The 115,343-nt window shown below is 71.9% G+C and carries 101 protein-coding genes (2 of these 101 cut by a window edge); 66 read left to right on the forward strand and 35 right to left on the reverse strand.

Going from position 1 to position 115,343, the window contains the following annotated elements; genetic code table 11:
• The 4 genes from rpsK to rplQ form a co-directional block, all read left to right on the forward strand.
• On the forward strand, positions 1-193 hold the 3' portion of the coding sequence (rpsK, locus tag DDE18_RS03500) for a 30S ribosomal protein S11 (RefSeq protein WP_116570805.1). It extends 203 nt beyond the left edge of the window; 193 of the gene's 396 nt are visible here — the last part of the coding sequence; its start codon lies beyond the left edge, outside the window; the stop codon is at positions 191-193.
• A gap of 31 nt (positions 194-224) precedes the next feature.
• Positions 225-833, forward strand: coding sequence for a 30S ribosomal protein S4 (rpsD, locus tag DDE18_RS03505; RefSeq protein ID WP_116570806.1), 609 nt, complete (start codon positions 225-227; stop codon positions 831-833).
• 140 nt (positions 834-973) lie between these two features.
• Positions 974-1,990, forward strand: coding sequence for a DNA-directed RNA polymerase subunit alpha (locus tag DDE18_RS03510; RefSeq protein WP_116570807.1), 1,017 nt, complete (start codon positions 974-976; stop codon positions 1,988-1,990).
• A 317-nt stretch (positions 1,991-2,307) separates the two neighbouring features.
• On the forward strand, positions 2,308-2,892 hold the full coding sequence (rplQ, locus tag DDE18_RS03515) for a 50S ribosomal protein L17 (protein WP_116570808.1): 585 nt from the start codon (positions 2,308-2,310) through the stop codon (positions 2,890-2,892).
• Between the two features lie 150 nt (positions 2,893-3,042).
• Here the strand turns inward: rplQ and DDE18_RS03520 are convergent, their stop codons facing one another.
• From DDE18_RS03520 to DDE18_RS03530, 3 genes are all read right to left on the reverse strand, one after another.
• Positions 3,043-3,789: a DUF2786 domain-containing protein gene (locus DDE18_RS03520; RefSeq protein ID WP_116570809.1), complete on the reverse strand. Its 747-nt coding sequence runs from the start codon at positions 3,787-3,789 to the stop codon at positions 3,043-3,045.
• A 193-nt stretch (positions 3,790-3,982) separates the two neighbouring features.
• Entirely contained in the window at positions 3,983-4,765 is a 783-nt protein-coding gene (locus tag DDE18_RS03525) for a MerR family transcriptional regulator (RefSeq protein ID WP_116571011.1), read from the reverse strand.
• A 57-nt stretch (positions 4,766-4,822) separates the two neighbouring features.
• Positions 4,823-5,176, reverse strand: coding sequence for a GntR family transcriptional regulator (locus tag DDE18_RS03530; RefSeq protein ID WP_116570810.1), 354 nt, complete (start codon positions 5,174-5,176; stop codon positions 4,823-4,825).
• Between the two features lie 60 nt (positions 5,177-5,236).
• Here DDE18_RS03530 and DDE18_RS03535 point away from each other — a divergent pair, with 60 nt between their 5' ends.
• A complete protein-coding gene (locus tag DDE18_RS03535) occupies positions 5,237-6,172 on the forward strand; it encodes a PfkB family carbohydrate kinase (protein WP_116570811.1) in 936 nt (311 codons plus the stop codon).
• A 32-nt stretch (positions 6,173-6,204) separates the two neighbouring features.
• Here the strand turns inward: DDE18_RS03535 and DDE18_RS22760 are convergent, their stop codons facing one another.
• From DDE18_RS22760 to DDE18_RS03545, 3 genes are read right to left on the reverse strand one after another with little or no spacing between them, the layout of a single operon-like run.
• Entirely contained in the window at positions 6,205-6,774 is a 570-nt protein-coding gene (locus DDE18_RS22760; RefSeq protein WP_165821003.1) for a TIGR03086 family metal-binding protein, read from the reverse strand.
• On the reverse strand, positions 6,767-7,252 hold the full coding sequence (locus DDE18_RS22765; protein WP_165821004.1) for an SRPBCC family protein: 486 nt from the start codon (positions 7,250-7,252) through the stop codon (positions 6,767-6,769). The genes DDE18_RS22760 and DDE18_RS22765 overlap by 8 nt, the downstream gene beginning before the upstream one ends.
• Positions 7,249-7,617 (reverse strand): ArsR/SmtB family transcription factor, encoded by a 369-nt coding sequence (locus DDE18_RS03545; protein ID WP_116570812.1) that lies wholly within the window; start codon positions 7,615-7,617, stop codon positions 7,249-7,251. The genes DDE18_RS22765 and DDE18_RS03545 overlap by 4 nt, the downstream gene beginning before the upstream one ends.
• Before the next feature lie 110 nt (positions 7,618-7,727).
• Here DDE18_RS03545 and truA point away from each other — a divergent pair, with 110 nt between their 5' ends.
• From truA to DDE18_RS03575, 6 genes are all read left to right on the forward strand, one after another.
• Positions 7,728-8,555, forward strand: coding sequence for a tRNA pseudouridine(38-40) synthase TruA (truA, locus tag DDE18_RS03550; protein WP_116570813.1), 828 nt, complete (start codon positions 7,728-7,730; stop codon positions 8,553-8,555).
• 20 nt (positions 8,556-8,575) lie between these two features.
• Positions 8,576-9,181, forward strand: a complete 606-nt coding sequence (locus DDE18_RS03555; protein WP_116570814.1) for a class I SAM-dependent methyltransferase — start codon at positions 8,576-8,578, stop codon at positions 9,179-9,181.
• A 12-nt stretch (positions 9,182-9,193) separates the two neighbouring features.
• Entirely contained in the window at positions 9,194-10,228 is a 1,035-nt protein-coding gene (mgrA, locus tag DDE18_RS03560; protein WP_116570815.1) for an L-glyceraldehyde 3-phosphate reductase, read from the forward strand.
• A 77-nt stretch (positions 10,229-10,305) separates the two neighbouring features.
• A complete protein-coding gene (locus tag DDE18_RS03565) occupies positions 10,306-10,794 on the forward strand; it encodes a SigE family RNA polymerase sigma factor (protein WP_245916417.1) in 489 nt (162 codons plus the stop codon).
• Positions 10,787-11,779, forward strand: a complete 993-nt coding sequence (locus DDE18_RS03570) for a hypothetical protein (protein WP_116570817.1) — start codon at positions 10,787-10,789, stop codon at positions 11,777-11,779. Before DDE18_RS03565 ends, DDE18_RS03570 begins: the two co-directional genes overlap by 8 nt.
• Positions 11,780-11,864: 85 nt before the next feature.
• Positions 11,865-13,544: an ABC-F family ATP-binding cassette domain-containing protein gene (locus DDE18_RS03575; RefSeq protein ID WP_116570818.1), complete on the forward strand. Its 1,680-nt coding sequence runs from the start codon at positions 11,865-11,867 to the stop codon at positions 13,542-13,544.
• 12 nt (positions 13,545-13,556) lie between these two features.
• Here DDE18_RS03575 and DDE18_RS03580 read toward each other — a convergent pair whose 3' ends face one another.
• Both DDE18_RS03580 and DDE18_RS03585 read right to left on the reverse strand, forming a co-directional pair.
• Positions 13,557-13,937, reverse strand: a complete 381-nt coding sequence (locus DDE18_RS03580) for a VOC family protein (protein WP_116570819.1) — start codon at positions 13,935-13,937, stop codon at positions 13,557-13,559.
• A 119-nt stretch (positions 13,938-14,056) separates the two neighbouring features.
• Positions 14,057-15,256 (reverse strand): S1C family serine protease, encoded by a 1,200-nt coding sequence (locus DDE18_RS03585; RefSeq protein WP_116570820.1) that lies wholly within the window; start codon positions 15,254-15,256, stop codon positions 14,057-14,059.
• Between the two features lie 194 nt (positions 15,257-15,450).
• On the opposite strand from DDE18_RS03585, the gene DDE18_RS03590 reads away from it, so the two are divergent.
• Positions 15,451-19,944: a pullulanase X25 domain-containing protein gene (locus DDE18_RS03590; RefSeq protein WP_245916418.1), complete on the forward strand. Its 4,494-nt coding sequence runs from the start codon at positions 15,451-15,453 to the stop codon at positions 19,942-19,944.
• Entirely contained in the window at positions 19,893-21,134 is a 1,242-nt protein-coding gene (locus DDE18_RS23550) for an alpha-1,6-glucosidase domain-containing protein (protein ID WP_245916419.1), read from the forward strand. Before DDE18_RS03590 ends, DDE18_RS23550 begins: the two co-directional genes overlap by 52 nt.
• 76 nt (positions 21,135-21,210) lie before the next feature.
• On the opposite strand, the gene DDE18_RS03595 is transcribed toward DDE18_RS23550, so the two are convergent.
• Positions 21,211-22,551, reverse strand: coding sequence for a citrate synthase (locus tag DDE18_RS03595; RefSeq protein WP_116570821.1), 1,341 nt, complete (start codon positions 22,549-22,551; stop codon positions 21,211-21,213).
• 308 nt (positions 22,552-22,859) lie between these two features.
• Here DDE18_RS03595 and rplM point away from each other — a divergent pair, with 308 nt between their 5' ends.
• The 4 genes from rplM to DDE18_RS03615 are packed head-to-tail and all read left to right on the forward strand — an operon-like array spanning position 22,860 to position 26,379.
• Positions 22,860-23,303: a 50S ribosomal protein L13 gene (gene rplM, locus DDE18_RS03600; RefSeq protein WP_116570822.1), complete on the forward strand. Its 444-nt coding sequence runs from the start codon at positions 22,860-22,862 to the stop codon at positions 23,301-23,303.
• A 20-nt stretch (positions 23,304-23,323) separates the two neighbouring features.
• A complete protein-coding gene (gene rpsI, locus DDE18_RS03605; protein ID WP_116570823.1) occupies positions 23,324-23,827 on the forward strand; it encodes a 30S ribosomal protein S9 in 504 nt (167 codons plus the stop codon).
• Positions 23,828-23,840: 13 nt separating this feature from the next.
• Positions 23,841-25,187, forward strand: coding sequence for a phosphoglucosamine mutase (gene glmM, locus DDE18_RS03610; RefSeq protein ID WP_116570824.1), 1,347 nt, complete (start codon positions 23,841-23,843; stop codon positions 25,185-25,187).
• A gap of 10 nt (positions 25,188-25,197) precedes the next feature.
• Positions 25,198-26,379, forward strand: coding sequence for a low temperature requirement protein A (locus DDE18_RS03615; RefSeq protein WP_245916421.1), 1,182 nt, complete (start codon positions 25,198-25,200; stop codon positions 26,377-26,379).
• Positions 26,380-26,428: 49 nt separating this feature from the next.
• Here DDE18_RS03615 and coaA read toward each other — a convergent pair whose 3' ends face one another.
• Complete coding sequence (gene coaA, locus DDE18_RS03620; RefSeq protein WP_116570826.1) at positions 26,429-27,397, reverse strand: type I pantothenate kinase; 969 nt, start codon at positions 27,395-27,397, stop codon at positions 26,429-26,431.
• A gap of 64 nt (positions 27,398-27,461) precedes the next feature.
• Between coaA and glmS the strand changes: the two genes are divergently transcribed.
• Genes glmS through tsaD form a run of 9 tightly spaced genes read left to right on the forward strand, consistent with a single transcriptional unit; the run spans position 27,462 to position 36,299 of the window.
• Entirely contained in the window at positions 27,462-29,306 is a 1,845-nt protein-coding gene (gene glmS / locus DDE18_RS03625; RefSeq protein WP_116570827.1) for a glutamine--fructose-6-phosphate transaminase (isomerizing), read from the forward strand.
• Positions 29,307-29,316: 10 nt separating this feature from the next.
• Positions 29,317-29,667: a holo-ACP synthase gene (locus DDE18_RS03630; RefSeq protein WP_116570828.1), complete on the forward strand. Its 351-nt coding sequence runs from the start codon at positions 29,317-29,319 to the stop codon at positions 29,665-29,667.
• 1 nt (position 29,668) lies between these two features.
• The gene (locus DDE18_RS03635; protein ID WP_170313257.1) at positions 29,669-31,039 is read left to right on the forward strand and encodes an NAD(P)H-hydrate dehydratase; all 1,371 of its coding nucleotides are present in this window, start codon (positions 29,669-29,671) and stop codon (positions 31,037-31,039) included.
• Positions 31,040-31,062: 23 nt separating this feature from the next.
• A complete protein-coding gene (gene alr, locus DDE18_RS03640) occupies positions 31,063-32,205 on the forward strand; it encodes an alanine racemase (protein WP_116570829.1) in 1,143 nt (380 codons plus the stop codon).
• On the forward strand, positions 32,202-33,263 hold the full coding sequence (locus tag DDE18_RS03645) for an alpha/beta fold hydrolase (RefSeq protein WP_116570830.1): 1,062 nt from the start codon (positions 32,202-32,204) through the stop codon (positions 33,261-33,263). Before alr ends, DDE18_RS03645 begins: the two co-directional genes overlap by 4 nt.
• Positions 33,260-34,135, forward strand: coding sequence for a tRNA (adenosine(37)-N6)-threonylcarbamoyltransferase complex ATPase subunit type 1 TsaE (tsaE, locus tag DDE18_RS03650; RefSeq protein WP_116570831.1), 876 nt, complete (start codon positions 33,260-33,262; stop codon positions 34,133-34,135). Before DDE18_RS03645 ends, tsaE begins: the two co-directional genes overlap by 4 nt.
• 10 nt (positions 34,136-34,145) lie before the next feature.
• Positions 34,146-34,784, forward strand: coding sequence for a tRNA (adenosine(37)-N6)-threonylcarbamoyltransferase complex dimerization subunit type 1 TsaB (gene tsaB / locus DDE18_RS03655; protein ID WP_116570832.1), 639 nt, complete (start codon positions 34,146-34,148; stop codon positions 34,782-34,784).
• The gene (locus DDE18_RS22770) at positions 34,781-35,260 is read left to right on the forward strand and encodes a GNAT family N-acetyltransferase (protein WP_165821005.1); all 480 of its coding nucleotides are present in this window, start codon (positions 34,781-34,783) and stop codon (positions 35,258-35,260) included. Before tsaB ends, DDE18_RS22770 begins: the two co-directional genes overlap by 4 nt.
• Entirely contained in the window at positions 35,253-36,299 is a 1,047-nt protein-coding gene (gene tsaD / locus DDE18_RS03665; protein WP_116571014.1) for a tRNA (adenosine(37)-N6)-threonylcarbamoyltransferase complex transferase subunit TsaD, read from the forward strand. Before DDE18_RS22770 ends, tsaD begins: the two co-directional genes overlap by 8 nt.
• Before the next feature lie 7 nt (positions 36,300-36,306).
• Here tsaD and DDE18_RS03670 read toward each other — a convergent pair whose 3' ends face one another.
• Both DDE18_RS03670 and DDE18_RS03675 read right to left on the reverse strand, forming a co-directional pair.
• The gene (locus DDE18_RS03670; RefSeq protein ID WP_116570833.1) at positions 36,307-37,698 is read right to left on the reverse strand and encodes a hypothetical protein; all 1,392 of its coding nucleotides are present in this window, start codon (positions 37,696-37,698) and stop codon (positions 36,307-36,309) included.
• On the reverse strand, positions 37,695-38,111 hold the full coding sequence (locus tag DDE18_RS03675) for a hypothetical protein (RefSeq protein WP_116570834.1): 417 nt from the start codon (positions 38,109-38,111) through the stop codon (positions 37,695-37,697). Before DDE18_RS03675 ends, DDE18_RS03670 begins: the two co-directional genes overlap by 4 nt.
• 314 nt (positions 38,112-38,425) lie before the next feature.
• Here DDE18_RS03675 and DDE18_RS22585 point away from each other — a divergent pair, with 314 nt between their 5' ends.
• Together DDE18_RS22585 and DDE18_RS03685 are read left to right on the forward strand one after the other, a co-directional pair.
• Positions 38,426-38,818 (forward strand): hypothetical protein, encoded by a 393-nt coding sequence (locus DDE18_RS22585; protein WP_133241141.1) that lies wholly within the window; start codon positions 38,426-38,428, stop codon positions 38,816-38,818.
• 29 nt (positions 38,819-38,847) lie between these two features.
• Positions 38,848-39,432 (forward strand): hypothetical protein, encoded by a 585-nt coding sequence (locus tag DDE18_RS03685; protein ID WP_133241142.1) that lies wholly within the window; start codon positions 38,848-38,850, stop codon positions 39,430-39,432.
• A gap of 40 nt (positions 39,433-39,472) precedes the next feature.
• Here the strand turns inward: DDE18_RS03685 and DDE18_RS03690 are convergent, their stop codons facing one another.
• Together DDE18_RS03690 and DDE18_RS03695 are read right to left on the reverse strand one after the other, a co-directional pair.
• A complete protein-coding gene (locus DDE18_RS03690; protein WP_116570837.1) occupies positions 39,473-40,663 on the reverse strand; it encodes a hypothetical protein in 1,191 nt (396 codons plus the stop codon).
• Complete coding sequence (locus tag DDE18_RS03695) at positions 40,660-41,187, reverse strand: SigE family RNA polymerase sigma factor (RefSeq protein WP_116570838.1); 528 nt, start codon at positions 41,185-41,187, stop codon at positions 40,660-40,662. The genes DDE18_RS03690 and DDE18_RS03695 overlap by 4 nt, the downstream gene beginning before the upstream one ends.
• A 128-nt stretch (positions 41,188-41,315) precedes the next feature.
• Here DDE18_RS03695 and DDE18_RS03700 point away from each other — a divergent pair, with 128 nt between their 5' ends.
• On the forward strand, positions 41,316-43,106 hold the full coding sequence (locus DDE18_RS03700; RefSeq protein ID WP_165821006.1) for a glycoside hydrolase family 3 N-terminal domain-containing protein: 1,791 nt from the start codon (positions 41,316-41,318) through the stop codon (positions 43,104-43,106).
• 4 nt (positions 43,107-43,110) lie between these two features.
• On the opposite strand, the gene DDE18_RS03705 is transcribed toward DDE18_RS03700, so the two are convergent.
• Positions 43,111-44,304, reverse strand: a complete 1,194-nt coding sequence (locus DDE18_RS03705) for a class I SAM-dependent methyltransferase (protein ID WP_116570840.1) — start codon at positions 44,302-44,304, stop codon at positions 43,111-43,113.
• A 203-nt stretch (positions 44,305-44,507) separates the two neighbouring features.
• Between DDE18_RS03705 and groES the strand changes: the two genes are divergently transcribed.
• Complete coding sequence (gene groES, locus DDE18_RS03710) at positions 44,508-44,801, forward strand: co-chaperone GroES (RefSeq protein WP_116570841.1); 294 nt, start codon at positions 44,508-44,510, stop codon at positions 44,799-44,801.
• A gap of 95 nt (positions 44,802-44,896) precedes the next feature.
• Entirely contained in the window at positions 44,897-46,522 is a 1,626-nt protein-coding gene (gene groL, locus DDE18_RS03715) for a chaperonin GroEL (RefSeq protein WP_116570842.1), read from the forward strand.
• A 140-nt stretch (positions 46,523-46,662) separates the two neighbouring features.
• Here groL and DDE18_RS03720 read toward each other — a convergent pair whose 3' ends face one another.
• Positions 46,663-48,213 (reverse strand): ArnT family glycosyltransferase, encoded by a 1,551-nt coding sequence (locus DDE18_RS03720; RefSeq protein WP_116570843.1) that lies wholly within the window; start codon positions 48,211-48,213, stop codon positions 46,663-46,665.
• 128 nt (positions 48,214-48,341) lie between these two features.
• Between DDE18_RS03720 and DDE18_RS03725 the strand changes: the two genes are divergently transcribed.
• The 12 genes from DDE18_RS03725 to DDE18_RS03780 all read left to right on the forward strand — a co-directional run bounded on the left by DDE18_RS03725 (position 48,342) and on the right by DDE18_RS03780 (position 63,924).
• Entirely contained in the window at positions 48,342-49,229 is an 888-nt protein-coding gene (locus DDE18_RS03725) for a GNAT family N-acetyltransferase (RefSeq protein ID WP_245916422.1), read from the forward strand.
• A 9-nt stretch (positions 49,230-49,238) separates the two neighbouring features.
• Entirely contained in the window at positions 49,239-50,741 is a 1,503-nt protein-coding gene (gene guaB / locus DDE18_RS03730; protein WP_116570845.1) for an IMP dehydrogenase, read from the forward strand.
• A 44-nt stretch (positions 50,742-50,785) separates the two neighbouring features.
• Positions 50,786-51,892: a GuaB3 family IMP dehydrogenase-related protein gene (locus DDE18_RS03735; RefSeq protein WP_116570846.1), complete on the forward strand. Its 1,107-nt coding sequence runs from the start codon at positions 50,786-50,788 to the stop codon at positions 51,890-51,892.
• Between the two features lie 37 nt (positions 51,893-51,929).
• A complete protein-coding gene (locus DDE18_RS03740) occupies positions 51,930-52,682 on the forward strand; it encodes an NYN domain-containing protein (protein ID WP_116570847.1) in 753 nt (250 codons plus the stop codon).
• A 46-nt stretch (positions 52,683-52,728) separates the two neighbouring features.
• Complete coding sequence (locus tag DDE18_RS03745) at positions 52,729-54,447, forward strand: glycerol-3-phosphate dehydrogenase/oxidase (RefSeq protein WP_116570848.1); 1,719 nt, start codon at positions 52,729-52,731, stop codon at positions 54,445-54,447.
• 88 nt (positions 54,448-54,535) lie between these two features.
• The gene (locus tag DDE18_RS03750) at positions 54,536-56,152 is read left to right on the forward strand and encodes a succinic semialdehyde dehydrogenase (protein WP_116570849.1); all 1,617 of its coding nucleotides are present in this window, start codon (positions 54,536-54,538) and stop codon (positions 56,150-56,152) included.
• Positions 56,152-57,888, forward strand: a complete 1,737-nt coding sequence (locus DDE18_RS03755) for a GMC family oxidoreductase N-terminal domain-containing protein (protein ID WP_116570850.1) — start codon at positions 56,152-56,154, stop codon at positions 57,886-57,888. Before DDE18_RS03750 ends, DDE18_RS03755 begins: the two co-directional genes overlap by 1 nt.
• A gap of 310 nt (positions 57,889-58,198) precedes the next feature.
• Positions 58,199-59,776, forward strand: coding sequence for a glutamine-hydrolyzing GMP synthase (gene guaA, locus DDE18_RS03760; RefSeq protein ID WP_116570851.1), 1,578 nt, complete (start codon positions 58,199-58,201; stop codon positions 59,774-59,776).
• Positions 59,777-59,875: 99 nt separating this feature from the next.
• Positions 59,876-60,271 carry a VOC family protein gene (locus DDE18_RS03765; protein WP_116570852.1) on the forward strand — a complete coding sequence of 132 codons (396 nt, stop codon included), beginning with the start codon at positions 59,876-59,878 and terminating at the stop codon, positions 60,269-60,271.
• A gap of 34 nt (positions 60,272-60,305) precedes the next feature.
• A complete protein-coding gene (locus DDE18_RS03770; RefSeq protein ID WP_116570853.1) occupies positions 60,306-61,022 on the forward strand; it encodes a hypothetical protein in 717 nt (238 codons plus the stop codon).
• A gap of 117 nt (positions 61,023-61,139) precedes the next feature.
• Positions 61,140-62,366, forward strand: coding sequence for an endonuclease/exonuclease/phosphatase family protein (locus tag DDE18_RS03775; protein ID WP_116570854.1), 1,227 nt, complete (start codon positions 61,140-61,142; stop codon positions 62,364-62,366).
• 40 nt (positions 62,367-62,406) lie between these two features.
• A complete protein-coding gene (locus DDE18_RS03780) occupies positions 62,407-63,924 on the forward strand; it encodes an arylsulfotransferase family protein (RefSeq protein ID WP_116570855.1) in 1,518 nt (505 codons plus the stop codon).
• 6 nt (positions 63,925-63,930) lie between these two features.
• Here DDE18_RS03780 and DDE18_RS03785 read toward each other — a convergent pair whose 3' ends face one another.
• Entirely contained in the window at positions 63,931-66,078 is a 2,148-nt protein-coding gene (locus DDE18_RS03785; protein ID WP_116570856.1) for an MMPL family transporter, read from the reverse strand.
• Between the two features lie 196 nt (positions 66,079-66,274).
• Between DDE18_RS03785 and DDE18_RS03790 the strand changes: the two genes are divergently transcribed.
• The gene (locus tag DDE18_RS03790; RefSeq protein WP_165821007.1) at positions 66,275-66,787 is read left to right on the forward strand and encodes a Gmad2 immunoglobulin-like domain-containing protein; all 513 of its coding nucleotides are present in this window, start codon (positions 66,275-66,277) and stop codon (positions 66,785-66,787) included.
• Positions 66,788-66,796: 9 nt separating this feature from the next.
• Here the strand turns inward: DDE18_RS03790 and DDE18_RS03795 are convergent, their stop codons facing one another.
• On the reverse strand, positions 66,797-71,041 hold the full coding sequence (locus DDE18_RS03795) for an nSTAND1 domain-containing NTPase (RefSeq protein WP_165821008.1): 4,245 nt from the start codon (positions 71,039-71,041) through the stop codon (positions 66,797-66,799).
• Between the two features lie 141 nt (positions 71,042-71,182).
• Here DDE18_RS03795 and DDE18_RS22775 point away from each other — a divergent pair, with 141 nt between their 5' ends.
• A complete protein-coding gene (locus DDE18_RS22775) occupies positions 71,183-71,605 on the forward strand; it encodes a hypothetical protein (protein ID WP_165821009.1) in 423 nt (140 codons plus the stop codon).
• Between the two features lie 25 nt (positions 71,606-71,630).
• On the opposite strand, the gene DDE18_RS22780 is transcribed toward DDE18_RS22775, so the two are convergent.
• The 3 genes from DDE18_RS22780 to DDE18_RS03805 all read right to left on the reverse strand — a co-directional run bounded on the left by DDE18_RS22780 (position 71,631) and on the right by DDE18_RS03805 (position 76,089).
• The gene (locus DDE18_RS22780) at positions 71,631-72,542 is read right to left on the reverse strand and encodes a hypothetical protein (protein WP_165821010.1); all 912 of its coding nucleotides are present in this window, start codon (positions 72,540-72,542) and stop codon (positions 71,631-71,633) included.
• Positions 72,543-72,631: 89 nt separating this feature from the next.
• Positions 72,632-74,380 (reverse strand): ABC transporter ATP-binding protein, encoded by a 1,749-nt coding sequence (locus tag DDE18_RS03800; protein WP_116570859.1) that lies wholly within the window; start codon positions 74,378-74,380, stop codon positions 72,632-72,634.
• A complete protein-coding gene (locus DDE18_RS03805; protein ID WP_211754376.1) occupies positions 74,377-76,089 on the reverse strand; it encodes an ABC transporter ATP-binding protein in 1,713 nt (570 codons plus the stop codon). Before DDE18_RS03805 ends, DDE18_RS03800 begins: the two co-directional genes overlap by 4 nt.
• A gap of 120 nt (positions 76,090-76,209) precedes the next feature.
• On the opposite strand from DDE18_RS03805, the gene DDE18_RS03810 reads away from it, so the two are divergent.
• Complete coding sequence (locus DDE18_RS03810; protein ID WP_165821011.1) at positions 76,210-77,304, forward strand: glycerophosphodiester phosphodiesterase family protein; 1,095 nt, start codon at positions 76,210-76,212, stop codon at positions 77,302-77,304.
• On the forward strand, positions 77,301-78,365 hold the full coding sequence (locus DDE18_RS03815; protein ID WP_116570862.1) for a glycerophosphodiester phosphodiesterase: 1,065 nt from the start codon (positions 77,301-77,303) through the stop codon (positions 78,363-78,365). The genes DDE18_RS03810 and DDE18_RS03815 overlap by 4 nt, the downstream gene beginning before the upstream one ends.
• A 67-nt stretch (positions 78,366-78,432) precedes the next feature.
• Here the strand turns inward: DDE18_RS03815 and DDE18_RS03820 are convergent, their stop codons facing one another.
• Both DDE18_RS03820 and DDE18_RS03825 read right to left on the reverse strand, forming a co-directional pair.
• Entirely contained in the window at positions 78,433-78,696 is a 264-nt protein-coding gene (locus tag DDE18_RS03820) for a hypothetical protein (RefSeq protein ID WP_116570863.1), read from the reverse strand.
• 11 nt (positions 78,697-78,707) lie between these two features.
• Positions 78,708-79,883, reverse strand: coding sequence for a PspC domain-containing protein (locus tag DDE18_RS03825; RefSeq protein ID WP_116570864.1), 1,176 nt, complete (start codon positions 79,881-79,883; stop codon positions 78,708-78,710).
• Between the two features lie 144 nt (positions 79,884-80,027).
• Between DDE18_RS03825 and DDE18_RS03830 the strand changes: the two genes are divergently transcribed.
• Positions 80,028-81,314 carry an ATP-binding protein gene (locus tag DDE18_RS03830; protein WP_116571015.1) on the forward strand — a complete coding sequence of 429 codons (1,287 nt, stop codon included), beginning with the start codon at positions 80,028-80,030 and terminating at the stop codon, positions 81,312-81,314.
• Positions 81,311-81,985: a LuxR C-terminal-related transcriptional regulator gene (locus DDE18_RS03835; protein ID WP_116570865.1), complete on the forward strand. Its 675-nt coding sequence runs from the start codon at positions 81,311-81,313 to the stop codon at positions 81,983-81,985. Before DDE18_RS03830 ends, DDE18_RS03835 begins: the two co-directional genes overlap by 4 nt.
• A 168-nt stretch (positions 81,986-82,153) precedes the next feature.
• On the opposite strand, the gene DDE18_RS03840 is transcribed toward DDE18_RS03835, so the two are convergent.
• On the reverse strand, positions 82,154-82,654 hold the full coding sequence (locus DDE18_RS03840) for a hemerythrin domain-containing protein (protein WP_116570866.1): 501 nt from the start codon (positions 82,652-82,654) through the stop codon (positions 82,154-82,156).
• A gap of 96 nt (positions 82,655-82,750) precedes the next feature.
• On the opposite strand from DDE18_RS03840, the gene DDE18_RS03845 reads away from it, so the two are divergent.
• Positions 82,751-83,107 (forward strand): hypothetical protein, encoded by a 357-nt coding sequence (locus tag DDE18_RS03845; RefSeq protein WP_116570867.1) that lies wholly within the window; start codon positions 82,751-82,753, stop codon positions 83,105-83,107.
• Positions 83,108-83,154: 47 nt separating this feature from the next.
• Positions 83,155-85,572 carry a DNA helicase PcrA gene (gene pcrA / locus DDE18_RS03850; RefSeq protein WP_116570868.1) on the forward strand — a complete coding sequence of 806 codons (2,418 nt, stop codon included), beginning with the start codon at positions 83,155-83,157 and terminating at the stop codon, positions 85,570-85,572.
• Here pcrA and DDE18_RS03855 read toward each other — a convergent pair.
• Complete coding sequence (locus DDE18_RS03855; RefSeq protein WP_165821012.1) at positions 85,569-86,306, reverse strand: M23 family metallopeptidase; 738 nt, start codon at positions 86,304-86,306, stop codon at positions 85,569-85,571. The genes pcrA and DDE18_RS03855 overlap by 4 nt on opposite strands.
• Positions 86,307-86,688: 382 nt before the next feature.
• On the opposite strand from DDE18_RS03855, the gene sucC reads away from it, so the two are divergent.
• Together sucC and sucD are read left to right on the forward strand one after the other, a co-directional pair.
• Positions 86,689-87,855 carry an ADP-forming succinate--CoA ligase subunit beta gene (gene sucC, locus DDE18_RS03860; protein ID WP_116570870.1) on the forward strand — a complete coding sequence of 389 codons (1,167 nt, stop codon included), beginning with the start codon at positions 86,689-86,691 and terminating at the stop codon, positions 87,853-87,855.
• 20 nt (positions 87,856-87,875) lie between these two features.
• Positions 87,876-88,757, forward strand: coding sequence for a succinate--CoA ligase subunit alpha (gene sucD / locus DDE18_RS03865; RefSeq protein ID WP_116570871.1), 882 nt, complete (start codon positions 87,876-87,878; stop codon positions 88,755-88,757).
• Between the two features lie 66 nt (positions 88,758-88,823).
• On the opposite strand, the gene DDE18_RS03870 is transcribed toward sucD, so the two are convergent.
• The 3 genes from DDE18_RS03870 to DDE18_RS03880 form a co-directional block, all read right to left on the reverse strand.
• Entirely contained in the window at positions 88,824-89,651 is an 828-nt protein-coding gene (locus DDE18_RS03870) for a hypothetical protein (protein WP_116570872.1), read from the reverse strand.
• Entirely contained in the window at positions 89,644-90,147 is a 504-nt protein-coding gene (locus tag DDE18_RS03875; RefSeq protein WP_116570873.1) for an RNA polymerase sigma factor, read from the reverse strand. Before DDE18_RS03875 ends, DDE18_RS03870 begins: the two co-directional genes overlap by 8 nt.
• A gap of 103 nt (positions 90,148-90,250) precedes the next feature.
• Positions 90,251-92,143, reverse strand: a complete 1,893-nt coding sequence (locus DDE18_RS03880; RefSeq protein ID WP_116570874.1) for a sigma-70 family RNA polymerase sigma factor — start codon at positions 92,141-92,143, stop codon at positions 90,251-90,253.
• 76 nt (positions 92,144-92,219) lie between these two features.
• Here DDE18_RS03880 and DDE18_RS03885 point away from each other — a divergent pair, with 76 nt between their 5' ends.
• The 5 genes from DDE18_RS03885 to DDE18_RS03905 all read left to right on the forward strand — a co-directional run bounded on the left by DDE18_RS03885 (position 92,220) and on the right by DDE18_RS03905 (position 97,033).
• On the forward strand, positions 92,220-93,446 hold the full coding sequence (locus DDE18_RS03885) for a cell division protein PerM (RefSeq protein ID WP_116570875.1): 1,227 nt from the start codon (positions 92,220-92,222) through the stop codon (positions 93,444-93,446).
• 11 nt (positions 93,447-93,457) lie between these two features.
• The gene (gene purN, locus DDE18_RS03890; protein ID WP_116570876.1) at positions 93,458-94,072 is read left to right on the forward strand and encodes a phosphoribosylglycinamide formyltransferase; all 615 of its coding nucleotides are present in this window, start codon (positions 93,458-93,460) and stop codon (positions 94,070-94,072) included.
• A 122-nt stretch (positions 94,073-94,194) separates the two neighbouring features.
• Entirely contained in the window at positions 94,195-95,757 is a 1,563-nt protein-coding gene (purH, locus tag DDE18_RS03895; RefSeq protein WP_116570877.1) for a bifunctional phosphoribosylaminoimidazolecarboxamide formyltransferase/IMP cyclohydrolase, read from the forward strand.
• Between the two features lie 10 nt (positions 95,758-95,767).
• Positions 95,768-96,619, forward strand: a complete 852-nt coding sequence (locus DDE18_RS03900) for a bifunctional methylenetetrahydrofolate dehydrogenase/methenyltetrahydrofolate cyclohydrolase (protein WP_116570878.1) — start codon at positions 95,768-95,770, stop codon at positions 96,617-96,619.
• A gap of 3 nt (positions 96,620-96,622) precedes the next feature.
• Positions 96,623-97,033 carry a DUF3017 domain-containing protein gene (locus tag DDE18_RS03905; protein WP_116570879.1) on the forward strand — a complete coding sequence of 137 codons (411 nt, stop codon included), beginning with the start codon at positions 96,623-96,625 and terminating at the stop codon, positions 97,031-97,033.
• 201 nt (positions 97,034-97,234) lie between these two features.
• On the opposite strand, the gene DDE18_RS03910 is transcribed toward DDE18_RS03905, so the two are convergent.
• Positions 97,235-98,209 carry a malate dehydrogenase gene (locus DDE18_RS03910; RefSeq protein ID WP_116570880.1) on the reverse strand — a complete coding sequence of 325 codons (975 nt, stop codon included), beginning with the start codon at positions 98,207-98,209 and terminating at the stop codon, positions 97,235-97,237.
• 98 nt (positions 98,210-98,307) lie between these two features.
• Between DDE18_RS03910 and DDE18_RS03915 the strand changes: the two genes are divergently transcribed.
• A complete protein-coding gene (locus DDE18_RS03915; protein WP_133241143.1) occupies positions 98,308-99,057 on the forward strand; it encodes a hypothetical protein in 750 nt (249 codons plus the stop codon).
• Positions 99,058-99,069: 12 nt separating this feature from the next.
• Here the strand turns inward: DDE18_RS03915 and DDE18_RS03930 are convergent, their stop codons facing one another.
• Positions 99,070-100,095, reverse strand: a complete 1,026-nt coding sequence (locus tag DDE18_RS03930) for an MIP/aquaporin family protein (RefSeq protein WP_211754377.1) — start codon at positions 100,093-100,095, stop codon at positions 99,070-99,072.
• Positions 100,096-100,283: 188 nt separating this feature from the next.
• On the opposite strand from DDE18_RS03930, the gene DDE18_RS03935 reads away from it, so the two are divergent.
• The 4 genes from DDE18_RS03935 to DDE18_RS22785 all read left to right on the forward strand — a co-directional run bounded on the left by DDE18_RS03935 (position 100,284) and on the right by DDE18_RS22785 (position 107,706).
• Positions 100,284-102,473 carry an NADP-dependent isocitrate dehydrogenase gene (locus DDE18_RS03935; RefSeq protein ID WP_116570882.1) on the forward strand — a complete coding sequence of 730 codons (2,190 nt, stop codon included), beginning with the start codon at positions 100,284-100,286 and terminating at the stop codon, positions 102,471-102,473.
• 123 nt (positions 102,474-102,596) lie between these two features.
• On the forward strand, positions 102,597-106,136 hold the full coding sequence (locus tag DDE18_RS03940) for an ATP-binding cassette domain-containing protein (RefSeq protein WP_116570883.1): 3,540 nt from the start codon (positions 102,597-102,599) through the stop codon (positions 106,134-106,136).
• A 52-nt stretch (positions 106,137-106,188) separates the two neighbouring features.
• On the forward strand, positions 106,189-107,397 hold the full coding sequence (locus DDE18_RS03945) for an MFS transporter (RefSeq protein ID WP_116571016.1): 1,209 nt from the start codon (positions 106,189-106,191) through the stop codon (positions 107,395-107,397).
• A 138-nt stretch (positions 107,398-107,535) separates the two neighbouring features.
• Positions 107,536-107,706 (forward strand): hypothetical protein, encoded by a 171-nt coding sequence (locus DDE18_RS22785; RefSeq protein ID WP_165821013.1) that lies wholly within the window; start codon positions 107,536-107,538, stop codon positions 107,704-107,706.
• 17 nt (positions 107,707-107,723) lie between these two features.
• Here DDE18_RS22785 and trpS read toward each other — a convergent pair whose 3' ends face one another.
• Complete coding sequence (trpS, locus tag DDE18_RS03950; protein WP_116570884.1) at positions 107,724-108,803, reverse strand: tryptophan--tRNA ligase; 1,080 nt, start codon at positions 108,801-108,803, stop codon at positions 107,724-107,726.
• 55 nt (positions 108,804-108,858) lie between these two features.
• On the opposite strand from trpS, the gene DDE18_RS03955 reads away from it, so the two are divergent.
• From DDE18_RS03955 to DDE18_RS03965, 3 genes are read left to right on the forward strand one after another with little or no spacing between them, the layout of a single operon-like run.
• Positions 108,859-109,371, forward strand: coding sequence for a 2'-5' RNA ligase family protein (locus DDE18_RS03955; protein WP_116570885.1), 513 nt, complete (start codon positions 108,859-108,861; stop codon positions 109,369-109,371).
• 2 nt (positions 109,372-109,373) lie between these two features.
• Entirely contained in the window at positions 109,374-110,456 is a 1,083-nt protein-coding gene (locus tag DDE18_RS03960; RefSeq protein WP_245916423.1) for a YihY/virulence factor BrkB family protein, read from the forward strand.
• Entirely contained in the window at positions 110,453-110,674 is a 222-nt protein-coding gene (locus DDE18_RS03965) for an SCO4848 family membrane protein (protein ID WP_116570886.1), read from the forward strand. The genes DDE18_RS03960 and DDE18_RS03965 overlap by 4 nt, the downstream gene beginning before the upstream one ends.
• A gap of 105 nt (positions 110,675-110,779) precedes the next feature.
• Here DDE18_RS03965 and DDE18_RS03970 read toward each other — a convergent pair whose 3' ends face one another.
• The 4 genes from DDE18_RS03970 to DDE18_RS03985 all read right to left on the reverse strand — a co-directional run.
• The gene (locus tag DDE18_RS03970) at positions 110,780-111,523 is read right to left on the reverse strand and encodes a succinate dehydrogenase/fumarate reductase iron-sulfur subunit (RefSeq protein WP_116570887.1); all 744 of its coding nucleotides are present in this window, start codon (positions 111,521-111,523) and stop codon (positions 110,780-110,782) included.
• Positions 111,520-113,574, reverse strand: a complete 2,055-nt coding sequence (locus tag DDE18_RS03975; protein WP_116570888.1) for a fumarate reductase/succinate dehydrogenase flavoprotein subunit — start codon at positions 113,572-113,574, stop codon at positions 111,520-111,522. The genes DDE18_RS03970 and DDE18_RS03975 overlap by 4 nt, the downstream gene beginning before the upstream one ends.
• Before the next feature lie 13 nt (positions 113,575-113,587).
• Positions 113,588-114,286, reverse strand: a complete 699-nt coding sequence (locus DDE18_RS03980) for a succinate dehydrogenase cytochrome b subunit (protein WP_116570889.1) — start codon at positions 114,284-114,286, stop codon at positions 113,588-113,590.
• 104 nt (positions 114,287-114,390) lie between these two features.
• A protein-coding gene (locus DDE18_RS03985; RefSeq protein ID WP_116570890.1) for a sensor histidine kinase crosses the window boundary here: on the reverse strand, positions 114,391-115,343 show its 3' portion. The gene runs 424 nt beyond the window's last position; only the last 953 of its 1,377 coding nucleotides appear in the window; the start codon falls outside the window, past its right edge — the gene reads right to left on this strand; it ends in the stop codon at positions 114,391-114,393.

The following is a 115,343-nucleotide window of genomic DNA, read 5'->3' on the forward strand; positions in this document are numbered from 1 at the left end:
CGCTGAGGCCGCTGGCCGCCGGGCGATGGAGCACGGCATGAAGAAGATCGACGTCTTCGTCAAGGGCCCGGGCTCCGGCCGCGAGACGGCGATCCGCTCCCTGGGTGCGATCGGCCTCGAGGTCGGCACCATCCAGGACGTCACGCCCACGCCCCACAACGGTTGCCGGCCGCCCAAGCGCCGCCGCGTCTGATCTCCGAGACGGAAAGAGAGACTGAAGAGAAATGGCCCGTTACACCGGCCCCATGACCCGCAAGTCGCGCCGTCTCGGCGTCGACCTCGTGGGCGGCGACTCCGCCTTCGAGAAGCGTCCCTACGCCCCCGGCCAGCACGGCCGCGGCCGCATCAAGGAGAGCGAGTACCTCCTCCAGCTGCGTGAGAAGCAGAAGGCGCGCTTCACCTACGGCGTGATGGAGAAGCAGTTCCTCCGCTACTACAAGGAGGCCAACCGTCGCCAGGGCAAGACCGGCGACAACCTGCTCCAGCTGCTCGAGTGCCGCCTCGACAACGTGGTCTACCGCGCCGGCTTCGCCCGCACGCGTCGCCACGCCCGCCAGCTGGTGACCCACGGCCACTTCCTGGTCAACGGGCACAAGGTGGACATCCCGTCGTTCCAGTTGTCGGCCCACGACATCATCGACGTCCGGGAGAAGTCGCTGGAGATGACGCCGTTCATCATCGCCCGCGAGACCCACGACGAGCGCGTCGTCCCCGCCTGGCTCGAGGCCATCCCGTCGCGGATGCGCATCCTCGTGCACCAGGTCCCGGTCCGCGCGCAGATCGACGTGCCGGTCCAGGAGCAGCTGATCGTCGAGTACTACTCCAAGAAGTAATCCCACGGGGGCTCCGCCCCCCGTGTCCCCCGCCGGGGCTCCGCCCCGGACCCCGGCTGGGGGACTCGTATCAACTTCCTTCCCAATCCTGTGAGTTCGGGCCCGTCAAATGGTGGGTGGGCCCGGAAAGGAAAGAATCAGTGCTCATCGCACAGCGCCCGACCCTGTCGGAAGAGACCGTCGACGAGTTCCGTTCGCGGTTCGTGATCGAGCCGCTCGAGCCCGGTTTCGGCTACACGCTCGGCAACTCGCTGCGGCGTACGCTCCTGTCCTCGATCCCGGGTGCCTCGGTCACGAGCATCAAGATCGACTCGGTGCTCCACGAGTTCTCGACCATCGAGGGCGTGACCGAGGACGTCACCGAGATCATCCTCAACCTCAAGGGCCTCGTCGTCTCCTCGGAGCACGACGAGCCCGTCGTGATGTACCTGCGCAAGTCCGGCGCCGGTGACGTCACCGCCGCCGACATCACGCCGCCTGCCGGTGTGGAGGTCCACAACCCCGAGCTGAAGATCGCCACCCTGTCCGACAAGGGCAAGCTGGACGTCGAGCTCGTCGTCGAGCGTGGCCGCGGCTACGTCTCGGCCGTGCAGAACAAGGGCGCGGACAACGAGATCGGCCGGATCCCGGTCGACTCGATCTACAGCCCGGTCCTCAAGGTGACCTACAAGGTCGAGGCCACCCGTGTCGAGCAGCGCACGGACTTCGACAAGCTGGTCATCGATGTCGAGACCAAGCCGTCGATCCGTCCCCGTGACGCGATCGCCTCGGCCGGCAAGACGCTGGTCGAGCTCTTCGGCCTGGCCCGCGAGCTGAACGTCGAGGCCGAGGGCATCGACATCGGCCCCTCGCCCGTCGACGAGCAGCTGGCTGCCGACCTCGCCCTCCCGGTCGAGGACCTGCAGCTGACCGTCCGCTCCTACAACTGCCTCAAGCGCGAGGGCATCCACACCGTGGGTGAGCTCATCTCCCGCTCGGAGCAGGACCTGCTCGACATCCGCAACTTCGGCGCCAAGTCGATCGACGAGGTCAAGGCCAAGCTGGTCGAGATGGGCTTGTCCCTCAAGGACAGCGCTCCCGGCTTCGACCCGCACGCCGCGCTCGCCGCCTACAGCGACGACGACGACGACGCGTTCGTCGAGGACGAGCAGTACTGATCCCGAAGCGCGAGGCCGAGCGCCAGCGAGGTCGAGCTGCGAGGGATCGCGACAACCCGATCCCGAAGCGCGAGGCCGAGCGCCAGCGAGGTCGAGCTGCGAGGGATCGCGACAACTGAGAAACCCGTGAGGCGGGGCGCGTGAGCGCCCCGCACCACATCACCCAAACCGTTCACGGAGCGTGAACGTCTACCCGCACCGCCCGAGAAATCGTTCACGGACAGTGAACGTCTACCCGCACCGCCCGAGAAATCGTTCACGGACAGTGAACGTCTACCCCGGTACCTCATACGGCCGGAGAGAAGCGAGAGAGCACGATGCCCACTCCCAAGAAGGGTCCCCGCCTCGGCGGCAGCCCCGCCCACCAGCGCCTCATCCTCGCCAACCTGGCGACCGCGCTGTTCGAGCACGGCCGGATCACCACCACGGAGACCAAGGCGCGCCTGCTGCGCCCCGTCGCCGAGAAGCTGATCACCAAGGCCAAGCGCGGCGACCTGCACAACCGTCGCGAGGTCCTCAAGACCATCCGCGACAAGTCGGTCGTGCACACGCTCTTCACCGAGATCGCTCCGACCTTCGCGGAGCGTCCCGGCGGCTACACCCGGATCACCAAGATCGGTCCTCGCAAGGGTGACAACGCCCCCATGGCCGTGATCGAGCTGGTGACCGAGGCCTACAGCCCCAAGGCGCCGTCGGCCAAGAAGACGGAGGCCGCTGCGCCTGCCCCGGTCGAGGAGGCCCCGGTCGAGGAGACCGCCGCCGAGGAGACCGTGGTGGAGGAGACCGCCGCCCCCGAGGCTGCTGTCGAGGAGGCTCCCGCCGAGGAGGCTCCCGTCGAGGCGGCCGCCACGGAGGAGGCTCCTGCCGAGAAGACCGTCGAGGACGAGAAGCCCGAGGCCTGATCCACTTCTCTCGCGAAGGCCCGTCATCCGATCCGGATGGCGGGCCTTCGCGCGTCTGACGGGACGTGGTCACCGGGAGGCGCTCCTGGCAGTCCCGGTGAGCCTCCCAGTGACCACCTCCCCGAGCGTCGCCGCCCGCACGCTGTGGACTCAGCCCGGCAGCGCCCGGCGACCGCCGTGGAGGCGCTCGCCGCCGAGGTCGGCGCGTTGACCGGCCTCCCAGCCCTGGCGGGCACCTGACCCGGAAAGCTGGCGGGGGGTCGCCCGTCGGAGGTCGGGGTAGGCCTCGTCGCGGGCACGCTCGACCGCCGCGGAGCGGTCGGCGAGGACCAGGGCGGTGCTGGTGCCGGAGGCCGCGAACCTCCTGTCGGCCTGCGCTGCCGCTGCCTTCTCGGCCTCGTCGAGCCGGCGGCCCACGGACATGGTGAAGCCGGCGAGCCAGCTCCGCCGGAACGCCGCGGGATGGTCCCAGGGCGGGACCGGGGTGCGGGCCAGCGCGTGCATCGCCTGGACCAGCAGGCTGGTGAAGAGGATCTCCACGCGTTGCAGGTCGGACGAGTGGCCGAACAGGTGCAGGGAGAGCTCCTGCACCCCGTCGGGATGGCGGGTGCGGCGGACGGCGTGGCAGCGCAGCGTCAGCGCGATCGTGCTGAGCAGGTCGAGCTTGTCCGCGGCGTAGGGACGGTCGAGCACGATCACCTGGTCACCGACGATGTCGAGCGAGGGATCGGCGAGGGCGAGCAGCGCCCGGTCGATGCCGTAGGCAGCGATCAGGTCGCTCGCCTTCGCCGTGTAGAGCTCGGCCTCCTCTGGAGTCGTGGCCGGATCCTCGGCCTTGGCGAGGAGCTTGCGCACCTTGGCGAGCATCGCCGTGGTGTCGTGGTCAGGCTGGTCCATGGGGCCTCCCGAGGGTCCGTGCGCGGTCACCGACAAGGGTGTCAGGCAGGTCCGACAGCGGCGCCGGCTTCTCCACAGGAGGAACCGCTGGCGTCACGGCAGCTGGCCGTCCGGGAACCAGCGGTGCCCGAACGGGTCGGTGCCGCGACGCCGGCCCCGGGGAACTCGTCTGCCGCAGAGGCAGGGTGTCAGCTCAGCCATGGCTGCCGTCCTCGGGCAACGGATGCATGAACGACCAGAGACCGCCCTCGTGGTCCCGCGCGGCGTACTCGCGCACGCCGTAGGGCATGTCAGTGGGCTCGTAGACGATCTCGGCGCCGGCGGCGAGGGCCCGGTCGCAGTGTGCGTCGACGTCCTCGACGTCGACGGCCATGCAGTGGGTGGCGCCCCCGAGCGTGGCAGGCGACGCGAGGCCGAACCTCTCCGACTCGGGGTGCAGCCAGATCACGCCGTCGCCGGCATGGACCTCTGCGTGCACCACTGTGCCGGCGTCGTCGCGGGTGAGCCGCCCCGGTCGCAGCCCCAGGACCTCGACGAGGTGGCGGTGTGCTGCCTCGAGGTCGCGGTAGACGAGGAGCGTGAGCCGGCGGGTGATCGCTGGCTCTGCGTCCGGCATGCCGGCCAGGACGGCGACCAGCTCGGTGTCGGCCGGCTCCTCCCGGCTCATCAGCCGCGCCTCGACGGTGCGCACCCGCTCGCGGAGCCGCGCCAGGTCGGCGAGCCGCCGGTCGATGTCGGCCAGGTGCCGGGTCGTCAGGGAGAGCAGGTCGGTGAGGTCGGGATCGACCTCCGCAACCGGGGTGCCGAGTCCGCGCAGCAGCCTGATCCGGTAGAGGCGATCGATGGTGGCCCCGTCGTAGCGGCGCCGCCCGGCTGCGTCCCGGCGTGGGCCGAGCAGGCCGAGCTCCTCGTAGTAGCGCAGCGTCCGCACCGTCACTGCGGTCTGCGCGGCGACCTCGCCGATGGTCAGGTCCATGTCGGTCACGCTAGGACCTCACGTCGCGTGAGTTGCAAGCCCGAGCAGCAATCGGATTCACCAGGCGTCGTCGAGGAGCCGGCCGGCCTCGGCGAGGGTCAGGCCCAGCGACCTGCAGGTCGCGGCGTACGACGCGGCGGCGGCCTGCGCCGCCTGCGAGTCCGAGGCCGCCCCGGACCGGACGAACGTGCCGCGTCGCCCCTCGGTGACCACGACGCCGTCCGCCTCGAGCTCCTTGTAGGCGCGTGCGACGGTGTTCACCGCGATCCCGAGCTGGTCGGCGAGCGCCCGGACCGTCGGCAGCCGGGTGCCTGCGGGGAGGGCGCCCGACGCCGCGCGCGCCGCGATCTGGGCCCGCACCTGCTCGAACGGGGGTGCCTCGCCGTCGTGGTGCACAGGGTCGAGGTCCATGTGTCCGAGCCTAGGTGCCCCGGCTCGACAATCACGCTGCGGTGGTGGACGCTCCTCCCCATGAATGACATCGCCCTGGTGGTGGGAGAGGCCCTGGTCGACGTCGTGCGGGACCTCGGCGGAGGGGAGCGCGACCATCCGGGCGGCAGTGCCGCCAACGCCGCGGTCGCCCTCGCGCGGCTCGGGCGCCCGGTCTGGTTCGCGACGGCGTACGCCGATGACGCGCACGGTCGTCTCCTGGCCGACCACCTCGCGGCCAACGACGTGCAGCTCGCCGTGGACCCGCACGTGATCGCCCGGACCGCCACGGCGGTCGCGACGCTCGGCGAGGACGGGGCGGCGACCTACGAGTTCGACATCGACTGGCGGCTGCCCGCGGTGAGGCTGCCCGACGACGCGCGTCCCGTCGTGGTCGCGTGGGGGTCGATCGGTGCGGCCCTCGAGCCCGGGGCGAGCGCCGTACGCGACCTGGTGGCCGCACTCCGGTCGCAGGCCCTGACCTACTTCGACGTGAATGCCCGACCCGCGATCACGGGCACCGGGGCGGACGTCGCCCGCCGGGCCGAGGAGATGGTTGCCGTCGCCGACCTGGTGAAGGCCAGCGACGAGGACCTGGCGGCCCTGTGGCCCGACGAGCCGGAGGACGCCATCGTCGCGCGGCTGCTGGACCTCGGTGCGGGAGCGGTGATCGTGACGCGCGGTGCCGCCGGAGCCTCGTGGGTCTCGCGACAGGGCCGCGCGGACGTCGGCATGCCGCCCGTGACGGTGTCGGACACCATCGGCGCGGGGGACACCCTCGGGGCGGCGGCCGTCGACGAGCTGTGGCGCCGGGGCGTCGCGGGAGCCGGGGCGGCCGAGCGGCTCGCCGGCCTCACGCTCGAGGAGGCGGCCGACGTGGTCCGATACGCGATCTCCGCCGCCGCCGTGACCGTGTCGCGGCCTGGAGCCGACCCGCCGCACCGCCACGAGCTGCCGGTCCCGGCCGCGGGCGCCTGAGCCTCGATCCGGCGGGGCGGACCGGGGCAGGGTCACCGCTGCGGGGGAGCCCAGTCGGGATCGCGGCCGATGAAGCCGATCAGCTGGTCCTGCACGCCGGCGTCCTCCGCGACGGGCACGGCTTCGCCGTACTGGCCCGACGAGCGGAGCAGGTCCTCGATCGGCTTCATCCCGTCGAGCAGCTCGCCACACATGACGGGGTCGAGCCGGTCGTCCTGGCCGGTCGCGCGGGCGAGGTCCCAGGTGTGCATGAAGACGTCCGCGGTGTAGAAGCGGTCGATCGCCTGGTCGAGGGGCACCTCGCCGACGTGGCGGTTGTGCAGGACCTTGCCCTGGCTGGCGGGGTCGTCCAGCACCGCCTGGACGGCGTCGTGCTGGGCCTGCCAGGCACCGACCGGGTCGTCGTCAACGGACGGCCCGCCGGGCAGTCGCACGCCCGCCCCGGACTCGAGGAAACCGGGGAACCAGTCGACCAGGTGGCGCACGACGTCGCGCGCCACCCAGCCGTCGACGGGTGCGGGCGCGTCCCAGTCCCGGGTGCCCTTGACGCGGTCGAGGAAGATGCCCGAGAGGCGGCGGTGCCGCTCCGCGGCCTCAGACATCCCCACGCGCCAGCATGTCGTCGAGCTTGGCGTAGCCCTCGTTGACGCCGACCTCCATGCCCGAGCGCAGCCAGGCGTCGCGGCCCTCGAAGCTGTCGCAGAGCGACTGGGCGCGCAGCCGGGTGCGGCCGTTGCCGAGGTCCTCGAAGGTGAGCGTCTCCAGGGAGACGCCCTCGGGCATGCCCTCCCAGGTGAAGGTCTGCACGATGCGCTCGGGCGAGACCTCGTGGAAGCAGCCGCGGAAGGCGTACTCCTCGTCGCCGCGCTTGTTCAGGAAGCGCCAGCTGCCGCCGGTGCGGGCGTCCCAGTGGTCGATCTCGGTGGTGAGGCTGTCGGGGCCGACCCACAGCTTGAACAGCTCGGGGTCGGTGTGCGCCCGGAACAGCTGCTCCGGGGTCGCGTCGAACTCGCGGGTGATCACGATCATGGGGACGTCCTCGACGGCCTCGATCGTGGCCTCGGGGTGGGTGGTGGTCATGATGCTGGTCCTTCCTTCGTCGATGTGCCCCGGGCGGGGCTCTCCTTCTCCTGCATCGCCGCCAGCACGGCGTCGAGGCGCTGGTAGCGCTCCTCGGCCCGCCGGCGGTATCGCTCGATCCACTTGGTCATCAGGTCGAACACCTCGGCTTCCAGGTGCACCGGTCTTCGCTGGGCGTCCCGGCTCCGGGTCACCAGCCCGGCCTCCTCGAGCACCTTGAGGTGCTTCGAGACGGCCTGCACGCTCACGTCGTACGGCGCTGCGAGCTCGCCGACGGTGGCGTCGGCCTCCGTGAGCCGCGCGACCATGTCGCGCCGGGTGGGGTCCGCGAGGGCCGCGAACACCCGGGAGAGCTGGTCGTCCATGCCTGCCACCTTCTTCAACTGATTGGTTGAATAACCGTAGGACTGCGTCGAGCGCTTTGTCAACCCTTTGGTTGAGGAAGTCGTCGAGTCGTCGGACCTAGGATCAGCCCGTGCGCCTGCGGATCGACCTCGCCTACGACGGCACGGACTTCTCCGGCTGGGCGACGCAGCCGACGCTCCGCACCGTGCAGGGCACCCTCGAGGCGGCGCTCGCCACTGCGCTGCGCCTTCCTGAGGTGCGGGTCGTGTGCGCCGGTCGCACCGACACCGGCGTGCACGCACGGGGCCAGGTGGTCCACGTCGACGTCGAGCCCGACACCCTCGCAGCATCGGCCGGGAGGGCCACCGAGCCGCCGCTCGACTCCCTGCTGCGCCGGCTCAACGGCATCCTGCCCGCCGACGTCCGCGTACGCCGGGTGGCCGAGGCCCTGCCCGGCTTCGACGCCCGCTTCTCCGCGGTCTGGCGGCGCTACGCCTACCGCGTCGCCGACGCCCCCGAGCTGGTCGACCCGCTGACGCGCCGCCACGTGCTGGCCTGGCCGCGGCCGCTCGACCTCCAGGCGATGAACGCCGCCTCCGCGCCCCTGGTGGGGCAGCAGGACTTCGCGGCCTTCTGCAAGCGGCGCGAGGGCGCGACCACCATCCGCACCCTGCTCGAGCTGTCCTGGGCGCGCGACGCCGACGGGCTCGCGGTCGGGCGGGTCGTGGCGGACGCGTTCTGCCACAACATGGTGCGATCCCTCGTCGGCTGCCTGCTGGCCGTCGGGGAGGTCAGGCGGCCTCCGCAGTGGGCGCACGAGGTGCTCGTCAAGGGGGTGCGCGACCCCGCTGTGACCGTCGTACACGCACACGGGCTCACCCTGGAGGAGGTCGGCTATCCGGCAGCGGACGAGCTGCAGGCGCAGGCGGAGCGGGCCCGGGCCCCGCGCCGCATGTGACGACGCGGGAGGATGGCGCCGTGAGCGAGGACCAGGACCACTACTTCTCCGCCGACCCGACCGTGCCGTTCGCCCGCGAGGAGTTCACCTGCGAGGCGTGGGGACACGAGCTGCGGCTCACCAGCGGCGCGGGCGTCTTCAGCAAGGGCCACCTCGACCACGCGACGGCGGTGCTCTTCCGTGAGCTCGAGCCGCCGGTGCAGGGCCAGTTCCTCGACCTCGGCTGCGGCTACGGCGTCATCGGGCTGGCCATCGCCCGCGCGGTGCCGCTGGCCACGGTCACCGGACTGGAGGTCAACGAGCGGGCCATCCTGCTCGCCAACGAGAACGCCAAGGCCCTCGGCCTCGACGGCCGCTTCGTGGCGTGCACCGCCGACCAGGTCCCCAGCGACGCGACATACGACGAGATCTGGAGCAACCCGCCGATCCGGATCGGCAAGCAGGCGCTCCACGACCTGCTGCTCACCTGGCTGCCGCGGCTCACGCCGGACGGGCGGATGGTGATGGTGGTCGGCAAGCACCTCGGCGCCGACTCACTGCAGCGCTGGCTCACCGAGCAGGGCTGGCCGACGACGCGGCTCGCCAGTGCCAAGGGGTTCAGGGTGCTGGAGACGCGCCGCGGCTGACATGATCGGCGCATGACCTACGAGGCGGCGGCAGACCGCTACGACGACGGCACGGGGATGCACTACCGGTTCACCGGGAGGAGCGGGCTCAAGCTGCCGGCGCTGTCGCTGGGGCTGTGGCAGAACTTCGGCGACGACCGGCCGGAGGAGACCCACCGGGCGATCCTGCGCCGGGCCTTCGACTGCGGCGTCACCCACTTCGACCTCGCCAACAACTACGGCCCTCCCTACGGCCGCGCGGAGGAGAACTTCGGCCGCTACCTCGCCGACGACTTCAAGCCCTACCGGGACGAGCTCGTCATCTCCACCAAGGCCGGGTGGGACATGTGGCCGGGTCCCTACGGGCAGGGTGGCGGCTCGAGGAAGTACGTCCTGGCCTCGCTCGACCAGTCGCTCGCGCGGATGGGCCTCGACTACGTGGACATCTTCTACAGCCACCGCTTCGACCCCGAGACGCCCGTCGAGGAGACGATGATGGCGCTCGACACGGCGGTCCGGTCCGGGCGGGCGCTCTACGCCGGCATCTCGTCGTACTCCGCCGCGAAGACCCGCGAGGCCGCCACCATCGCCCGCGACCTGGGCACGCCGCTGCTGATCCACCAGCCGTCCTACTCGATGCTCAACCGCTGGATCGAGACCGACCTGCTCGACGAGCTCGAGGAGCAGGGGATGGGCTGCATCGTCTTCACGGCGCTGGCCCAGGGGCTGCTCACCGACCGCTACCTCGACGGCGTGCCCGCCGACTCCCGGGCCGCGCGGGCCAACACCACGATCGCCGGGCTCGACGAGAGCGTGCTCGACCGGGTGCGGGCGCTCAACGAGGTCGCCCTGGCGCGCGGCCAGAAGCTGGCGCAGCTCGCGCTGCAGTGGGCACTGCGCGACCCGCGGGTCACCAGCGCCGTCATCGGCGCCTCCAGCGTGGAGCAGCTCGACACCAACCTCGATGCGCTCTCCGCGCCGCCACTCACCGACGACGAGCTCGCCGAGATCGACAAGCACGCGGTGGAGGCGGGCGTGAACCTGTGGGCGAAGCAGGTCGAGGACTGACTCCAGCCCTGCAACAGCGCCCGCCCGGCCGGCGTTGGTAGGGCATGGATGCAGTGGTCGCAGGGGGGAGGAGCCGGGTGGCCGAGGGGACTCCTGACTTCGACTCGTGGGTGGCGGCCCGCGGCCAGGCGCTGCTGCGGCTCGCCTACGTGCTGACGGGCAACAGCGCCGACGCGGAGGATGTGGTCCAGGACGCGCTGTCCCGTGCGCTGCCCCGGTGGGGGCGGATCTCCACTCTTGAAGACCCCGACGCCTATGTCCGCCGGATGGTGGTCAACGCGCATGTCTCGTGGTGGCGGAAGTTCCGGCGCCGCGAGTCGCCGGTCGCGTCCACCGGGGACGGGGCCGCGCCGTCCGGCATGGCCCCCGAGGACCGGGACGCCCTGTGGCGGGCCTGTCTCGCGCTTCCCGCGGACCAGCGCACCGCGGTGGTCCTGCGCTTCTACGAGGGCCTCGACTACGCGGAGATCGCCGCGCTGACGGGGGTGCGCGAGGGCAGCGTCCGCTCGCGCGTCTCCCGCGGCATCGCGGTGCTCCGGCAGGAACTGGGTGAGTTCGATGGCTGACTTCGAGACGCGGATCCGCGCGTCGCTCGAGCGAGCGGCGGACGCTGCTCCCGAGCCGGCGGGGCTCGCTGCAGCGGCCCGGCGGAGGCTGCGCCGCCGGCGTACGGCCGTGGGTGCCGCCGTCGCGGTGGTCGCGCTGGTCGCGGCCGTGCCACTGGGCCTGGCGACGCTCGGCAGCGACGACGGCCGGGGACCGCAGGTGGCGACCCAGGCGCCGTCACCCGCGCCGAGCGCGGACCCCTGGCGCACGGAGACCTGGCACGACGTGACCCTCCAGGTGCCGGCGACGTGGGGGCACGGAGGGACCACCACGTGGTGCACCAGCGCCGATACTCCGGCGGACGCCGTCCCCTCGGTCTCGCGGCCAGGAGAGGTGAGCGCGATGATCGCCTGCACGCCGATGAGCGGCTACGGCGTGAAGATCGAGGACCTCGCGACGATGCAGGTCGACTGGGCGCACCCGAGCGGGCATGTCTGGCAGTACGACACCGAGGGCGTTGACGTCGAGGCCTATCCCGACGGCGCCTGGCTGTCGGTCTGGTACGACGACGAGGTCGCGGTCACGATCGTGACTCCCGAGCGCGGGCTGACCGAGGAGATCGTGGCCTCCGTCCGGCGCATCGACGGCCGCGACCCGAACGGCTGCCCGACCGACCTCGGCGCGGCCGAGGCGAGCCGCACCGGGGACGCGGAAGGCTTCTCGCTCTGCCGCTACGACGGCCTGGACCTGCTCGACGCCAGTGGGGTGTTGCCTGAGCCGGACGCCGCCCGGTTGCTCGACGCCATCGAGGCCGCACCGGTGCGCGCCCAGCTCAGGAAGTGCGCCGCACAGCTGGCCGTCCTGAGGACCGTGCTCCTCGACGACGGCCAGTACCTCGGCACGGTGGTGACCGGCGACGACTGCCTGGAGGGGATCCACCTCTCCGGAGTCACCCGCGAGCTGACCGATGACGTGCGCAGCCAGATCGCCCTCACCCGCACCTGACCCCGACGGCCGATCGCCAGGGTCGACCGAGTCGTCGCCGTAAACCGGGTGCACGCCGACCAGCAGCGGGGGAGGATGACTCGTTGTGGGTCACGTGGATGTCGCCGGAGTGCGCTACGAGCTGCCGGACGGCCGGGTGCTGCTCGACGACGTCAGCTTTCGTGTCGGCGAGGGCGCGAAGGTGGCGCTCGTCGGGGCCAACGGCGCCGGCAAGACGACGCTCCTGCGCATCGTGACCGGTGACCTCGCGCCGCACGCGGGCGTGGTGACGCGATCGGGCGGGCTCGGGGTGATGCGGCAGTTCGTCGGCCACGGGGGTGCCGACGAGACCGTCGCAGACCTTCTCCTCTCGGTCGCGCCGCCGCGCGTGCGGGCGGCGGCCGCCGAGGTCGACCGGTGCGAGCTCGCGCTGATGGACACCGACGACGAGCGCGTGCAGATGGCCTACGCCACCGCCCTCGCGGAGTACGCCGACGCCGGGGGCTACGACCTCGAGGTCACCTGGGACGTGTGCACGACGGCGGCGATGGGGCTGCCCTACGAGCGCGCCCGCCACCGCTCGCTCACGACGCTGTCGGGCGGCGAGCAGAAGCGCCTCGTGCTGGAATACCTCCTCCGCGGTCCCGACGAGGTGCTCCTCCTCGACGAGCCCGACAACTACCTCGACGTGCCGGGCAAGATCTGGCTCGAGGAGCGGATCAACGAGTCCCCGAAGACCATCCTCTTCATCAGCCACGACCGCGAGCTGCTGGCCAACACGGCCACCCGGATCGTCACCGTCGAGCTCGGCAGCGCCGGCAACCTGGTGTGGACGCACCCCGGAGGCTTCGCGACCTACCACGCGGCCCGCGAGGGACGCTTCGCCCGCTTCGAGGAGCTGCGCAGGCGCTGGGACGAGGAATACGCCAAGCTGCGCGCCCAGATGCTGATGTACAAGCAGAAGGCCGCCTACAACTCCGACATGGCCAGCCGCTACCAGGCCGCGCAGACCCGGCTGCGGAAGTTCGAGGAGGCCGGCCCGCCCACCGAGCAGCCGCGCGAGCAACAGGTCAAGATGCGGCTCAAGGGCGGCCGCACCGGCAAGCGCGCGGTCGTCTGCGAGTCGCTCGAGCTGCTCGGGCTGATGCGGCCGTTCGACCTCGAGGTCTGGTACGGCGAGCGCGTGGCCGTGTTGGGCTCCAACGGCTCCGGCAAGTCCCACTTCCTCCGGCTGCTCGCCGGCGGCGGCACCGACCCCGACATCGAGCACCAGCCCGTCGGCGTACCTCCCGCGCCCGTCCCGCACACCGGGCTGGCGAAGCTGGGAGCCCGGGTGCGCCCGGGCTGGTTCGTGCAGACCCATGAGCACCCCGAGCTGGTGGGCCGCACGCTCCTGCAGATCCTCCACCGCGGCGACGAGCATCGCGACGGCATGGGTCGCGAGCAGGCCGCCCGGGTGCTCGACCGCTACGAGCTGGCGCACGCCTCGGAGCAGAGGTTCGAGTCGCTCAGCGGCGGCCAGCAGGCGCGGTTCCAGATCCTGCTGCTCGAGCTGTCCGGGGCGACGCTGCTGCTGCTCGACGAGCCGACGGACAACCTCGACGTGCAGAGCGCCGAGGCGCTGGAGGCCGGTCTGGAGGCGTTCGAGGGCACGGTGCTGGCGGTCACCCACGACCGCTGGTTCGCCCGCGGCTTCGACCGCTTCCTGGTCTACGGCGCCGACGGGTCGGTCTACGAGTCGTCGGAGCCGGTGTGGGACGAGGGCCGGGTCGCCCGCACCCGTTGAGCAGGTGCGGCCTCAGCCGCCGCTGCCGTAGGGCCTGGTGATGATCTCCAGGCTGTGCCCGTTGGGGTCCTCCCAGTAGACACCGCGGCCGCCGTCGTTGTGGTTGATCTCGCCGCGCCGGCGGTGGAAGGGATCCGCCCAGTAGCGCAGCTCGCGCTCCTGGATGCGGCCGAAGATCTCGTCGAACTCCGGCTCGGTGACGAGGAAGGCGTAGTGCTGAGGGACCGGCTCGGAGTCGTCGAGGACGTCCAGGCTGACCCCGTTGCTCAGCTCGAGGACGAGGAACGGCCCGAACGGCTTCGGCTCGTCGAGGCCCAGGACGTCGACGAAGTGCCGGGCCGTCGCCTGCTTGTCGCGCGCGTGGACGATCGTGTGGTTGAGCTGGACAGGCATGGCGTCCAAGGTAACGCGGCCGCTCCGTGGACCGGGATAGTCCGTGACGAACGGACCCTGTTCCGGCGCCGGTGAGGGTCCGATCGTCACGGACTATCCCAGCGGAGCGGCGTGCGACGTCACTCGGCGTCGGAGTCCAGCTCCATGTCGGCGCTCTGCTCGTCGCCGTCGCTCGTCCACGTCACGGTGACCGTGTCGCCGGGCCGGTAGGACCGGATGGTGGCCACCAGGGAGTCGGCGCCGGTGATGTGGGTGTCGTCGACGCGGGTGATCACGTCACCCGGCTCCAGGCCGGCCTCGTCCGCGGTCGATCCGGCGGTGACCTCCTGGACCTGGGCGCCGGAGTGTCCCTCCACCCGCGAGTCGGAGACCTGGATGCCGAGGCGCGCGTGCGTCGGAGTCTCGCCGGCGGTGATCTGGTCGACGATCGGCATGACCTCGTCGATCGGGATGGCGAAGCCGAGGCCGATCGACCCCGCGCCGCTCTCACCGAACGGCGACTCGCCGGCGGCGGTGCGGATCGAGGAGTTGATGCCGACGACCGCGCCCGTCATGTCGACGAGGGGGCCCCCGCTGTTGCCCGGGTTGATCGCCGCGTCGGTCTGGATCGCCGGGTACGTCGTGGAGTTGCCCTCCTCGTCGCGCGCGACGTTGACGGGCCGGTCGAGGGCGCTGACGATGCCGCTGGTCACGGTGGCATCGAGCCCGAACGGGGAGCCGATGGCCACCACGCCCTGGCCGACGTCGAGGTTCGCCGACTTGCCGATCGTGGCGGGGGTGAGGTCGGTGACCCCCTCGGCCTTGATCACCGCGGTGTCGGTGAGGGGGTCCGTGCCCAGGATGGTGGCCCCGGCGGTGGACCCGTCGTCGAAGGAGACCCGGACCTCGCCGCTCTCACCCGCGACCTCGACGACGTGGTGGTTGGTCAGGATGGTCCCGTCGGCGGTCAGGATGATCCCCGAGCCCGACCCGGTGCCCTGCGGGCCTGCCACGTCGATCTTCACGACCGAGGGGAGGACCTTGGCGGCCACCTGCTCCACGGAGCCCTCGGGAGCGGGGGCGTCCGGGGCGCTGGCGTTGGTGTCCTCGCCCGCCGCAGCGGTGCCGGCCCCGGTCGACGAGGAGGCCGGGGCCTCGTCGTGGGTGGCGTCCCAGAGGGCCGCGCCCCCGAGGCCGGCACCGCCGCCGACCAGCAACGACGTCGCCACGACCGCCGCCGCCAGGCCGGTGCGCCGCCCGCGGGAGGGGGGAGAGGGGGGCGGCGGCCAGGTCTGGGGGTAGGCGCGGGTGTCGTCGTAGTCGTGCGGTGTCGTGCTCATGTCCCGATCGTGGGGCGCGTCCCTGTGACGTCGCTGAGAGGGCGCTGGGGAGCCGCGAAGAACGCCGGCCCTGCAAGATCGACCGCTCCTCACGCGACCGAGGCGTGAAAGTTTTTGCAAACCTTGCAAGGCAATGTCAGCCGAACCTACTGTGACGGCGGCCACACCACCCCGTCACCCTCGGAGTCACGCTCGTGCGAAAGCCCCTCCTGGCGCTCTCCGGCCTCGTCGCCGCGGCGCCCCTCGTCCTCGCCCCCGCCACCAGCGTCGCCGACCACACGGACGTGCCGGCGACCGTCACGCTGGTCGGCGACCTGCAGTCCGAGCTCGGCTGCGACGCCGACTGGACCCCGCCGTGCGAGGCCACCCGCCTCGACGCGGTGCCCGGCACCACGGCGTACTCCGCGACCTTCGACGTGCCCGCGGGCTCCTGGCAGCTCAAGGTGGCGCTCGACGACAGCTGGGACGAGGCATACGGCGCGGACGGTGGCGCTGCCAACGTCCCGCTGGTGCTCCAGCACCCGGCACGGCTGGAGCTCTCCTACGACCACGCCAGCCACCGGGTGTCCGTCGCGCCCGCCGAGCAGCCCAGCGGCGAGGTCACCGACGCCGACCGGGCCCTCGCCGGCGACTCGCTGCGCGCGCCGTTGACCCGCGAGCGGTTCTACTTCGTGATGGCCGACCGCTTCGCCAACGGCGACCCGTCCAACGACGCGGGAGGCCTCACCGGCGGCCGGCTCGAGACCGGCCTCGACCCGGCGGACCACGGCTTCTTCCACGGCGGCGACATCGCCGGCCTGCGCGACAGGCTCGACTACATCGAGGGCCTCGGGACCACGGCGATCTGGCTGACGCCGAGCTTCATGAACCGCCCCGTCCAGGGCACCGGCGCCGACGCCAGCGCCGGCTACCACGGCTACTGGGTCACCGACTTCACCCGGATCGACCCCCACTTCGGCACCAACGCCGAGCTCGAGGCCCTCATCGACGAGGCCCACGCCCGCGGGATCAAGGTCTTCTTCGACATCATCACCAACCACACGGCGGACGTCATCGACTACGCCGAGGGCCGGCACGGCTACGTCAGCAAGGACGCGGAGCCCTACCGCGACGCGGCCGGCAACGCCTTCGACGACCGCGACTACGCGGGCGGCGAGACCTTCCCCGAGCTGGACCCGCAGGCGTCGTTCCCCTACACGCCGGTCTTCCGCACCCCGGAGGACGAGAGCGTCAAGGTCCCGGCGTGGCTCAACGACCCCCGCCGCTACCACAACCGCGGCGACTCGACCTTCGCGGGCGAGTCGTCCACGTACGGCGACTTCGTCGGCCTCGACGACCTCTTCACCGAGCAGCCGCAGGTCGTCGACGGGATGGTCGACATCTACAAGACCTGGGTGGACTTCGGCATCGACGGCTTCCGCATCGACACCGTCAAGCACGTGAACACCGAGTTCTGGCAGGAGTTCGCGCCCGCCATCCGGCAGCACGCCAGGAGCATCGGCAACGACGATTTCTTCGCCTTCGGTGAGGTGTACGACGCGAGCGCGGCGAGCATGTCGACCTACACCACGGAGGGGCGGCTCGACGCGACCCTGGACTTCGGCTTCCAGTCCTCCGGCACCGGCTTCGCCAAGGGCGCGCCCACGACCCGGCTGCGCGACTTCTTCGCCGCTGACGACCACTACACCGACACCGACTCCAACGCCTACTCGCTGCCGACTTTCCTCGGCAACCACGACATGGGCCGGATCGGCATGCTCCTCCAGGGCGCCGGCGACGTGCTCGAGCGCGACCGCCTCGCGCACGCGTTGATGTACCTGACCCGGGGCCAGCCGGTCGTCTACTACGGCGACGAGCAGGGCTTCACCGGCGACGGCGGCGACAAGGCCGCCCGTGAGGACATGTTCCCGAGCCAGGTCGCGTCCTACAACGACAACGACCTGATCGGCACCGACGCCACGACGGCCGACGCGAACTACGACACCTCGCACCCGCTCTACACGACCATCCGCGGCCTGGCCCGCCTCCGCGACGAGCACCCGGCGCTCGCCGACGGCGCCCAGCTGCACCGCTACTCGAGCAACGAGGCGGGCGTCTACGCCTTCAGCCGGATCGGGGCGCAGGAGCAGCGCGAGTACGTCGTCGCGCTCAACAACGCCACGACTGCGAAGACCGTGACCCTGCAGACCCTGATGAAGCACGGATCCTTCAAGCAGGTCTGGCCGGGGACCGGCACGCTCAAGAGTGACGCCGAGGGACGGGTCACCGTCACCGTGCCGCCGCTGTCCGCGGTCGTCTGGCGGGCGGCGGGCACGCTCGCCGAGCGCGAGGCAGCGCCGGGCCTGCACTTCGAGAAGCCGTCGGCCGGGGGCGTGGTCGGCGGCCGTGCCCCCGTCACGGTGGGCGTGCCCGAGCGCGGCTTCAACCAGGTGACCCTGGCCTGGCGCCCCGTCGGCGGGTCGCAGTGGACACGTCTCGGCACCGACGACAACGCGCCATACCGGGTCTTCCACGACGTCACGGGCCTGGCGAAGGGCACGCTGGTGGAGTATCGCGCCGTGCTCGAGGACAGCTCCGGCAACCTCGCCGTCAGCTCGACGTACGGCACCGTCGGCGACCCGCAGGCCGACCCCGGTACGCCGGGTGGTGGCGGGGGCGGAGGCCCCGTCACGCAGCCCGAGGCCGTCGCCATGCCCGGGAGCCACAACAGCGAGCTCGGCTGCCCCGGCGACTGGGCGCCCGACTGCGAGCAGGCCCAGCTCGCGCTCGACGCGCGCGACCTGGTCTGGAAGCGCACCGTGAGCCTGCCCGCGGGTGACTACGAGTACAAGGCCGCGATCGACCGCTCGTGGGACGAGAACTACGGCGCGGGCGGGGCCCGGAACGGGCCCAACGTCCCCCTGCGCCTCGGCGCCCAGCGCGACGTCACTTTCTTCTACGACCACGCCTCGCACTGGATCACCAGCGACGCCAACGGCCCGATCGCCACCCTCGCCGGCAGCTTCCAGTCCGAGCTCGGCTGTCCCGGCGACTGGTCGCCCGACTGCATGCGCGGCTGGCTCAAGGACCTCGACGGCGACGGCACCTATACCTTCGCGACGTCCGCCCTGCCGGCCGGGAGCTATCAGACCAAGGTGGCCCACGGCCTCTCCTGGACGGAGAACTACGGCGCCGGCGGCGCCCGCGACGGCGCCAACATCGGCTTCGACGTCCCTGCAGCCGGGGTCGAGATGGTGTTCTCTTATGACGTGGCCTCCCACCTGCTCACCATCACCTCGCGGGCCGGGGGCGCCAGTCCCGACCTGACCAAGGCGAAGGCGCACTGGCTGCGGAAGGACCTGCTGGCCTGGGACGTCCCCGACGCCGAGTCGCGTCGCCACCGCCTGCACTGGTCGAGGGCAGGCGACCTGGCCGTCGACGCCGAGGCGGTCACCGGCGGCTCGAGCGTGCCGCTGGCCCACGACCCGGCCGGCCTGCCCGCACACGTGCTCGCCGACTTCCCCCACCTGGAGGGCTTCGAGGCCTTCCGGCTGGGCAAGGACGCGGTCAAGCGGGTGCCGGAGATCCTGACCGGCCAGCTCGCGGTCGCGTCGTACTCCTCCGACGGCAGCCTCTTCGACGCCACCGGGGTGCAGGTGCCCGGGGTCCTCGACGACACGTACGCCGCGGCGCAGGACCGCCAGCTGGGCGTGACCTGGTCGCGCGGCCGGCCGACGGTCGCGGTGTGGGCTCCGACCGCCCAGGACGTCGACCTCGTCGTGCGCGACCGCGCGGTGCCGATGGAGCGGCAGGCCGACGGCACGTGGATCGTGAGCGGCCCGGCGAGCTGGCGGGGCGCCGACTACCGGTTCGCGGTCACCGTGTGGGCGCCCGCGGCGGGTGAGGTGGTCCGCAACCTCGTCACGGATCCCTACTCCGTCGCCCTGACCGCCGACTCGGAGCGCTCCCTGATGGTCGACCTCGCCGACCCCGCCCTGGTCCCTGCCGGGTGGGCGGCGACGAAGCCGCCGGCGATCGCCCAGCCCGAGGACCGCAACGTCTACGAGCTGCACGTGCGTGACTTCTCCGTCGGAGACACCACCGTGCCCGAGGCGGAGCGCGGCACCTACCGCGCCTTCACCCACGCCGACAGCGCCGGCATGACCCATCTGCGGCGGCTCGCCGGGGCGGGCCTCAACACGGTGCACCTGCTGCCGGCCTTCGACATCGCCACGATCCCCGAGCGCCGCACCGACCAGGCGCGCCCGGGCTGCGACCTCTCCGCGATGGCGCCCGACTCGACGGAGCAGCAGGCGTGCATCGAGGAGATCCGCGGTCGCGACGGCTTCAACTGGGGCTACGACCCGCTGCACTACACCGCGCCCGAGGGCAGCTATGCGACCGACCCGGATGGCCCGGGCCGGACCCGGGAGTTCCGCGAGATGGTGCAGTCCCTCAACGCAGCCGGTCTGCAGGTCGTGATGGACGTGGTCTACAACCACACCGCCGCCTCCGGGCAGGCCCGGCACTCCGTGCTCGACAAGGTGGTGCCCGGCTACTACCAGCGGCTCTCGGCCAGCGGCGCCCAGGAGACCTCGACGTGCTGCGCCAACACGGCCACCGAGCACGCGATGATGGAGAAGCTGATGATCGACTCGTGCTCACCTGGGCGCGGGACTACAAGGTCAACGGCTTCCGCTTCGACCTGATGGGCCACCACTCGCTGGAGAACATGCAGCGGCTGCGCACGGCCCTCGACGGACTCACGCTGGCCGAGGACGGCGTCGACGGGAAGTCGATCTACGTCTACGGCGAGGGCTGGAACTTCGGCGAGGTCGCCGACGGCAAGCGCTTCACCCAGGCCAGCCAGCCCAACCTCGCTGGCTCGGGCATCGGCTCCTTCTCCGACCGGCTCCGGGACGCCGTGCGCGGGGGAGGGCCCTTCGACGAGGACCCGCGCGTGCAGGGCTTCGGCTCCGGCCTCTTCACCGATCCCAACGGGGCGGCCGTCAACGGCGGCACGGACCAGCAGCGGGCGCGCCTGCTGCACCTCCAGGACCTGGTGAAGCTCGGCCTGGCCGGCAACCTGCGCGACTACGAGTTCGTCAGCAGCGCGACCGGCAAGCGAGTCGTCGGCCGGGAGGTCGACTACAACGGCCATCCCGCCGGCTACGCCGCCGACCCGGGCGAGACGGTCACCTACGTCGACGCCCACGACAACGAGACGCTCTTCGACGCGCTGGCCCTCAAGCTGCCGCGGTCGACGTCGATGGCCGACCGGGTGCGGATGAACACCGTGTCACTCTCGACGGTCGCCCTCTCCCAGGGTGTCGTGTTCTGGCACGCGGGCACCGACCTGCTCCGCTCGAAGAGCCTGGACCGCAACTCCTACGACTCCGGCGACTGGTTCAACCGGGTCGACTGGACGCGCAAGGACAACACCTTCGGATCCGGCCTGCCCCTGCGCGCGGACAACGAGGCGAAGTGGGACTACATGCGTCCGCTGCTCGCCGACCCCGCGCTCGTGCCGGGCGCCGAGGCCATGGACGCGGCCCACGCGGCCGCGCTCGACCTGCTCCGGCTGCGGATGTCCTCGCCGCTGTTCCGCCTCGGGTCCGCGGAGGCGATCCAGCAGAAGGTGTCCTTCCTGGACGCCCCGCCCGGGGTCATCGCCATGCTGATCGACGACACGGCCGGGGCCGACGCCGATGCCGACCGTGACGGGATCCTCGTGGTCTTCAACGCCACTCCGCAGGAGCAGACGGTGAGTGGTACGGCGACGGGCTGGGCGCTGCACGAGGCGCAGGCCACGGGCTCGGACCCGGTCGTGAAGCAGTCGGTCGTGGACGGCGCCTCGGTCACGGTGCCGGCGCGGACGACGGCGGTCTTCGAGCGCTGAGACCGCCCACCACGCGAAGGAGCCCCCGGCAGCTGCCGGGGGCTCCTTCGTCCGTGCGGGTGTCGAGCGAAATGGGTCAGGCCCAACGCTCCGTCGCGGGGGTGAAGGCCAGCTCGCGGTCGCCGGTGTAGATCTGCTTGGGGCGGGCGATCTTCTGGTCCTTGTCCTGCACCAGCTCGAGCCACTGGGCCAGCCAGCCCGGCGTACGGCCGATCGCGAAGAGGACGGTGAACATCTCCGGCGGGAACTGGAAGGCCTCGTAGATCAGGCCGGAGTAGAAGTCGACGTTGGGGTAGAGCTTGCGCTTGACGAAGTAGTCGTCCTCGAGCGCGATCTTCTCCAGCTCCTGGGCGATCTCGAGGAGCGGGTTGACCCCGGTGACCTCGAAGACGTCGTCGCAGGCCTTCTTGATGATCTTGGCGCGGGGGTCGTAGTTCTTGTAGACCCGGTGGCCGAAGCCCATCAGGCGCTCGTTGCCGTCCTTCACGCCCTGGATGAAGGCGGGGATGTTGTCCTTGGAGCCGATCCGGCGCAGCATCCGCAGCACGGCCTCGTTGGCGCCGCCGTGCAGCGGGCCGTAGAGGGCGGCGACGCCCGCGGCGACCGCGGAGTAGGGGTCGACCTGCGAGGAGCCGACCGAGCGGACCGCGTTGGTCGAGCAGTTCTGCTCGTGGTCGGCGTGCAGGATGAAGAGCACGTCGAGGGCCTTGACGAGCCGCTCGTCGGCCTCGAACTTCTTCTCGCTCATCTTGAAGAGCATGGAGAGGAAGTTGGCGGTGTAGCCGAGGTCGTTGTCGGGGTAGATGAACGGCTTGCCCTGCGCGTGGCGGAAGGACCAGGCGCCCAGCGTCGGCATCTTCGCGATCATCCGGACGATCTGCATGTGCCGGTTCTCGGCGTCGCCGATGTTGCGGGCGTCGGGGTAGAACGTCGAGAGCGCGCCGACGGAGGCCATCAGCATGCCCATCGGGTGGGCGTCGTAGCGGAAGCCCTCCATGAACGACTTGACGTTCTCGTGGACGAACGTGTGGTAGGTGATCTCGTGCACCCACGCGTCGTACTCGGCCTTGGTGGGGAGCGCGCCGTGGATCAGCAGGTAGGCGACCTCGAGGAAGGTGGAGCCCTCGGCGAGCTGCTCGATCGGGTATCCGCGGTATTCGAGGATGCCCTTCTCGCCGTCGATGTAGGTGACTGCGCTGCGGCACGAGGCGGTGTTGACGAATCCGGGGTCGTAGGTCGCCAGGCCGGGGTCGTCGACGTCGACCTTGATCTGGCCCAGGTCCTTCGCGGCGATCGTCCCGTCGGTGATCGCGATGTCGTACTCCTGGCCCGTGCGGTTGTCGCGTACGGTCAGGGAGTCCTTGGGGGTGGCCGTAATGTCGGTCACGTCGGCTCCTCGGTGGTGCGGTGACGTCATGGGTGAGCCCAACCTAGCCCTGACGCTTTCCGGGCGCGAAGCCGGGCGTCCGATCCTCGGCCAGAGACCCCGGCGGCGGGGCGGCCATGCGCGTCGTCTGCGGCGTTTTGACCCCCCTCCCGCGCGGGCGTAACCTTGCTCGTCGCGACTCCTGCCGCGTCCGCCTGTCACAGGGCGGGTGCAGATCCGGACGTCATCCCACGGCCCAGGCCGACCGGGAGCGATCCGGGCAGTGTTCGTCAGAAGCCGCTGAAGCACTACCGGGTGGAAGACCTTCCGCCCGGCACTACGAACGAGAAGGCATCACTGTGCGCACGTACAGCCCCAAGCCCGCTGACATCCAGCGCGAGTGGCTCGTCATCGACGCCACCGACGTGGTCCTCGGCCGCCTGGCCGTCCAGACCGCCAACCTCCTCCGCGGCAAGCACAAGCCCACCTTTGCCCCTCACATGGACATGGGTGACTTCGTCATCATCGTGAACGCGGACAAGGTCGCCCTGTCGGGGAACAAGAAGGTCACCAAGATGGCCTACCGCCACTCCGGTTACCCGGGTGGTCTGACCGCGACCCCCTTCGGTGAGCTCCTCGAGAAGGACGCCCGCAAGGCTATCGAGAAGGCTGTGTGGGGCATGCTCCCGAAGAACAAGCTCGGCCGCCAGATGCTGAAGAAGCTGAAGGTCTACGCCGGCCCCGACCACCCGCACCTGGCCCAGAAGGCCACCCCGTTCGAGATCGCCCAGGTCTCCCAGTAATTCGACCGAGGACTGAACTGATGACTGAGAACACCAGCACCGAGGTCGAGGAGACCTACGAGGTCAACGAGGAGGGCGTCGCCTACTCCTCCGAGAGCGCTCCCTCGGCCGACGCCCCGCTGCGTCCTGCCACCATCGCTCCCGCCGGCGCCACCGGCCGCCGCAAGGAGGCCGTCGCCCGCGTCCGCATCGTGCCGGGCACCGGCGAGTGGACCATCAACGGCCGCACGCTCGACGACTACTTCCCGAACAAGCTGCACCAGCAGGTCGCCAACGAGCCGTTCGCGACGCTGCAGCTCGAGGGCCGCTTCGACGTGATCGCCCGCATCCACGGCGGCGGCATCGCCGGCCAGGCCGGCGCGCTGCGCCTCGGCGTGGCCCGCGCGCTGAACGCGGTCGACGTCGAGGCCAACCGCCCGACGCTCAAGAAGGCCGGACTGCTCACGCGCGACGCCCGCGTCGTGGAGCGCAAGAAGGCCGGTCTCAAGAAGGCCCGCAAGGCGTCGCAGTTCAGCAAGCGCTGATCCTGCCCGCTCGATGAGCCGACTCTTCGGCACGGACGGGGTCCGGGGCCTGGCGAACGCCTCTCTCACGGCGGAGCTGGCCCTGGACCTTTCCGTTGCTGCCGCACACGTGCTGGCCGACCGCGGCGAGTTCGCGGGGCACCGTCCCCGCGCCGTGGTGGGCCGGGACACGCGCATCTCCGGACAGTTCCTCGAGGCCGCGGTCGTCGCCGGGCTGGCCTCGGCGGGCGTCGACGTACTCCTGCTGGGCGTCCTGCCCACCCCCGGCGTCGCCCACCTGACCGGCGCGCTCGGGGTCGACCTCGGCGTGATGCTGTCGGCGTCGCACAACCCGATGCCGGACAACGGCATCAAGTTCCTCGCCCGCGGGGGGCACAAGCTCGACGACGCGATCGAGATCGTCATCGAGCAGCGGATGCGCGAGCAGTGGCAGCGCCCGACCGGCGCCGCCGTGGGTCGGGTCACCACGTACGACGACGCGGTCCCCGACTACGTCGCCCATCTCGTCGGCACCGTCGACCGCCCCTTGGCCGGCCTGCGCATCGTGCTCGACTGCGCCGAGGGCGCGGCATGGGAGGCCGGCCCGCGCGCGCTCCGCGAGGCCGGTGCCGAGGTGATCGCCATCCACGCCGAGCCCGACGGGCTCAACATCAACGAGAACTGCGGATCGACCCATCTGGCGTCGCTTCAGGCGGCCGTCGTCGAGCACGGCGCCGACGCGGGCTTCGGTCTCGACGGCGACTCCGACCGCTGCCTGGCCGTCGACCACGAGGGCAACGTCGTCGACGGCGACCAGATCCTCGCGGTCCTCGCGCTCGCGCTGCGCGACCAGGGCAAGCTGGCCCGCGACACCGTCGTCGCCACCGTGATGAGCAACCTCGGCTTCGTCCGGGCGATGAAGGAGCACGGCGTCGGCGTCCGCCAGACCAAGGTCGGCGACCGCTACGTCCTCGAGGCGATGAAGGTCTCCGGCTACTCCCTCGGCGGCGAGCAGTCGGGGCACGTGATCCTGAGCGACCACGCCACCACCGGCGACGGCATACTCACCGCCCTGAAGGTCTGCGAGCGGATGGCCGAGACCGGCCGGTCCCTGCAGGACCTGGCCTCCGTCATGACCCGGCTGCCGCAGGTGCTCGTCAACGTCCCGGGCGTCGACAAGGGGCGCGCCGACGAGGACGCCGTGCTGGCCGCCGCCGTGGCCGAGGAGGAGGCGGTGCTCGGCGAGACGGGCCGCATCCTGCTGCGGCCCTCCGGCACCGAGCCGCTCGTCCGGGTGATGGTCGAGGCGCCCACGGTCGAGATCGCCGACGGCGTGGCCCAGCGGCTCGCCGGTGTGGTGAAGGCGCAGCTGGCCCTCTAGCCTGCCGGGCGTGAGTATCAACCGCGTCCCCCTGCTGCGTCCGATGCGCGCCCGCGACATCGACGAGGAGCATCGGGCCGCGACGCCGCTCGAGCTGTTCTTCGACCTCGTCTTCGTGGTGGCCATCGCGGCGGGCGCCCGGGAGCTGCACCACGGCCTGGCCGAGGGCCACCTCGACGCCGTGCTCGGCTTCACGATGGTGTTCCTCGCGACCTGGTGGGCGTGGATGAACTTCACCTGGTTCGCCTCGGCCTACGACTGCGACGACGTGGTCTACCGGGTGCTGACCTTCCTGATCATGACCGGGTCGCTGGGCGTCGCCGCGGGCGTGCACGACATGTTCGTCGACGGCCAGTCGACGATCCTCGTGGGCGGCTACTGCCTGATGCGGCTGGCGATGGTGGCGCTGTGGCTGCGCGCCGCGGCAGGTCACCCGGAGCGGCGGCGGACCTGCCTCACATACGCCGCGGGCATCACCCTCGTGCAGGCCTACTGGGTCGCCCGGCTGCTCGTGTCGGGGGAGGAGGCGGTCGTCGCGACCTTCTTCCTCGGCATGGCCCTGGAGCTGCTCGTGCCGTGGGTCGCCGAGCGCAACGGCAGGACCCCGTTCCACCCCCACCACATCGCCGAGCGCTATGGCCTGTTCACGATCATCGTGCTGGGCGAGGTCATCCTGTCCATCGTGATTGCCCTCGAGGGCGCCTTCAGGCACCCGACCGGCGACCTCGTCATGCTCGTGCTGGGCGCCCTGCTGGTCGTCCTCTCGATGTGGTGGCTCTACTTCAAGCGCGACCACGCCGACCTCTTCCACTCCTCCCGGCAGCGCGTCATCTTCCTGATCGGCTACGGGCACCTGTTCGTGTTCGCCTCCGTCGCTGCGGCGGGCGCCGCGCTCGCTGCGGCCGTCGACGTGGTGACCCACCACGCCCACGCCTCGCCCCAGTTCGCCGGGCTCGCGCTCGGCGTGCCGGTGGCGGCCTACTGCGTGGTGCTGGCCGGCATGCACGCCGCGGACGACGGGTCCGCCCTCACGATGGTGCCGGCCGCGTTGACCGGCCTGGTCGTGCTCGTCGTACCCCTCCTCGGCCTGTCGATGGGGCTCACCGTGCTGCTCGTCGGGCTCGCCCTCGCCGCGGCCGTCGTGCAGCACGTCCTTTCCGTGCCCGGTGATCTCCCGGACGCCACCGCCTGACGCTTCCGCGCGACTCGGCCGGGTCCGCGTGTGCAGATGCGCCGACTCGTCAGAGCTTGCGCAGCCGCACGTAGCGCACCGAGTGGTCGGAGTCCTTGCGCAGCACGAGGTTGGCGCGGGCGCGGGTCGGGGCGACGTTCTGCACGAGGTTGGGGCCGTTGATCTCGTCCCAGATCCGAGCCGCCTCGTCGACAGCCGCATCGTGGGAGAGCTGGGCGTACTTGCGGAAGTAGGACTGCGGATCTCGGAAGGCGGTCTCGCGCAGCCGGAGGAAGCGGTCGATGTACCAGCCCTTGATGTCCGACAGCGCCGCGTCGACGTAGACGGAGAAGTCGAAGAAGTCGCTCACTGCCAGCCCGGTGCGGCCGTCCTCGCGCATGCGCGCCGGCTGGAGCACGTTGAGGCCCTCGATGATCACGATGTCGGGGCTCTTGATCACGACCTTCTGGTCGGGCACGACGTCGTAGACGAGGTGGGAGTACGTCGGCGCCTCGACGTCGTCCTTGCCCGACTTGATGTCGATCACGAACCGGAGCAGGGCCTTGCGGTCGTAGGACTCGGGGAACCCCTTGCGATGGAGGATGCCGCGTCGCTCGAGCTCGGCGTTGGGGTAGAGGAAGCCGTCGGTCGTGATCAGGGCGACGTGGGGGTGCTCGGGCCAGTGGGCGAGCATCTGCTGGAGCACCCGCGCGGTGGTCGACTTCCCCACGGCCACGGAGCCGGCCAGCCCGATCACGAACGGGGTGCGCGGGGGCTGCTGGCGATGCAGGAACTCCTCCTGCTCGCGGTGCAGCCGGCCCGCCGAGGCGACGTAGAGGCTCAGCAGCCGGGACAGGGGCAGGTAGACCTGCTCGACCTCGCGGAGGTCCAGGGCGTCGCCGAGCCCGCGGAGCCGGGCGATCTCGTTCGGGGTCAGCGGCTGCTCGGGAGCCTGGGCGAGGGCCGCCCATGCCGCGCGGTCGAGCTCGACGTACGGGGACGACTCGCTCGCAGCTGCCAAGCCGCCGGCGTCGGACATGCGGAGGATTCTCCCACCGCCGCGATCATGGGTCGCGGCGGGGCGGCCGATAGACTCCCTGGTCATGTGCGGAATCGTGGGATACGTCGGGCCGAAGCAGGCGCAGGGGGTCGTGCTCGAGGGCCTGCGGCGACTTGAGTACCGCGGCTACGACTCGGCCGGCATCGCCCTGGTCGACGGCGGCGCGATCGCGTCAGACAAGCGCGCCGGCAAGCTGGTCAACCTCGAGAAGGCCATCGACGAGGCGCCGCTCCCGCAGTCGACCACGGGCATCGGCCACACCCGCTGGGCCACGCACGGCGCACCCAACGACCGCAACGCCCATCCCCACCTCGGCCGCGAGCGCCGGGTGGCCCTGGTGCACAACGGCATCATCGAGAACTTCGCCCGCCTGCGCGCCGAGCTCGAGGCCCAGGGCCACGAGATGCTCTCCGAGACCGACACCGAGATCGCCGCCCACCTGCTCGAGCTCGAGGTCGACGCCGGCGCGGACCTGACGGTGGCCATGCAGCGGGTCTGCAGCCGGCTCGAGGGCGCGTTCACCCTGGTCGCGATCGACGCCCAGGACCCCGACCGCGTCGTCGCAGCCCGACGCAACTCGCCGCTGGTCGTCGGCCTGGGGGAGGGGGAGAACTTCCTCGGCTCCGACGTGGCCGCCTTCATCGAGCACACCCGCGAGGCGCTGGAGCTGGGCCAGGACCAGGTCGTCACCATCACCCGCGAGGGCGTCGCGGTGAGCGGCTTCGACGGCGTCCCCGCCGAGGGCCACCGCTACCACGTCGACTGGGACCTCACGGCCGCCGAGAAGGACGGCCACGACTGGTTCATGCGCAAGGAGATCTACGAGCAGCCCCGCGCGGTCGCCAACTCGCTGCTCGGCCGGCGCGCCGCCGACGGACAGCTCCACCTCGACGAGATGCGGCTGTCCGACCAGGACCTGCGCGACATCGACAAGATCATCATCATCGCCGCGGGCACGTCCTTCTACGCCGGCATGGTCGCCAAGTATGCGATCGAGCACTGGTGCCGGATCCCGGTCGAGGTCGAGCTCGCCAGCGAGTTCCGCTACCGCGACCCGATCCTCAAGCACTCCACGCTCGTCGTCGCGATCAGCCAGTCCGGCGAGACCGCCGACACGCTGCAGGCCATCCGCCACGCCCGGGTACAGAAGTCCAAGGTCCTGGCGATCTGCAACACCAACGGCTCCACGATCCCGCGCGAGTCCGACGGGGTGATCTACACGCACGCCGGCCCCGAGATCGGCGTGGCCTCCACGAAGGGCTTCCTCACCCAGCTCGTCGCCTGCTACCTGCTCGCCCTCTACCTTGCGCAGGTCAAGGGCACCCGCTTCGGCGACGAGATCGCGCAGGTCATGGACCAGCTCGACAAGATGCCGGCGCACATCCGGGCGGTGCTGGACCAGGCCGAGGAGATCTACGCCCTGGCCCGCGAGCACGTCGACAGCCGCTCGGTCCTCTTCCTGGGCCGCCACGCCGGCTATCCGGTGGCCCTCGAGGGCGCGCTCAAGCTCAAGGAGCTCGCCTACATCCACGCCGAGGGCTTCGCGGCGGGTGAGCTCAAGCACGGCCCGATCGCGCTGATCGAGGATGGCCTGCCTGTCCTCTGCGTCGTTCCGCCCCGGGGCCGGGACTTCCTCCACGACAAGATGGTGAGCGGCATCCAGGAGGTCCGGGCCCGCGGCGCCCGCACGATCTGCCTCGCCGAGGAGGGCGACACCTCGATCGAGCCCTACGCCGACGTGCTGATCCCGCTGCCGTCGGTGCCGGTGCTCCTGCAGCCCATGGTGGCCGTCGTACCCCTGCAGCTCTTCGCCTGCGAGCTGGCCACGGCCATGGGCCACGACGTCGACCAGCCGCGCAACCTCGCCAAGTCCGTCACCGTCGAGTGACCGCCCGCTGATGATCGTCGGGGTCGGCATCGACGTCGTCGACGTGGAGAGGTTCGAGGCTTCCCTGAGCCGTACGCCGGCGCTGCGGGACCGCCTGTTCACCGCCGCGGAGGCGGGCCGGCCGATGGCGTCGCTCGCTGCCCGCTTCGCCGCCAAGGAGGCGATCGCCAAGGCGCTCGGCGCGCCGGTGGGCATGGCGTGGCACGACGCGGAGATCGTCTCGGAGGACACCGGCCGGCCCCGGTTCGAGATCCGCGGGACGGTCGCCGCCCGCGCCGAGGTGCTCGGCGTCGCCCACGTGCACGTGTCCCTGTCCCACGACGCCGGCATCGCGTCGGCGGTCGTCGTGCTCGAGGGCTAGCGTGCGCAGCGCCCACACCGTCGCCGAGGTCCGCGCGGCAGAGCAGAGCCTGATGGCGGCCCTGCCCGACGGCACGCTCATGCTGCGCGCGGCGACCGGCCTGGCCAACGCCGTGCTCGACCTCCTCGGCTCGGCCTACGGCCGGCGCGTCCTGCTGCTCGTGGGCTCGGGCGACAACGGCGGCGACGCCCTGTACGCCGGGGCGGCGCTGGCCCGCCGGGGCGTGCAGGTCGACGCGCTCCTGCTCGGCGGCAGCGTCCACGAGCCAGGGCTCGTCGCCCTCCGGACGGCCGGGGGCCGGGTCGTCGCCGAGGTGGAGCGTCGGCCCGACGTGGTCGTGGACGGCATCGTCGGCATCGGCGGGCGTCCCGGGCTGCGTCCGGAGGCCGCCGCAGTGCTGGAGGCACTCGCAGGTGTCCCGCTCGTCGCCGTGGACGTGCCGAGCGGGGTCGACGTCGACACCGGCGAGGTCGACGGGCCGCACGTCACCGCCGACGTCACCGTCACGTTCGGCACCCACAAGGTCGCCCACCTCGTCGACCCGGCCGCCGTGGCGGCCGGGGCCGTGCACCTGGTCGACATCGGCCTCGACCTGCCCGAGGCGGCGGTCACCGCGCTCCAGCGCGACGACGTGGCTGCGCTGCTGCCCAGGCCGGCCGGGTCCGACCACAAGTACACCCGCGGCGTGGTCGGTGTCCGCGCCGGCTCCGGCACCTACCCGGGAGCCGCCCTGCTCTGCGTCGCCGGCGCGTCCTGCGGGCTGGCCGGCATGGTCCGCTATGTCGGGCCGGCAGAGGTCGCCATGCAGGTGCGGGTGGCCCACCCCGAGGTCGTGGGCGAGGGCCGGGTGCAGGCGTGGGTCGTCGGACCCGGCACGGCCGACGGAGCGGAGGAGGCGCTGCACGACGCCCTGGCCGACGGCGTACCGCTGGTGGTCGACGCCGACGCCCTGGCTCACGCCAAGGCCCCGGTCGAGGGCAGGGCCGTCCTGACCCCGCACGCCGGCGAGCTCGCCCGGATGCTGGGCGTCGAGCGCGACGCGGTGGAGGCGCGGCAGCTGCACCACGCGCGGCTCGCGGCGGACCGCTTCGGGGCTGTCGTGCTGCTCAAGGGCCGCCGCACGCTGGTCGCCGAGCCCGGAGGGCGAGTCCGCGTGACCACGACCGGCGTGCCGTGGCTGGGCACCGCGGGCGCGGGAGACGTGCTCACGGGCGTGATCGGGGCACTGCTGGCCGCAGGGCTCGAGCCCTTCGACGCGGCCTCTGTGGGGTCGTGGCTGCACGGTGCGGCGGCCACGCTGGCGTCGCGCGGTGGCCCCGTCGTGGCGGGCGACGTCGCGTCCGCCGTCCCCCAGGTGCTGCGGGACCTGTGACGGCTGGTGCGAGGATTGCGCCCATGACCGAGCCAGGACCGGCGCGCGCCGAGATCGTCGTCGATCTCGCTGCTGTGCGCCACAACGTGCGGCGGCTCGCCGAGCTGGTGGCCGCCGACGGGCCGGTGCAGATGATGACGGTGGTCAAGGCCGACGGCTACGGCCACGGCATGGTCCCGGTGGCCCGGGCGGCCCGAGCGGCGGGGGCCCACTGGCTGGGCGTCGCGACCCTCGACGAGGCGCTCGCCCTGCGCGAGGCGGGCGACACCGGACCCGTCCTGTGCTGGCTCGCTGCGCCGGGTGAGGACTACGCCGCCGCCGTCGAGGCGGGCATCGACGTGACTGCCTACTCGGTCGCCGAGCTGGACGAGATCGCTGCTGCGGGACCCGCGCGCGTGCAGGTCAAGCTCGACACGGGCCTGTCCCGCGGGGGAGCGACCCGCGCCGACTGGGAGCAGGTGCTGGGCCACGCCGCGGACCTCGAGCGGGCCGGACGCGTCCAGGTCACCGGGCTCTGGTCCCACCTCGCGGCGAGCGACGTGCCGCAGCACCCCGCCAACGACCAGCAGGAGAAGGCCTTCCGGGAGGCTCTCGACCTCGCCGAGGCCCTCGGGCTCCGCCCCGAGATGCGCCACCTCGCCAACTCGGCCGCCGCGATCCTCCGCCCGAGCGCACGGTTCGACCTCGTGCGGTGCGGCATCGCGTCGTACGGCCTCGACCCCGCGCCGGGCGAGACTCCCGCCCACCTCGGCCTCGTCCCGGCGATGACCGTGCGCGCCCCGCTGGTCATGGTGAAGCGGATCGCGCGCGGCGACGGCGTCTCGTACGGCCACACCTGGATCGCCGACCACGACACGACGGTGGGCCTGGTGCCCGCCGGCTACGCCGAGGGCGTCCCGCGGGCCGCGAGCAACGAGGCGTCCGTGTGGGTGGCGGGGAAGCAGCGCCCGATCCGCGGCCTGGTGTGCATGGACCAGTTCGTCGTCGATCTTGGCGACGACCAGGCCGAGGTCGGCGACGAGGTCCTGCTCTTCGGGCCTGGTGACCGCGGGGAGCCCACCGCCCAGGACTGGGCCGAGGCGGTCGGCACCATCAACTACGAGATCGTGACCCGCGTCGGCGGACGCCTCCGCAGGCGGTACGTCGACCGGGCAGGGGCGGCATGAGCGCGAAGCGCAGGATCCTGGGAGCCGCTGCCGGCGCTGCCGGCCTGGTGGCTGCCGGCACGGCAGCGCGGTTCGCCCAGCAGCACCGGGTGATCGCCCGCCGCGGGGCCGGCGACACCACTCCCTTCGGCAGCCTGCACAGCCCGCGGCTCACCGTCGTCGCCGACGACGGCGTCGACCTGCACGTCGAGGTCGACGAGCCCGCGGCCGGCCGGCAGGTGGCCGGCGACCTGACGCTCGTGTTCGTGCACGGCTACTGCCTCAGCCTCGACTCCTGGCACTTCCAGCGCGCCGCCTACCGCGGTCAGGTCCGGGCCGTCTACTACGACCAGCGATCACACGGCCGTTCAGCACGTTCGCCCGAGGACCACTGCACGATCGAGCAGCTCGGCAAGGACCTGGCCCGGGTCATCGAGGACACCGCCCCCGGCCCGGTTGTGGTCATCGGCCACTCGATGGGCGGGATGAGCATCATCTCCCTGGCCGAGCACCACCCCGAGCTCTTCGGCGACAAGGTGGTCGGCGTCGCGCTGGTCTCGACCACCGCGGGCGGCCTCGACCCCGGGCGCGTCCTCTTCCCGATGATCCCGCTGGGCCTGGGCGGCACGGTGATCGGCCGCTTCGTGCGGGTGCTCGACCGCGGCCACCGCGTGGTCGACCTGGCGCGCAAGTGGGGCCACGTCGTCGCCGACGTCCTCGCCGACCGCTACGCCTTCGGTGACGACGTGCCCGGCCACTACGTCGAGTTCCTCTACGGGATGCTCGACGCGACGCCGTTCTCGGTGGCCGCCGACTTCTACCCCGCCTTCGCGACGCTGGACAAGTTCGAGCACGTGGAGGTGCTGGGCTCGGTCCCGACGTCGATCATCTGCGGCACCGAGGACAAGATCACCGGCATCGACCACAGCCGCAAGCTGCACACCCGCATCGCCGGGTCGAGCCTGCTGGAGTGCGAGGGCGCCGGCCACATGGTCACCCTGGAGAGGCACGACGACGTCAACAGGGAGCTGGACGACCTGATCAGCCTGGCCACGGCTCGCGTGGAGGCGGCCGGGTGAACGTCGAGGTACGCCGCGTCGGCCCCGAGGCCGCCGCCGAGGTCGCGGCCGTCGTCAAGGCGGCCTTCTCTGCGCGTCCGCCGCTGGACCCGCCGGCCGACGCGCTGGCCGAGGACGCCAGCCACGTCGCCGCCGAGCTGCGCGACCACGGGGGGCTGCTGGCGACCGTCGACGGGCGCCCGGTCGGCTCGGTGCTGCTGCTGCGTGATCGCGACACGCTGTGGCTGCGCCGTTTCGGCGTGCTGCCCGACGCCCAGGGACTCGGCATCGCCAACGCCCTCCTCGAGGCCATCACCGGGCCCGAGGAGTGGGCCGTCCTCGCCCGGGTCGAGCTGCCGGGGACGATCGACTTCTGGACCCGCCGCGGCTTCGTGGAGGTCGACCGCCGCTCGCCCTACGTGGAGCTGCGCAGGCCCGCCGCGTCGTCGTACGACGTGCCCGACGCCGAGGCGATGCAGGAGCTGGGAGCCCGGGTCGGCCGGGCGCTGCGCGCCGGCGACCTGGTCCTGCTCACCGGCGAGCTCGGAGCCGGCAAGACCACCTTCACCCAGGGCCTCGGCGAGGGGCTGGGCGTGCGGCCCGGCATCACGTCGCCCACCTTCGTGATCTCGCGCATCCACCCCTCGCTCGGCGAGGGCCCTGATCTCGTCCACGTCGACGCCTACCGGCTCGGCGGTGCCGCCGAGCTCGACGACCTCGACCTCGACGCGTCGCTGGACGAGGCGGTCACCGTCGTCGAGTGGGGGACGGGCGTCGCCGAGCAGCTGGCGGACTCGAGGCTCGAGGTGGTCATCACCCGCGCGGTCGCCGACGAGGCGACCGACGAGCTCGACTCCCGGCGGGTGGAGCTGCGCCGCGTGGGCGCCCAGTAGCCTCGGGCTCGTGCTGCTCGCCTTCGACACCGCCACGCCACTCGTCACCGTCGCCCTGCACGACGGCTCCGACGTGGTCGCCGAGCGGCTCTCCGTGCGGCCGATGAAGCACGGGGAGCAGCTCGCCCCGCTCATCGAGGCGGTCCTGGCCGACACCGGACTGGTGCGGCAGGACCTCACCGCCGTCGCCGTGGGCGTGGGCCCGGGTCCGTTCACCGGGCTGCGGGTCGGCCTGGTCACCGCGCGAACGCTCGGCCACGCGCTCGAGATCCCGGTCTACGGCGTGTGCTCCCTCGACGTGCTCGCCGTGGAGGCCGTGGACTCCGGCGCCGTCACTGGCGACTTCCTGGTGGCCACGGATGCGCGGCGCAAGGAGGTCTACCTGGCGTCGTACGACGAGGCGGGCGCGCGCCTGTCGGGGCCGGTGGTGGCCAGGCCCGACACGGTCGCCAGCGAGGCGCCCACCGTGGGGGAGGGTGCGGTGCTCTACCCGGCGGCGTTCCCGCACGCCGTGGGACCCGTCCGCCCCAGCGCCGGCTGGCTCGCCCGGGTGGTCGCCGAGGAGCGTGCCGAGCTGCTCGACCCCGACCCCCTCTACCTGCGCCGTCCCGACGTCGAGGCGGCGAGGGCGCCCAAGTCGGTCCTGTGATCCGCTCCGCGACACCGGCCGACATCCCGGCCCTCGCGGCCCTCGAGGCCGACCTCTTCGGCGTCGACGCCTGGGACGAGAAGGCGCTGGCGGCCGAGCTGACCGCGCCCGGCCGGCACTTCGCGGTCGACGACGGGCTGCGCGGCTACGTCGTGACGGCGACGGCCGGTGACATCACCGACCTGCTGCGCATCGGGGTGCGCCCCGACTGCCGTCGCGCAGGCCTGGCGTCCGCCCTCCTCGAGGAGGCCCTCGCCCACACCGGCGAGGCTGACCGGATGCTGCTCGAGGTGTCCGCCGGCAACCGGGGGGCCGTCGCGTTCTACCTCGCCCGCGGCTTCGCGCAGGTCGACGTGCGACCCCACTACTACCGCGACGGCTCCGACGCGCTCGTGCTGCTGCGCGACCTCCCGCAGAGCGGTGCCTCCCGCACGGGCACGCCATCATCGATCCGACACAATGGCGACCATGACTGACGCGCCGCTCGTGCTGGGGATCGAGACGTCCTGCGACGAGACCGGGGTCGGCATCGTGCGGGGGCACACCCTGCTGGCCGACGCCGTCGCGAGCAGCGTCGACGAGCACGCCCGCTTCGGCGGGGTGGTGCCGGAGGTCGCGAGCCGGGCCCACCTCGAGGCGATGGTGCCGACGATCGAGCGGGCGTGCGAGACCGCCGGTGTGGCCCTGACCGACCTGGACGGCATCGCCGTGACGAGCGGGCCTGGCCTGGCCGGTGCCCTGCTCGTGGGAGTCGCGAGCGCCAAGGCCCTGTCGATAGCGCTCGGCAAGCCGCTCTACGGCGTCAACCACCTCGCTGCCCACGTGGCCGTCGACCAGCTCGAGCACGGGCCGCTGCCCGAGCCGTGCCTGGCGATGCTGGTCTCGGGCGGCCACTCCAGCCTGCTGCTGGTCGAGGACGTCACCACGGGTGTCGACCCGCTGGGCGCGACGATCGACGACGCGGCAGGGGAGGCGTTCGACAAGGTCGCGCGGCTGCTGGGGCTGCCGTTCCCGGGCGGGCCGCACATCGACCGGGCGGCCGCGAGCGGCAACGCCGTGGCGATCGACTTCCCCCGCGGGCTCACCAGCCGCCGCGACCTCGAGCGACACAGGTTCGACTTCTCGTTCTCCGGGCTCAAGACCGCGGTGGCGCGCTGGGTGGAGACCCAGCAGCGGGCCGGCGCGACCATCGACGTGGCCGACGTCGCCGCGTCCTTCCAGGAGGCGGTCTGCGACGTGCTGACGCGCAAGGCGCTGGACGCCGCGGCGACCCATGGGGTCGAGGACATCCTGATCGGGGGCGGCGTGGCCGCCAACAGCCGGCTGCGGGCGATGGCCGTGGAGCGCGCCGCCGCGAAAGGACTCCGGGTGCGGGTGCCGAGGCCGGGGCTGTGCACCGACAACGGTGCCATGGTGGCCGCCCTGGGAGCCGAGCTCATGCAGAGAGGTCGAGCGCCGTCGGCGCTCGACCTCCCTGCAGACTCGTCCCAGCCCGTGACCACCGTGGTGGCCTAGGTCCGGGTCACCTCAGGACGCCGGGACCGCCGTCCTCGTCGCTGAGCCAGTCCTGCTCGAAGACCATCGCGTCCCGCTGGTCCTGCTCGCGCTCGTCCTTCTTGCCGCCGCGGCGACCGGCAGCGCCGGCGCCGGCACCGGCAGCGCCCCGGCCGCCGGCCTTGCCTGCGCCTCCGCGACCACCGGCCTTGCCGGCCGCGCCCGCGGCTCCGGCGCGGCCTGCCGCACCTGCGGCTCCGGCGCGGCCGGCTGCACCGGCCCGGCCGGCAGCGGCACGGCCGGCGGCGTTGGCGGCCGCGCTGCGGGACAGCGAGCTGGCACCGCCAGCCCGGCTGGTGGCGCCGATGCCCTTGACCCCGGACGAGCGCAGGCTGGAAGCGCCCGAGATCGCGCCCTTGATGGCACCCCCGATGGCACCGCCGCCCAGTGCTGCCGCGGCCACGCCGCCGGCACCGACACCGCCTGAGGTGCTCGGGGCGCCCGGTGCGCCCACGGGGCCACTGGGGTTGTAGTCGGTGCCACCCTGGGGGGCACCGCCGTAGGTGGTCGTCGGGCCGTCGCCAGGGCCGTTCGGCGGTTGCGGGTGCGGCGGCCAGTCCGTCGGGTTGGGCGGCGGCCACTCCGGTGGCACCGGATCGAAGTGGGGCGGCCTCGGCGGCGGCGGGTCGTCGTGGTCCTTCGGCGGCGGGGGCTCGTCGTCGTGGTCCTTCGGCGGGGGAATATCCGTCACGTCCCGAGGCGGCGGCGGAGTGGTGGTGGTGCCGGGACCAGGCGGGACACCGCCGGGTCCACCGGGGCCGGTTGGGCCGCCGGGGCCGCCGGGGATGTTCGCCGGCTCGGTGGGGTCGGGCATCCCGTGGATCGCCTTCATCGGCGGGATGGCGTCGATGAACGCACCGTCCAGCTTGGTCGTCCACGTCGAGGCGGCCGACTCCTGCTGGCTGTACGCCTGCTGGTACGCCGCCTGCTGCGAGTCGGCCTTCGTCTTGGCCTTGCCCTCGGCCTCGATCTCTTCTGGCGTCGGCTGGACGCCCGGGGTCCGGTTCGGCGGCACGTACGGCGGCGGCGCCTGTAGGTCCTCCATCGAGTCGAGCGCCGCCCGGGCGTTCTTGATGACGCCCGACACGTGCTCGAGGGCCTCTCCGCCGGCCGCGAGCTTCTCCGACTTCGCCCGCATGCCCTTGGAGCTCTTCAGCAAGGCATCGTGGAGGGCGTTCGCGGTCTCGCTCTGCTGACCGAGGATGTCACGGACGTTGGGCGCGCCCTGGGCCAAGCCGTCGGCGATGAGCCCGAGCGCCTCGGCCTTCTGCTTCCAGTCCGTGCCCGAGTCGCTGATGGCGGAATGGCGCTCGCCGTACAGGTACTTCTCGAGCTGCAGGCGCTCAGGTCCCTTGGTCATGAGTCGCCTCCCGCCGGAGTTGGCGCCGCACACGCAGCGGCGTTGAACGTCGGCGAGGAGATGCACTCCGTCGAGGTGGCCAGGTTCGAGTAGGTCACGCCGTCGTTCTCGTCGATCCCCGTCACGTCCTTGGCATAGGCCTCGAGCTGGGTGCCGAGGTGCCGCAGGTTGTCGGCCATGCCCTCGAACGCCTCGATGACCACTTCGTGCGCCAGGTTGGCGTTGGTGGCCAAGCGGTAGCCCCCCGAGTGAGAGTCGCCGAACCAGGTGGGCTCGAGTCCCATCGGCTTGGCGGCTGCGAGCTTGTCGGCGTCGAGCTCCAGGGAGTCCAGGATCTCCTTGATCTCGGGGGTGATCGTGACCCCCGCGACGGTGAGCGCGTTCTTCACCAGGTTGATGTCTGCGAGCAGCATGTCGTCCCCGTTCCCGGCCCGAGAGCCGTCTAAACCCCCATCAGGGAATTTCATCGTCATCCACTACGGTGACGTCTGTCCAAATCGGGTTGGAGGCTTGTATGAAGTCAGTCTTGCTGGCGGGACTGTCCGTGCTCCTGTTCGTGGCGGGCGCGTGCAGCGAGCAGGATCCGGCGGCTGGAGAGCCGACCGTGACGCCGTCATCGAGCCCGTCCGCAGCCTCCGAAGAGCCTGCATCGTCCGAGTCGCAGACTCCGGTGCCATCGGCAGTCGCTCCGGCAGACGGTCGCCGGATCAATCTCGAGCACGCGACGGTGCACATCCCCACGGGCTGGGACGTCGATGAGTCGATGCTCACGGAACACATCGCGTCCACGGGATCGCGTGCCGACGTGGCGGCGAACAGGTTTGCCGTCGCTGTGCTCGGCACCTACGGAGCAACTCTCGACGAGGCTGCCAAGGCCATCATCAAGCAGAACAAGGGTCGCGTCGCCTACGAGCGGCTACCAGACTTCGAGCTCGACGGGATCCGCGCCACCCACCTGGAGGGCAAGGGGATCTCGCAGAACAAGGACTACTTCGTGCGGATGGCGTCGCACTACGCGGGCGTCACCTACAACATCGGCTTCGGTTTCGACCCCGAGGTCTCGGAGGAGGAGCGGGACCAGGTCATGGACTCGATCCTCGCCAGCTGGACCTGGAAGTGACAGCCGCCTGACGGCTTGGACGGGGACCCATGAGGGGATCGATGGCGGCGACGGCCGCCTGCGTGGTGCTGCTGGGCGGCTGTACGTCGGGTGGTGCCGACGGGCCACCGGCGGGTGTGCCCGGCGGAGAGACAGCGACTACGGAAGCCGACTCGGTGGCGCCCACGAGTGAGCCCAACGAGGGCACACCGTCGGTCGAGCCGGCCGACGGAAAGCTCTACGAGATGGAGTCGTCGCGATTCCGGCTGCCGAAGAAGTGGTATGTCACGTCTGGTTCTGCGTCAGGCCAGATGGCTGCCTATGCGCTCCCCTCCCTGACGATGACGGCCCGCGACTGGCCGGACCTAGCGAGCGAGACGGAGTACATGGCCGCCGAGACACTCAAGGAGCGCCAGAAGGGCGGGAAGTACCGTCGGGTCGAGGACATCGAGCTCCCGATCTGCAGCGCCTACCAGATCGTGGGGCACAACCGTGCCGACGATGAGTACGAGATCGTCGTGGGTTGCACCGCGCGGGGAAGGCAGTATCACTACTCGTTCGCCACTGGTGAAGGTGGCGACGAGGTGATCCGTCCTGTCATGGAGTCGATCTTCGCGTCGATGGAATGGGACTGACCAGGACTTGGCGTCACTGCAGATGGGCTGAAGCGGGACCTCACTGCTCCACCAGGATGAACGGGGACTCGGCGTAGTCGGGCGACTTGCGTGGCTCGGCCGCCTGCTCCACGGATCCGTCCAGGCCAACGCGGTAGAGCCGCCAGAGGCCGTCGGCGAAGGAGTGGTGCGCGACCAGCAGGTGGGTGGCGTCCTCCCAGATGCGGTAGTTCACGAACCCGTCGCCGGCGTCGTACTGCACCTGACGCCCGCCGCTCCCCGTGTCGAGGATCGCGACCATCGACTGGCCGGCGCCGTCCTGGTAGGCGTCGCTCGCCATCACCCAGGCGCCGTCGGGCGAGAAGGCCTCGAGCGAGGTCTCGCACGTCTCCCACTTCCGGGCGCCCCCCTCGAACACCGCGCTGCAGAAGGTCAGCTCGATCGAGTCGGCAGCCGTCAGCCCTGCGACCAGCCGGTCACCGTGGGCGTCGCTGATGCTCAGTACGTCGGTGACCGGCCTGGTCACGTTGCCGTCGAGGTCCACCCGGCCCATGCCTCCTTCGGGGCCGGGCGCGCTGTAGTAGATCGCGCAGCCGTCGGGGCAGCCGTCGGCACCGTTGACCGCGGTGAGCATGCCGTAGGGGACGTCTGCCTCGATCGTGGTCGTGGCCTCAGCGGTGCGGACCTGGATCGGACCGTGCTCACCCCCCAGGGCGTAGGCGATCACCGAGCCGTCCTCGTTGGCGACGACCGGTCCCTCCATCGGGGTGGAGGCCAAGACCTCGCCGGACTCGTCGAGCTCGTCCATCCTCTTGAAGCCGGTCTCGTCGTCGTTCCAGACGGCCAGGACGTCGCCCGCCACCAGGTGCACCGAGACGTATGGCCGCTCGGTCGCGATGGTGGTGCCGTCGGGTAGGTGGATGGTCCGGCCCTCGATCCAGGCGACGCGCGGGGCCTCGCCGACAGGGGCGTCGGGCGACAGCACCACCTGCTCGGCGACCGGCGTCGGCACCGGCGTCACGGGCATGGGCTCTTCGGCCCGCCGTGCGTCGCCGCCGGAGAAGATCGCCACTGGCACGATCACCGCGGCAGCGGCCAGCAGGCCGGCCCCGGTCGCGAGGCGCCGGTTGCGGCGGATCGACCGGGCCTTGCCGGTCACGTCGTGCAGCGTCAGCGGAGCGTCGGCCAGGTGGTCCACGCGCCCCCGCAGGGTGGCCGCCAGCTCGCGCTCGAGCTCGTCGTGGGTGTTCATCGCTCCTCCTCCCGGGGATCGCTGGCTCGTGGGTCGAGTGACCGGGGTGCGCGCTGCCGCAGCGCGGCCAGCGCCCTGCTGGCCTGCGACTTCACGGTGCCGACGGAGACGCCCAGGGCGGCGGCGATCTCCGCCTCGCTGAGGTCCTCGTAGTAGCGGAGCACGATCACGCTGCGCTGCTTCGGCGGCAGCGTCTGGACGAAGTCCCACAGCTCGCCGCGCAGCCCCTCGTCGTACTCGTCGACGTGCGGCGCCTCCGGCAGCGTCTCGGTCGTGTGCTCCTTGCGCTTCCACGCGCGGCGCCACAGCGAGTTGTGCTCGTTGACCAGGATCCGCCGCGCATAGCCGTCCACCGCCCCGTGGTCGCGCAGCTTGTCCCACGAGAGGTAGAGCTTGGCCAGCGCCGTCTGGACGAGGTCCTCGGCGGAAGCGCGGTCACCCGTGAGCAGGTATGCCGTGCGGAGCAGGGCAGGCTGTCGCGCAGCCATGTACGACGAGAACTGCTCGTCCCTGCTACGCGACATCAGGTCTCCCGCGACCACGCTCGTTGTTCCGGACAACGCTCCACCTCCTATCCAATCGCTGTGAGGACGCGAGGTGGGGGAGTTGGGTTGCATCGGGGTGCCCGGTGGCGTGCTGCGAGGATGGTCGGGTGCCGAGAAGGGTCGCGACCGGGGTGCTGGCGCTCGCGCTGGCGCTGTCGGCATGCTCCGGTGACGGCGGCCCCGGGCCCGAGACGCCTACCTCGTCGCCCGGCGCCTCTTCCGGCGCCGAGGCGAAGCCCCCGCCGAGCCCGGCCGAACGACTCGGCCTGACGACGGGGTGGGGGCCGGGCCAGGCGGAGCTCGAGCAGGCCGTCCGGCTGGTGAGGAGGATGCCGCTCCCCGACCTCGCCGGCCAGGTGATCGTCGCCGAGTGGCAGGGCACCGCGGCGCCGGTGGCCCTGGTGCGTGACCTGCACCTCGGCGGAGTGATCGCCTTCGCCGAGAACGTCGCCTCCACCAGCCAGATCCGCGCGGTCAACGCGGCCCTGACCCGCCAGGTGCCGCGGCGCTGGCCGCTGTGGCTCTCGGTGGACCAGGAGGGCGGCATCGTCGAGCGGGTCAAGGGCGACGCGACCAGGTTCCCCACGTTCATGAGCGCCGGGGCCGCGAAGAGTCTCAATCTGACCCGCAGGGCCGCCCGCGCCAGTGGCGCCGAGCTCCGCGGGCTCGGCTTCACCGTGGTCTTCGCGCCCGACGCCGACGTGACGGCCGGGCCAGGTGACCCGACGATCGGGTCGCGCTCGGCCGGCTCCCGGGCCGAACAGGTGGCCACCGCGGTGGGGGCCGCCCTGGCCGGCTACCAGGCCGCCTCGATCGTGCCGGTCGTCAAGCACTTCCCCGGCCACGGGTCGGTGCCGCAGGACAGCCACCTCACCCTCCCGGTGCAGACCCGCACCCGCAAGCAGCTCCAGGCCGTCGACCTCGTGCCCTTCCGCGCCGCGATCGACGCGGGGGTGCCGGCGATCATGGTCGGCCACCTCGACGTCCGGGCCATCGACCCACGCGTCCCTTCGTCCCTGTCGCGCAAGGTGGTCACCGGGCTGCTGCGCGACGAGCTCGGCCACGACGGCCTGGTCGTGACCGACTCGCTCTCGATGGCCGGCGTCGCCCGCGGTCGTACCCCGGCGCAGTCGGCCGTGCAGGCCCTGCGCGCCGGCAACGACGTCCTCCTGATGCCGCCCGCTCCGGCAGAGGCGCGCGCCGGGATCGTCCGCGCGGTGCGGACCGGGTCGCTGACCCGGCGGCGGCTCGAGCAGGCGGCCGCCCGCCAGGTCGCCCTGCTGCTGCATTTCCGCGGCACCCCGGCCCAGCGTCGGGGCGCGCCGCCCGGCTCCGGCGGTGCCGCCTCGCGGGCGCTGTCGGCCGGCGCGCTCACCGTGGTGGCCGGCCCCTGCCGTGGCCGGCTGGTCGCGGGCAGCGTGACGCCCACCGGCGACCCGGTGGCGGTGGCCAACTTCATCGCCGCCGCGCGGGCCGCCGGGCTCGGCGTACTCCTCCGCCGGGCGGTGCCCGCCCACCTCACACAGGCCACGCCACCGCCGGCGCGGGAGAAGAAGGAGAAGAAGGCGGCGTTCGAGCGTCGCCGGCGTGCCTGGGCGGCGGCGGAGCGGCGCCGGAAGCAGGAGCTCGCCGCCTGGCACCGCGCCGAGGAGGCGCGCCTCGCAGCCGGCACGAGCATCGGCTTCAGCGGCTACGACTCCGGCACCTACGACGGCGAGATCGCCGTCGCCGTCGACACACCGTACGCCCTCGGCGAGGTCTCCGCGCCGGTGCGGATCGCGACGTACGGCGACACGATCGGCGCGATGTCCGCGCTCGTCGACGTGCTGCTCGGCAAGGCGCGCGCCACGGGCACGGTGCCCGTCGACGTGGCCGGCGTCGAGCGGCGGGGCTGCTAGCCGCTCAGAGCGGCTCGACCAGCAGCGCGGTGCCCTGGCCCGCCGCCCGGGTGAGCACGAGCGTGCCCTCCTCTTCGCCGGAGAGCGCGAGCCGCTTGCGCAGCTGCTCCGGCACGACCGCCACGCCCCGCTTCTTGATCGCCAGCCGGCCAATGCGGCGCTCACGGAGCGCCGCCTTGAGCTGCTTCTCGCGGTAGGGCAGCTCCTCGACGACCCGATAGGACCGCGCGAAGGGGGTGCGGAACGGCGCGTCGGACGTCACGTAGGCGATGTGCTCGTCGAGGAGTCCGCCGCCGACACCGGCCGCGACGGCGGTGACGAGGCCGGCCCGGATCACGGCGCCGTCCGGCTCGTAGAGGAAGCCGCCCAGCGGTCGCAGGGGCCGCGGCTGGCCGTCGAACGGGTCGTCCTCGGCGGTGAGGGTGGCCAGGCCGCCGGTGCCGATCACGGTGGCCCGGCGCGGGGTGGTGGCCAGCGCGGGCGACCAGATCGCCGCCTCCTTCACGTCGCCGGCCTCGCTCACCCACTCGGCCTCCACGCCCTCGGGCAGCATCTCGTGCGGAATGCCGGGCGCGACCTTGACGACCGCGCGGCCATGGAGGAGGTCGAGCACCCACGACCACGGCGGCGTCCAGCCCTCCGCGTCGAAGACCCGGCCACGCCCGCCGCGCCTGGCGGGATCGGCGTACGCCGCGCCGAAGCCGCCCACGTCGACAGCCGTCGCGTCGGCGACCTGGACGGCGCCAGCCAGGCCCAGTGCGTCGAGGTTGGCCTGCGCGAAGGCCACCCGCACCGGGTCGGTGTCGACTCCGGCAGCGATCAGCCCCGCTCGGGAGAAGGCGATCAGGTCGCCGCCGATGCCGCAGCCGAGGTCGATCACGGTCCCCGCAGGGACCGCTGCCGCGACCCGGGCCGCCCGGTGCTCGGCGACGCGCATCCGGGTCGCCTGCTCGAGGGCGTCGGGGGTGAGGAAGAGATGGGGGGCCAGCTCGCCGAACTTGGCGACCGCCCGCTCCCGCAGCTGGACCTGGGTCATCGCGGCGGCGGCGTGCGCGGCCTCGGCCTCCGGCGCTGCCTTCCGCAGCGCGGTGCCGGCACGCACCGGATCGCCCGCGTGGTCGACGTACGCCGTCATGGCCAGGTCGACCAGGCGCCGCCCGTCGTCGGTCAGCAGCCACGTCGCCGTCTCGAGGTCCACCCCCGCATCCTGTCAGCGCGATGCCTGTCTGGCACTCGTTCCGGGGGAGTGCTAACGTCGTCATTGGCACTCTCACCCCGAGGGTGCCAGCTTGCGATGGCATGCGATCCCCGCGACGGCGCACGCAGGAGCAGGCACCACACGTCCGGGGAGCAGACCCGCTCCCTGTGTAACCGAGTTCGAGAAAGTGGAGGTCGACAATCGTGTCGGTCAACATCAAGCCCCTCGAGGACCGCATCGTCGTCAAGCCGCTGGACGCCGAGCAGACCACCGCCTCCGGCCTGGTCATCCCGGACACCGCCAAGGAGAAGCCCCAGGAGGGCGAGGTCCTGGCCATCGGCCCGGGTCGCATCGACGACAACGGCAACCGCGTCCCGCTCGACGTCGCGGTCGGTGACAAGGTCATCTACAGCAAGTACGGCGGCACCGAGGTCAAGTACGCCGGCGACGAGTACCTCATCCTCTCCGCCCGCGACGTGCTGGCTGTCGTTTCCTGATCCCCTCCGCCCGGAGACGTCATACGAGCGGCGGCCAGTCGGTCGCCCGCCGTATGACGTCCCGGGCGGTTCCCCTTCTCCTGAGGAGCATCTGAATGCCCAAGATCCTGGAGTTCGACGAGAACGCCCGCCGCGCGCTCGAGCGCGGCGTCGACGCGCTCGCCAACGCCGTCAAGGTCACCCTCGGCCCGAAGGGCCGCTACGTGGTCCTCGACAAGAAGTGGGGCGCCCCCACGATCACCAACGACGGCGTGACCGTCGCGCGGGAGATCGAGCTGGACGACCCGTTCGAGAACCTCGGTGCCCAGCTCTGCAAGGAGGTGGCCACCAAGACCAACGACATCGCGGGTGACGGCACCACCACCGCCACGGTGCTGGCCCAGGCCATGGTCCACGAGGGCCTGCGCGCGGTCGCCGCGGGCGCCAACCCGATGGGTCTCAAGCGCGGCATGGACGCCGCGGCCGAGGCCGTCGGCGACGCGCTGCGCGAGGCTGCCCGCGAGGTCGAGTCCAAGGAGGACATGGCCTCCGTCGCGACCATCTCGTCGCGCGACAGCCACATCGGCGAGCTGCTCGCCGAGGCCTTCGACAAGGTCGGCAAGGACGGTGTCATCACCGTCGAGGAGTCCAACACGATGGGCACCGAGCTCGACTTCACCGAGGGCATGCAGTTCGACAAGGGCTACATCTCGGCCTACTTCGTGACCGACCCCGAGCGCATGGAGGCCGTCCTCGAGGACCCCTACATCCTCCTGCACCAGGGCAAGATCTCCTCGATCGCCGAGCTGCTGCCGCTGCTCGAGAAGGTCATCCAGGCCGGCAAGCCGCTCTTCATCCTCGCCGAGGACGTCGAGGGCGAGGCCCTGTCCACGCTGGTCGTGAACAAGATCCGTGGCACGTTCAACGCCGTCGCGGTGAAGAGCCCGGCATTCGGTGACCGCCGCAAGGCGATCATGCAGGACATCGCGGTCCTCACCGGCGGCACCGTCGTCGCCCCCGAGGTCGGCCTCAAACTCGACCAGGTCGGGCTCGAGGTGCTCGGCCAGGCCCGCCGGGTCGTGATCACCAAGGACAACACCACGATCATCGAGGGTGCGGGCGACTCCGGCGCCGTCGAGGGCCGGGTCAACCAGATCAAGGCCGAGATCGAGTCCAGCGACTCCGACTGGGACCGCGAGAAGCTGCAGGAGCGCCTGGCCAAGCTGGCCGGCGGTGTCTGCGTGATCAAGGTCGGCGCCGCCACCGAGGTGGAGCTGAAGGAGAAGAAGCACCGCATCGAGGACGCCGTCTCCGCGACCCGCGCCGCGATCGAGGAGGGCATCGTCGCCGGCGGTGGCTCCGCGCTCGTGCACGCCGTCTCGGTGCTCGAGGACGACCTCGGCCTCGTCGGTGACGAGGCGGTCGGCGTGCGCGTGGTGCGCAAGGCAGCCGACGAGCCGCTGCGCTGGATCGCCGAGAACGGTGGTGACAACGGCTACGTCGTCACCACCAAGGTCCGCGAGCTCGGCGCCGGCAAGGGCTTCAACGCCGCGACCGGCGAGTACGGCGACCTGGTCGCCCAGGGCGTGCTCGACCCGGTCAAGGTGACCCGCTCGGCGCTCGTCAACGCCACGTCCATCGCGGGCATGCTGCTCACGACCGAGACGCTGATCGTGGACAAGCCCGAGGAGGAGGAGCCGGCCGCGGCCGGTCACGGCCACGGGCACGGCCACGGCCACTGAGTCGGCGCGTCCGCACGCGCACTGACCCTCGAGTCGGCGCATCTGCACACGTTCGTGTGTGCAGATGCGCCGACTCGGTGCATTTCGGGCGTGCAGATGCGCCGACTCGACGCTCCTTGAGCTGCTGCGTCAGCGGGGACTCACCAGGGGTGGCCGAGGAAGGCCCGCCACGGGTCGTCGCAGTCGACGGCGAGCAGGGTCGGCTCCGGCTCGTTGAGGTGGTAGATCCGGTACTGCCCGCAGGCGGTGCCGACCGCCTGGTAGCCCTGGATCAGCTCCTTCTCGATCGGCTTGGTCCCCGTCTCGCTCCACGTGTCCAGCTCGGTGATCTCCACGAACCAGGTGGGTGCGTCGGGGCCCTTGAGGAGCGCGCGCAGCTCCTTGAGGCCGGGGTCGAGGGTGCGCATCGGCAGTGACCAGAGATGGCGGTACGGCGAGGGCAGGCCGCTCGCGAACTGGAGGTCCGCGCGGCCGCCGTACACGACGAGGGTGTCGCCCGGCTCGGCGGCGGCGCCGATGGCCGCGCCGGTCCAGTACTCCGTCGGAGCCTGGCCCCGCGCCCAGTTGACGGTCCACTCGACGAGCGACGTGAGGCTGCTCAGCACCGTCAGCACGACGACGGAGCGGGTCATCAGCGCCAGGGTGCGGTGGAGCGTGCGCCGCGGGGGGAACTCGTCGGCGACCAGCACCGTCGCGAGCGCGAGGGAGAGCGGCGGCACCAGGATGACGAGGTAGGTACGCCAGTAGCTGCCGCTCAGGACCACGCCCGCGGCGTCGACCGCGAGCATCGCGATCACCGCGCACGCCGTGACGGGCAGCAGCCCCAGCACGCGGGGGAGGTTGAGCAGCAGCCAGAGCACGACCAGGGCCATGCCTGTCACGCAGAAGATCATCAGCAGGTTGCCGGCGCGCTCGTCGGGTGCGGCGGTGGGCTGGGTCGAGATGGTCTCGTAGGCGTCGGCCCGGAAGCCGTAGACCATGTACCAGAGGGTGCTCAGCCGCACCCCCTCCGCCAGCGCCCAGGCCAGGGTCGCCACCACCGGCACGGCGGCGCCGGCCAGCGCGGCGCCGGCCAGCCGGGCGGCCTGCGGCCAGGTGACTCGCCGGGCGAGGGCGCCCACGACCAGGAGGACGCCGCCGAAGACCAGCCCGCCGACCATGTTCTGCTTGAAGCCGACGGCCGACATCGCCAGCAGGCCGGCGAGGGCGGCGCAGCGCCACGACGGCCGGATGAGCGCCTCGAGGGCCAGCCAGCACGACGCCGCCACGAGCGGAATGCCGAGCACCTCGCCCTTCGCCGAAACCGCGTCCACCATCGCGGTGGAGACCAGCCCGAGGGCGAGCCACGCGGTCCACGCCGCCACCCGCTCCGGCCGCGACACCCCGGCGTACGACGCGAGGCGGCGCCCCGCGGCCGCGCAGCTGAGCACCACCACCGCACAGCCCAGGGCCGCGATGACGCGCAGGAAGTAGGGGCCGCCGATCCAGTCGGACAGCCGCGTCAGGGCGATGATCAGCGGCGGCCGGTCGACCCAGAAGTGGCCGAACATGCTGTCCGGCTGGGGGTCCCAGGCGCGGGCGACGAGGAGGAAGCCCGCCTCGTCGGGCCGAAGCGGCCACAGCGCAGAGGGGAACCTGCCCAGGGCGGCGAGCACTGCCGCCGTCCAGATCATCACCCGGGCGCTGACCATGGGGAGAAGCCTCTCATCGGGGTTTTCGCGCCCGAAACAACCCCGCCCCTGACCCGCAACATCGCCCGCGCACAGTGGCGTCAGCAGAGTCCGCGAAGTGCGAGGGGGAACAGCCGATGCTGTGGAGAGTGCGGGCCACGTTGCCCGACCGTCCGGGAGCGCTGGCCACGCTGGCGGCCGAGTGTGGCGCCGCGGGCGTCAACATCCTCGGGTTGCAGGTCTTCCCCGGAGTCGACGCCGTCACCGACGAGCTGATCGTGCGGGTCCCCGCCGGCTGGGAGGCCGGTGCCATCGAGGCGCTGGTCGAGCGCGCCGGAGCGCACGCCGTCGTGGCCCACCCCTGCACCGAGGCGGCCCTGGTCGACCAGTCGACCCGATATGTCCAGGCAGCCCGCGCGATCCTGTCGCAGCCGGCCCGCTTCCCCGAGGTCGTCGCCCAGCTCTTCGACGCCGAGCCCGAGCCGATCGGCGCCGTCGACCACGACTCGATGGAGATGACCGTCGGCGACGTCTCGGTGCAGGTGCACCGCCAGGCGCCGTTCACCGCCACCGAACAGGCCCGGGGGGACGCGATGGCCGAGCTGGTCTCCGATGTCCTCGCCCGGGGCCGGGACTCGGTGGCGAGCAGCGAGCCGGGCCGCCGCCTCGGTTCCGGGGTCACGCCCGACTACGTCGCCGACGACTACGCGGTCAGCGCCGTCGTGGCGGGTACGCCGGTCGGCAAGGCCGTGCTGGCCGAGGAGGCCTCCCCGGGGATCCGGCGGCTGGTCCTCGAGGTCGACCCGGCCTGGCGCCGGCGCGGCATCGGGTCCCGGCTGCTCCTCGAGGTGGCCCGGGTCGCGGGCCGGCTCGGCGACGAGGAGATGCTGCTCCTGACGCACGCCGACAACCAGGCGGTGCTGCCGATGGTGCTCGGATCCGGTCTGCGCGGGCGGATCCGGATGTCGGGTGACGTGCTGACCGTGCGCGTGCCGCTGCGTGACCTCGCGGCCAGCGGGCACCGAGCCGCCCCGTAGAATGTGCGAGTGGAGATCCCGGAGAAGTTCGCGACCCTCGGCCTGACGTACGACGACGTACTCCTCCTGCCGGGAGAGTCCGACCTGGCCCCGAGCGAGATCGACACGACCTCGCGGCTGACGCGCGAGATCAGTCTCAAGGTGCCGCTGGTCAGCGCCGCGATGGACACCGTGACCGAGTCGCGGATGGCCATCGCGATGGCGCGCGAGGGCGGCCTCGGCGTGCTCCACCGCAACCTCTCGATCGACGACCAGGCCTACCAGGTCGACCTCGTCAAGCGGACGCAGACCGGGATCATCTCCAACCCCGTCACCATCGGCCCCGACGCGACGCTCGAGGACCTCGATCGGATCTGTGGCGAATACCGCGTGTCCGGGCTGCCCGTCGTGGACGTCGACAACCGCCTCCTCGGCATCATCACCAACCGCGACCTGCGGTTCACCCCCGTCGCGGAGTGGGCCACCACCAAGGTCGACGAGGTGATGACCCGGATGCCGCTGATCACGGGCCCGGTCGGCATCAGCCGCGACGAGGCCACCGCCCTGCTGCGCAGGCACAAGCGCGAGCGCCTCCCGCTGATCGACGCCGACGGCCGCCTCGGTGGCCTCATCACGGTCAAGGACTTCGTGAAGTCCGAGCAGTTCCCCCACGCGTCCAAGGACGCCGACGGCCGCCTGCTGGTGGGCGCCGCGATCGGCTACTTCGGAGACGCCTGGGACCGCGCGACCCGCCTCACCGAGGCCGGCGTCGACGTGCTCGTCGCGGACACCGCGCACGGCCACGTGCACCTGCTGCTCGACATGGTCAAGCGGCTCAAGACCGACCCGGCCACCCGCCACGTGCAAGTGATCGGCGGCAACGTCGCGACCCGAGAGGGCGCGCAGGCCTTCGTCGACGCCGGCGCCGACGCGGTCAAGGTCGGCGTGGGCCCGGGCTCGATCTGCACGACCCGCGTCGTCACCGGGGTCGGGGTGCCGCAGGTGACGGCCGTCTACGAGGCGTCGCTGGCCTGCAGGCCAGCGGGGGTCCCGGTGATCGCCGACGGCGGCATGAAGCACTCGGGCGAGATCGCCAAGGCGCTCGTCGCCGGCGCCGACGCGGTGATGCTCGGCTCGCTGCTCGCCGGCTGCGAGGAGTCGCCGGGCGACCTGGTCTTCGTCAACGGCAAGCAGTACAAGTCCTACCGCGGCATGGGCTCGCTCGGCGCAATGAGCAGCCGCGGCAAGAAGTCCTACTCCAAGGACCGCTACTTCCAGGCCGAGGTCGCCAGCGACGACAAGATCGTGCCCGAGGGCATCGAGGGCCAGGTCGCCTACCGCGGCCCGCTGGCCGCCGTCGCCCACCAGCTCATCGGCGGCCTCAACCAGTCGATGTTCTACGTCGGCGCGCGCACCGTCCCCGAGCTGCAGGAGAAGGGCCGGTTCGTCCGGATCACCTCCGCCTCGCTCACGGAGAGCCACCCGCACGGCGTCCAGATGACCGTCGAGGCGCCCAACTACTCCGGTCGCTGAGCCCATCAGGCGGGCCGGGCCCGCGGCGCCGATAGGCTGCCTGCGTGACTGAGATCGAGATCGGCCGGGCCAAGCGCGGCCGGCGTGCCTACGCCTTCGACGACATCGCCATCGTGCCGTCGCGACGCACCCGCGACCCCGAGGAGGTGAGCGTCGCCTGGCAGATCGACGCCTACCGCTTCGAGCTGCCGATCGTCGCCGCGCCCATGGACTCGGTCATGTCGCCCGCGACCGCCATCGAGCTCGGCCGCCACGGCGGCCTGGGCGTGCTCAACCTCGAGGGCCTCTGGACGAGGTACGACGATCCGTCGGGCCTGCTGGACGAGGTGGCCGGGCTGCGCGGCGGCGACGCGACGCGACGCCTGCAGGAGATCTACTCCGAGCCCGTCAAGCCCGAGCTGATCACCGCGCGGCTCAAGGAGGTGCGCGAGTCCGGGGTGACCGTGGCCGGGTCGCTGTCGCCGCAGCGGACCAAGGAGTTCGCCGACGCCGTCGTGGACGCCGGCGTCGACATGTTCGTCATCCGCGGCACCACGGTGAGCGCGGAGCACGTGAGCAGCCAGGCCGAGCCGCTCAACCTCAAGGAGTTCATCTACGAGCTCGACGTGCCGGTGATCGTCGGCGGCTGCGCGACCTATCAGGCGGCGCTCCACCTGATGCGCACCGGCGCGGCGGGCGTGCTGGTCGGCTTCGGCGGGGGAGCAGCCCACACCACGCGCACGGTCCTCGGCGTCGCCGTACCCATGGCCAGTGCGGTGGCCGACGTGGCCGCGGCCCGCCGCGACTACCTCGACGAGTCGGGCGGCCGCTACGTCCACGTGATCGCCGACGGCTCCATCGGCCGGTCGGGCGACATCGCCAAGGCGATCGCCTGCGGCGCCGACGCCGTGATGGTCGGCTCCCCGCTCGCGCGGGCCACCGACGCGCCCGGCCGCGGCTTCCACTGGGGCGGCGAGGCCCACCACCCGGACCTGCCGCGCGGACAGCGGGTCGAGTTCGGCTCGGTCGGCACGCTGGAGGAGATCCTCTTCGGTCCCAGCCGGGTCGCCGACGGCACCATGAACCTGGTCGGCGCCCTCCGCAGGTCGATGGCGACGACCGGCTACACCGACCTCAAGGAGTTCCAGCGGGTCGAGGTCATCGTCAGCTGACGATGATCCGGCCGTGCCTCGTCAGTAGGGTCGGGGCATGCCCGAGACCCCGGACGCCAAGCTCGCCGTCCTCATCGATGCCGACAACGCCCAGCCGGGCGGCAGTGACGCCCTGATCGCCGAGATCGCCCGGTTCGGTGTCGCGTCGGTCAAGCGCATCTACGGCGACTGGACCACGCCCCAGCTGCGGGGATGGAAGGACGCCGCCAACAAGCACGCGATCCAGCCCATCCAGCAGTTCGGCTACACGACCGGCAAGAACGCCACGGACAGCGCGATGATCATCGACGCGATGGACCTGCTCTACACGGGGCGCTTCGACGGGTTCGTCCTCGTCTCCTCCGACAGTGACTTCACCCGGCTCGCCGCCCGCATCCGGGAGTCGGGCGTGAGGGTCTTCGGCTTCGGGGAGCGGAAGACCCCCGAGCCCTTCGTCTCCGCGTGCGACCGGTTCGTCTACATGGACGTGCTGCGGGCCACCGACACCGACACCCCCGAGGCCTCGGGTCGCGCCACGAAGCTCTCCGCCAAGGCGCTGCGCCAGGACGCCAAGCTGCTGAGCCTGTGCCGCCGCGGGGTCGAGGCGGCCTCCGACGACGAGGGCTGGGCCCACCTGGGCGCCGTCGGCTCCCACATCGCCAAGCAGTCGCCCGACTTCGACCCGCGCTCGTGGGGCTATGCCAAGCTCGTCGACCTGATCACGGCGATCGGGCTCTTCGAGGTGGAGCGCACGTCGTCGGGCGAGGGCCGCGGCAGCCAGATCCGCATCCGGGAGAAATCTCGCCGCTGAGGCTGGCCGGCGCACGATCGATGCCGCTCCTGACAGACTGGCTCGCATGACGACTCCGCTCGCGCTGAACCCCGCGTCGCGGGCCGCCGCCCTCGGCTCCATGGCCTCCGGTGAGCTCGACGTGCTGGTGGTCGGCGGCGGCGTGGTGGGCGCCGGTGCGGCGCTCGACGCGGTCACCCGTGGCCTGCGCGTCGGCCTGCTCGAGCAGCGCGATCTCGCTTCCGGCACCAGCAGCCGCAGCAGCAAGCTGGTCCACGGCGGCCTGCGCTACCTGGAGATGTTCGACTTCGCGCTCGTCAAGGAGGCGCTGGAGGAGCGCGGCCTGCTGCTCACCCGCCTCGCCCCGCACCTGGTGCGGCCGGTGCCGTTCCTCTACCCGCTGCACAAGGCCTGGGAGCGCCCGTACGTCGGGTCGGGGATCGCGCTCTACGACGTGATGGCGATGACGGGCCGCCAGGACATGGGCGTGCCGAAGCACAAGCATGTCTTCCGCAAGCAGCTCGCCCGGATCGCCCCGGACCTGCGCACCGAGGACCTCCACGGCGCCGTGCGCTACTACGACTGCCAGGTCGACGACGCCCGCCTGGTGATGACGATCGCCCGCACGGCCGCCGACCATGGCGCGCAGATCGCGACCAGGACCAAGGTGACCGGGTTCCTGCGGGACGGCGATCGGGTCGTCGGCGTGGTCGCGCGTGACCTGGAGAACGGCGTCGACCTGGAGATCCGCGCCAGGTCGGTGATCAACGCCGCCGGCGTGTGGACCGATGCGGTGCAGGAGCTGATCGGGGGAGAGGCGACCCTCGACGTCGCCGCCAGCAAGGGCATCCACCTCGTGGTCCAGCGCCAGCGGATCCGCTCGGAGTGCGGCTTCATCACCAAGACGGAGAAGTCGGTCCTCTTCGTGATCCCGTGGGGCGCGTTCTGGATCATCGGCACCACCGACACCCCGTGGACGCACGACCTGGCCCACCCCGCGGCCAGCCGCGCGGACATCGACTACCTCCTCGGCCACGTCAACACCCTGCTCAAGGACCCGCTCGACCACGACGACGTGGTCGGCGTCTACGCCGGCCTTCGCCCGCTGCTCAAGCCGGTGCGCCGCAAGCAGGGGCAGGAGGGCGGCGACACCTCCAAGCTCTCGCGCGAGCACACCGTGACCAGCCCCGTGCCCGGCCTGGTGCTGATCGCCGGCGGCAAGCTGACGACCTACCGCGTGATGGCGCGCGACGCGGTCGACCATGCCCTCCGCGACGCCGACCGGGTGCCGCCCAGCATCACCGAGCGGGTGCCGCTGGTGGGGGCGTGGGCCTACGAGGCGCGCACCAACCAGCGGGTCGCGCTCAGCCGCGCCTCCGGGCTCGACGTCGGCCGGATCGACCACCTGCTGGGCAGGTACGGCGGTCTCATCGACGAGGTCCTCGACCTGGTCCGGGAGCATCCGGAGCTCGGCCGGCCGCTGGAGGGCGCGGAGCACTACCTCGCCGCGGAGGTCGCCTACGCGGTCACCCACGAGGGCGCGCGCCACCTCGACGACGTCCTGACGCGGCGTACGCGGATCTCCATCGAGACCTTCGACCGCGGCCTCCACGCCGCGCGGCCCGCGGCGGAGCTGATGGCGTCCGCGCTGGGCTGGGACCAGGCCCGCCTGGACGACGAGGTGGACCACTACCTCCGCCGCGTGGAGGCCGAGCGGCAGAGCCAGCTGATGCCCACCGACCACGAGGCCGACGAGGCCCGCGTCCGCGCGCCCGACATCGTCTGAACCGCGAGGTGCCGGGGGGTGTGGCGACCGTCTCACATCCTTACTGAACGGTAGTCAACAAGCCCGTCCCGCACCTAGGCTCGGCAATATGAGTGCGCAGAACCCCCAGACGGGCCCGCTCGTCGACGGCCCGCACGACCCCGAGCACGACCCGAGGGCCTCCTACGCCCTCGAGCCCGGCTACGTCGCCGGGCTCACCCGCCGCGTCGTCAGCACCACCGGCCGGACCGCGGAGGTGGCGTCGCCGCTCGGCGGCCAGCCGCTCGCGCACATCCCGCAGTCGGGCGCCGAGGACGTCGACGCCGCCTTCGCGCGGGCCCGGCGGGCGCAGGTCGCGTGGGCGCGCACGCCGCTGGAGGAGCGCTCGGCGATCTTCCTGCGCTACCACGACCTCCTGTTCGACCGTAGGGACGAGCTGCTGGACCTCGTGGGCCTGGAGTCCGGGAAGGCCCGCAAGGACGCCTACCTCGAGCTGGCCCACCTCGCCCTCACGGCGCGCTACTACGCGCGCACCGCGCACCAGCACCTCGACACCCGCCGCGTCGCGGGCATGATCCCCGGGGCCACCCGCACCGAGATCAACCGCATCCCCAAGGGCGTCGTCGGCATCATCTCGCCGTGGAACTACCCGCTCACCATGGCGATCTGCGACGGCCTGCCCGCCCTGATGGCCGGCAACGCCGTGGTCGCCAAGCCGGACGCCCAGACCATGCTGACGGCTCTGCTCGCCACCCAGCTGCTCGAGGAGGCCGGCATGCCGGCCGACCTGTGGCAGGTCGTGGCGGGCCCCGGGCGCGAGCTCGGCGCGCCGATGATCCAGCGCTCCGACTACATCTGCTTCACCGGCTCCACCGCCACCGGCCGGATCGTCGCCCAGCAGTGCGCCGACCGGCTGATCGGCTGCTCCCTCGAGCTCGGCGGCAAGAACCCGATGCTGGTGCTGCGGGACGCGCCGCTGGAGCGGGCCGCCGACGGCGCCGTACGCGGGGTCTTCTCCAACGCCGGCCAGCTGTGCGTCTCGATGGAGCGCCTCTTCGTGGCCGACCAGGTCTACGACCGCTTCGTGGAGCGCTTCGTGGCCCGCACCGAGGCGATGACGCTGGGTGCCAGCCTGGACTGGAGCGTCGATATGGGCTCGCTGATCTCGCAGGACCAGCTCGACACCGTGCAGGCGCACGTCGACGACGCCGTCGCCAAGGGGGCCCGGGTGCTCGCCGGCGGCAGGGCCCGGCCCGACCTCGGCCCGTACTTCTTCGAGCCGACCATCCTCGAGGGCGTCACGCCGGACATGACCTGCTTCGGCCACGAGACCTTCGGGCCGGTCGTCTCGCTCTACCGGTTCCACGACGAGTCCGACGCCGTGGCCCGGGCGAACGAGGGTGACTACGGCCTCAACGCCTCGATCTACACCCGCGACGGCGCCCGCGGCCGGGCGCTCGCCCGCCAGCTCAGGTGCGGCACGGTCAACATCAACGAGGCGTACGGCGCGACGTTCGGCTCGCTGGCCGCGCCCATGGGCGGCATGCGCGATTCGGGCATGGGCCGCCGCCAGGGTGCCGAGGGCATCCACCGCTACACGGAGGCCCAGTCGGTCGCCACCCAGCGCCTGGTGCCGATCGCGCCGATGCTCGGGATGTCCGAGGAGACCAACGCCAAGCTGTTCACGCTCGGGCTGCGCGCGATGAAGAAGCTCGGGAAGGCCTGATGGCGCAGCACCGAGCCGGCCGGAGCGGGCCGATCCACTACGACGTCCTCGTGATCGGCTCCGGCTTCGGCGGCTCCGTGTCGGCGCTCCGGCTGACCGAGAAGGGCTACCGCGTCGGGGTGCTCGAGGCGGGCGCGCGATTCCATGACGAGGACTTCGCGGCCACGTCGATCGACGCGAAGAAGTTCCTCTTCCGCCCCGAGATCGGCTGCTACGGCATCCAGCGCATCGACATGGTCAACGACTGCTTCATCATGGCCGGGGCAGGCGTCGGCGGTGGGTCGCTGGTCTTCGCCAACACGCTCTACGAGCCGCTCGACCCCTTCTACCGCGACCCGTCGTGGTCGCACATCACCGACTGGAAGGCCGAGCTGGCCCCCTACTACGACCAGGCGAAGCGGATGCTCGGCGTCGTCGAGAACCCCCTCCGCACCCCGTCCGACGACGTGATGCAGAAGGTCGCCGAGGAGATGGGCGTCGGCCACACCTTCCACCCCACGCCCGTCGGGGTGTTCTTCGGCGGTCCCGGGGAGCAGCCGGGCGAGCGCGCCGACGACCCGTTCTTCGGTGGGGTCGGCCCCGAGCGCAGGACCTGCACCGGCTGCGGCGAGTGCATGACCGGCTGCCGCCACGGCGCCAAGAACACCCTGGTGAAGAACTACCTCTACCTCGCCGAGCAGGGCGGGGCGAAGGTGCACCCCCTCACCACGGTCACGCGCGTGCGGCCCCGCGAGGGCGGCGGCTACGTCGTGGAGGCGCGGTGGACCAAGGCCAAGCTGTCGCGGCGTACGGCTGTGAAGACCTTCACCGCCGACCACGTCGTCTTCGCCGCGGCCGCGCTCGGCACCCAGCGCCTGCTGCACAGGCTCAAGGCCGAGGGCGACCTGCCGGAGATCTCCGACCGGCTCGGCATGCTGACCCGGACCAACTCCGAGGCGATCCTCGGCGCCATCGCACCCGACACGTCCGTGGACTACAGCCAGGGCGTCGCCATCACGTCGTCCTTCCACCCCGACGAGCACACCCACGTGGAGCCGGTGCGCTACGGCAAGGGCCCCAACGTGATGCCCCTGATGTCCACGGTGCTGGTCGACGACGTCCAGGGCGTGTCCCGCCTCAGGAGCTGGCTGCAGCAGCTGTGGGGGGCGCGGAGCACGCTCAGGGACATCTACGGCGTCCGCAGCTGGTCCCAGCGCACGGTGGTGGCCCTGGTCATGCAGACGCTGGACAACTCCATCACCACCGTCTGGAAGAAGCGCCTCGGCGTCAGCTACATGTCGTCGCAGCAGGGCCACGGTGCCCCCAACCCGACCTACATCCCCGTCGCCTACGACGTGGTGCGCCGGTTGGGAAAGGTGATGGGAGGTCGGTCGTTCTTCGGCAGCATCGGCGAGCCGCTCGATCGTCCCCTGACGGCCCACTTCATCGGCGGCTGCACCATCGGCGACTCCCCGGACACCGGCGTGGTGGACCCGTTCCACCGGGTCTACCACTATCCGGGCCTCCACATCGCCGACGGCTCGACCATCTCGGCCAACCTCGGGGTCAATCCCTCGCTCACGATCACGGCCCAGGCCGAGCGGGCGATGTCCTACTGGCCGAACAAGGGCGAGGCCGACCCACGCCCCGAGCTCGGCGAGGCATATGCGCAGGTCAGCCCGGTGGCGCCGAAGAGCCCGCTGGTGCCCGAGTCGGCGCCCGGCGCCCTGCGGCTGCCGCTCGTCCAGGTCACCTGAAAATTCCTCGACACCCGGCGTAACCCGCTGTGGCGGGGTTCGTTTTTCCCTGTGACGGCTCGGCAGCCATGCTCCCTCCCAGTGGCCGAGACGTCAGTCCAGGCAGCTGCGTGGACGATCAGGGCCCGACCACCCTCCCTCCCCGGTCGGGCCCTGGTGCTTTCCGAGCCTTCCGCGCTGAGCGGAGCGAAGCGCGGAAACGCGAGGAGGTCGAGCGAGCGCACGGCCGAGTCTGCGAGGCCGTGACCGCGGGTCGAGACCTCAGTCAGCCGCCCACGGCCTCAGCCGGCCCCGCCGATAGACTCCGACAGTGACTTCACCTGCCGACCACGACCTCGTCCTCGTCGTGGACTTCGGGGCCCAGTACGCTCAGCTGATCGCCCGCCGCGTGCGCGAGGCCCGGGTCTACTCCGAGATCGTGCCCCACACGCTCCCGGTGGCCGAGCTCCTGGCCCGCAAGCCGAAGGCGATCATCCTCTCCGGCGGTCCGTCGTCGGTGTACGCCGAGGGCGCGCCGGGCATCGACGCCTCGCTCTTCGGGGCGGGGGTGCCGGTCTTCGGCATGTGCTACGGCTTCCAGCTGATGGCCCAGGGGCTCGGGGGCGAGGTCGCGCACAGCGGCGCCCGCGAGTACGGCCGCACGCCGGTGCGGGTCGTCGAGCCGGGCCGGCTGCTCGCCGACCTGCCGACCGAGCACAAGGTGTGGATGTCCCACGGCGACTCGGTCGCGGCCGCGCCCGAGGGCTTCACGGTGCTCGCCTCGACCGACGTGACGCCGGTAGCGGCCTTCGAGGACGTCGCTCGTGGTCTCGCCGGAGTGCAGTGGCACCCCGAGGTGCTCCACTCCGAGCACGGCCAGCAGGTGCTCGAGCACTTCCTCCACGAGATCGCCGGCTGCCGCCAGACCTGGACGATGCTCAACATCGTCGAGGAGCAGGTCGACCGCATCCGCGAGCAGGTCGGCGAGAAGGGCCGCGCCATCTGCGCACTCTCCGGAGGCGTCGACTCCGCCGTCGCTGCCGCGATCGTGCAGCGCGCCATCGGCGACCGGCTGACTTGCGTCTACGTCGACCACGGGATGATGCGCAAGGGCGAGACCGAGCAGGTGCGCCGCGACTTCGAGGAGGTCTTCGACGCGCTCGACGTCGTCGACGCCGAGGCCCAGTTCCTGGGGGCCCTCGAGGGCGTGCGCGACCCCGAGGAGAAGCGCAAGATCATCGGCCGGGAGTTCATCCGCACCTTCGAGGCTGCCGAGGTCCGGGTGTTCGGGTCGCTGGCGCCCGAGGAGCGCGGCGACACGGCGTACCTGGTCCAGGGCACGCTCTACCCCGACGTCGTCGAGTCCGGTGGGGGAGCCGGCACGTCCACGATCAAGTCGCACCACAACGTCGGCGGGCTGCCCGAGGACCTGCAGTTCGAGCTGGTCGAGCCGCTGCGCACGCTCTTCAAGGACGAGGTGCGCGCCGTCGGCGAGCAGCTCGGCCTGCCGTCGACGATGGTGTGGCGCCAGCCGTTCCCCGGTCCCGGGCTCGGCATCCGGATCATTGGCGAGGTGACCCGCCAGCGCCTCGACATCCTGCGCGAGGCCGACGCGATCGCGCGCGAGGAGCTCACCCGGGCCGGCCTGGACCGTGACATCTGGCAGTTCCCGGTCGTGCTGCTGGCCGACGTGCGGTCGGTTGGCGTCCAGGGCGACGGCCGCACCTACGGCCACCCCGTCGTGCTGCGCCCCGTCACCTCGGAGGACGCGATGACCGCCGACTGGGCCCGGCTGCCCTACGACCTCCTGGAGCGCATCTCCACGCGCATCACCAACGAGGTCGCCGAGGTCAACCGGGTGACCGTCGACATCACCTCCAAGCCCCCAGGCACCATCGAGTGGGAGTGAGCCGAGGCCTCAGCAACGGGGCCTGCCGGTCGTTCCCCAGCCCCCGGGAGTCGCTCTGTGCTGGCCGCGACCGCAGCGGACTCGCCTACAGTCAGGCCCATGAGTGACAGCATGCGCGCCGTCCACCACCTCGACCTCTGGGTCTCCGAGCTCGACGTGGCCCTGGACGAGTGGGGCTGGCTGCTCGGCGAGCTCGGCTGGGAGGTCGACCTCGAGGGTGCGTCCTGGGTCGGCCCCGACGGCACCTACCTGTTCCTGGAGCGATCCGCGGACCAGCGCGACGAGCCCCACGACCGGTTGCGGCCGGGGGTGAACCACCTCGCCCTCACGGTCAGCGACCGACCGCTGCTCGACCGGATCCGCGCCGAGTCGTCGGCCCACGGCTGGCACGAGCTGTTCGCCGACCGCTACCCGCATGCGGGAGGAGACGCGCACACGGCGCTCTACCTCGAGAGCTCCGAAGGTTTCGAGGTCGAACTGGTCGTCGGCTCCTGAGGCCTGCCAGGCCCGCCGTACGATGTCCCGCGACATGCGCCGCCGCCTCTCCGCCCTCGCCCTGATCGCCGCCGCCCTGCCCACGTCGCTGGCCGGCTGCCGCTACGACGACCCCGTGCTCGTGGCCTTCGTCGCGGCCGACGCCGAGGACACCCACGCCCAGCCCGCAGACATCGAGGCGTTCGAGCAGCGCGTGGGGCAGCGGTGCGACGGCTGCGCCGTCGAGGTGTACGACGCCTCCGGCGACGCCGACACGCAGGCGCGCCTGGTCGACCAGGCTCTCGCCGCCGGCGCCGCCGTGCTCGTGCTCGAGCCGGTCGACGTCGAGGCCGCCGAGGAGCTCACGACGCGTGCGGGGGAGGTGCCGGTGGTCGCCTTCGGCGAGCTGGTGCCGGGGGCCGACCGGTTCGTCGGCCTCGACTCCGCCCCGCCCGACGGGAGCTCCGACACGGACGCGGGCGACGACGTCGAGGCGGCCCGCGACGTGGTCTCCGGCAAGTCGAGGTCGATGGTCTTCGTGCCGGCCCGGGCGATGAGCGAGCAGGCGGCGGACGTCGCCGTCGGGCTCGCGTCGCAGACTCCAGTCGACGGTGCCACGGAGCACGAGGGCGTCCCTGCGTGGCTCTTCGAGTCCGAAGTGGTCACCCGCGACGAGCTCGCCGAGGTGCTGGTCAAGGAGGGCGTGGTCGACCTCGACGCGCTCTGCTCGGGCGAGACGGCGCGCCGGTGCGCCGACCTCGGGCTGCGCTGATCTCGACTGCGCTCGGCCTGCGGCCGGTCGTTCACCGGGCGTCCACCGGAGAGGTGGTGCGCGTTCGAGGTGTCCTCCCTAGGCTGGCTCGCACCCCACACCTGCTCGGAGGAATCGATGCGACGCGCACCCCTGCTCGCCGCTGCCCTGTGTGGCCCACCCCTGCTCGCCCTGCCCGTCACGGCGGACGCAGCACCCACAGAGGACAGCGACCCGGTCCGCTTCTCCACGTTCAACGCCTCGCTCAACCGCTTCAACGAGGGGGACCTCGTCCGCGACCTGTCCACGCCGGACAACCAGCAGGCGGCCAACGTCGCCGAGACGATCCAGCGGGTCCGCCCCGACGTCCTGCTGATCAACGAGTTCGACTACGACCCGCGCGCGGTCGACCTGTTCCGGGACAACTACCTCGAGGTGGCGCACCACGGCTCGGACCCGATCGACTACCCCTACGCCTACATCGCGCCCTCCAACACCGGTGTGCCGAGCGGCCACGACCTGGACAACAACGGCACCGTCGGCGGCGGCAACGACGCCTACGGCTTCGGCGCCTTCCCCGGCCAGTACGGCATGGTCGTCTACTCCCAGCACCCGATCGACACCGACGCCGTGCGCAGCTTCCAGACCTTCAGGTGGGCCGACATGCCCGGGGCGCTGCTGCCGGATGGCGCGGCCACCCCGGAGCCGGCCGACTGGTACTCCGCCGAGGAGCTCGAGGACTTCCGGCTCTCCTCCAAGTCGCACTGGGACGTCCCGATCGACGTCGAGGGCGAGACCATCCACTTCCTGGTGTCCCACCCGACGCCGCCGGTCTTCGACACCGCCGAGGACCGCAACGGCCGGCGCAACCACGACGAGATCCGCTTCTGGGCCGACTACGTCCACCCTGACGAGGAGGTCTCGTCCTACATCTACGACGACGAGGGGCAGTACGGCGGGCTCCCGGCGTCCGAGCGCTTCGTGATCGCGGGCGACCTCAACTCCGACCCTCTCGACGGCGACTCCGTGCCCGGCTCTGCGCAGCTGCTGCTCGACCACCCGCGCGTGAACGACAGCAACGCCCCCACCTCCGCGGGTGGACCGTGGGCCGCGCGCACCCAGGGAGGCGCCAACGCCTCGCACGAGTCCGACCCCGTGTTCGACACTGCCGACTTCGACGACCGCCTGTGCTGCGGAGGACCCGGCAACCTGCGCGCGGACTACGTGCTGCCCTCCTCCGACCTGGAGATCGTCGAGTCCGGCATCTTCTGGCCGAAGGAGAACCAGCGGTTCTACTACCTGACCGGCGACTTCCCGTTCGTCCCGACTTCCGACCACCGCCAGGTCTGGGTGGACCTTCGCTGATCCCGGTGACGCCGGGTGGTCGGGCGCTACCTTGTGGTCCATGAACGACTCGGCGTCACCTTCGCTCGGCACCACCCGCAGGGACATCCTCATCGGCGGCGCGGGTGCACTCCTGGGTGCCGCGGCAGTCGGTGGGGGCTGGGCGGTCGTCAGCTCACGCACAGGCGACGCGCAGGAGCCGGCCGAGGGCGAGGCGGAGCCACCCGCATCGCCCGCGCCCCCCGCCGTACGCCGCTTCGTCTCCACGCAGCTGACCGCAGTCGAGGTGACGGCCTGGCGGGCGGAGGGGGCCGCGCTCTCCGCCGGCCTGCTCTTCACCACCCCGCGGAGCCCCGTCTTCCGCGGGGTGGTCTACGACAACGCGGGCGAGCCCGTCTGGATCGAGCCGGACGGCAACGCGTGCACCGAGCTGCGGGTGCAGACCTACCGCGGACGCCCGGTCCTGACGTACTGGACCGGCCAGGTGCTCGAGGGTGTCGGCTACGGCAAGGGAGTCATCCTCGACGAGCGCTACCTGCCCGTGGCGGAGGTGCGCTGCGGTAACGGCCAGATCGCCGACCTGCACGAGTTCCAGCTCACCGAGCGGGGTACGGCGCTGCTGCTGGCCTACCCGGTCCTGCCGGCCGACCTCACCGACATCGGCGGCCCGGCCGAGGGCTGGGTCTACGGCGCGCAGGTCCAGGAGATCGACGTCGCGACCGGGGAGGTCCTCTTCGACTGGGACGGCCTGGAGCACATCGGGATCGCCGAGACGATCCGCGAGCGGGACGTGGAGGGGGGCGAGGGTGAGTCGCAGGCCAGGCCCTTCGACCCGATCCACCTCAACTCCGTCGCGGAGGACGGCGACGCCCTGCTGCTCTCCGCCCGGCACACGAGCGCGCTCTACCGCGTCGACCGTCGGACCGGCGAGATCCTCTGGCGCTTCGGTGGCAAGGAGAGCGACATCGAGGTCCCCGAGGGTGGGGAGTTCGGCTGGCAGCACGACGCGCGGCGCCACGCCGACGGCACGGTGACCCTCTACGACAACCACGAGCCCGCCGAGGAGACCGATGCGGTCTCGGCCGCCCTCAAGTTCGAGATCGACGAGGAGGCTCGCACCGCCGCGCTCGTCCACGCGCTCCGCTACGACGACCACTACGGCTACGCGATGGGCAACGCCCAGTACCTCGAGGACGGCCACGTCGTCGTCGGATGGGGGATGGACCCGGTGCTCACCGAGTTCGACGAGTCGGGAGTGGCGGTCTTCGAGCTGCAGGGGCTCGGGCTCGGCTCCTACCGGTCCTTCCGGCACCCGTGGCGCGGCCGTCCGGCGACGCCGCCCGACCTCGCCATCGGCCCCGACGGCCAGGCCTACGTGAGCTGGAACGGCGCCACCGAGGTCGCACGGTGGCGGGTGCTCACCGGCGCGAAGCCCGGCCGCCTCCGTGAGGAGGCGACCGTCGAGCGCACCGGGTTCGAGACCGCCGTGCCGCTGGCCTCCGCGCCGGCGTACGTCCTGGCCGAGGCGCTCGACGGGGAGGGCCGAGTGCTCGGCCGCTCCCGCGTCCTGCAGGTCTGACCCTGCTCAGTGCACGGTCTCGAGGGGCTCCTCCGCCGCCTCCGCCGTGAGCTCCTCGTCGGCCGTGTCGAGCTTGCTCGGCCACCAGATCTTCCCGCCCAGGTCCATGTTGATCGCGGTGACGAGCACCGAGCGGACCACCATGGTGTCCAGGATGACGCCGAGGGCGACCGCGACGCCGAGCTCGGCCAGGAAGACGACCGGGATCGTGCCCAGCACCAGGAAGGTCGCGGCCAGCACCAGCCCCGCCGAGGTGATCACGCCGCCGGTGGAGGCGAGGGCCACCAGTGAGCCCTTGCGGGTGCCGGACTCCATGGTCTCCTCGCGGACCCGGGTCATCAGGAAGATGTTGTAGTCGATGCCCAGGGCGACCAGGAACACGAACGCGAACAGCGGGAAGCCCGGATCCGAGCCGGCGAAGCCGAAGACGTATTCGAAGAGCAGCGACGAGATGCCCATCGCGGCGCCGAAGGAGAGCACCACCGTCGCGATCAGGATCAGCGGGGCGACCAGCGACCGCAGCAGGGCCATCAGGATCAGGAACACCACGAGCAGGATGATCGGGATGATCACGATGTTGTCCCGGTTGGCCGCGTCCTTGGTGTCGAGGTAGAAGGCCGAGCCGCCACCGACGAGGGCGTCGGCACCGTCGATCGCGTGCACGGTGTCCCGCACCCGCTCCACCGTGGCGAACGCCTCGGCCGAGGCCGGGTCGGACCCGATCGCCGCCTCCACGAACGTCACGCCGTCGGCCGTGACGGGCGCCTTGGGCGGCTCCACGTTGTCCAGGCCCGTCAGCGCGTCGACGATGGCGTCCTCGCTGCCGGCATTGGCCACCACCATCACGGTGTTGGACTGGTCGACCAGGCCGGCGTCCTCCAGCACCTTCTGGCCGGTGATCGACTGGAACTCCTGGGTGTAGGAGTCCTCGGTCGCCAGGCCGTTGGTGTCGAGGCGCAGCAGGCCCAGGCACGCCACCCCGAGGATGACGCTGGTGACGACCCAGACCCGCCGGGGCCGCGGCGTGATCCAGCGGCCGACCTTCGCCCACAGGCCGGCCTGGGTCGGCTCGGCGGAGCCGAACCCGGGGCGACGGGGCCAGAAGATCCACCTGCCGGTGATCACCAGGAGGGCGGGCAGCAGGGTCACCATCACCACGAAGGTGACGCCGATGCCGATCGCCGCCACCGGGCCGAGGCCGGCGGTGGAGTTCATGTCGGCGAAGAGCAGGCAGAGCATGCCCAGCGCGACGGTGGCGGCGCTCGCCAGGATCGCCGGGGCGGCCCGGTGGAGCGCGAAGGCCATCGCCTCGTGGCGGTCCTCGTGGCGGCGCAGCTCCTCGCGGTAGCGGGCGACGAGCAGGAGGGCATAGTCGGTGCCGGCGCCGATCACCAGGATCGTCAGGATGGCGTAGGACTGGCCGTTGACGGTGAGGTCGGCATACCTGGCGAGGAAGTAGATGAGCGCCTGCGACACGAACAGCGCGACGACGGCGCTGAAGATCGGCAGGATCCACAGCACCGGGCTTCGGTAGGTGAACAGCAGGATCAGCACCACGATGCCGAGCGTGGCGCCGAGGAGCGTGGTGTCGATGCCGCCGAAGGCCTCGGCTGCGTCGGCGGCCTGGCCGCCTGCCCCCGCGACGTAGACGTCCACGCCGTCGATCTGCGCGGCGTCACGCAGGTCGTCGGCGATGTCGGGCATCTTGTTCCACCCGTCGGCACCGAGGTCGAAGGTGACCATCGTCTGGGCAACCGTGCCGTCCTCGGAGACGGCGGGCGACCCGAACTGCTCGGCCAAGGCGGGGCTGACGACGGGTGGCCTCTTGCCCTCAACGGGCTCCGGCACTCCCTCCATGGCGGCGAACTCGCGGGCGTCCTGCTCGATGGCCTCGCGGTCGGCCTCGGTCAGGCCGCCGTCGCGGTGGTAGACCACCAGGGTGGGGATGGCGTTGGGGTCCTGGAAGGGTGCGAGCTTCTCGAAGGCACGGGTGGACTCCGCCGACTCGGGCAGCCACGAGGAGGCCTCGTTGTTCTGCACGTCGGCCAGCTTGGCCGCGAAGACGAAGGAGCCGCCGAACACGGCGAGCCAGGCCACGAGCACGATCCACTTGGTCACAGGGCCGGTCAGCTTGCCGGCGATCTGACGATGCATGCTCAAAGTTGAGCAGATCCCGGGGACGCTCGCATCCGATATCTCCCTGAGGCGACCCCGAGATCGTCTCGGGGTCGCTCACTCCGCCGGGAAGGATTCCGGCACTCAGGGCCGCCGCGTCCGGCTGAAGACAAGCGCCCGGTCTGGTTCCTACACTCGCCAGACGGGCACCGGGCCCATCTCGGGAGGGGAACTCATGGGACTCATCACGGACGTGCGGGTGCGGCAGCCCGCGAAGCACGACCTCGTCGGCCGCCGGTTCGTGGTCACCGGCATCGGCAACGGCTTCGAGGGGACGATCGGCATCCGGGTGCTCGATGCCCGTGGCCGCGTGCTGGTGACCGACTTCGCCCAGTCCAGCGGCGGCATGGCGGGGATCGGCGAGTTCTCCACCCGGATCACCGTGCCCGACCCGCCGCGCGACGGGAGCCGGCTCACCCTGCAGGTCTTCGGCGACAACCCCGGCCTGCCCGATGAAGGACCGAGCCCCGGCTTCAACCTGCGTGAGGTCGAGATCATCATGTTCGCGGACCTGCAGGGCTGGCTGCTCTACCGCGTCGAGCCGGGCGACACCCTGAGCGGCATCGTCCGCAAGGTGAAGGACTTCGGCCGGGTCACGGCCAGGCAGATCGTCGCGGCCAACCCGAGGATCGCCGATCCCGACCACATCGAGGTCGGCTGGCGGCTGCGCATTCCGCTGCGCGGCTGACTCGGCCGGCTACTGCGGGCAGGTCTCGCGGAACGGCAGGTCGCCGAAGTGCTCCCGCCACTCGGCCTGAGTGAAGTCGCGCCCGGCCGCGGCGCATGCGAATTCGATGGCGCGCTCGAAGTTCGGCTCCCAGACGTAGACGGCGGGGTCCCTCCACCACGGAGCGATCAGGATCGACTGGCCGTCGGCACCGAACACGGGCGAGCTGAGGACGGAATGCGGCACGCGCACCCGGGCCGTGATCGTCGCCCCCGCCACGTCCCACAAGGCCACGTCGCCGTCGAAGCCACCGGAGACGAGGCGCCGGCCATCGGGGGAGAACGCGACCCAGCCCGCCCCGCCGGGAATGCGCTCGGGCGGGCGCACCGGCCGACCGGTCTCCAGGTCGATGACCTGGACGTGGCCCTCGCTCGCGAGCGCGGCATGACGTCCGTCGGGCGAGTAGGCGAGGTGGTAGACGAACCCGAGATCCAGGGGGCCCTCGTCCACGACATTCCCCTCCTCGAGGTCGACCAGCGCCCACTTCTCCACGTCGTTCTTCCAGAAGCCCGACTCGTCCGCGCCGCCCACGATGGCGAACACGTGCCGGTCGTCGGGACCCGCGACGGCCCACGCCGTGCCACCGAGGTCCACGGGCACGCCGACTGGAGCCATGGAGGTCGCGTCCACCATCACCAGCCGTCCGGTGGCCTCCGACAACACCATCCGGTCCCCGCTCGGCATGAAGCCTGCGTCGATCGTGTCCCCGTCCACCGGCTCCTCCAGGACAAGGCGACCGGTCGCGTCCCACGCGCGTACGGCGTCGCCGATGACCTGCGCGAACCGCGTACCGGCTCGGTTCCAGGAGCCGGAGGCCCCCACGCCCTGCCCATCGTCGAACGTCGTCGTCCGCACCGTGCCGGTCGGGACGTCGAGCAGCGCGAGCTGTTCGAGCGCGAAGCTGTCGCCGCAGACGTCGTAGGCCACCTTGGTCCCGTCGAGCGCCGGGACGGTCAGGCAGGCGCCGCCGTCCCCCGTCCAGGGCAGGTCTGGGAGGCTCTCCCGCGCCAGGTAGCGCCGGTTGCCTGTCACGTCCCACTCGCGGACCGCCCCGTCCATGGAGGCGGACACCACCGTTGCTCCTCGCGCGTCCAGGTCCGCCGCGCCCGAGCTTCCCTCGGCGAGCTGCAGCCTCAACCTCTGCTCACCAGTCCGGACGTCCCACACCGCGGCGTCGCGGTCGTGCCAGATGACGGTGAGCACGCGCCGCCCGTCGTCGCTGAACCGCAGGCCACCCTGCGTCCCGGACAGGCGGAGCCGGTGCAGGACGTCTCCCGTGCGGCCATCGCGCAGCAGCGTGTCTCCGGCGGAGCCCCGTCCCTGCGCCACGACTCGACCGTCCGGGCTCAGCTCGACGACACCGAACGCCGCCTCCGTCTCGGTGGCGAGCATCCTCGTCCGGCCTGACTCCAGGTCGTGGACCCGAAGGTCGGGCGCGACGCTGTAGACCCGCAGACCGTCAGGAGACAACGCTGCCGACGCCCAGCCCTCGGCGTTGGTGAGGTCCACCGCAGCCACCGGCGACGACGGACGTGCGGTGTCCCAGACGAAGGCCGTCGTGGACCGTGCCTCCCATTCGCGCTCCCCCCGGACCATCCGGTTGAGGACCGCCACTAGGCGCGCGCCGTCCTGGCTGAACTTCAGGTCGATCGTCTGCCAGCGGCCCGGGCCCATGCCCCCGGGCTGGACCGGTGCCGGCTCGAGGGTCATGGGTTCGAGCAGCGCCACCGGTTGTCTGCTGAGTGCTGTGTAGGCAACCGCCAGATGCCGCCCGTCGGCGCTGAAGCGCATCGGGCGGACCTCCTCCGCTTCGTTGTCCCTCGAGCCCACCTGACGCTCCGCCACCTGCGCACCCGAGGTGAGATCGAGGAGTCGCACGTGGTGGTGCGTGTCCAGCACGGCGACATGTCGGCCGTCGGGATGTACGTCGAGGGTTCGCGGGTCGCTTCCCGCCAGAGGCGAGGACGCCACAAGTGCGGGCTGCTTCGAGAGGACACCGATGAGGCTGCCCAAGGTCTGTGTGGACTGGTCCGTCCGGACGGCCGCGACGCCGAGCAGCAAGGACTCCTCGAAGTCGTCGATGACGAGCGCAGTGGCAGCTGCCCGGCGGGCCAGCGCGCGCGTCTCGGACGCCGCAGCAGCTACAGCACTGTCCTGGGCGCGGACGGACTGCAGGGCGGCCAGACCACCTGCCACCAGGGCAAGGACCAGCAGCACCACCGCTCCGGCGATCACGACCCGCTGCCGCTGGATCAGCCTGGCCTGCTCGCGCGCTCGCTCTGCAGCGCTGCGCTCCTCCACGTCCGCCAGCTCACGGGAGGCATCGAGGAAGTCGCGCTCCACCGGGGTCAGAGCGGGTGCGGTCGACCTCTGCCAGTCCAGGGCGCGCACGAGGCGGGGTCCGCGGTAGAGCTCGCTTTCGGGTCGGCCCATGCCGTCCCAGGCGTCAGCCGCCGAGCTGAGATGGTGGAGCAGCCGTCGACCCTCGACGTCGTCCTCCAACCAGCCCTGCAAGCGAGGCCAGTTGCGGGCCAGCGACTCGTGGGTGATCTCGAGGACGCCCTCGTCGCTGGTCACGAGCCGGGCGGCCACGAGCATCTCGATGAGCCGATCGTGCTCGGGGTCGGTGCCGACCAGCCGCCGGGCCACGCGGGTGCGCACCGGCTCGCCCTCGCTGCCCGGCGACAGCAGGCGCAGGACCAGGTCGCGGAGCACGTGCCGCCGCTCCGGCTCGACGTGGGCATAGAGCCGCTCCGCCGATTGGGCGACCGCGCCGCGGATGCCGCCGCTCTCGCGGTAGCCGTCGACGGTCAGGGTGTTGCCCTCACGGCGCTTCCAGGTCTCCATCAAGGCGTGGGACAGCAGCGGCAGTGCACCCGGATCGGCGCGCACCTCGGTGACGAGCAGGTCGACCAGGCCAGGCTCGAGCACCAGGCCCGCCTGTCGGGCCGGCCCCACGACGGCAAGCCGCAGCCCCTCCTCGTCGAGCCCGCCGACAAGGTAGAGGCCGCGCTCGACGAGACGGCTCAGGGACGAGTACGCCGTGAGGTCGGCGAGCCGGTCAGCGCGAAGCACGACGATGACCGGCCGGGACGAAGCCTCCACGGTCAGGGCCTCGGCGAACTCCTGGCGCTCCGCCGCGTCCTCGCACAGCGTGAACAGCTCCTCGCACTGGTCCACGAGCAGGGCGTCCTGCTTTCCCGCGCCGCCGAGGCTGGTGAGCGCGTGCATCGGGTGCTGGCCGGGCGTGATGGCCAAGCACCTCGTGCCCCGCTGCGCGAGGCGCGCCGCGATGCCGGCCCGGGCCAGCGAGGACTTGCCGGAGCCCGAGGGCCCGACCAGGGCGAGCAGGCTGCCGGTGCGCAGCAGCTCGACGCAGGAGTCGATCTCGTCGTCGCGGCCGAAGAACCGGTCGGCGTCCCCCACGTCGTACGACTTGAGGCCCTGCCACGGACACACGGCCATGCTGGGGGCCGGGGCCGACGTCGCCATGAGCGAGGGATCCTGGCGCAGGATCGCCTGCTCGAGCGCGAGGACGTCGCGGCCCGGGTCGATCCCGAGCTGCTCGGAGAGGACAGCCCGCAGCTGGTGGATGGTGCGGAGCGCGTCCGCCTGCTGGCCGGACTGGTATTGCGCCCGCGCCAGCAGCGCCCATCGCAGCTCGCGCAGGGGCGCGGCCCGCACCAGCGACTGCGCGTCGGCGACCACCTCGCGGTGCCGCCCGGCCCGCAGCTGGGCATCCAGCCGCAGCTCCTCCGCCGTGAGCCGTAGCTCCGCCAGCCGGCGCGCCTCCGTCCTGGCGGGCGGCCACTCCTCGAGGTCGGGGAAGGGCATGCCCCGCCACGACGCGAGGGCCTCGCCGAGGACGAACGACGCGCGGTCGGTCTCGCCGAGCGTCAGCAGCTCCTGAGCCCTGGCGACGTCCCGTTCGAAGCGCCGGGCGTCGATCTGGTCGGCGGGAACCCTCAGCACGTAGCCGTCTGGTGTGGTCTCGATCGCGTCCTGGCCGAGCAGCCGGCGGAGCCGGACCACGCAGCCCTGGAGGACCTTCCCGGCCGAGGCCGGCGGCGAGTCGCCCCAGAGGGCATCGGCGAGCTGGTCGACGCTCACCCGTTGGCCCGGGTGGGTGACCAGCGCTTCGAGGACCACTCGATCCCTGCGACTGAGCCGTGCCGAGCCATCGACGGTCAGCGGACCGAGGGCATGGATGCCCACCCGCTCAGGGTCTGTCCGCGGTATCGCCCGCGTCAACGGTCTCGATACCCGGTCGATACCGGTCCGGCCGCGCGGTGATACCGGCCGCTGCGACAACGGAGGCATCGCGAGAACCACTCGCACCGAACCCAGGAGGAAGCCATGTTCGTCCACAGCATCCGTGAGGACAGCAACCGCTGGTGGTGGACCAGTGCAGGAGCCGGAACCATCGCCTCGGCCTTCATCGCCGCCATCGTCGTCGCGCCGTCCGGGACCCACGCGATCCCGGCCGACCCGGCACCCGCCCCCGTCCACGTCAGTGACGTCGCGCCGTCGATCGACGTCACGGGCACCCGGCCCTGCTTCATGGAGCGGGCCCACTGGAACATCGCCGTGGACGGCCCCGTCCCCCGGTGCGGTACTGCCTCCGCGAGCAGCTCGCCTACCGAGGCCAGGCGGCCGGCTCCGGCGGTGAAGTCCGCGTGCCCGCCTCGGGGCTCGATCACCGACGTCGGCGTCCCGTGGATCCCCCCGGTGCCGACCGGCTGCGACAGCATCGATCGCTGGTGGCGCTACGCCCGGTGAGCTGCGCCGGATCCTCCCGTCCGCGTCAGCGGCGCAGGGCGGCGAGGATCCGGCGGGCCCGGGCGCCGGGGTGCCAGAAACTGCCCTCCTCGACCAGGTATTCCTCGCAGACCCCGCCGACTCGCAACACGTCACCCCAGCGCGTCTGCACCAGCAGCATCTGGTTGTAGTAGTCCTCGAACTGACCGCCGCACGCCGGGTCCTTGAAGTGCTCCTGGTCCACGGTGTTGCGGGCCAGGTCCTCCAGCAGTACGCCGAGCTGGCGGCGCGGCACTTCTGCGGACCGCCACAGCGGGGCAGACGGGGCGTCGGGATGCCAGCAGGAGACCGCGCGCACGCCATCGGCAAGGGAGCCGGTCAGTGAGGGGGCCGGGCCGAGGGGTTCGTCGGCGTTGCAGTCGATCGGGGCGTTGGCGAGGCGACGGGGTGGCTCGCGGCCCTCGCGGCGTGCCTCGATGCGGGCGATGAAGTCCTCCAGGAGCACCTCGGCGCCGTCGTACGACGTGCCACCGACCTCGACGTCGCCGCAGCCGCCGGTGTCCCCGGACACCGAGGTCACGTCGCCGTCCGCCGTGGCGAGCAGGATCGTGTAGCCGTGGCCCCCCTGCGCCGTGCAGTAGTGGCCGTCGTCCGGCACCGGTTCGAGGCCGTTGATGGTCTCGACCAGGCCGGCGACGCCGTCGGTGAGGTCCTCCTGGGGAGGGCGCCACGCGAGGGAGCTGCTCACCTCGCAGATGCGGGCCTTCACGAAGTCGTTCGGCAGCGGCAGCCCCTCGGCCGGCTCGGCCGACCAGCCGCAGACCAGCCGGCCCGGCCTCCCGGTCGCCGATTCCGAGGCCGACGGCGCGGTCGCCGTCGGCTCGTCGGACGACTCCTCGTCCGACCCCGCCGTGCACCCGGCCAGCACCAGCACGCCGACGAACAGCAACCCCCTCATGTCCGGATGATCCGCCCGCCGAGACTGCTCCGCGAGGGCCAGCACGAGATCGAAGCCGAGTCGTGACTCGCCCGCAGCCCCGAAGGAGGTCAGGAGCCGCGGCCATGCCAGGAGTCCCACAGCGCGGCGTACGAACCACCCGCGGCGACCAGCTCGTCGTGCGAGCCGAACTCCGTGATCACGCCGTCCTCGACCACCGCCACCCTGTCGGCGTCGTGCGCCGAGAAGAGCCGGTGGGCGATCGCGATGACCGTGCGGCCGTGCAGCACGGCCGCGAGCGAGCGCTCGAGGTGGCGGGCGGCGCGGGGGTCGATGAGCGAGGTGGCCTCGTCGAGCACCAGGGTGTGCGGGTCGGCGAGCACCAGCCGGGCCAGGGCGACCTGCTGGGCCTGGGCCGCTGTGAGCGCGCGCCGCCCGGAGCCGACCATCGTGTCCAGGCCGTCTGGCAGGGCGTCGACCCACTCGAGCGCGTCCACCGCGTCGAGCGCCGCGCGGATCTCGACGTCACCCGCACCGGGGGGCGCCGCGAGCGCGAGGTTCTCCCGCAGCGTGCCGACGAAGACGTGGTGCTCCTGGGTGACGAGCGCGACGTGCCCGCGCAGGTCACCGAGGGGAAGCTCGACCAGCCCGACGTCGCCGACGGTGACCGACCCGGTGCGCGGGGGATGGATCCCGGCCAGCAGCCGGCCGAGGGTCGACTTGCCCGCACCCGACGGGCCGACCATCGCGATCCGCTCGCCGACCCCGACGTCGAGGTCGACGCCGTGCAGGACGTCGCGCCCCTCGACGTACGAGAACCGCACGTCCCGCGCCTCGAGCTTCTCGTCGAGCGGCTGCGCGCCGGAGACCTCGCGGTCGTCGGGCACCAGCGCGACGCCGAGCAGCCGGGATAGCGACGCCGCGCCCATCTGCAGCTCGTCCAGGATCGCCACGAGGCGCTCGACCGGGTCGATCAGCATCTGCACGTAGAGCGTCGCCGCCGTGACCTCGCCGAGCGTCACCTGGCCGCGCGTGTAGAGCCAGCCCCCGAACAGCAGCGTGCCGACCATGGGCAGGAGATAGCTGACCTCCATCGCCGGGAAGAACGCCGTCCGCAGCCTCAGCGTGTAACGCTCCGCGTCGTAGGAGTCGGCACAGTCCGTGTCGGCCGCGTCGATCCGCTGCCGTCCGAGCCCGAGCGCCTCGACGGTGCGGGCCCCTTCGACGGTGTCCGCGAGCGTGGCGTTGATCTGGGAGTACGACGCGGACTCGCGGAGGTAGCCGTCCTTGGCCCGGGCGAGGTACCACCGCAGGCCGACGGCCAGGGGAGGTACGGCGAGCAGGCAGGGCAGCGCGACCCACCACCCCACGCTGAGGGCCGCGGCGAAGATCAGCACCGCCGAGACGACGGCGATGGTCCACTCCGGCAGCGCCCACCGGGTCGTCCAGCTGAGCTGCTCCACGTCGCGGCTGGTGCGGGTGAGCAGGTCGCCCGACCCTGCGGCCTCCACCGTGCCGACCGGGAGGTCGAGGGTGTGGGCGACGAAGTCCTCGCGCAGCTCGGCCAGCACCTGCTCGCCGAGCACCTGGCTCCGGTAGCGGGCGTAGCGGGTGAGCACCGTCTGGATCAGCAGGAACAGCGCCAGCAGCGGGGCGATCCGGTCGACGTGGGCCAGCGTCGTGCCCTCCTCGACCGCCTCCACCAGTCCGCCCAGCAGCCGGGGAGCGGCCAGGGAGGCCGCGGCGGCGAGGACGTGCAGCCCGACGGCGCTGCCGAGCAGCCGCGGATGACGGCGCGCGAGCTCCAGGGCATAGCGGCGGACCGAGGGCCCGTCGGCGACCGGCAGGGCGGGGCTCATGCCGGCACCTCCGCGTCGCGCGTGACGACGGCCCGATAGCCGGGGCAGCTCTCGAGCAGCTCGGCGTGGGTGCCGGTCGCGACGACCCGGCCGTCCTCGAGGTAGGCGACCTCGTCGGCGGTGTCGAGGAGCAGCGGGCTCATGGTCGTCACCACGGTGGTGCGGCCGCCCCGGTGCTCCCGCAGCCGCGCCGCGATCCGGGCCTCGGTGTGCGCGTCGACGGCAGAGGTGGGCTCCACGAGCACCAGCACCTCGGGGTCGGACGTGAGCGCCCGCGCGAGCACGAGCCGCTGGCGCTGGCCACCTGAGAACGTGCGGCCCTTCTCGGTCACCGCGGTGTCCAGGCCCTCGGGCAGCGCCTCGAGGATGTCGTCGGCCGAGGCGGTGAAGAGGGCCAGGTCGACGCCGCCGCGGCCGCCCACGTCGAGCCGCTCTCCGAGCGGGCCGGAGAAGAGCTGGGCGCCGGTGTCGCTGACCACGATCCGGCTGCGCACCTCGGCCCGGGCTAGCCCGGTCAGGGGTACGCCGCCGAGCGTGACGTCGTCGTCGACCTCCTCGCCGGCCAGGCCGAGCCGGTCGGCCAGGTGGGCCGACTCGTCCGGGCTGTCGGAGACGACCGCCAGGAGCCGGCCGGCGCGGACCAGCAGCCCCGACCGGGCGTCGTACAGGTCGGAGCCCGGAGGCGGTGACGGCAGCAACGTCTCCGGGTCGGTGACGTCGGGTGTCAGCGAGAGGACGCGGCAGACCCGGCGCGCGGACACGCGTGCACGGATCAGCTTGTTGGCGAACTCGGTGACCGTGCGCAGGGGGATCATCAGGAACGCGGAGTAGCCGTAGAAGGCGACCAGCTCGCCCGCGGTGATCTCGCCCGCGACGGCGGAGGGGGCGCCGAGCCAGACCACGAGCACCACGAACGTGCCGGGCAGCAAGACCTGGAGGGCGTCCAGAAGCGACTGCACCTTGGCGACCTGCACGCCGGCCTGGCGGGTGGTCTGCGACTCGCGGCGGTAGCGGGCGAGGAAGACCTGCTCGCCGCCGATGCCCCGCAGCACCCGCAGGCCGCCGACGATGTCGGCCGCGGTGCTGGCGAGCTCGCCCATCAGCTGGCGCTGGTGCGCGCTGCGGGCCTGCAGCGGGCGCAGCAGGGGACCCACGAGCAGCATCAGCACGGGCACGCCGCACAGGACGACCACGCCGAGCGTGACCGAGGTCGACAGCAGGATCACGGAGACCAGCAGGAAGGACACGACCGCGCCGGCGAAGCGCGCGGAGATGTCCATGACCTGGCCGAGGTGGGAGATGTCGCTGCTGCCGATCGAGACGACCTCACCGGTCGAGACCTTGCGCGGCAGCGTGCCGCCGAGGTGCACGGCCTGGCGGGTCACCAGCTGGACGGTGCGGTAGGCCGCGATCAGCCAGTTGGTCACCGCGAAGCGGTGGCGCATGATCCCGGCGACCGCGTAGACGAGCCCGACACCGAGCATCACGCCCGCCCACAGCACCAGCTGCCGGGTGTCGCGGGCAGCCACACCGCGGTCGATCGCCCGGCCCAGCACGGCGGGCATCACCGCCTGCGCGGACATCGTGAGGATGCCGAAGATCATCCCGCCGAGCAGCGTCTGCCACTGGCCCCGGGCCATCCACCACAGGAAGCGTCCCGGCCCTCGATGGTCGGCGACGCCGGGGTGGTCGAGGGGCAGGGAGCGCACTCCTGCCACCCTACGGAGCGCCGCTTCCCGCCTCACCTGATTTACGGCGCTCACCCAGCCCTCACGCGCCGTTCACCGCGGCGCCACGCCCACGCCGTACGGCGCCCGGACGATGCCGGGGTGACTGTGACCCGGGAGTCCGAGGTCCTCGACCGCGCGGCCAGCCTCGTGGTCACGCCTGCAGTGGTCGCGCACCGGGGCGCCAGCGGACACCGGCCCGAGCACACGCTCGAGTCCTACCGCACCGCCATCCGGATGGGCGTCGACGACATCGAGCTCGACCTCGTGATCACCCGCGACGGCGTGCTCGTCGCCCGCCACGAGTCGGAGATCTCCCGCACCACCGACGTCGCCGGCCGCCCGGAGTTCGCCCACCTCCGCACGACGCGGACCATCGACGGCATCGAGCTCACCGGCTGGTTCGTGGAGGACTTCACCCTCGCGGAGCTGAAGACCCTGGCCGCCCGCGAGCGGATGCCGGGCACCCGCCCCGACAACACGGCGTACGACGGGGCCGAGGGCATCCCCACCTTCAACGAGGTGCTCGCGATGGTCGGCGCCGAGTCGGTGCGCCGCGGCCGCACGGTCGGGGTGATGGTCGAGCTCAAGCACGCGACCTACTTCGACTCCATCGGGCTGCCGCTCGACGAGCCGCTGCTCGACGACCTGGCGCGCCACGGGCTGGACGGGCCGTGGGCGCGGGTCAGCATCATGTCCTTCGAGACCACGATCCTGCGCCGGCTCGCGACCCGCACCCGGCTGCCGGTCATCCAGCTGCTCGAGAAGGCCGAGCTGAGGCCGGCCGACCTCGAGGTCGATGACCCGCGCACCTACGGCGACCTGGCCTCACCGGAGGGGCTCGCCTGGATCGACGAGTACGCCGACGGCATCGGGCCGCACAAGTCGCTGGTCCTGCCCCGCGACGGCTCCGGCGCGATCGGGCTGCCGTCGACGCTGGTCCGCGACGCGCACCGGCTGTGGCTCACGGTCCACGTGTGGACCGTCCGCGCGGAGAACCGCTTCCTGCCCACCAACCTCCGCTTCGGCGGTGCGCCCGACGCCCTCGGTGACATGGCGGGGGAGGTGCGGGCGCTGCTCGACGCGGGCGTCGACGGGGTGATCACCGACCACCCGGAGATCGCCCTCGGGGAGTGGCGTCGCAGACACGCGGCGTTCACCCCGCATCCGCCTGGCGCCGGTTGGCTCCGGCCATGAACACTCGGATCACGCTGGCCGCCGTCGCCCTGTCGGCCGCGGCCACCACCCTCGTCCCCGCCCCCTCGCTCGCAGCGGCCGAGCCCTCCACCCCGCTCGTCGCCGAGCCGATCGTGATCGGCCACCGCGGCGCGTCCGGCTACCGCCCCGAGCACACGCTCGCCGCCTACAAGCTGGCGATCCAGCAGGGCGCCGACTACATCGAGCCCGACCTGGTCTCGACCAGGGACGGCGTGCTCGTCGCCCGCCACGAGAACGAGATCTCCGGCACGACCGACGTCGCCGACCACCCGGAGTTCGCGGACCGGCGCACCACGAAGCTGATCGACGGCCGCCCGGTCACCGGCTGGTTCACCGAGGACTTCACCTACCGCGAGCTCAAGACGCTGCACGCGAAGGAACGGCTGCCGCAGGTGCGTCCCGACAACACGGCCTACGACGGCGAGTTCAAGGTGCCGACCCTCGACCAGGTGCTCGAGCTGGCGGTCAGGAAGGGTGTGGGCGTCTACCCAGAGACCAAGCACCCGAGCTACTTCGACTCCATCGGGCTCTCGCTCGAGGAGCCGCTGGTGGCCGCGCTGCAGGCCCACGACCTGGACGACGCCGACGACGAGGTCGTCATCCAGTCCTTCGAGGTGGGCAACCTCAAGGAGCTCGACGAGGTCGTCGACGTCGACCTGGCCCAGCTGGTCGACGCGTCCGGCGGTCCCGCGGACCTGCCCGGCACGACGTACGCCTCGATGGTGAGCGCGGAAGGCCTCGCCGAGGTCGCGACGTACGCCGACGGGCTGGGGGCCAACAAGTTCCTGGTCCTCAGGCGCGGGACGACCGAGCCGACCACGCTGGTGGACGACGCGCACGCCGAGGGACTGGTCGTGCACATCTGGACGCTGCGGCGGGAGAACCAGTTCATGGACGGCCGCTTCAAGGTCGGCACCGACCCCGACGCCCCGGGTGACATGGCAGCCGAGACCCGGGCCTTCCTCGACGCCGGCGTCGACGGGATGTTCGCCGACCACCCCGACGTCGCCGTCGCCGCGCGCGACGCATGGTTGGGCTGAGCCCACACCTCAACGCCAACGAGGCGGCGCTGGCGCTGGCACGTCCACGCCAGCTCCGTCCACACGGTCAGTCGGTGCGGCGCAGCAGCAGGGCCGCCAGGCCGGCGGCACCGGCCGCGAGCCACGGCACCGGCATCATCCAGCGCAGGTCCTCGGGCTCGATCAGGCCGCCCTCGAGGAGGGCCCAGCCGGTGAGCATCACGGCGAAGGCGACTCCCATCACCAGGTGGCCGATGTTGACCGGGTGCAGCCCGGATGGCCTGTCGGCGGGTGCCGGCTCCGTCTCGTAGGGCTCATAGGGCTCATAGGGCTCGTACGTCTCGTTGCTCATCGTCTGCTCCCTCACTTCTCGGTGACGATGATCTCGCCGATGCCGAGGTCGATCTCGATGGTCATGTCGGGTGCCTCGTCGCCGCCCTCGGCGGAGCCCGAGCGGTGGGCGGAGAAGCCGCTGGAGTGGGCGCCGAACATCGACACGTCGCCGGGGCCGCCGACGGTCGCGTCGACGCTCACGTCCATGTCGTCGGGCACGACGACCTCGATGGTCCCGGCGCCGCCGTCGACATGGATCCGGTGGCCGTCGAGCTCCGCGACGTCGTTGACGGCGGACAGGTCGAGGACGAGGTGCCCGGCGTCCATGCTGTAGCTGTCGCGCACCTCACCCGTCGAGACCGGCCGCTCGTTGATCGTCTCGCCTTCCCAGTGCGAGGGGACGGTCGCGGCCGTGGTGGCGAACGCGGCGACCAGGCCGAGCAGGATGAGCCCGCCAGCGCGGCCCCAGAACGCTCCCACCAGCAGCGCCGCGGCGATCACGCCCAGCGCGGTCGCGGGGTAGGCCGAGTCGGGGACGCCGACGCCGGCGAGGTCGACGACGCCGAGCGTGCCGACTGCCAGCGCGATGATCGCCAGCACCGGCCAGAAGAGGATCGGTCCGCGCTTGCGCGGGTTCGGCGGCCGCGGGGCGTACGCCGCTCCGGCGGGGTACGCCGGGTCCATGCCGTACGCCGGGTCCCCGGCGCCGGCCGCGGGCGGCCCGGCCGGCGGGACGGCGCGCCGCTCGCCGCGGCGTACGAAGAAGAGGACCACCAGGGCCACCAGCAGGATCGGCCAGGGGAACCAGAAGTGGCCGCCGCCGGCCCACTCGCCGACGAGCGCGAGCAGCGCGAGCACCCCCACGGCTCCCAGGGCGATCGAGCGGTTGCGGTCGTCGAGGCCGAGCGGACGGTCGCCGGTGCCCTCCTCGGGAACGAGCAGCCAGCAGGCCAGGTAGATGATCACACCCGCACCGCCGAAGAAGGCGAGCACGACCAGCAGGACGCGCACCAGGATCGGGTCGACGTCGAGGTGGCGGGCCAGGCCGGAGGCGACGCCGGCGATGCGGACGTCGTCCCGGCTGCGGCGCAGCCGGCCCAGGTCGAAGACCTGCTCGCGCGTGACGCGGGGACCGGTCGCCGGGGGCGGGCCTGACGGCGGCTCGGTCGACTGGTCCGGGGACGGGGGAGGCGGTGCGGTGTTCATGTCCTCGATCCTGCTGCTGCCGGTGCGGAAGCACCATCGGGGACGCCCCTGAACCTGGAGGCCGATCCCCGGCAGGGGCTCAGGGTCGCCTCGGGGTCGTGCCTCATGGTCGCCGCCCGTGCCGGCTGCGACGATGGGAGCACGATGACAGCCAGCACCCGGCCGGAGACCGGTCCCCAGCGCGACGTCCGGCGCGCCTACCGCGACACCAGCGCCCCCATCGCCGGCGGTGTCGCGGGTGGACTCGCGGTGCACCTCGGTGTGCCCGTGCTCTGGGTGCGGGTCGGGTTCGTGCTGGCGGCGCTGCTGCAGGGGTTCGGGCTGATCGTCTATGCGGGCCTGTGGATCTTCCTGCCGGCCGACCGCGCCCTCGAGGCCGAGGCACCCGGCCTCGAGAGCGCGACGCGTGGCGGCCGCAGGCCCCGGCGCCTCGCCCGGCTCACTGACGCGGGTCCCGCGATCGCCCTGGGCGCACTGCTCTTCGGTGTCGTCCTGGGCGTGGAAGCGCTGCTCGGGGCGGGCGCCCTCTTCTGGCCGCTCGTCGCCGCCGCTGCCGGCATCGCGCTGCTCTGGCGGCAGGCCGACGAGGCCCAGCGGGAGCGGTGGCTGGACTCGACGGGCCGGATCGACCCGTTCCGGGCCGTGTTCGGCAGTGGCGGCTGGGCGTCGTACGCCCGCGTGGTCTTCGGCGTCGGCCTGGTCGTCACGGCCCTGGTGCTGTTCGCGGTGACGAGCGGCCCCGTCCGCCTGGCCGGATCCCTGCTGGCCGCCGGCCTGCTGGGCGTCGCCGGTCTCGCGCTGGTCGTCGGGCCGTGGGCGCTGCGCCTGGTCAACGACCTCTCGGCCGAGCGGGCGGAGCGGGTCCGCACGCAGGAGCGGGCCGACATGGCGGCCCACCTGCACGACTCGGTGCTCCAGACCCTGGCCCTGATCCAGCGCAACGCGCACGACGCCACCACGGTGGCCCGGCTTGCCCGCTCGCAGGAGCGCGACCTGCGGGCGTGGCTGTTCGAGGACCAGACCGCCGGCCCCGAGACGCTGACGGGAGCGCTGCGCCAGGTCGCCGCCCAGGTCGAGGAGCTGCACCCCGTGCTCGTCGACGTCGTCACCGTCGGCGACACGGCACCGTGCGACGAGGTGCGCGTGGTCGCGGAGGCTGCGCGCGAGGCCGTCGTCAACTCCGCCAAGCACGCGGGCGTCTCGCACGTCGACGTCTACGCCGAGGCGAGCCCCTCCGCGGTCGACGTCTTCGTCCGCGACAGGGGAGCCGGCTTCGACCCCGACCAGGTGCCGGGCGACCGCCACGGCGTCCGGGGCAGCATCCTGGAGAGGATGCGACGGCACGGAGGGACCGCCGAGATCAGGTCCGCGCCCGGAGAGGGCACCGAGGTGCGGCTGCACATGCCGCTGGAGCAGGAGGAGACCCCATGAACGAGCCGGTCCGCGTCGTGATCGTCGACGACCATGCGATGTTCCGCGCGGGAGTGCGGGCGGAGCTCGCCTCCGCCGGCGCCGGCCGCGTCGACGTGGTCGCGGAGGCGGCGGACGTCGACCAGGCGGTGGCCGCGATCGGCAGCCACCAGCCCGACGTCGTGCTCCTCGACGTACACCTCCCCGGTGGGGGCGGCGTCGAGGTGATGCGCCGCCTGTCGCTGGCGCCGCCGCCGTCCGCCTCCGCATCCACGCCACGGTTCCTCGCGCTCAGCGTCTCGGACGCGGCGGAGGACGTCATCGGCACGATCCGCGGCGGCGCCCGCGGCTACGTCACCAAGACGATCACCGGCACCGAGCTCGTCGACGCGATCGCGCGCGTGTCCGAGGGCGACGCGGTCTTCTCGCCGCGCCTCGCCGGCTTCGTGCTCGACGCATTCGCCGGGTCGATCGACGTCGCCGCGGTCGACGAGGACCTCGACCGGCTCACCGAGCGCGAGCGCGAGGTGATGCGGCTGATCGCCCGCGGCTACGCCTACAAGGAGGTCGCGAAGGAGCTCTTCATCTCGGTGAAGACCGTCGAGACCCACATGTCGTCGGTGCTCCGCAAGCTGCAGCTCTCCTCCCGCCACGAGCTCACGCGGTGGGCCAATGACCGCAGGCTCCTGTAACGGGGCCGTCGTTCGTGCGGCCAATGACCGCAGGCTCCTTTAACGGGGCCGTCGTTCGTGCGGCCAATGACCGCAGGCTCCTGTAACGGGGCCGTCGTTCGTGCGGCCAATGACCGCAGGCTCCTGTAACGGGGCCGTCGTTCGTGCGGCCAACGACCGGAGGCTCCTCTAGGAGGCCAGGGCGTCGATCGCCTTCTTCAGCGCGCCGGGCTGGGAGGGCTTGCGCGGCGCCTTCTCCTTCAGCTCGATCATCTCCGCCCCCAGCTCCTGCAGCTGCTTGCGGCCCAGGCCCTCGCGCACCTTCGGGAACCACTCCTGCTCCTCTTCCTCCATGTGGTGGCGCACGCTCTCGATGAGCACCATCGTCTTGGCGTCGAAGCGCTCGTCGGACGGCTCCATCGAGTAGAGCTCCATCACGAGCACGTCGGCCACGTGGTGCTCCTCGTAGGACTCGAGGATGTCGTCCTCGAGGTCGGGCAGCAGCTCACGGACGCGGGGGTACATCACCTCGTTCTCGATGTAGGTGTGCACGGTGAGCAGCTCGATGATCTTCTTCACGAGCTGGCCCTTCTTCTCCTGGGCGTCCGCGCCGGCCTTCTCGAACTGGGTGAACAGCTGTCGCACTTCCTTGTGGTCCTGCTTGAGCAGGACGATGGCGTCGGTCGACATGGTGTGCTCCTGGGGTCCGGTGGCCGGCGCCGTTGCCGGCTCCCCAGAGCAATACCCGTGGCGTGCGAGCCGCATGCGCGCCCTATCCTCGGGCCCATGGAGATCGCGCGGTTGGTCCTGCTGTTCGTCCACATCCTCGGCTTCGCCGCCCTGCTCGGCGGCCTGCTCGTCCAGGCCCGCGACGGGGAGAAGTCGGTCAACGCGGCCATGCGCGACGGAGCCGGCACGGCCTTCCTCGCCGGCCTGCTCCTCGTCGGTGTCCTGGAGGCGGGGGACGAACCCGTCAACCACGCCAAGATCGGCATGAAGTTCGCGATCGGCCTGGTCATCCTGGTCCTCGTGATGGCCAACACCCGCAAGCCGCGGATCCCGCAGGGCCTGTACGCCGGACTGCTGGCGTTGACGGTCGCCAACGTCGCCGTCGCGGTGTTCTGGTCGCCCGCCCACGCCTAGAGCGCGGTTCTCCCGCTGTCGGCGTCGCCACGTAGGCTGGCGGCGAGATGAGCATCCCCTCCCCGCTGCCCGGACTGGACGACGTCACCCCCGCCGAGGAGCCTCGGACGACGCGCCGTGGGCCGTCCGCCGACGAGCTCCTCGAGGGCCTCAACGAGCCCCAGCGCGCGGCGGTCGTGCACGCCGGCGCGCCGTTGCTCGTCGTCGCGGGGGCGGGCTCGGGCAAGACCCGGGTGCTCACCCGCCGGATCGCCTGGCTGGTCTCGGAGCGCAAGGCCCACCCGGGCTCGATCCTGGCCATCACCTTCACCAACAAGGCCGCCGCCGAGATGAAGGAGCGGGTGGAGCAGCTGGTCGGCCGGCGCGCCCGGGTGATGTGGGTGAGCACGTTCCACTCGGCCTGCGTGCGCATCCTGCGCAAGGAGATCGACCGGTTCGGCTACAAGTCCAGCTTCTCGATCTACGACGCGGCCGACTCCAAGCGGCTGATGACCCTGGTGCTGCGCGACCTCGACCTGGACCCGAAGCGCTACCAGCCGGGCGCCGTCCTCCACTGGGTCTCCAACCACAAGAACGAGCTGCGCGACCCCGAGGAGGCCGCGAAGGACACGCGCAACGGCTTCGAGGAGGCCTACGCCACGGCGTACAAGACCTATCAGGCCCGCCTGCGCGACGCGCACGCCCTCGACTTCGACGACCTGATCATGATGACCGTCCACCTGTTCCAGGCGTTCCCCGACGTCCGGGAGCTCTACCGTCGGCGGTTCCGCCACGTCCTCGTCGACGAATACCAGGACACCAACCACGCGCAGTACGCCCTGATCCACCAGCTCTGCGGCCAGGACCTGGAGGAGACCGGCTCGGAGGCCGTCCCGCCGAGCGAGCTGATGGTGGTGGGCGACGCCGACCAGTCGATCTACGCCTTCCGCGGCGCCAACATCCGCAACATCCTCGACTTCGAGCAGGACTTCCCCGACGCGGTCACGATCCTGCTGGAGCAGAACTACCGCTCCACGCAGACGATCCTCACGGCGGCCAACTCCGTCATCAAGAACAACGCCGGCCGCAAGGAGAAGCGCCTGTGGTCCGAGGCGGGCGACGGAGAGCGGATCGTCGGCTACGTCGCCGACGACGAGCACGACGAGGCGCGGTTCGTCAGCGAGGAGATCGACCGGCTGGTCGACGAGGCCGGCCTCCGTGCCGCCGACGTCGCGGTGTTCTACCGCACCAACGCGCAGTCCCGGGTGTTCGAGGAGGTTTTCATCCGCACCGGCCAGCCCTACAAGGTGGTCGGCGGGGTCCGGTTCTACGAGCGCCGCGAGGTGCGCGACGCGCTGGCCTACCTGCGGATGCTGGTCAACACGGCCGACGAGATCTCGCTCCGCCGGGTGCTCAACACCCCCAAGCGCGGCATCGGCGAGCGGGCCGAGGCGTGCATCGCGGCGCTCGCCGAGCGCGACCGGACCACCTTCTGGGAGGCGCTGACCCGCGCCGCCGACGCCCCGGGGCTGGCGACCAGGTCGCTGCGCAACATCGAGGGCTTCGTCGCGATGGTGCAGGAGCTCCAGTCGATGGTCGACGCGGGGGAGCGGGCCGACGTGGTGCTCGAGTCGGTGCTCGAGCGCTCGGGCTACCTCGCCGAGCTGGAGTCCAGCGACGACCCGCAGGACGCGACCCGGGTGGAGAATCTCGCCGAGCTCGTCGCGGTCGCGCGGGAGTTCTCCGACGACCCCCAGGCCGGTCCTTCCGCAGACCCCTCCGACGTGGAGGCCGGCACGGTCGCCCCCGGGCTGCGCGACTTCCTCGAGCGGGTGGCGCTCGTGGCCGACAGCGACCAGATCCCCGACTCGCCCGACGGCGACGACTCCGGCGTCGTCACCCTGATGACCCTGCACACGGCCAAGGGGCTGGAGTTCCCCGTCGTGTTCCTCACCGGCCTCGAGGACGGTGTCTTCCCCCACCAGCGGTCCCTGGGCGACCAGCCCGAGCTCGAGGAGGAGCGGCGGCTCGCCTACGTCGGCGTCACCCGGGCGCGCGAGCGGCTCTACATCTCCCGCGCCATGGTGCGCTCCGCGTGGGGGGCGCCGTCCCACAACCCCGCGTCACGCTTCCTCGACGAGCTGCCCGTCGACCTCGTCGACTGGCGGCGCACCGAGGCTGCCCAGACCCGGTGGGGACGTCCCGACCTGGCCAGTGGCTCGCCCGCCCGTCTCGGCGCACCCACGGCGGCCGGCCGGCGCAACTTCTCCTCGGCCGCGGCCCGCGCCGACGCGATGGCCAAGGCCAAGCCGGCGCGCGAGATCCCGTCGCTGGAGCCCGGCGACCGGGTCGTGCACGACTCGTTCGGCCTCGGCACGGTCGTCGCTCTCGAGGGAGCGGCGGAGAAGGCGGTCGCCTCGATCGACTTCGGCTCGGAAGGCGTCAAGCGGCTGCTGCTGCGCTACGCGCCGGTGGAGAAGCTCTAGGGGTTGAGCCCGTGCTGGACCAGCGCGGTCCAGGGGTCGACCGGGTCGCCGCCGCCGGGGCGCACCTCGATGTGGAGGTGCGGGCCCGTCGAGTTGCCAGTGGAGCCGACTGTGCCGATGACCTCGCCGCCGCGCACGACGTCGCCGACGTCGACGAGGAAGCTGGTCTGGTGGCAGTACCAGATCTCGGTGCCGTCCTCGAGGGTCACCACGGTCTTGTTGCCGTAGGAGCCGTCGTAGCCGACCTCGGTCACGACGCCGTTGGCGACGGAGTGGATCGGGGAGCCGGTGGGGGCCGACATGTCGAGGCCGGTGTGGACGCTGGCCCACAGCGACGAGGACTGGCCGAACGTGGCGCTGATCCGGTAGCTGGTGAGCGGCAGCACCCACAGGTTCTTCTTGATCTTGGCTGCCTGCTTCTCGGCACTCTGCGCGAGCTGCTCGAGCACGGCGTTGCGCTGCTCGGCCTGGGCCTCGGTCTGCTCGACCAGCTCCTGGTCGGCGGCGTCGGCCAGCGCGTCGCGGCGGGAGTCACGGCTCACCACGACGTCGCGGCGGCTGAGGGCGGAGGTGGCGTTGGTGAGGCCGAGGGCCATGCCGCCGGAGGCAGAGGGGGTGGTGTGCTGCGCCACGTAGCCGTCGAGGTCGGTGCCGGAGGCGCTGACGGCACCGCCCGCGGAGACGGCCAGCGCGGTGACGCCGAGGAGGATCGGGGTGGAGGGGAGGGCCTTCATCAACGGGCTGCGACTTGGCTGCTTGACGGCCCTGCGCTTGCCCGCTGTGGATGGGGTCGCCGGGGTCCGTTGGCCTTCGCCGCGTACCGCGCGATGGTTGCCCATGTAGTAGTCCCTCAGGTGGTGATGCCGGTCCCCCGAATCGAGGCCCGACTGTAACGGAAAGATCACGACGCCGGAAATCCGCGTCACGCAGAAGTGTGGATGACGTCCGAGTCGCCCGCCGGCGGATCACCCTAGACGGGCCCTCTCCCCGCCTGGGCTGTGGGGTGGCTCACGTGCAGGTCTGCAGGCGGACCCGCACTGTCTGTGACCCCGCTGACAGGTCTAGGGTGCCCAGTGGATTTCCCAGACTCTCAATATGAAGAAAAGGACTGGGTTCGTGGACCTGATGGAATACCAGGCGAAGGAGCTCTTCGCCAAGCATGGTGTGACAACCACCCTGGGCAAGGTCGTCGAGACCGCCGAGGACGCGAGGGCCGCCGCCGAGGAGTTCGGCTTCTGTGTCGTCAAGGCGCAGGTCAAGGCCGGTGGCCGTGGCAAGGCCGGTGGCGTGAAGCTCGCCAAGACCCCGGAGGAGGCGTTCGAGCACGCGTCCAACATCCTGGGCATGGAGATCAAGGGCCTCACGGTCAACCGCGTGCTGGTCACCCCGGCCACGCCGCCGGTCGAGGAGTACTACTTCTCCTTCCTGCTCGACCGCTCCAACCGCTCGCACCTGTGCATCGCCTCCGTCGAGGGCGGCGTGGAGATCGAGGAGGTCGCCAAGACCAACCCCGACGCCGTCAAGAAGATCCCGGTCGACGCGCTCGAGGGGGTCACCCCGGAGAAGGCCGCCGCGATCGTCGATGAGGCGAAGTTCCCCGCCGAGCTGCGCGACCAGGCCATCGAGATGGTGCAGAGGCTCTGGGAGGTGTACGTCGAGGAGGACGCCACCCTCGTCGAGGTGAACCCGCTGGCCCGCCTCGAGGGCGACAAGCTCGAGGCCCTCGACGGCAAGGTGTCGCTCGATGACAACGCCTCCGAGATCCGTCACCCGGACCACCACGCGTTCGAGATCCGCGAGGAGGCCGACCCGCTCGAGGCGAAGGCCAAGGACAAGGGCCTCAACTACGTCAAGCTCGACGGTGCCGTCGGCATCATCGGCAACGGCGCGGGCCTGGTCATGTCGACCCTCGACGTCGTCGCCTACGCCGGCGAGGCCCACGGCGGCGTCAAGCCCGCCAACTTCCTCGACATCGGTGGCGGCGCCAACGCCCAGGTGATGGCCGACGGTCTCGACGTCATCCTGAACGACGAGCAGGTCAAGTCGGTGTTCGTCAACGTCTTCGGCGGCATCACCGCCTGCGACGAGGTGGCCAACGGCATCAAGGGCGCCCTGGAGATCCTCGGTGATGCGGCGACCAAGCCCCTCGTCGTACGCCTCGACGGCAACAACGTCGAGGAGGGCCGACGGATCCTCAACGAGCTGAACCACCCGCTGGTGACCCAGGTCGACACCATGGACGGCGCGGCCGACAAGGCCGCCGAGCTCGCCCACCAGGCCTGAGAGCGGAGAGAAGAAGAAAGATGTCGATCTACCTCAACAAGGACTCGAAGATCATCGTCCAGGGCATGACGGGTGGGATGGGCTCCAAGCACACCACCCTGATGCTCGAGGCCGGCTCCAACATCGTGGGCGGCGTCAACGCCCGCAAGGCCGGCACCACGGTCGAGCTCGCGGGCCAGGAGCTCCCCGTGTTCGGCTCCGTCAAGGAGGCCATGGCCGAGACGGGCGCTGACGTGTCGGTCGTCTTCGTGCCGCCGGCCTTCACCAAGGACGCCTGCATCGAGGCCATCGACGCGGGCATCGGCCTGCTCGTGGTCATCACCGAGGGCGTGCCGGTGCAGGACACCGCCGAGGTCTTCGCCTACCTCGAGGGCAAGTCCACCCGGATGATCGGCCCGAACTGCCCCGGCATCATCACGCCGGAGGAGTCGCTGGCCGGCATCACGCCGCACACCATCGCGGGCAAGGGCCCGATCGGCCTGGTGTCGAAGTCCGGCACGCTGACCTACCAGATGATGTACGAGCTGCGTGACTTCGGCTTCTCGACCGCCATCGGCATCGGCGGCGACCCGATCATCGGCACCACGCACATCGACGCCCTCGAGGCCTTCGAGAACGACCCGGAGACCAAGGCGATCGTGATGATCGGCGAGATCGGCGGCGACGCCGAGGAGCGTGCCGCGGCCTACATCAAGGACCACGTCACCAAGCCGGTCGTCGGCTACGTCGCGGGCTTCACCGCCCCCGAGGGCAAGACGATGGGCCACGCCGGCGCCATCGTGTCCGGCTCGTCCGGCACCGCCCAGGCCAAGAAGGAGGCCCTCGAGGCCGTCGGCGTCAAGGTCGGCAAGACGCCGTCCGAGACGGCGGCCCTGATGCGCGAGGTCCTGCAGAGCCTCTGATCCACCCTCGCGAGGGCCTGGCAGCTGCGGCTGCCGGGCCCTCGTGCGATGTCAGGGGGTACGCCGTCACTCGCCGTCGCAGCCGTCCTCGCTGTAGACGCACAGGGACCGGACCACGGGTTCGGAGCGCGCCTGCAGGTCGTCGACCGCAGCCTGCATGACCCGGGCCAGCTGCCCGGTGCCCTCGTGGTAGGTCTGGTGGAGGAGCAGGGCGTTGCCGACCCGCACCAGGAGGTAGACGGTGCCCATGCCTGTAGGCCCGTCCTTGTCGAGATAGTGGTCGACGTAGGCGAACGACTCCTCGCCAGCGGCGGATGCCAGGGGCACCGGCTGGATCGCGGCCGCGCCCGGCTCTGCGGCGGGGCAGGTCTCGACCTCCTTGCGCACCCTGGCCAGCGCCTCCTCGGCGCTGGCGCCGTCGCGGTAGACCGCCAGGGTGCGGAACTCCCCACCCGACTTCCCGTCCGACCAGGCCGCCCACGCGCCGTCGAGGCTGTCCTCGATCGTCCACGCCGGCTGCCGGTCGCCGCAGGGGTGGAGGCTCAGCAGGGCGTCGAGGCGCTGCAGGCTCTCGGCCTCCGCCGGGTCGAGGGGGCCGGTCTGCGCCGGGATTGCCGGGTCCAGGGCCATGCCGTCGGTGAGCGGGAAGTCCTCGGCGATCGTGATGACCCACTCGTGCGGGCTCGGCGTCTCCACGGGGTCGATGGCTCGCCCGCCACCACCCGCCGAGAGGGCGACCGGAGCGGCGATCGCGGCCACGGCGGCGACGGCCGCCAGGGCCGTCGCGGCGCGGGTGCGGCGCCGGCGGCGGTCGCCGAGGCGGCGTACCTCCGCGGCGGGCAGCGCAGGCTGCGGGAGCTCACGGGTGAGCTCGTCGAAGATCGGGTCAGGCATGGGTGGCTCCCTCGGCGGAGGCGGTGTCGGCGAGCAGGGCGGCGAGGGCGGTGCGGCCGCGGCTGAGCCTGGCCTTGACCGTGCCCTCGGGGGCGCCGACCTCGCGCGCCACCTCGCTCACCGGCAGGTCGGCGAGGTGGTGGAGCACCAGGACCAGGCGCTGGGCCTCGGGCAGCCGCTGGAGCGCCGCGACGACGGCGACGTGCGTCTCCGTGGGCGGCGGGGACTGGGACGGCGCGGCCAGGGCCCGGTCGACCGGGCGGCGGCCGCGGACGACGCGGCGCCAGCGGCTCACCGCGAGGCGGTGGGCGGTGGTGCGGACCCATGCCTCGGGGTGGCCGTCGGCCGACAGCTGCCGGCGGTGTGCCCAGGCCCGGACGAACGCCTCCTGCACGCACTCTTCGGCCTCGTCGCGGCTCCCGACCAGCGCATGGACCTGCGCGACGACGCGGCCGTACGACGCGGCGTAGAAGTCGTCGAAGTCGTGTTCGTCCATCCCGGTCCCCTCGTGAGGTGCGTACAGCAGTCATACGCCTCACCGGCCGGTCCGGTTGCAGGGTTGGCCGAATCAGCTGATCGGGTTCCGGGTGCAGGCGGGTTCAGCGGCCGGGAAGGTCCGCCAGCCGCTCCAGCGCCCGCCGGGCCACGGCCCGGAAGTCGGCGCTGCTCATGCTCATCCGGGCCGTCGGGGTGAGGCCGACCTGGGAGACGGCGGTGCCGTTGCGCATGATCGCCATCAGGAACGGCACGGCGCGGTCGTCGGAAATCTCGATGTCGAGCCGCCAGACACTGAGCTCCCGGTCACGACCCTCCACCTGCTCGAGCCCGGTCACGCTGGTGCCGAGGTTGGCCTCCGCGCAGGCCCGCACCTTGCGGCGTACGGCGTCGACGAAGGCGCGCGCGTCCTTCTCGGAGAGCCGGCCGACCGTCTGGGTCAGGCCGAAGGAGCCTGCGTCCTTCACCTCGGGGAAGAGGAAGGTGCGGGTCAGGTTGCGGCGGATGCCGCGGCCGCCGAAGCTCGTCCGGTCGCACGCCGTCGCCGCTACGTTGGTGCTCGCCGGCTCGGCGTCGGTGCCCACCCAGGGACCCACCGCGCGGGTGACGGGTGGGAGGTCGGCGGCGACGAGCATGCCGCGCGGCGGGCCGACGGGGAGCGGAGGCACGTTCCGGGCGCGCGGAGGGGCGGCGCACGTGCCGCTGCCGGGATTGGCGCACAGTCCGTTGACGGCCGCCGCCAGCGCAGCAGCGGCCTGCTCGGTGGGCACGCTGCCGGTGGCGACCTGCGCCATCGTAGTGACCGTGAGGCGGCCGCTGCGGGCGACGGCGACGCTGATCGTGGCGGGCTCGCGGGTCCAGGAGCGGAGGGTGAAGAGGGCGGCGTCGTCGCCCACGCCGCGCACCTCGTGGGTCTCGAGGAGCTGCGTGCGCGGGGCGGCGCAGCCGGCGTACCACGAGCGCGCCGTGCGGAAGGCGGCCGCGGCGGTCCGCTCGTCGCTGGAGAGCTCGACGAGCTCGACGGCGCGGCCGACCACGACGTCGCGCCGTACCCGCTTCACGACGGTGCGGCGGCCCCGCTTGACCTCCTTGCGGCGGGTGACCTGCTCGGTCCCCGAGAAGGTGCGCACCAGCGAGCCGACGCCCCGGGGATCGGCGAACTGGGTCTGCTGGCACGGCAGCACCACGCCGTCACCGCGCAGGTTGTCCCAGGTGTTCCTCTCCGACCAGTCGAGCCGACGGGCATAGCGGGTCACCTGGTCCTGGGCCAGCAGCTCCTCGGGGGAGATCGTGGCCTCCGCCGCCGGGTCGGCGGGAGGCGGGAGCATCCGTGCCCCCGGGGCCACGCGCTCCTCGCGCAGGCTGATCGGCTCTGCGCCACCCGCGGCGACGATGGTGCCGGACCCGACCAGCGCGGCGACCGCCACGCCGACGCCGACCAGCGTGTGGGTGCGCCGCCGGGCGGTCCCGGCGCGGCGCACGATGGAGCTGCGGGGCCACCGGCTGCCGGCCACGACGACCCGGAGGCGGTCGATCATCGTGCGGACCTGCGTGCTGTCGACGTCACGGTCTATCGCGAAGCGGGCGGTGGCTGTCTGGAGGCAGCGCTCCGCCTCGGCCCGGGGCAGGTTGACGACCCGGGCGATCTCGGCGAGCGGGAGAGGGGTCAGGGCCGTCAGCACGAGCGTGCGACGCTCGGGACCCGACAGCCGGGCGAGGGCGTCGAGGATGCTGCGCAGCTCGGGGTCGAGCGTGCGCTCGCGGTGCCAGGGGCGCGCCGTGTGGCGGCGCTGCGCCCGGCCGTGGGCGAGCGGCCGGAGCCAGCCGACGGGGTCCTCGAGGCGCGACACGGCCCGCCAGTGGTGCCAGGCCACGGCGAAGGCGTCGCGCACCGCCGTGCGCGAGGCGGGCAGGTCGCCGGTCAGCGCGAAGGTCTCGAGCAGGAGCTGGTCACGGGTCGAGACGTAGAAGGCATCGAACTCGTCCGGACTCCTCATGGCCGTCCCAGCGTACGCCGGGTGCCCGGCGTGCCTGCACCACGGGCCCAGGCCCCGGGGTGATGATGGCGGGGTCATGACCTCCTTGCTCGCGCCCCGTGACCACCGCACCGACGCGACCCTCGCCCAGCGCCGTCCCCTCGTGCTGGTCGCCACGCTCGGCGGCATCCTGGCCGCCCTGGGGCCGCTGCTGGTGCTCGTGGCGGTGGGCATCGTCGGCTGGTTCCTCAGCGACGCGGGCGTCCACGGGGCCCCGCGGGACGGGATGCGAGCCGGTGCGCTGGCGTGGCTGATGGCGCACGGGTCGGGCGTCTCCGTGGCGGGTGCCTCGGTCACCGTCGTGCCCCTGGGCCTCACCGCCGTGTGCGCCTGGGCCATCTGGCGGCTCGGCCACCGGGTCGGCGATGCTGTCTCGGGGCACGGGCCCGACGCCGACCGGATCGGCGACGGCGAGCGTGACTGGACCGTGCCGTCGGCCGTCGGGCTGTTCTTCCTGGGCTACGTCGTGACCGCCATCGTGGTCTGCTCCCTGGCCGGGGGCGCCGATGCGGGGCCATCCGTGCGCGGGCTCGTCGGCTGGACCGTGCTCCTCACGCTCCTGGTCGCCGCCCCCGCCATCGCGGTCGGCTCCGGCCGGGCGGCCATCTGGGCCACGCTCGTCCCGCCGGTCGTACGGCTTGCTGCCACCACGGCGGTGACGGTGCTCGTTGCCTTCCTCGCCGCGGCGACGGTGCTCTTCCTCATCGGCCTGGCGCTCGGCCTGGGGGAGGCGGCCACGATGCTCTCCCAGCTGCACCTCGGGGTGGGGGAGTCCGTCCTCTTCCTCGTCGTCAACGCGGCCTTCGTCCCCAACGCCGTCCTCTTCGGTGGCGCGTTCCTGCTGGGCCCGGGCTTCGTGGTCGGCGGCGGGACGCTCGTCTCGCCGAGCCTCGTGGTCCTCGGCCCGCTGCCGCTCCTTCCTCTGCTGGCCGCGCTGCCCGACCCGGGCACGAGCCCGGCCTGGATGGCCGCAGTCGTGGCCGTGCCTCCCCTCGTCGCGGCCGTGTCCGTGGCGTGGATGCAGCGGCGCCACCCGACCCCCCGGTGGGACCACGGGGCGATGCGCGGCTGCGGCGCCGGCATCCTCGCCGGGGTCGCCCTCGCGGTGCTCAGCAGCCTCGCCGGCGGCAGCGCGGGTCCCGGCCGGATGCGCTTCGTCGGCGCCGTCCCGGCCGACGTGCTCATCCACGCCATCACGGCGTTCGCCCTGGGTGGTCTCGTCGCCGGCTTGGCCACGACGTGGTGGCAGCGGCGCAGACCCTAGACTCACCGCCCGTGACCGCACGCCTCGTCGTACTCGTCTCCGGCTCGGGGACCAACCTGCAGGCCCTCCTCGACGCCTGCACCGACCCGGCGTACGGCGCGGAGGTCGTCGCCGTGGGCGCCGACCGCGAAGGCATCGAGGGACTGGCCCGGGCCGAGCGTGCCGGCATCCCGACGTTCGTGCACAAGGTGAAGGACTACGCCGACCGGGCGGAGTGGGACCGCGCGCTCGCCGACTCGGTGGCTGCACATGCGCCCGACCTGGTCGTGTCGGCGGGCTTCATGAAGCTGGTGGGCCCCGGCTTCCTGGCCCGCTTCCCCGACAGGATGCTCAACACCCACCCCGCCCTGCTGCCCTCGTTCCCGGGCATGCACGGGGCCGCCGACGCCCTGGCCTACGGCGTGAAGGTCACCGGGGCGACGCTCTTCGTCGTCGACGGCGGCGTCGACACCGGGCCGATCGTCGCGCAGACGGTGGTGCCGGTGGAGGACGACGACACCGTCGAGACGCTGCACGAGCGGATCAAGGTCGCGGAGCGGGCGATGCTCGTCGAGTCGGTCGGCCGGCTCGCGCGCGAGGGCTGGCGGGTCGAGGGGCGGCACGTCCGCATCGGCCGCGTCCACTAGGCTGGCCCCACACGACTGGCGCAGGTGGGCAACCACCAGGGAGTGCCCCCATCCGGGGACAGCGAGCGGCATCGAACGCCTGGGTGCCCTCCCCACATCGGCAACCACCGACAGGAGTCACCGTGTCCGACCGCATCCCGCTCCGCCGGGCCCTCGTCAGCGTCTACGACAAGTCCGGCCTCGAGGAGCTCGTCCGGGGCCTCCACGACGCCGGCGTGGAGCTCGTCTCGACGGGCGGCTCGGCGAAGCTGATCGCCGACCTCGGCATCCCGGTCACCAGGGTCGAGGACCTCACCGGCTTCCCCGAGTGCCTCGACGGCCGGGTGAAGACGCTGCACCCGCGCGTGCACGCGGGCATCCTCGCCGACCGCCGCCTCGACAGCCACGTCCAGCAGCTGGCCGACCTGGGCGTCGAGCCCTTCGACCTCGTGGTGTCCAACCTCTACCCCTTCACGCAGACCGTGATGTCCGGCGCGACCCCCGACGAGTGCGTCGAGCAGATCGACATCGGCGGCCCCTCGATGGTCCGCGCGGCCGCGAAGAACCACCCCTCCGTCGCCATCGTCACCTCGCCCACGCGCTACGCCGAGGTGCTGCGCGCCGCGCAGGAGGGCGGCTTCACGCTCGCGGAGCGCCAGCAGCTCGCCGCCGAGGCCTTCGTCCACACCGCGACGTACGACGTCCACGTGGCCAGCTGGATGGGCAACGTGCTCACCGACAGCTCCGAGGGCACCGGCTTCCCCGCCTGGATGGGCGCCACCTGGGAGAAGTCGGCGGTGCTGCGCTACGGCGAGAACCCGCACCAGGCGGCCGCGCTCTACACCAACGGCTTCCAGCCGCAGCCCGGCCTGGCCCAGGCCACGCAGCTGCACGGCAAGGAGATGTCCTACAACAACTTCGTCGACGCCGACGCCGCTCGCCGCGCGGCCTACGACTTCGACGAGCCGGCCGTCACGATCATCAAGCACGCCAATCCCTGTGGCATCGCGGTCGGCGCCGACGTGGCCGAGGCGCACCGGAAGGCGCACGAGTGCGACCCGGTCTCGGCCTTCGGCGGCGTGATCGCCACCAACGTGTCCGTCTCGGTCGAGATGGCCAAGCAGGTCGCGGAGATCTTCACCGAGGTCGTCGTCGCGCCGTCGTACGACGAGGGCGCGGTGGAGGTGCTCGCGGCGAAGAAGAACATCCGTCTGCTGGAGTGCGCGCCGATGTCCCGCGGCGGCGCCGAGCAGCGGCCCATCTCCGGCGGCCTCCTGCTCCAGCACCGTGACGTCATCGACGCCGAGGGCGACGACCCCGCCACGTGGACGCTGGCCACGGGCGAGGCTGCGTCCACCGAGGTGCTGGCCGACCTCGCGTTCGCGTGGCGCGCCTGCCGGGCCGTGAAGTCCAACGCCATCCTGCTCGCCTCCGGCGGCGCCTCGGTCGGCGTCGGCATGGGCCAGGTCAACCGCGTCGACTCCTGCCGCCTCGCCGTCGAGCGGGCGGGGGAGCGGGCCGCCGGCTCCGTCGCGGCGTCCGACGCGTTCTTCCCCTTCGCCGACGGTCCCCAGATCCTCATCGACGCAGGCGTCCGGGCGATCGTGCAGCCGGGCGGATCCGTGCGCGACGCCGAGGTCGTCGAGGCGGCCGAGAAGGCCGGCGTCACCATGTACTTCACCGGCACCCGCCACTTCTTCCACTGAGGGCCCAGCGATGACTGCACAGACACTGGACGGTGCCGCCACCCTGCGCACCATCAAGGCCGAGCTCGCCGAGCGCGTGGCCCGGCTCAAGGAGCAGGGCATCGTCCCCGGCCTCGGCACCGTGCTCGTCGGTGACGATCCGGGCTCGCACTGGTACGTCGGCGCCAAGCACAAGGACTGCGCCGAGATCGGCATCACCTCGATCCGCCGCGACCTCCCGGCCACCGCCACCCAGGCGGAGGTGGAGGGAGTGATCGACGAGCTGAACGCCGACGCCTCGTGCACCGGCTTCCTGGTGCAGCAGCCGACCGGGCTCGACGAGTTCGCGCTGCTGTCCAGCGTCGACCCGGACAAGGACGTCGACGGCCTGCACCCGACCAACCTCGGCAAGCTCGTGCTGGGCGAGTCCGGCCCGCTGCCGTGCACGCCCGTGGGCGCGATCGAGCTGCTCCGTCGCCACGGGGTGCAGATCGCCGGCGCCGAGGTGGTCGTGGTCGGCCGCGGCCTCACCGTGGGTCGTCCACTCGGCCTCCTGCTGACCCGCCGTACGGAGAACGCGACGGTGACGCTGTGCCACACCGGCACCGTCGACCTGGCCGGGCACGTCCGCAACGCCGACATCGTCGTGGCCGCCGCCGGAGTGCCGGGCATCATCTCCGGTGACATGGTCAAGCCTGGCGCCGCCGTGCTGGACGTGGGCGTCTCCCGCGTCGACGGCAAGGTCACGGGTGACGTCGCACCGGACGTGTGGGACGTCGCGGGCTGGGTTTCGCCCAACCCCGGGGGTGTCGGTCCGATGACCCGGGCCATGCTGCTGACCAACATCGTCGAGATCGCCGAGAAGCAGCTCGGGACCAGGTAACCCGTGACCGAACCAGCCGAGGAGCCTGCCGCGCAGGAGCCCGACATCGTCCCGCCCGAGGACGTCCCCCCTCTCTCCGCCGAGGAGCTCGTGAACGGCGAGGCCCCCGACGAGGCGGCCGGCGGCGAGGACGAGCGACGCTATCCCTCGACGATCGGGGGAGCGTTCTACCTCGCCGTGCTCGCCGCCAGCGGCGCCGCGCTGGCGATCGTCGTCACCGGAGCCTGGCGCCAGGGCATCCGGGTGATGGGCGGCGCCCTCCTGTTCGGCGCCCTCTGCCGACTGGCCCTGGGGCCGCGCGACGCCGGCATGCTCGCCGTGCGCTACAAGTGGCTCGACGCGCTGCTGCTCATCGCCCTCGGCGCCGCGCTCATCGTGCTCGCAGGCTCGATCCCCGACCAGCCCGGCCCGTAGATGCCGAGTCGGCGCATCCGCGTGAGCAGATGCGCCGACTCGGTCTCGATACGCCCCGTCGCGACCTCGCAGGCTCGGTCGCGGGGCCACTCGACCTGACCTCTCGACGCCCGGCGCTCGTTCCTCGCTGCGCTCGCTGCGGTCAGATCAGGCCGACTTGATGGGCCTGATCCGGCCCTCCGCTCGCTGCGCTCGCTGCGGTCAGATCAGGCCGAGCTGCTTGACCTGGTCTCGCTCCCCCTCCAGGCGCGCGACGGAGGCCGCGATGCGCTCCTTGGAGAAGTCGTTGAGCTCGATGCCCTGCACGATCTCGTACTGACCGTCGGTCACCGTGCACGGGAACGACGAGACGATGCCCTCGGTGACGCCGTAGGAGCCGTCGGACGGCACCGACATCGACACCCAGTCCGACGTGCCGTTGAGCCAGTCGTGCATGTGGTCGATCGTCGCGTTGGCAGCCGAGGCGGCCGACGAGGCGCCGCGAGCCTTGATGATCGCGCCGCCGCGGGTGGCGACCGTGGGGATGTACTCGTCGGTGATCCAGGCCTGGTCGACCTGCTCCGCCGCGGACTTGCCGCCGACCATCGTGTTGAACAGGTCCGGGTACATCGAGTCGTCGTGGTTGCCCCAGATCGCCAGCTGGGAGATCTCGGTGACGGGGACGCCGAGCTTCTTCGCGAGCTGGGTCTTGGCCCGGTTGTGGTCGAGCCTGGTCAGCGCGTTGAACCGCTCGTTCGGGATGTCGGGCGCGTTGCTCATCGCGATGAGCGCGTTGGTGTTGGCCGGGTTGCCGGTCACGAGCACCTTGACGTCGTCGGCGGCGTTGTCGTTGAGCGCCTTGCCCTGGCCGGTGAAGATCTTGCCGTTGGCCGACAGCAGGTCGGCCCGGTCCATGCCCTCCTTGCGGGGCATGGCGCCGACGAGCATCGCGACGCTGACGCCGCTGAAGATGGCGGCCGGGTCGGCGCCGATCTCCACGCCGGCGAGCAGCGGGAAGGCGCAGTCGTCGAGCTCCATGACCACACCCTCCAGCGAGGGCAGGGCGGGCTCGATCTCGAGAAGGCGCAGCTCGATCGGCCGGTCGCCCAGTGCGCCGGCGGCGAGACGGAAGAGCAGGCTGTAGCCGATCTGGCCGGCGGCGCCGGTGACGGCCACCTTGAGGGGCGTGGTGCTCACGACGGGACTCCTCGGAGTGGGACAGGTCTGGTCGGGCTGACGCTAGCAGCGGGGCAGCCGGTCGCACCGGGGGGCCCGGACGGTGGCATGCTGGTGCCGTGCGAGGTCGATCCGCGGGAATGTTCGCGGCCATCCCCGCCGCCCTGCTTCTCGGTGCCTGCGGTGTCGGCGCGCCCCCGGTCAGTGACCCGACCGGCGTCGACGGGCTCGTCGTCCCGACGCCGTCACCCGATCCGGCCGACTTCGTGCGCGAGGTCGGCAACCCGTGGCTGCCCCTGCTGCCCGGCAGCACCTGGCGCTACGAGGTGCGGGTGGACGGGGAGGTCGAGGAGACCATCGAGGTCACCGTCACCGACGACGTACGCCGCGTGGCGGGGGTCGACGCGACGGTGGTGCGCGACGTGGTGACCGACGCCGAGGGGAAGGTCGTGGAGGAGACCCTCGACTGGTTCGCGGAGGACCGGGCAGGCAACGTCTGGTACCTCGGCGAGGACACCACGTCGTACGAGCGTCACCGCCCGTCGACCGAGGGCTCCTGGGAGGCCGGGGTGGACGGTGCGATGGCGGGCCTGGTGATGCCGGCGGAGCCCCGGGTGGGCGACGGCTTCCAGCAGGAGTGGCTGCCCGGCGTCGCCGAGGACCGCGCCGAGGTGCTCGACGTGTCGGCGTCCCGGACGACGGCGTTCGGCTCCTGGGACGACCTCGTTCTGACAGAGGACACCACGCCACTCGAGCCGGACCTGGTCGAGCACAAGCTCTACGCCCACGGCGTCGGGCTGGTGCTCGAGGAGTCGCCGGCCGGCGACGAGGTCGTCGAGCTGGTCGCGTTCACCCCCGGAGGGCGCTGACCGGGGGGACCGTCAGTCGGGGCGGCGCACCTGCGTGCGGCCGTCCTCCTCGTCGGGGAGCGGCTGGCCCCACTGCTGCGGCTGCTGCGGAGCCTGCGGCTGGCCCCAGTACTGCGGGGCGGCCGGGGGAGGGCCCTGCGGCGCGACGGGCTGGCCGGGAGCAGGCTGGCCGGAGGCCGACTGCGGGGGCGCGCCCCAGGCGGGCGGCGGCGCCTGCCACTGCGGCTGCCCCTGGTTCCACTGCTGCTCGTAGCCTATCGGGGGCATGAACTGGTTCCTCGCCTGCTTGCCGCCGCCGAAGCTCAGCCCGGAGCCGGCGACCGGCTCGGCGCCGTGCCCGAAGATCACGGGGTAGGTCAGCCCGGCGACGACTGCCCCGACGAGGGGCGCGACGACGAACAGCCACAGCTGGATGATCGCGTCCGTGCCCGCGAAGACGCCGACGCCGATCGAGCGGGCGGGGTTGACCGACGTGCCGGTGGCGCCCATGGACGCGAAGTGGATCATCGCGAGCGCGAGGCCGATGGCCAGCGGCGCCATGAAGGCCTGGAACTCGTTGCGGGCGTCGGTCACGGCGAGGATCACCCAGAGGAAGACCGCCGTCAGGAGGGTCTCGAGCATCAGCGCGGCCCACCAGGCGAAGCCGCTCCCCTCGTCCCCGAAGGCGTTGGCGCCCATGTTGCCCTCGGCGGTGAAGCCGTCGAAGCCGTGCATCAGGCCGAACAGCGCGGCGCCGGCGACGAGGCCGCCGAGCAGCTGCGCGCCGAGGTAGAGGGGCGCGTCCCGCCAGGGCAGGCGGCCACCCAGGATGGCGCCGACGGTGACGGCGGGATTGAAGTGGCCGCCCGAGACGCGGCCGACGGCGTAGGCCATCACCACGACGGTGAGGCCGAAGGTGAGGCCGGTGGCGACGTAGTCGCCCCCGCTATTCAGCGCGGCGCCGACGCCGAAGAACACGAGCACGAAGGTGCCGAGCACCTCCGCTGCGAACTTCGCGCCGTTGGTCGGGACGTCGACCGGTTCCGAGATCTCAGTCATTGCGGCAGAGCCTTCCTGAACAATGTCATTTGGGAAGAGGCATGCCCACACCCCCGTGGGTCCGGCACGGACTCTAGCCGGGGAGGGTCGCTCGGTGCGAGGCTGGCCGAGTCCCCGAGCGGGGCCCACGTCAGGTATCTTGACGTCAAGTTAGTTGCCGCCGCAGACACCAGGAGCTGTCCCACGCCATGGCCAAGATCATCTACACGCACACCGACGAGGCGCCGCTGCTGGCGACGTACTCCTTCCTCCCTGTCGTCGAGGCGTACGCCGGGAAGGCCGGCGTCGAGGTCGAGACCCGGGACATCTCCGTGGCTGCGCGCATCCTCGCCCAGTTCGGGCTGGCCGACGACGCGCTGACCGAGCTCGGCGAGCTCGCCAAGACGCCCGAGGCCAACATCATCAAGCTCCCCAACATCTCCGCCTCCATCCCGCAGCTCAAGGCCGCGATCAGGGAGCTGCAGGAGAAGGGCTTCGACATCCCGGACTACCCGGAGAGCCCCGACAACGCCGAGGAGCAGGAGATCCGGGCCAGGTACGACAAGGTCAAGGGCTCCGCGGTCAACCCGGTCCTGCGCGAGGGCAACTCCGACCGCCGCGCGCCCGCCAGCGTGAAGAACTACGCGAAGACCCACCCGCACACCAACAAGCCGTTCGCCGAGGGCTCGAAGACCAGCGTCGCCACCATGGGCGAGCACGACTTCGCGTCCAACGAGAAGTCCGTGACGCTGCCGGCCGACGACACCCTCTCGATCGTGCTCGAGACGGCGGACGGCGAGAAGGTCGTGCTCAAGGAGGGCCTCAAGGTCCTCGAGGGTGAGATCGTCGACGCCACCCGCATGGAGGCTGCGGCCCTGCAGTCCTTCCTCGCGAAGACGCTCGAGCAGGCCAAGGCCGACGACGTCCTCTACTCGGTGCACCTCAAGGCCACCATGATGAAGGTCTCCGACCCGATCATCTTCGGCCACGTCGTGAGGGCCTACTTCGACGACGTCTTCGAGAAGTACGGCGCCGCCCTCGCCGCCGCCGAGCTGTCCCCGAACGACGGCCTCGGCGGGATCCTCGCCGGCCTGGACGCCCTGCCCAACGGCGCCGAGATCAAGGCGGCCTTCGACGAGGCCCTGGCCAGCGGCCCCCGCCTCTCCTACGTCAACTCCGACAAGGGCATCACCAACCTGCACGTGCCCTCCGACGTCATCGTCGACGCCTCGATGCCCGCGATGATCCGCAACGGCGGCCGCCTCTGGGGTGCCGACGGCGGCGAGGACGACACCCTCGCGGTGATCCCCGACTCGTCGTACGCCGGCGTGTTCCAGGCCGTCATCGACGACGTCAAGACCAACGGCCCGCTCGACCCCGCCACCATCGGCTCGGTCCCGAACGTCGGCCTGATGGCGCAGGCGGCCGAGGAGTACGGCTCGCACGACAAGACCTTCGAGATCCCGGCCGCGGGCACGGTCAGGGTCCTCAACGCCGCCGGCGAGGCGCTGCTCGAGCAGGACGTCGAGCCCGGCGACATCTGGCGCGCCTGCCAGACCAAGGACATCCCCGTCCAGGACTGGGTCAAGCTCGCCGTCACCCGCGCCCGTGCCACCGGCTCGCCGGCGATCTTCTGGCTCAACGAGGCGCGCGCCCACGACCGCGAGATCATCGCGAAGGTCAACGCGTACCTGCAGGACCACGACACCGAGGGCCTCGACATCCGGATCATGGCCCCGGCCGACGCGGCGAAGCTCTCCGTCGAGCGGATGCGCAAGGGCGAGGACACCATCTCGGTGACCGGCAACGTGCTGCGCGACTACAACACCGACCTGTTCCCGATCCTCGAGCTCGGCACCTCGGCGAAGATGCTGTCGGTGGTCCCGCTGATCGCGGGCGGTGGCCTCTTCGAGACCGGCGCGGGCGGCTCGGCCCCCAAGCACGTGCAGCAGCTCGTCGAGGAGAACTACCTGCGCTGGGACAGCCTCGGCGAGTTCTTCGCCCTGGTGCCGTCGCTGGAGAAGTACGCCGAGCAGGCGGACGCCCCGGCCGCACAGGTCCTGGCCGACGCGCTCGACCGCGCCACCGGCACGTTCCTCAACGAGGACCGCAGCCCCGGTCGCAAGCTCGGCACGACCGACAACCGCGGCTCGCACTTCTACCTGGCCCTCTACTGGGCCGAGGAGCTCGCGGCGCAGACCGAGGACGCGGAGCTGGCGGCCGCCTTCAAGCCGCTCGCCGAGACCCTGCGGGCCAACGAGGCGAAGATCGCCGAGGAGCTCATCTCCGTCCAGGGCAAGCCGGCCGACATCGGCGGCTACTACTACCTCGACGCCGAGAAGACCGCTGCCGTGATGCGCCCGTCGGCGACGTTCAACGAGGCACTCGCGTCGCTCTGACGCCGTCCTGCCGACCGCCCGGGCCCCCTCGAGGGACCCGGGCGGCCGTCATTTCGGCCCCCACCGCAGCAGCGGAAAATGGGGAGGTGGGTGTCGGTCCGGCGCCGTAGGGTCGAGAGGGTCATGACCGAGACCGCCGTGCGGCACGCCAGCGCGCCACCTTCCTCCGGTCCTCCCGACGACCCAGCGCGCACCGTCGACTGGCGTCGACTGCAGGGCCCAGTCGTCGTGGCCGCGCTGGTCGCGGCGGCCGTGGGCGCGATCGGCACCGCCCTCGGGTCCGTCGTCGCGGGACGGCTGGCCGCGCACCCGTCGGCCGAGCTGGTGGGGTGGCTGGCCCTGTGCCTGGTGGGCGCCGCCGTCGTCGACACCGCCGGCAAGATCGCGTGGGTCGGCCGCTCTGACCGCGCGGAGGGCCGCCTGCGCGAAGACCTCCTCCGGGCGGCGCTCCGGCAGCCGCTCGCTGCGCTCGGCGAGCAGGCGGTCGGCGAGATCCTCGACCGCGTCGACGACGACACCCACGAGGTCGGCAACCTGGTGCGCTGGCAGATCTGGATGCTCTGCCGCACGGTGTTCGCCACCGTCCCCATGTGGATCGTCGCGGGCCTCACCTGGTGGCCCGCGTTCCTGCTGTTCCCTCTGCTCGGGACGGTCACGTTCCTCAGCGTCCGTCCGCTGCTCGGCGAGATCTCGCGCCGCAAGGTGGTCGAGGAGATGGCCTGGACAGACCACGCCGCCGTTCTCGAGGAGGGCATCGCCGGGCGTGACGACCTGCGCACGACTCTCGGCCAGACCCACGTCGTACGCCGGGTGGCGGGCCTGTCCGCGGAGGTGCACGCCAGGTTCCGCGCCGTCCTCGACGTCGAGAGCCGGCTTGCCCGGCGGGCGGGAGTGCTGTTGCACGCCCTGCTCGCCGGCGTCGCCGTGGCCGGGGTGGCGCTCGCCTCCGCCGGCGACCTCTCGGTCGCCCGGCTGGTCACGCTCTTCCTCGTCACCTCGACGTTCGTCGGGCAGATCGCGATGCTCGCCTACCACGTGCCCGACCTTCAGGCAGGACTCGGCGCGGTGATCCGCCTGCGCCAGATGCTGGCCGTCGAGCCCGAGCCCGAGGGCGGCCTCGACCTGCCCGGCGGACCGCTCGACCTGGAGCTCCGCGATCTCGGATTCGCCTACACCGAGGGCACCTTCGCCCTCCAGGGCATCGACCTCTACGTCCCGGCCGGCCAGACGATCGCGCTCGTCGGGCGCACGGGCTCGGGCAAGTCCACGCTCGCCTCGATCATCTCCCGCGCCGTGGAGCCGCCCACCAGGTCGGTGTTCCTCGGCGGGCGTGACGTCCGCGAGCTCGACCTCCAGCAGCTCCGGCGCACCGTCGGGGTGGTGACCCAGCGCACCGAGATCCTCGCTGGCACGCTGGCGGACAACATCACGCTCTTCGCCGACCGGCCGCGCACGGAGGTCGAGGCCGCGGTCGCCGAGCTCGGCCTCGACCACTGGGTCGCCGGTCTGCCCGACGGTCTCGACACGCTGCTCGGCCCCGGCGGCACATCGCTGTCCGCCGGGGAGGAGCAGCTGGTCGCGTTCGCGCGGCTGCTGGTCCGGGACGTGTCCGTGGTGGTGCTCGACGAGGCCACGGCCAGGATGGACCCGCTCACCGAGCGCCGGGTCGTCGCCGCGGCCGACCGGCTGCTCGCCGGACGCACCGGTGTGCTCATCGCCCACCGGCTCTCGACGGTCGAGCGCGCCGCCCTGGTGGCCGTCCTCGACCACGGTCGTGTCGTGCAGTCCGGTGCCCGAGCCGAGCTCGCCGTCGTGCCCGGGCCGTTCCGTGACCTCCTCGCCGCGAGCCGGTCCCTGCACAGCCCTACGGCCGACGAGGCCCTGGATGCGCCCGGTGCTGCCGCCGGCTCCGAGGTCACCACACCGGGCGTCGGCGCCCGGCGGCGGTCCGGGCCGCCGCCGCCGATCCCGGTGGTGGGCACCGGCCCGTCGCTCGCACGCGGCATCCTGCACGCGCTCCTCGTGCGTCCGTGGTGGGGCGTCCTCGGTGCCGCCCTGTTCCTGTTCTCGGCGCTGTGCGGGGCACAGGGCGCGGTGACGGGTCTCGTGTGGGGCCTGATCGTCGAGGACCTCCAGGCCGGAGGCCAGCCGACCGGGCTGGTCGTCGCGATCGTCGTCTCACTCCTCGCGGCGCCGGTGATGCTGGCCAACGCATTCTGGCGCTACCCGCGCTGGTGGATCGAGGTGATGCTGCGGGCCCGGATGTCCGTCCTCCACGGGCAGACGGACCAGCGCCGGCTGACGCGGACACCACCCGGCGAGGTCGTCGCCCGTTCGATGGACGCCGACCGCTACGCGCGCTACGCCGACCGCTGGGTCGACTTCGTCAACGGCCTCGTCATCGCCGGCGTCACCGCCCTCCTCGCCGGCACCTGGCTCGCCGGTGCCGTGCTGCTGGCGGTGATGGTGACCTCGGCGCTCGCCTCGACGCTCGGGCGCCCGATCGCGGGCCGCTCCGCCGCGGCGGCCTCCACAGCCCGGGCCCGGTTCGGGCGGGCCCTCGTCTCGGCACTCGAGTCGGCGCGCACGGTCAAGCTCGCCGCGGCGACTCCCGACGTCCACGCCTACCTGCGCCGGGTGGACTCCGGCCGCGTCGCGGCCGCTGTCAGGGAACACCGGGTCCAGAGCTTCCTCGACGGGGTGCCCGTGGTGATGGTGCAGTGCGGTGTGGTCGCCGCCTGGGCGATCTACTTCTCGGGTGGCTGGGGCCTGGCGACCGCCCTGCTGGTGGCGAACGCCGTCTCCGGGTTCGACTGGTTCGGCCGCGTGGCGGGGATGGTGGTGACCGAGGCGCCCGGCACGCGTGCGTGGCAGGTCGAGACCAGCCGGTTCGCGGGCGGGCGCGACCTGATGGACCTGCCGCCCGGAGTCGACCTGGTCACCGGTGACGCCCCAGCGCCTGCGGCGGTCGGACGGGTGCCGCTGGAGAGGCTGTCGCTACGCGGCTTCTCCGCCCTCCACGACGACGGCACGATCGGGGTCAGCGGGGTCGACCTCGACGTCGAGGCGGGCGAGCTGGTGCTCCTGGTCGGCCAGGTCGGCTCCGGCAAGTCCAGCCTGCTAGCCGCCTTGGCCGGGCTGATCGAGCACAGCGGTGAGCTCCGCTGGAACGGTCAGGAGGTCACCGACCCCCAGGTCTTCCTGCGGCCGGGCCAGGTCTCGCACGTCGCCCAGGTGCCCCGTGTCCTCTCGGGCACCTTCGCCGACAACGTCCGGCTCGGCCACGACCGTCCCTTCGACGACCCGGTGGGGGCAGCGCGGCTCGGACCCGACGTGGATCAGGCGGGCGGCAAGGAGGCGCTTGTCGGACATCGTGGCGTCCGGCTCTCAGGCGGGCAGGTGCAGCGGCTCGCCCTTGCTCGTGCGCTCGCCGCCGAGACCGAGCTGCTGCTCGCGGACGACGTGTCGAGCGCGCTCGACGCCGCCACCGAGATCGAGCTGTGGGCGGCCCTGCGCGAGCGGCGTACGACCGTGATCGGAGCGACGTCGAAGCGCGCGGCGCTCGCCCGCGCCGACCGGGTCGTCGTCCTCGTCGACGGGGAGGTCGCGGCCGTCGGGCCGTGGCGCGAGCTGGCCGGCGCCTGGGACCACCTGGCGGGATGACCGGCGCGCGCGGAATACGCACTCCGCGAGGCGACTTGCGATCCTTGTGACGATGACCGCGCCGCCCGACACAGTCCTCGACCACCCCGCGGTCCGCGCAGCACATTTCGGTCTCGCCGTCCTCGCCCTCGCGATGGGTGGCTTCGCGATCGGCACGACCGAGTTCGTGACCATGGGCCTGCTGCCCCAGATCGCCGACGGCGTGGGCGTCTCCATCCCGACGGGTGGCCACGTGATCTCCGCCTACGCGCTCGGCGTGGTCGTCGGCGCCCCCGTGCTGGCCTTCCTCGGCGCCCGCCTGCCCCGCCGCGCCCTCCTGGTGGCGCTGATGGCGGCGTTCGCGGTCGGCAACGCCGCCAGCGCCCTCGCCACGTCGTACGACGCGCTGGTGGTCGCGCGCTTCGCCGCCGGCCTGCCCCACGGGGCCTACTTCGGCGTCGCCTCGCTCGTGGCAGCGTCCCTCGCCCCACCCTCCCGCAAGGGCCGTGCGGTCGCGCTGGTGATGCTCGGCCTCTCGGTGGCCAACGTCGTAGGCGTCCCGGCCGCCACCTGGATGGGCCAGCACCTCGGCTGGCGCACCGCCTTCTGGGCCGTGACCGTCCTGGGCCTGCTCACCCTCGCCATGGTCGTGTGGTTCGTGCCGTCGGTGGCCGGCGACCCCGAGGCCAGTGGACGCCGCGAGCTCAGCGCCTTCGCACTGCCCCAGGTGTGGCTCACCCTGCTCGCCGGGGCGATCGGCTTCGGCGGCATGTTCGCCGTCTACACCTACATCGCGCCCACGGTCACCGACGTCGGCAGCCTGGGCCAGTCGGCGGTGCCGGTGTTCCTGCTGTTCTTCGGCCTCGGCATGGTGGCCGGCACCTGGCTGGCCGGGGTGATGGCCGACTGGTCGATCTTCCGCTCGCTGCTCATCGGGGGCGCCGGCATGGGCCTGACCCTGCTGGTCTTCTGGCTCGTCGCCCCGCTCGGCTGGGCCGCCCTCCCGGTGGTCTTCCTGATCACCGTGCTCGGCTCCGTGCTGGTGGTGAACCTCCAGCTCCGGCTGATGGACGTGGCCGGAGAGGCCCAGGCCCTCGGTGCGGCGATGAACCACGCGTCGCTCAACGTCGCTAACGCGCTGGGCGCGTGGCTCGGCGGCGTCGTCATCGCTGCAGGCTGGGGCTTCCGCGCTCCGGCGCTGGTCGGCGCGGCCCTCTCGGCCGCCGGGCTGGCCGTGCTCCTCCTCTCGGCGCTGCTGCACCGCCGTACGCGCGTGTCGTGAAGAGCGAGACGGCGAGGTGACCGAGCCGTAACTGGGGCTCAACCGCCTGTTAGCACTTCTCCCTCACGATCTATCCCATCGCACCCGCGAGCCCGGCCCACCTGATGCCGCGGCTCACGACAGATGAGGGGGACACCCATGGACGACGCGACGATCGACACGAAGATCGAGGCCTACGCCGAGCGCCGCAAGCTGCAGGAGGCACGCCACGCCGCAGGGGTCGTCGACCTGCTGGCCCGCCGCGAGGATCTCGCCGGCGTGAACCTGCTGGCCGACCACGTGCGCGAGGCCGTCGGCTGGAGCGCCTGAGCGGGACAGCGGGGTGCTCAGCTGTAGAGCATCCCCATCCGCTCGCGCACCTCGGTGAGGGTGGCCTCGGCGACCTCGTTGGCGCGCTCGTTGCCACGGCGGAGCACCTCGGCGATGTACGCCGGGTCGCCCTCAAGCTCCGCGCGACGCGCCCGGAGCGGGGCGAGCTCGGTGTTGAGGGCGTCGGTGAGGCGCTTCTTGAGCATGCCGCCACCGCCGTCGCCGATCTCCTCGGCCACCTGCTCGGGCGGCACGCCCTCGCACAGGGAGATGAGCAGGAGCAGGTTGGCGACCTCGGGCCGGCCGTCCGGGTCCCACGTGATGTGACGGTCGGAGTCGGTCTTGGCGCCCTTGAGCTTCTTCGCCGTCTCGTCGGCGGTCATCCGCAGCTCGACGACGTTGCCCTTCGACTTGCTCATCTTGGTGCCGTCGGTGCCGAGGATCAGCGTCGCCGGGCTGAGCAGGGCGTCGGGCTCGGGGAAGGTCTGCCCGTAGCGCTCGTTGAAGCGCCGGGCGATCACCCGGGTCTGCTCGATGTGCGGCAGCTGGTCGCGGCCCACCGGCACGACGTTGGCCTTGCAGAAGAGGATGTCCGCGGCCTGGTGCACGGGATAGGTCAGCAGCAGCCCACCGATCGCCTTGATCCCGGCGGTGGCGGCCTCGTCCTTGACGGTGGGGTTGCGCTGCAGCTCCGCCACGCTGACGAGGCTGAGGAACGGCAGCATCAGCTGGTTGAGCGCGGGCACCGCCGAGTGGGTGAAGATCGTCGCCCGCTGCGGGTCGAGGCCCGCCGCGATGTTGTCGATGAGCAGGTTGCGCACGTTGCCCTGGACATCACCGATCACCTCACGGTCCGTGATCACCTGGTAGTCGGCGATCAGCTGCCACAGCTCGACGCCGGCCTGCTGGAGCTTCACCCGGTTCTTCATGGAGGCGAAGTAGTGGCCGATGTGCAGGGCGCCGGTGGGCCGGTCACCCGTCAGCATCCGCAGCTTCTCGGGCGTCGTGGCCAGCACGGCCTCGACCTCGGCGCTGCGGGCGACGGAGGCGCGGTAGGAGTCGCTCACGGGCAGCGATCCTACGACCCGCGTGGCCATCCTCACCCCTCGCCCCGTACGACCCGGGACACCCGCACGGGTTAAGGTGCCCGTCGTGCCCACCATCGGAGTCGCGCTCGCCATCCCCGAGCCCTGGGCCCGGGAGCTGCAGGACTACCGGACGTCCATCGGGGACGTCACGGCGTCGCTGATCCCCACGCACATCACCCTGGTGCCGCCACTCGAGGTCGACGGCGAGGACCTCCAGGTCGTCGCCGACCACCTCGCGGACGTGGGCCACGGATTCGAGCCCTTCGAGATCCGGCTCCGTGGCACCGGCACCTTCCGCCCGGTCTCGCCGGTCGTCTTCGTCAACGTGGTCAAGGGCATCTCCGGCTGCGAGCAGCTCGCAGACGCGGTCCGCCGCGGGCCGCTCGCGACGCCGCTCTCCTTCCCCTACCACCCCCACGTGACGGTGGCCCACCACCTCGACGACGACACCCTCGACCGCGCCTTCGACGAGCTGGCCGGCTTCGAGGCCGACTTCGAGGCGACCGTCTTCCACCTCTACGTGCACGACGCCGTGCGGGGGTGGGAGGTGACCCGCACCTTCCCCGAAGAGGCCTAAGCGTGCCCGCGATCGTCGACACCCTCAAGACCAGGCTCACGGAGGCCCGCCACCGGTGGCCGCTGCTGGACCACGGGGTCCGGACCGTGGAGCACTACGGCAACGTCCACGGCAGCGCGCTCGCCGCGGCGGTCACCTACTTCGCGTTCCTGTCGTTCTTCCCGATCCTGGCGCTCGCCTTCGCCGTCATCGGCTTCGTCTCCCGGGCCTACCCCAACGCCGACGAGGACCTCGTCGAGGCCATCGAGCAGGTGCTCCCGGGTCTCGTGGGCGGAGAGGACGGCATCTCCCTGGAGACGTTCCAGCAGAACGCCCCCGGCATCCTGAGCGTCGGCATCCTGCTCGCGCTCTACTCCGGGCTCGGCTGGCTCTCGGGCATGCGCACGGCGCTGGTGGCGGTCTTCGAGGAGCCGAAGCGCGAGCAGCCCACCTTCTTCGTCGGCAAGCTGCGGGACGTGCTGGCGCTGCTCACCCTGGGCTCCGTGCTGCTGCTCAGCGTCGCCCTCTCCGGCGTCGCGACCAAGCTGGCCACGCCGATCCTGGAGCTCCTCGGCCTCGGGGTCGGCGCCGAGCCCGTCGTCTGGCTGATCGGGCTCGCGCTGGGCCTGGCGGCCAACTCGCTGCTGTTCTTCGCGTTCTTCAAGCTGCTGGCGAGCCCGGAGATCCCGTCGCGGTCGCTGTGGTCGGGTGCGCTGCTCGGCGCGATCGCGTTCGAGCTGCTCAAGCAGGCGTCGACGTTCCTGCTGCAGGCCACGAAGGAGCAGCCGGCCGTGCAGGCCTTCGGCATCGCGCTGGTCCTCGTCGTCTGGATCAACTACTTCTCCCGGGTCGTGGTAATCGCCGCCTGCTGGGCGCACACGTCCCCGGAGGCCCGGGCGGCGCGTGCTGCGGAGCTGCCCGAGGCCGCCGTACAGGGACCGAGGATCGACCTGGCGCAGGCAGCCGTCCCCGAGCGAGTGGGCGCGTCTGCACACGCGCAGGGCGCCGAGTCGGCGCGACTGCGCGACCCGAAGGCGGCCTTCGCCGCCGGGGCCGCATCGATGCTGGGCGTGATCGCCCTGCTGAGGAGGAAGAAAGACCGATGAAGTACACCAAGGGACACGCGTGGTTCCTGCTCGGCGTCGCCGTGTGGAACTTCGTGACCTGGGGGATGTTCACCCGCAACCTCTACAACGCCCACGCGGCGGGGGAGGACCGGCCGGCGGGCTACTGGATCGCCCACTCCGTGCTGATCGTGGTCAACCTCGTCCTCGGTGGTGCCTTCGGCGTGCTCGGCTGGAAGGCGCTGCGCTCCACCCGCTGACCCGGCTCATCTGCACACCGAAATGCGGCCGAGTCGGCGCATCTGCACACGGGATGTGAGCAGATGCGCCGACTCGGCGGGGTGGAGCTGTGCAGATGCGCCGACTCAGTGGCCGTGGCGGAGTGCGGTGCGCAGGTCCCTGTTCAGCTGGGAGATCACGTCGAGCGGGATCTCCTTCGGGCAGGCCGCGGTGCACTCCCCGATGTTGGTGCAGCCACCGAAGCCCTCATGGTCGTGCTGGCCGACCATGTTGACCACGCGGGAGTCGCGCTCCGCCTGGCCCTGCGGCAGCTCGCCGAGGTGGGTGATCTTCGCGCCCATGAACAGCGAGGCCGAGCCGTTGGGACACGCCGCCACGCAGGCGCCGCAGCCGATGCAGGTGGCCACGTCGAAGGCCCGGTCGGCCGCGTCCTTGGGCACCTGGATCGAGTGCGCCTCGGGCGCCGACCCGGTGTTGACCGAGATGTAGCCACCCTGCTGGATGATGCGGTCGAAGGCGCCGCGGTCGACGCAGAGGTCCTTGAGGACGGGGAACGCGTCGGCTCGCCAGGGCTCGATGACGATCTCGTCGCCGTCCTCGAACGAGCGCATGTGCAGCTGGCAGGTGGTCGTGACCTCGGGGCCATGGGCCTGGCCGTTGATCATCAGGCCGCACATGCCGCAGATGCCCTCGCGACAGTCGGAGTCGAACGCGATCGGCTCCTCGCCCTTGGCGTTGAGGTCCTCGTTGAGCACGTCGAGCATCTCCAGGAACGACATGTCCGGGGACACGCCGTCGAGCTCGTAGGTGTGCATCGCACCCGTGCTGGCAGCGTTCGGCTGACGCCAGATCTTGAGGGTGAGCTTCACTTGTAGGACCTCTGCTTCATCTCGATGGCCGTGTAGACCAGGTCTTCCTTGTGCAGGATGGGCTTCTCGCCCTCACCGCCCCACTCCCACGCCGCGACGTAGGCGAACGCGTCGTCGTGGCGCAGGGCCTCGCCGTCCTCGGTCTGCGACTCGGCGCGGAAGTGGCCGCCGCAGGACTCGCGCCGGTTGAGCGCGTCGATGCACATCAGCTCGCCGAGCTCGAGGAAGTCGGCCACCCGGCCGGCCTTCTCGAGGCTCTGGTTGAGGCTGTCGGCGGTGCCGAGGACCTTCACGTTGCGGTAGAAGTCGTCCTTCAGGGTGCGGATCAGGTCGATGGCCTTCTTGAGGCCGTCCTCGGTCCGCTCCATGCCGCAGTACTCCCACATGATGTTGCCGAGCTCGCGGTGGTAGGAGTCCACGCTGCGGGTGCCGTTGACGGTGAGGAAGTGGTTGATCCGCTCCTCCACGGAGGTGCGCGCCTCGACGACCGCGGGGTGCGACTCGTCGATCTTCTCGAACGGCCCGTCCGCGAGGTAGTCGCGGATCGTGTGGGGGAGGACGAAATAGCCGTCCGCGAGGCCCTGCATCAGCGCCGAGGCGCCGAGACGGTTGGCGCCGTGGTCGGAGAAGTTGGCCTCACCGGTGACGAACAGGCCCGGGATCGTGGACTGCAGGTCGTAGTCGACCCAGAGGCCGCCCATGACGTAGTGGACCGCCGGGTAGATGCGCATCGGGACCTCGTAGGGGTCCTCGCCGGTGATCCGCGCGTACATGTCGAAGAGGTTGCCGTACTTGGCCTCCACCGCGTCCCGGCCGAGCCGGGCGATGGCGTCGGCGAAGTCGAGGTAGACGCCGCGTCGTACGCCGTCGACCTCCGGGCCCACGCCGCGACCGTCGTCGCACTGGTACTTCGCGGCCCGCGAGGCGATGTCGCGGGGTACCAGGTTGCCGAAGGAGGGGTAGATGCGCTCCAGGTAGTAGTCGCGGTCCTCCTCGGGGATCTCGCGCGGGTCCTTGGCGCAGTCCTCCTTGCGCTTCGGCACCCAGATCCGGCCGTCGTTGCGCAGCGACTCCGACATCAGGGTCAGCTTGGACTGGTGCGAGCCCGACACCGGGATGCAGGTCGGGTGGATCTGCGTGTAGCAGGGGTTGGCCATGTAGGCGCCCTTGCGGTGCGCACGCCAGGCGGCGGTGACGTTGCAGCCCATCGCGTTGGTCGACAGGTAGAACACGTTGCCGTAGCCGCCGGAGGCGAGCACCACGACGTCGGCGAGGTGGGTCTGGACCTCGCCGGTGACCATGTCGCGAGCGATGATGCCGCGGGCACGGCGCTGACCGGAGCTGTCGTCGGCGACGATCACCTCGAGCATCTCGTGGCGCGCGTACGTCGTGACGGTGCCGGCCGCGACCTGCCGCTCGAGCGCCTGGTAGGCGCCGATCAGCAGCTGCTGTCCCGTCTGGCCGCGCGCGTAGAACGTGCGGGAGACCTGCACGCCGCCGAACGAGCGGTTGTCCAGCAGGCCGCCGTACTCGCGCGCGAACGGGACGCCCTGCGCGACGCACTGGTCGATGATGTTGGTGCTGACCTCGGCCAGGCGGTAGACGTTCGACTCGCGCGAGCGGTAGTCGCCGCCCTTGACGGTGTCGTAGAACAGCCGGTGGACGGAGTCGCCGTCCTCCTTGTAGTTCTTCGCCGCGTTGATGCCGCCCTGGGCCGCGATCGAGTGTGCGCGGCGGGGGGAGTCCTGGTAGCAGAAGGACTTCACGTTGTAGCCGGCCTCGCCGAGGGTGGCGGCCGCGGAGGCGCCGGCGAGGCCGGTGCCGACGATGATGATCGAGAGCTTGCGACGGTTGGCCGGGTTGACCAGCTTGGCCTCGAACTTGCGGGTGCTCCACCGGTCCGCGATCGGGCCGCTCGGAGCCTTGGTGTCGACGAGGGGCTCGCCGGGGATGAAGTAGTCGACTGCGTCGTCGATGAGGTCGGGGTCGATCGTCGGAGCGTCGGCGTGGCTGTCGACGTCGGACGAGAACTCGGAGTGGGAGTCGGTCATGGGGGAGGCCCTTCTAGTCGACGAGGCCGAAGAGGACGGACAGGGGGACCAGGGCGAAGCCGCCGGCGATGAGCACGGCGATCACGACGCCGAGCCGCTTGGCGCGGGCCCGGGCCCGGGCGTTCCCGGTCAGGCCCAGGGTCTGCAGGGCGCTCCAGGTGCCGTGGTGCAGGTGGAGGCCGAGCGCGACCAGCGCGAGCAGGTAGATGACCGTCATCCACCACAGGGAGAAGGAGTCGACCATCAGGTTGTAGGGGTCGTTGGTCGGGCCCCCCGCCGGGTTGACCTTGCCGATCGTGAAGTGGATCAGGTGCCACACGACGAAGATGAACAGCGCGACGCCGCCCCAGCGCATGGTGCGCGAGGACAGCGTGGAGGCGATGTTCTTCTTCACGGCGTACTTCTGGGTCCGTGCCTTCGACGCCCGGGCGGCGAGCGCGACGAACGAGGCCACGTGCGCGACCAGCGCGACGATCAGCACCAGCCGGATGATCCACAGCAGGCCCGTGTAGGGGAGCATCGGCTCGCCGAACGTGCGCAGGTGGTGGGCGTACTCGTTGAAGGCGTCATGGCCGGCGAAGACCTTGAGGTTGCCGTACATGTGGAGCAGCAGGTAGCCGATGAACACCAGGCCGCTGACTGCCATGAGGAGCTTCAGAGCGATGGTCGAGCGCGCAGCGCGCGCTCCCTTGACCAGAGTCGGGGTTGCCACGGAGGTCACCGTACCGCCAGCAGAGGCCCGGTTGGGGCCGGGGGAGTGTGACATATCCCCGGTTACCCGAGCGTTTGTGCGGCGGCTGAGGAGCCGCCAGGGCCTCACCTCGGGAGGCGGACGAGCAGCACCGTCTCGGCGTCGCTACGCTGGATCTCGATGGCGCCGCCGTGCCGGTCGACCACGATGCGGCGGGCGATGTCGAGGCCGAGCCCGGTGCCCTGGCCGACGTCCTTCGTCGTGTAGAAGGCGTCGAAGGCCCGCGCAGCTACTTCGGGGGACATCCCCGGGCCGGAGTCGCCGATCTCGACCACCACATGGGTCTCCCCGGCCCGCGTCGTCAGCCGCAGCCGGCCCGATCCCCCCATCGCGTCGATGGCGTTGTCGATGAGGTTCGTCCAGACCTGGTTGAGCTCGCCGGGGTAGGCCTCGATCGGAGGCAGGTCGCGGTCGTAGTCGCGCACCACCTCGATGCCGTCGTGGAGCTTGTGCCCCAGGATCACCAGCGTGCTCTCGAGACCCTCGGCGACGTCGGTCCGCTGGCGCGAAGCCCGGTCCATCTGGGTGTACGAGCGGACGGCGGACACCAGTGCGGAGACCCGGTCGGTCGCCTCCCGGACCTCGGCCAGGAGGTGCGCGGTGGCGGCCGTGCTGGCCACCCAGGCGAGACCGTCGCCCAGCGCCGGCCCGGGCAGCTGCGCCGCGGCCTCCTCGCACCAGGCGAGGTCGACGCCGGCCGCGGCGAGCGGCGGGGCGAGGCCCCACGGGTCCTCGACGCCATGCTGCTGCAGCCACTCCGCCAGCGCGTCCTCGCGGTCGGCCACCGCGAGCGGGTCATGGGGCCCTTCGGCCGGTCGTGCCTGCGACCTGAGCGCGTCCAGGCGCAGGAACTGCTCGGCGGAGATCTCGGCTCGGGCGAGCCGGGCCAGCGAGGAGAGCACGCTCGAGGTGGTCTGCTCGAGCGCGTCCACGGACCGCCGGGCGGCCGCCGCCGGGTTGTTCAGCTCGTGCGCCAGCCCGGCGGCCAGGGTGCCGAGGGTGACGAGCGCGTCGCGCT

The sequence above is a fragment of the Nocardioides gansuensis genome (assembly GCF_003076135.1).
In the GTDB taxonomy this organism is placed as follows: Bacteria; Actinomycetota; Actinomycetes; order Propionibacteriales; family Nocardioidaceae; genus Nocardioides; species Nocardioides gansuensis.

Bases quoted from the DNA above. Each gene is read 5' to 3' on its own strand.
- rpsD (WP_116570806.1), top strand. From the start codon at position 225: ATGGCCCGTTACACCGGCCCCATGACCCGCAAGTCGCGCCGTCTCGGC.
- rplQ (WP_116570808.1), top strand. From the start codon at position 2,308: ATGCCCACTCCCAAGAAGGGTCCCCGCCTCGGCGGCAGCCCCGCCCAC.
- DDE18_RS03520 (WP_116570809.1), bottom strand. From the start codon at position 3,789: ATGGACCAGCCTGACCACGACACCACGGCGATGCTCGCCAAGGTGCGC.
- DDE18_RS03525 (WP_116571011.1), bottom strand. From the start codon at position 4,765: ATGGACCTGACCATCGGCGAGGTCGCCGCGCAGACCGCAGTGACGGTG.
- DDE18_RS03530 (WP_116570810.1), bottom strand. From the start codon at position 5,176: ATGGACCTCGACCCTGTGCACCACGACGGCGAGGCACCCCCGTTCGAG.
- DDE18_RS03535 (WP_116570811.1), top strand. From the start codon at position 5,237: ATGAATGACATCGCCCTGGTGGTGGGAGAGGCCCTGGTCGACGTCGTG.
- DDE18_RS22760 (WP_165821003.1), bottom strand. From the start codon at position 6,774: ATGTCTGAGGCCGCGGAGCGGCACCGCCGCCTCTCGGGCATCTTCCTC.
- DDE18_RS22765 (WP_165821004.1), bottom strand. From the start codon at position 7,252: ATGACCACCACCCACCCCGAGGCCACGATCGAGGCCGTCGAGGACGTC.
- DDE18_RS03545 (WP_116570812.1), bottom strand. From the start codon at position 7,617: ATGGACGACCAGCTCTCCCGGGTGTTCGCGGCCCTCGCGGACCCCACC.
- mgrA (WP_116570815.1), top strand. From the start codon at position 9,194: ATGACCTACGAGGCGGCGGCAGACCGCTACGACGACGGCACGGGGATG.
- DDE18_RS03570 (WP_116570817.1), top strand. From the start codon at position 10,787: ATGGCTGACTTCGAGACGCGGATCCGCGCGTCGCTCGAGCGAGCGGCG.
- DDE18_RS03580 (WP_116570819.1), bottom strand. From the start codon at position 13,937: ATGCCTGTCCAGCTCAACCACACGATCGTCCACGCGCGCGACAAGCAG.
- DDE18_RS03585 (WP_116570820.1), bottom strand. From the start codon at position 15,256: ATGAGCACGACACCGCACGACTACGACGACACCCGCGCCTACCCCCAG.
- DDE18_RS03595 (WP_116570821.1), bottom strand. From the start codon at position 22,551: ATGACGTCACCGCACCACCGAGGAGCCGACGTGACCGACATTACGGCC.
- rpsI (WP_116570823.1), top strand. From the start codon at position 23,324: ATGACTGAGAACACCAGCACCGAGGTCGAGGAGACCTACGAGGTCAAC.
- glmM (WP_116570824.1), top strand. From the start codon at position 23,841: ATGAGCCGACTCTTCGGCACGGACGGGGTCCGGGGCCTGGCGAACGCC.
- coaA (WP_116570826.1), bottom strand. From the start codon at position 27,397: ATGTCCGACGCCGGCGGCTTGGCAGCTGCGAGCGAGTCGTCCCCGTAC.
- glmS (WP_116570827.1), top strand. From the start codon at position 27,462: ATGTGCGGAATCGTGGGATACGTCGGGCCGAAGCAGGCGCAGGGGGTC.
- DDE18_RS03630 (WP_116570828.1), top strand. From the start codon at position 29,317: ATGATCGTCGGGGTCGGCATCGACGTCGTCGACGTGGAGAGGTTCGAG.
- alr (WP_116570829.1), top strand. From the start codon at position 31,063: ATGACCGAGCCAGGACCGGCGCGCGCCGAGATCGTCGTCGATCTCGCT.
- DDE18_RS03645 (WP_116570830.1), top strand. From the start codon at position 32,202: ATGAGCGCGAAGCGCAGGATCCTGGGAGCCGCTGCCGGCGCTGCCGGC.
- tsaD (WP_116571014.1), top strand. From the start codon at position 35,253: ATGACTGACGCGCCGCTCGTGCTGGGGATCGAGACGTCCTGCGACGAG.
- DDE18_RS03670 (WP_116570833.1), bottom strand. From the start codon at position 37,698: ATGACCAAGGGACCTGAGCGCCTGCAGCTCGAGAAGTACCTGTACGGC.
- DDE18_RS03675 (WP_116570834.1), bottom strand. From the start codon at position 38,111: ATGCTGCTCGCAGACATCAACCTGGTGAAGAACGCGCTCACCGTCGCG.
- DDE18_RS03685 (WP_133241142.1), top strand. From the start codon at position 38,848: ATGAGGGGATCGATGGCGGCGACGGCCGCCTGCGTGGTGCTGCTGGGC.
- DDE18_RS03690 (WP_116570837.1), bottom strand. From the start codon at position 40,663: ATGAACACCCACGACGAGCTCGAGCGCGAGCTGGCGGCCACCCTGCGG.
- DDE18_RS03695 (WP_116570838.1), bottom strand. From the start codon at position 41,187: ATGTCGCGTAGCAGGGACGAGCAGTTCTCGTCGTACATGGCTGCGCGA.
- groL (WP_116570842.1), top strand. From the start codon at position 44,897: ATGCCCAAGATCCTGGAGTTCGACGAGAACGCCCGCCGCGCGCTCGAG.
- DDE18_RS03720 (WP_116570843.1), bottom strand. From the start codon at position 48,213: ATGGTCAGCGCCCGGGTGATGATCTGGACGGCGGCAGTGCTCGCCGCC.
- DDE18_RS03740 (WP_116570847.1), top strand. From the start codon at position 51,930: ATGCCCGAGACCCCGGACGCCAAGCTCGCCGTCCTCATCGATGCCGAC.
- DDE18_RS03745 (WP_116570848.1), top strand. From the start codon at position 52,729: ATGACGACTCCGCTCGCGCTGAACCCCGCGTCGCGGGCCGCCGCCCTC.
- DDE18_RS03750 (WP_116570849.1), top strand. From the start codon at position 54,536: ATGAGTGCGCAGAACCCCCAGACGGGCCCGCTCGTCGACGGCCCGCAC.
- DDE18_RS03755 (WP_116570850.1), top strand. From the start codon at position 56,152: ATGGCGCAGCACCGAGCCGGCCGGAGCGGGCCGATCCACTACGACGTC.
- DDE18_RS03765 (WP_116570852.1), top strand. From the start codon at position 59,876: ATGAGTGACAGCATGCGCGCCGTCCACCACCTCGACCTCTGGGTCTCC.
- DDE18_RS03770 (WP_116570853.1), top strand. From the start codon at position 60,306: ATGCGCCGCCGCCTCTCCGCCCTCGCCCTGATCGCCGCCGCCCTGCCC.
- DDE18_RS03775 (WP_116570854.1), top strand. From the start codon at position 61,140: ATGCGACGCGCACCCCTGCTCGCCGCTGCCCTGTGTGGCCCACCCCTG.
- DDE18_RS03780 (WP_116570855.1), top strand. From the start codon at position 62,407: ATGAACGACTCGGCGTCACCTTCGCTCGGCACCACCCGCAGGGACATC.
- DDE18_RS03785 (WP_116570856.1), bottom strand. From the start codon at position 66,078: ATGCATCGTCAGATCGCCGGCAAGCTGACCGGCCCTGTGACCAAGTGG.
- DDE18_RS03790 (WP_165821007.1), top strand. From the start codon at position 66,275: ATGGGACTCATCACGGACGTGCGGGTGCGGCAGCCCGCGAAGCACGAC.
- DDE18_RS22775 (WP_165821009.1), top strand. From the start codon at position 71,183: ATGTTCGTCCACAGCATCCGTGAGGACAGCAACCGCTGGTGGTGGACC.
- DDE18_RS22780 (WP_165821010.1), bottom strand. From the start codon at position 72,542: ATGAGGGGGTTGCTGTTCGTCGGCGTGCTGGTGCTGGCCGGGTGCACG.
- DDE18_RS03800 (WP_116570859.1), bottom strand. From the start codon at position 74,380: ATGAGCCCCGCCCTGCCGGTCGCCGACGGGCCCTCGGTCCGCCGCTAT.
- DDE18_RS03815 (WP_116570862.1), top strand. From the start codon at position 77,301: ATGAACACTCGGATCACGCTGGCCGCCGTCGCCCTGTCGGCCGCGGCC.
- DDE18_RS03820 (WP_116570863.1), bottom strand. From the start codon at position 78,696: ATGAGCAACGAGACGTACGAGCCCTATGAGCCCTATGAGCCCTACGAG.
- DDE18_RS03825 (WP_116570864.1), bottom strand. From the start codon at position 79,883: ATGAACACCGCACCGCCTCCCCCGTCCCCGGACCAGTCGACCGAGCCG.
- DDE18_RS03830 (WP_116571015.1), top strand. From the start codon at position 80,028: ATGACAGCCAGCACCCGGCCGGAGACCGGTCCCCAGCGCGACGTCCGG.
- DDE18_RS03835 (WP_116570865.1), top strand. From the start codon at position 81,311: ATGAACGAGCCGGTCCGCGTCGTGATCGTCGACGACCATGCGATGTTC.
- DDE18_RS03840 (WP_116570866.1), bottom strand. From the start codon at position 82,654: ATGTCGACCGACGCCATCGTCCTGCTCAAGCAGGACCACAAGGAAGTG.
- DDE18_RS03845 (WP_116570867.1), top strand. From the start codon at position 82,751: ATGGAGATCGCGCGGTTGGTCCTGCTGTTCGTCCACATCCTCGGCTTC.
- pcrA (WP_116570868.1), top strand. From the start codon at position 83,155: ATGAGCATCCCCTCCCCGCTGCCCGGACTGGACGACGTCACCCCCGCC.
- DDE18_RS03855 (WP_165821012.1), bottom strand. From the start codon at position 86,306: ATGAAGGCCCTCCCCTCCACCCCGATCCTCCTCGGCGTCACCGCGCTG.
- sucD (WP_116570871.1), top strand. From the start codon at position 87,876: ATGTCGATCTACCTCAACAAGGACTCGAAGATCATCGTCCAGGGCATG.
- DDE18_RS03870 (WP_116570872.1), bottom strand. From the start codon at position 89,651: ATGCCTGACCCGATCTTCGACGAGCTCACCCGTGAGCTCCCGCAGCCT.
- DDE18_RS03875 (WP_116570873.1), bottom strand. From the start codon at position 90,147: ATGGACGAACACGACTTCGACGACTTCTACGCCGCGTCGTACGGCCGC.
- DDE18_RS03880 (WP_116570874.1), bottom strand. From the start codon at position 92,143: ATGAGGAGTCCGGACGAGTTCGATGCCTTCTACGTCTCGACCCGTGAC.
- DDE18_RS03885 (WP_116570875.1), top strand. From the start codon at position 92,220: ATGACCTCCTTGCTCGCGCCCCGTGACCACCGCACCGACGCGACCCTC.
- DDE18_RS03900 (WP_116570878.1), top strand. From the start codon at position 95,768: ATGACTGCACAGACACTGGACGGTGCCGCCACCCTGCGCACCATCAAG.
- DDE18_RS03930 (WP_211754377.1), bottom strand. From the start codon at position 100,095: ATGACTGAGATCTCGGAACCGGTCGACGTCCCGACCAACGGCGCGAAG.
- DDE18_RS03935 (WP_116570882.1), top strand. From the start codon at position 100,284: ATGGCCAAGATCATCTACACGCACACCGACGAGGCGCCGCTGCTGGCG.
- DDE18_RS03940 (WP_116570883.1), top strand. From the start codon at position 102,597: ATGACCGAGACCGCCGTGCGGCACGCCAGCGCGCCACCTTCCTCCGGT.
- DDE18_RS03945 (WP_116571016.1), top strand. From the start codon at position 106,189: ATGACCGCGCCGCCCGACACAGTCCTCGACCACCCCGCGGTCCGCGCA.
- DDE18_RS22785 (WP_165821013.1), top strand. From the start codon at position 107,536: ATGGACGACGCGACGATCGACACGAAGATCGAGGCCTACGCCGAGCGC.
- trpS (WP_116570884.1), bottom strand. From the start codon at position 108,803: ATGGCCACGCGGGTCGTAGGATCGCTGCCCGTGAGCGACTCCTACCGC.
- DDE18_RS03965 (WP_116570886.1), top strand. From the start codon at position 110,453: ATGAAGTACACCAAGGGACACGCGTGGTTCCTGCTCGGCGTCGCCGTG.
- DDE18_RS03975 (WP_116570888.1), bottom strand. From the start codon at position 113,574: ATGACCGACTCCCACTCCGAGTTCTCGTCCGACGTCGACAGCCACGCC.